Source organism: uncultured Photobacterium sp. (genome assembly GCF_947039875.1).
Taxonomy (GTDB): domain Bacteria; phylum Pseudomonadota; class Gammaproteobacteria; order Enterobacterales; family Vibrionaceae; genus Photobacterium.
Window position 1 is genome coordinate 1 of record NZ_CAMRAN010000006.1, and the last position, 115,343, is coordinate 115,343.

Annotated in this window: 92 protein-coding genes and 3 pseudogenes (1 of these 95 running past the window's edge); 52 read left to right on the forward strand and 43 right to left on the reverse strand. The window is 36.8% G+C overall.

The genetic code is table 11. From position 1 onward, the window contains the following. A partial coding sequence (gene secF, locus Q0V26_RS03475; RefSeq protein WP_297476891.1) for a protein translocase subunit SecF occupies positions 1-563 on the forward strand: 563 nt, incomplete at its 5' end. Between the two features lie 157 nt (positions 564-720). Then, positions 721-1,035: a hypothetical protein gene (locus Q0V26_RS03480; protein WP_297476893.1), complete on the forward strand. Its 315-nt coding sequence runs from the start codon at positions 721-723 to the stop codon at positions 1,033-1,035. A 216-nt stretch (positions 1,036-1,251) separates the two neighbouring features. On the opposite strand, the gene Q0V26_RS03485 is transcribed toward Q0V26_RS03480, so the two are convergent. Then, a complete protein-coding gene (locus Q0V26_RS03485; protein ID WP_297476895.1) occupies positions 1,252-1,524 on the reverse strand; it encodes a hypothetical protein in 273 nt (90 codons plus the stop codon). Between the two features lie 251 nt (positions 1,525-1,775). On the opposite strand from Q0V26_RS03485, the gene Q0V26_RS03490 reads away from it, so the two are divergent. Together Q0V26_RS03490 and Q0V26_RS03495 are read left to right on the forward strand one after the other, a co-directional pair. After that, positions 1,776-2,357: a DNA-3-methyladenine glycosylase I gene (locus Q0V26_RS03490; RefSeq protein ID WP_297476897.1), complete on the forward strand. Its 582-nt coding sequence runs from the start codon at positions 1,776-1,778 to the stop codon at positions 2,355-2,357. 99 nt (positions 2,358-2,456) lie between these two features. Continuing rightward, positions 2,457-3,386, forward strand: coding sequence for a cation diffusion facilitator family transporter (locus Q0V26_RS03495; RefSeq protein WP_297476899.1), 930 nt, complete (start codon positions 2,457-2,459; stop codon positions 3,384-3,386). Between the two features lie 59 nt (positions 3,387-3,445). Here the strand turns inward: Q0V26_RS03495 and Q0V26_RS03500 are convergent, their stop codons facing one another. Together Q0V26_RS03500 and Q0V26_RS03505 are read right to left on the reverse strand one after the other, a co-directional pair. Further along, on the reverse strand, positions 3,446-4,465 hold the full coding sequence (locus Q0V26_RS03500) for a lipoate--protein ligase (RefSeq protein WP_297476901.1): 1,020 nt from the start codon (positions 4,463-4,465) through the stop codon (positions 3,446-3,448). 777 nt (positions 4,466-5,242) lie between these two features. Then, entirely contained in the window at positions 5,243-5,914 is a 672-nt protein-coding gene (locus Q0V26_RS03505; RefSeq protein WP_297476903.1) for a MaoC family dehydratase, read from the reverse strand. A 326-nt stretch (positions 5,915-6,240) separates the two neighbouring features. Between Q0V26_RS03505 and astB the strand changes: the two genes are divergently transcribed. From astB to Q0V26_RS03525, 4 genes are all read left to right on the forward strand, one after another. Further along, the gene (astB, locus tag Q0V26_RS03510) at positions 6,241-7,575 is read left to right on the forward strand and encodes an N-succinylarginine dihydrolase (protein ID WP_297476905.1); all 1,335 of its coding nucleotides are present in this window, start codon (positions 6,241-6,243) and stop codon (positions 7,573-7,575) included. Positions 7,576-7,728: 153 nt separating this feature from the next. Continuing rightward, positions 7,729-8,250: a DUF2058 domain-containing protein gene (locus Q0V26_RS03515; RefSeq protein WP_297476907.1), complete on the forward strand. Its 522-nt coding sequence runs from the start codon at positions 7,729-7,731 to the stop codon at positions 8,248-8,250. Between the two features lie 326 nt (positions 8,251-8,576). Continuing rightward, on the forward strand, positions 8,577-10,280 hold the full coding sequence (locus Q0V26_RS03520) for a phospho-sugar mutase (protein WP_297476909.1): 1,704 nt from the start codon (positions 8,577-8,579) through the stop codon (positions 10,278-10,280). 95 nt (positions 10,281-10,375) lie between these two features. Further along, on the forward strand, positions 10,376-10,552 hold the full coding sequence (locus tag Q0V26_RS03525) for an ATPase (RefSeq protein ID WP_297476911.1): 177 nt from the start codon (positions 10,376-10,378) through the stop codon (positions 10,550-10,552). Positions 10,553-10,693: 141 nt separating this feature from the next. Here Q0V26_RS03525 and brnQ (Q0V26_RS03530) read toward each other — a convergent pair whose 3' ends face one another. The 3 genes from brnQ (Q0V26_RS03530) to yjjG all read right to left on the reverse strand — a co-directional run bounded on the left by brnQ (Q0V26_RS03530) (position 10,694) and on the right by yjjG (position 14,992). Continuing rightward, positions 10,694-12,028, reverse strand: coding sequence for a branched-chain amino acid transport system II carrier protein (brnQ, locus tag Q0V26_RS03530; RefSeq protein WP_297478116.1), 1,335 nt, complete (start codon positions 12,026-12,028; stop codon positions 10,694-10,696). Positions 12,029-12,620: 592 nt separating this feature from the next. After that, positions 12,621-13,940 carry a branched-chain amino acid transport system II carrier protein gene (brnQ, locus tag Q0V26_RS03535; RefSeq protein WP_297478118.1) on the reverse strand — a complete coding sequence of 440 codons (1,320 nt, stop codon included), beginning with the start codon at positions 13,938-13,940 and terminating at the stop codon, positions 12,621-12,623. Positions 13,941-14,311: 371 nt separating this feature from the next. Next, positions 14,312-14,992: a pyrimidine 5'-nucleotidase gene (gene yjjG / locus Q0V26_RS03540; RefSeq protein ID WP_297478119.1), complete on the reverse strand. Its 681-nt coding sequence runs from the start codon at positions 14,990-14,992 to the stop codon at positions 14,312-14,314. 261 nt (positions 14,993-15,253) lie between these two features. Between yjjG and Q0V26_RS03545 the strand changes: the two genes are divergently transcribed. Beyond that, a complete protein-coding gene (locus tag Q0V26_RS03545; protein ID WP_297478121.1) occupies positions 15,254-15,502 on the forward strand; it encodes a GlsB/YeaQ/YmgE family stress response membrane protein in 249 nt (82 codons plus the stop codon). Between the two features lie 404 nt (positions 15,503-15,906). Continuing rightward, positions 15,907-18,255, forward strand: a complete 2,349-nt coding sequence (locus Q0V26_RS03550; protein ID WP_297478123.1) for a glycosyl hydrolase family 18 protein — start codon at positions 15,907-15,909, stop codon at positions 18,253-18,255. Between the two features lie 97 nt (positions 18,256-18,352). On the opposite strand, the gene dcuC is transcribed toward Q0V26_RS03550, so the two are convergent. The 3 genes from dcuC to Q0V26_RS03565 form a co-directional block, all read right to left on the reverse strand. Further along, a complete protein-coding gene (gene dcuC, locus Q0V26_RS03555; protein ID WP_297478125.1) occupies positions 18,353-19,705 on the reverse strand; it encodes a C4-dicarboxylate transporter DcuC in 1,353 nt (450 codons plus the stop codon). A 365-nt stretch (positions 19,706-20,070) separates the two neighbouring features. Next, complete coding sequence (locus Q0V26_RS03560) at positions 20,071-20,346, reverse strand: nitrogenase-stabilizing/protective protein NifW (protein WP_297478127.1); 276 nt, start codon at positions 20,344-20,346, stop codon at positions 20,071-20,073. 161 nt (positions 20,347-20,507) lie between these two features. Beyond that, the gene (locus tag Q0V26_RS03565; RefSeq protein ID WP_297478129.1) at positions 20,508-21,287 is read right to left on the reverse strand and encodes a RelA/SpoT domain-containing protein; all 780 of its coding nucleotides are present in this window, start codon (positions 21,285-21,287) and stop codon (positions 20,508-20,510) included. A gap of 408 nt (positions 21,288-21,695) precedes the next feature. Between Q0V26_RS03565 and Q0V26_RS03570 the strand changes: the two genes are divergently transcribed. Beyond that, entirely contained in the window at positions 21,696-22,025 is a 330-nt protein-coding gene (locus Q0V26_RS03570; RefSeq protein ID WP_297478130.1) for a hypothetical protein, read from the forward strand. 36 nt (positions 22,026-22,061) lie between these two features. Here the strand turns inward: Q0V26_RS03570 and Q0V26_RS03575 are convergent, their stop codons facing one another. Continuing rightward, positions 22,062-22,436 carry a HopJ type III effector protein gene (locus Q0V26_RS03575; protein ID WP_297478132.1) on the reverse strand — a complete coding sequence of 125 codons (375 nt, stop codon included), beginning with the start codon at positions 22,434-22,436 and terminating at the stop codon, positions 22,062-22,064. 72 nt (positions 22,437-22,508) lie between these two features. Next, positions 22,509-22,901 (reverse strand): DUF2750 domain-containing protein, encoded by a 393-nt coding sequence (locus Q0V26_RS03580; RefSeq protein WP_297478134.1) that lies wholly within the window; start codon positions 22,899-22,901, stop codon positions 22,509-22,511. 411 nt (positions 22,902-23,312) lie between these two features. On the opposite strand from Q0V26_RS03580, the gene Q0V26_RS03585 reads away from it, so the two are divergent. Further along, positions 23,313-24,659, forward strand: a complete 1,347-nt coding sequence (locus tag Q0V26_RS03585; RefSeq protein ID WP_297478136.1) for a VpsR-related response regulator — start codon at positions 23,313-23,315, stop codon at positions 24,657-24,659. On the opposite strand, the gene Q0V26_RS03590 is transcribed toward Q0V26_RS03585, so the two are convergent. Then, positions 24,660-25,499, reverse strand: coding sequence for an endonuclease/exonuclease/phosphatase family protein (locus tag Q0V26_RS03590; RefSeq protein WP_297478137.1), 840 nt, complete (start codon positions 25,497-25,499; stop codon positions 24,660-24,662). A gap of 228 nt (positions 25,500-25,727) precedes the next feature. Continuing rightward, on the reverse strand, positions 25,728-26,840 hold the full coding sequence (locus Q0V26_RS03595; protein WP_297478138.1) for a diguanylate cyclase: 1,113 nt from the start codon (positions 26,838-26,840) through the stop codon (positions 25,728-25,730). 320 nt (positions 26,841-27,160) lie between these two features. Here Q0V26_RS03595 and nrdD point away from each other — a divergent pair, with 320 nt between their 5' ends. From nrdD to Q0V26_RS03615, 4 genes are all read left to right on the forward strand, one after another. Beyond that, a complete protein-coding gene (gene nrdD / locus Q0V26_RS03600) occupies positions 27,161-29,296 on the forward strand; it encodes an anaerobic ribonucleoside-triphosphate reductase (RefSeq protein WP_297478140.1) in 2,136 nt (711 codons plus the stop codon). A 109-nt stretch (positions 29,297-29,405) separates the two neighbouring features. Beyond that, positions 29,406-29,873 carry an anaerobic ribonucleoside-triphosphate reductase-activating protein gene (gene nrdG / locus Q0V26_RS03605; protein ID WP_297478142.1) on the forward strand — a complete coding sequence of 156 codons (468 nt, stop codon included), beginning with the start codon at positions 29,406-29,408 and terminating at the stop codon, positions 29,871-29,873. A 309-nt stretch (positions 29,874-30,182) separates the two neighbouring features. Continuing rightward, positions 30,183-32,237, forward strand: coding sequence for an EAL domain-containing protein (locus tag Q0V26_RS03610; RefSeq protein WP_297478144.1), 2,055 nt, complete (start codon positions 30,183-30,185; stop codon positions 32,235-32,237). Between the two features lie 100 nt (positions 32,238-32,337). Continuing rightward, positions 32,338-32,601, forward strand: a complete 264-nt coding sequence (locus Q0V26_RS03615) for a DUF2960 family protein (protein ID WP_036791038.1) — start codon at positions 32,338-32,340, stop codon at positions 32,599-32,601. A gap of 218 nt (positions 32,602-32,819) precedes the next feature. On the opposite strand, the gene rarD is transcribed toward Q0V26_RS03615, so the two are convergent. After that, the gene (gene rarD / locus Q0V26_RS03620) at positions 32,820-33,725 is read right to left on the reverse strand and encodes an EamA family transporter RarD (RefSeq protein WP_297478149.1); all 906 of its coding nucleotides are present in this window, start codon (positions 33,723-33,725) and stop codon (positions 32,820-32,822) included. Positions 33,726-34,068: 343 nt separating this feature from the next. On the opposite strand from rarD, the gene Q0V26_RS03625 reads away from it, so the two are divergent. Together Q0V26_RS03625 and Q0V26_RS03630 are read left to right on the forward strand one after the other, a co-directional pair. After that, positions 34,069-34,422, forward strand: a complete 354-nt coding sequence (locus Q0V26_RS03625) for a DUF2750 domain-containing protein (RefSeq protein ID WP_080156522.1) — start codon at positions 34,069-34,071, stop codon at positions 34,420-34,422. Positions 34,423-35,165: 743 nt separating this feature from the next. Next, positions 35,166-35,630, forward strand: coding sequence for an NlpC/P60 family protein (locus Q0V26_RS03630; protein ID WP_297478269.1), 465 nt, complete (start codon positions 35,166-35,168; stop codon positions 35,628-35,630). A 328-nt stretch (positions 35,631-35,958) separates the two neighbouring features. On the opposite strand, the gene Q0V26_RS03635 is transcribed toward Q0V26_RS03630, so the two are convergent. Together Q0V26_RS03635 and Q0V26_RS03640 are read right to left on the reverse strand one after the other, a co-directional pair. Beyond that, on the reverse strand, positions 35,959-38,061 hold the full coding sequence (locus tag Q0V26_RS03635) for a protein-disulfide reductase DsbD domain-containing protein (protein WP_297478151.1): 2,103 nt from the start codon (positions 38,059-38,061) through the stop codon (positions 35,959-35,961). Positions 38,062-38,379: 318 nt separating this feature from the next. Then, entirely contained in the window at positions 38,380-38,886 is a 507-nt protein-coding gene (locus Q0V26_RS03640) for a hypothetical protein (RefSeq protein ID WP_297478153.1), read from the reverse strand. A 510-nt stretch (positions 38,887-39,396) separates the two neighbouring features. On the opposite strand from Q0V26_RS03640, the gene Q0V26_RS03645 reads away from it, so the two are divergent. Together Q0V26_RS03645 and rimK are read left to right on the forward strand one after the other, a co-directional pair. Beyond that, positions 39,397-39,861 (forward strand): ATP-dependent zinc protease, encoded by a 465-nt coding sequence (locus Q0V26_RS03645; RefSeq protein ID WP_297478155.1) that lies wholly within the window; start codon positions 39,397-39,399, stop codon positions 39,859-39,861. A 5-nt stretch (positions 39,862-39,866) separates the two neighbouring features. Then, positions 39,867-40,769, forward strand: coding sequence for a 30S ribosomal protein S6--L-glutamate ligase (gene rimK, locus Q0V26_RS03650; RefSeq protein WP_297478157.1), 903 nt, complete (start codon positions 39,867-39,869; stop codon positions 40,767-40,769). 58 nt (positions 40,770-40,827) lie between these two features. Here rimK and Q0V26_RS03655 read toward each other — a convergent pair whose 3' ends face one another. Both Q0V26_RS03655 and Q0V26_RS03660 read right to left on the reverse strand, forming a co-directional pair. After that, positions 40,828-42,357 (reverse strand): phospholipase D family protein, encoded by a 1,530-nt coding sequence (locus tag Q0V26_RS03655; RefSeq protein ID WP_297478159.1) that lies wholly within the window; start codon positions 42,355-42,357, stop codon positions 40,828-40,830. Positions 42,358-42,575: 218 nt separating this feature from the next. After that, complete coding sequence (locus tag Q0V26_RS03660) at positions 42,576-43,604, reverse strand: Preprotein translocase subunit SecY (protein ID WP_297478271.1); 1,029 nt, start codon at positions 43,602-43,604, stop codon at positions 42,576-42,578. Between the two features lie 441 nt (positions 43,605-44,045). Between Q0V26_RS03660 and Q0V26_RS03665 the strand changes: the two genes are divergently transcribed. Both Q0V26_RS03665 and ansB read left to right on the forward strand, forming a co-directional pair. Continuing rightward, positions 44,046-44,294 carry a hypothetical protein gene (locus Q0V26_RS03665; RefSeq protein ID WP_297478160.1) on the forward strand — a complete coding sequence of 83 codons (249 nt, stop codon included), beginning with the start codon at positions 44,046-44,048 and terminating at the stop codon, positions 44,292-44,294. A gap of 207 nt (positions 44,295-44,501) precedes the next feature. Beyond that, a complete protein-coding gene (gene ansB / locus Q0V26_RS03670; protein WP_297478162.1) occupies positions 44,502-45,563 on the forward strand; it encodes an L-asparaginase 2 in 1,062 nt (353 codons plus the stop codon). Positions 45,564-45,631: 68 nt separating this feature from the next. Here ansB and Q0V26_RS03675 read toward each other — a convergent pair whose 3' ends face one another. Beyond that, positions 45,632-46,411 carry a thioredoxin domain-containing protein gene (locus tag Q0V26_RS03675; RefSeq protein ID WP_297478164.1) on the reverse strand — a complete coding sequence of 260 codons (780 nt, stop codon included), beginning with the start codon at positions 46,409-46,411 and terminating at the stop codon, positions 45,632-45,634. Positions 46,412-46,706: 295 nt separating this feature from the next. Between Q0V26_RS03675 and aphA the strand changes: the two genes are divergently transcribed. The 4 genes from aphA to Q0V26_RS03695 all read left to right on the forward strand — a co-directional run bounded on the left by aphA (position 46,707) and on the right by Q0V26_RS03695 (position 49,641). Next, on the forward strand, positions 46,707-47,426 hold the full coding sequence (gene aphA, locus Q0V26_RS03680) for an acid phosphatase AphA (protein ID WP_297478165.1): 720 nt from the start codon (positions 46,707-46,709) through the stop codon (positions 47,424-47,426). Between the two features lie 190 nt (positions 47,427-47,616). Then, positions 47,617-48,030 carry an alternative ribosome rescue aminoacyl-tRNA hydrolase ArfB gene (gene arfB / locus Q0V26_RS03685; protein WP_297478168.1) on the forward strand — a complete coding sequence of 138 codons (414 nt, stop codon included), beginning with the start codon at positions 47,617-47,619 and terminating at the stop codon, positions 48,028-48,030. Between the two features lie 183 nt (positions 48,031-48,213). Beyond that, entirely contained in the window at positions 48,214-48,657 is a 444-nt protein-coding gene (locus Q0V26_RS03690; RefSeq protein WP_297478170.1) for a hypothetical protein, read from the forward strand. 96 nt (positions 48,658-48,753) lie between these two features. Next, positions 48,754-49,641: an aspartoacylase gene (locus Q0V26_RS03695; protein ID WP_297478172.1), complete on the forward strand. Its 888-nt coding sequence runs from the start codon at positions 48,754-48,756 to the stop codon at positions 49,639-49,641. A gap of 68 nt (positions 49,642-49,709) precedes the next feature. Here Q0V26_RS03695 and Q0V26_RS03700 read toward each other — a convergent pair whose 3' ends face one another. The 3 genes from Q0V26_RS03700 to Q0V26_RS03710 are packed head-to-tail and all read right to left on the reverse strand — an operon-like array spanning position 49,710 to position 52,668. Next, positions 49,710-50,471 carry an ABC transporter ATP-binding protein gene (locus Q0V26_RS03700; protein ID WP_297478174.1) on the reverse strand — a complete coding sequence of 254 codons (762 nt, stop codon included), beginning with the start codon at positions 50,469-50,471 and terminating at the stop codon, positions 49,710-49,712. Next, positions 50,471-51,517: an iron ABC transporter permease gene (locus tag Q0V26_RS03705; RefSeq protein ID WP_297478176.1), complete on the reverse strand. Its 1,047-nt coding sequence runs from the start codon at positions 51,515-51,517 to the stop codon at positions 50,471-50,473. The genes Q0V26_RS03700 and Q0V26_RS03705 overlap by 1 nt, the downstream gene beginning before the upstream one ends. After that, complete coding sequence (locus Q0V26_RS03710; protein ID WP_297478178.1) at positions 51,517-52,668, reverse strand: ABC transporter substrate-binding protein; 1,152 nt, start codon at positions 52,666-52,668, stop codon at positions 51,517-51,519. The genes Q0V26_RS03705 and Q0V26_RS03710 overlap by 1 nt, the downstream gene beginning before the upstream one ends. A gap of 297 nt (positions 52,669-52,965) precedes the next feature. On the opposite strand from Q0V26_RS03710, the gene Q0V26_RS03715 reads away from it, so the two are divergent. The 4 genes from Q0V26_RS03715 to Q0V26_RS03730 all read left to right on the forward strand — a co-directional run bounded on the left by Q0V26_RS03715 (position 52,966) and on the right by Q0V26_RS03730 (position 56,776). Beyond that, positions 52,966-53,667, forward strand: a complete 702-nt coding sequence (locus tag Q0V26_RS03715; protein WP_297478180.1) for a DNA alkylation repair protein — start codon at positions 52,966-52,968, stop codon at positions 53,665-53,667. A gap of 129 nt (positions 53,668-53,796) precedes the next feature. After that, positions 53,797-54,456 (forward strand): site-specific DNA-methyltransferase, encoded by a 660-nt coding sequence (locus Q0V26_RS03720; protein WP_297478182.1) that lies wholly within the window; start codon positions 53,797-53,799, stop codon positions 54,454-54,456. Between the two features lie 54 nt (positions 54,457-54,510). Continuing rightward, complete coding sequence (locus Q0V26_RS03725) at positions 54,511-55,443, forward strand: LysR substrate-binding domain-containing protein (protein ID WP_297478184.1); 933 nt, start codon at positions 54,511-54,513, stop codon at positions 55,441-55,443. 646 nt (positions 55,444-56,089) lie between these two features. Then, complete coding sequence (locus Q0V26_RS03730; RefSeq protein WP_297478187.1) at positions 56,090-56,776, forward strand: SH3 domain-containing protein; 687 nt, start codon at positions 56,090-56,092, stop codon at positions 56,774-56,776. 70 nt (positions 56,777-56,846) lie between these two features. Here Q0V26_RS03730 and Q0V26_RS03735 read toward each other — a convergent pair whose 3' ends face one another. After that, positions 56,847-58,709: an MFS transporter gene (locus Q0V26_RS03735; RefSeq protein ID WP_297478189.1), complete on the reverse strand. Its 1,863-nt coding sequence runs from the start codon at positions 58,707-58,709 to the stop codon at positions 56,847-56,849. 299 nt (positions 58,710-59,008) lie between these two features. Here Q0V26_RS03735 and hflX point away from each other — a divergent pair, with 299 nt between their 5' ends. Continuing rightward, positions 59,009-60,349, forward strand: a complete 1,341-nt coding sequence (gene hflX / locus Q0V26_RS03740) for a GTPase HflX (RefSeq protein ID WP_297478190.1) — start codon at positions 59,009-59,011, stop codon at positions 60,347-60,349. An 84-nt stretch (positions 60,350-60,433) separates the two neighbouring features. On the opposite strand, the gene Q0V26_RS03745 is transcribed toward hflX, so the two are convergent. The 4 genes from Q0V26_RS03745 to Q0V26_RS03760 form a co-directional block, all read right to left on the reverse strand. Then, complete coding sequence (locus Q0V26_RS03745; RefSeq protein ID WP_297478191.1) at positions 60,434-60,886, reverse strand: hypothetical protein; 453 nt, start codon at positions 60,884-60,886, stop codon at positions 60,434-60,436. 109 nt (positions 60,887-60,995) lie between these two features. After that, complete coding sequence (locus tag Q0V26_RS03750) at positions 60,996-61,880, reverse strand: DnaJ C-terminal domain-containing protein (RefSeq protein ID WP_297478193.1); 885 nt, start codon at positions 61,878-61,880, stop codon at positions 60,996-60,998. A gap of 266 nt (positions 61,881-62,146) precedes the next feature. Further along, positions 62,147-64,051 (reverse strand): molecular chaperone DnaK, encoded by a 1,905-nt coding sequence (gene dnaK / locus Q0V26_RS03755; protein ID WP_297478195.1) that lies wholly within the window; start codon positions 64,049-64,051, stop codon positions 62,147-62,149. A 258-nt stretch (positions 64,052-64,309) separates the two neighbouring features. After that, positions 64,310-64,753 (reverse strand): Hsp20 family protein, encoded by a 444-nt coding sequence (locus Q0V26_RS03760; protein ID WP_297478196.1) that lies wholly within the window; start codon positions 64,751-64,753, stop codon positions 64,310-64,312. Between the two features lie 642 nt (positions 64,754-65,395). On the opposite strand from Q0V26_RS03760, the gene Q0V26_RS03765 reads away from it, so the two are divergent. The 5 genes from Q0V26_RS03765 to Q0V26_RS03785 all read left to right on the forward strand — a co-directional run bounded on the left by Q0V26_RS03765 (position 65,396) and on the right by Q0V26_RS03785 (position 74,321). Continuing rightward, positions 65,396-67,024, forward strand: a complete 1,629-nt coding sequence (locus tag Q0V26_RS03765; RefSeq protein WP_297478198.1) for a sodium/sugar symporter — start codon at positions 65,396-65,398, stop codon at positions 67,022-67,024. 121 nt (positions 67,025-67,145) lie between these two features. Beyond that, the gene (locus Q0V26_RS03770; RefSeq protein WP_297478201.1) at positions 67,146-69,053 is read left to right on the forward strand and encodes a DUF294 nucleotidyltransferase-like domain-containing protein; all 1,908 of its coding nucleotides are present in this window, start codon (positions 67,146-67,148) and stop codon (positions 69,051-69,053) included. Positions 69,054-69,055: 2 nt separating this feature from the next. Next, positions 69,056-69,802, forward strand: a complete 747-nt coding sequence (locus Q0V26_RS03775) for a 3'-5' exonuclease (RefSeq protein ID WP_297478203.1) — start codon at positions 69,056-69,058, stop codon at positions 69,800-69,802. A gap of 184 nt (positions 69,803-69,986) precedes the next feature. Then, positions 69,987-71,195: an efflux RND transporter periplasmic adaptor subunit gene (locus Q0V26_RS03780; protein WP_297478205.1), complete on the forward strand. Its 1,209-nt coding sequence runs from the start codon at positions 69,987-69,989 to the stop codon at positions 71,193-71,195. Positions 71,196-71,198: 3 nt separating this feature from the next. Beyond that, positions 71,199-74,321 (forward strand): efflux RND transporter permease subunit, encoded by a 3,123-nt coding sequence (locus Q0V26_RS03785; protein WP_297478207.1) that lies wholly within the window; start codon positions 71,199-71,201, stop codon positions 74,319-74,321. Positions 74,322-74,369: 48 nt separating this feature from the next. Here Q0V26_RS03785 and Q0V26_RS03790 read toward each other — a convergent pair whose 3' ends face one another. Both Q0V26_RS03790 and Q0V26_RS03795 read right to left on the reverse strand, forming a co-directional pair. Next, a complete protein-coding gene (locus Q0V26_RS03790; RefSeq protein ID WP_297478209.1) occupies positions 74,370-74,681 on the reverse strand; it encodes a hypothetical protein in 312 nt (103 codons plus the stop codon). A 163-nt stretch (positions 74,682-74,844) separates the two neighbouring features. Beyond that, positions 74,845-75,048, reverse strand: a complete 204-nt coding sequence (locus tag Q0V26_RS03795) for a hypothetical protein (protein ID WP_297478211.1) — start codon at positions 75,046-75,048, stop codon at positions 74,845-74,847. A gap of 359 nt (positions 75,049-75,407) precedes the next feature. On the opposite strand from Q0V26_RS03795, the gene Q0V26_RS03800 reads away from it, so the two are divergent. The 4 genes from Q0V26_RS03800 (at position 75,408) to Q0V26_RS03815 (ending at position 78,696) form a co-directional block, all read left to right on the forward strand. Next, positions 75,408-76,163, forward strand: coding sequence for a ZIP family metal transporter (locus Q0V26_RS03800; protein ID WP_297478213.1), 756 nt, complete (start codon positions 75,408-75,410; stop codon positions 76,161-76,163). 244 nt (positions 76,164-76,407) lie between these two features. Continuing rightward, positions 76,408-77,136: a nicotinamide riboside transporter PnuC gene (gene pnuC, locus Q0V26_RS03805; RefSeq protein WP_363316457.1), complete on the forward strand. Its 729-nt coding sequence runs from the start codon at positions 76,408-76,410 to the stop codon at positions 77,134-77,136. After that, on the forward strand, positions 77,133-77,867 hold the full coding sequence (locus Q0V26_RS03810; RefSeq protein WP_297478215.1) for a nucleoside phosphorylase: 735 nt from the start codon (positions 77,133-77,135) through the stop codon (positions 77,865-77,867). Before pnuC ends, Q0V26_RS03810 begins: the two co-directional genes overlap by 4 nt. Before the next feature lie 133 nt (positions 77,868-78,000). After that, positions 78,001-78,696, forward strand: coding sequence for a Crp/Fnr family transcriptional regulator (locus Q0V26_RS03815; protein WP_297478217.1), 696 nt, complete (start codon positions 78,001-78,003; stop codon positions 78,694-78,696). A gap of 125 nt (positions 78,697-78,821) precedes the next feature. On the opposite strand, the gene Q0V26_RS03820 is transcribed toward Q0V26_RS03815, so the two are convergent. The 7 genes from Q0V26_RS03820 to yfcC form a co-directional block, all read right to left on the reverse strand. Then, positions 78,822-80,927, reverse strand: coding sequence for a S9 family peptidase (locus tag Q0V26_RS03820; RefSeq protein WP_297478218.1), 2,106 nt, complete (start codon positions 80,925-80,927; stop codon positions 78,822-78,824). Between the two features lie 533 nt (positions 80,928-81,460). Continuing rightward, on the reverse strand, positions 81,461-83,704 hold the full coding sequence (locus Q0V26_RS03825; RefSeq protein ID WP_297478220.1) for a peptidase U32 family protein: 2,244 nt from the start codon (positions 83,702-83,704) through the stop codon (positions 81,461-81,463). A gap of 486 nt (positions 83,705-84,190) precedes the next feature. After that, positions 84,191-84,808 (reverse strand): TPM domain-containing protein, encoded by a 618-nt coding sequence (locus Q0V26_RS03830; protein WP_297478222.1) that lies wholly within the window; start codon positions 84,806-84,808, stop codon positions 84,191-84,193. Then, on the reverse strand, positions 84,808-85,569 hold the full coding sequence (locus tag Q0V26_RS03835; RefSeq protein WP_297478224.1) for a TPM domain-containing protein: 762 nt from the start codon (positions 85,567-85,569) through the stop codon (positions 84,808-84,810). Before Q0V26_RS03835 ends, Q0V26_RS03830 begins: the two co-directional genes overlap by 1 nt. After that, positions 85,570-86,169, reverse strand: a complete 600-nt coding sequence (locus Q0V26_RS03840; protein ID WP_297478226.1) for a LemA family protein — start codon at positions 86,167-86,169, stop codon at positions 85,570-85,572. A gap of 248 nt (positions 86,170-86,417) precedes the next feature. Beyond that, the gene (locus Q0V26_RS03845) at positions 86,418-87,425 is read right to left on the reverse strand and encodes a succinylglutamate desuccinylase/aspartoacylase family protein (RefSeq protein WP_297478228.1); all 1,008 of its coding nucleotides are present in this window, start codon (positions 87,423-87,425) and stop codon (positions 86,418-86,420) included. A 4-nt stretch (positions 87,426-87,429) separates the two neighbouring features. Next, positions 87,430-88,905, reverse strand: coding sequence for a putative basic amino acid antiporter YfcC (yfcC, locus tag Q0V26_RS03850; protein ID WP_297478273.1), 1,476 nt, complete (start codon positions 88,903-88,905; stop codon positions 87,430-87,432). Positions 88,906-89,339: 434 nt separating this feature from the next. Here yfcC and Q0V26_RS03855 point away from each other — a divergent pair. Further along, positions 89,340-89,702 (forward strand): annotated as a pseudogene (locus Q0V26_RS03855) (pyroglutamyl-peptidase I); the annotation flags it as partial. 8 nt (positions 89,703-89,710) lie between these two features. Here the strand turns inward: Q0V26_RS03855 and Q0V26_RS03860 are convergent. The 3 genes from Q0V26_RS03860 to gcvH all read right to left on the reverse strand — a co-directional run bounded on the left by Q0V26_RS03860 (position 89,711) and on the right by gcvH (position 94,366). Continuing rightward, positions 89,711-90,826 carry an HD domain-containing phosphohydrolase gene (locus tag Q0V26_RS03860; protein WP_297478230.1) on the reverse strand — a complete coding sequence of 372 codons (1,116 nt, stop codon included), beginning with the start codon at positions 90,824-90,826 and terminating at the stop codon, positions 89,711-89,713. A 263-nt stretch (positions 90,827-91,089) separates the two neighbouring features. Next, the gene (gene gcvP / locus Q0V26_RS03865; RefSeq protein WP_297478232.1) at positions 91,090-93,969 is read right to left on the reverse strand and encodes an aminomethyl-transferring glycine dehydrogenase; all 2,880 of its coding nucleotides are present in this window, start codon (positions 93,967-93,969) and stop codon (positions 91,090-91,092) included. A 16-nt stretch (positions 93,970-93,985) separates the two neighbouring features. Further along, positions 93,986-94,366: a glycine cleavage system protein GcvH gene (gene gcvH / locus Q0V26_RS03870; protein ID WP_045037712.1), complete on the reverse strand. Its 381-nt coding sequence runs from the start codon at positions 94,364-94,366 to the stop codon at positions 93,986-93,988. A gap of 251 nt (positions 94,367-94,617) precedes the next feature. On the opposite strand from gcvH, the gene gcvT reads away from it, so the two are divergent. Then, positions 94,618-95,739, forward strand: a complete 1,122-nt coding sequence (gene gcvT, locus Q0V26_RS03875) for a glycine cleavage system aminomethyltransferase GcvT (protein ID WP_297478236.1) — start codon at positions 94,618-94,620, stop codon at positions 95,737-95,739. 588 nt (positions 95,740-96,327) lie between these two features. Here gcvT and Q0V26_RS03880 read toward each other — a convergent pair. Then, positions 96,328-97,440 carry a M20/M25/M40 family metallo-hydrolase gene (locus tag Q0V26_RS03880; protein WP_297478239.1) on the reverse strand — a complete coding sequence of 371 codons (1,113 nt, stop codon included), beginning with the start codon at positions 97,438-97,440 and terminating at the stop codon, positions 96,328-96,330. Between the two features lie 292 nt (positions 97,441-97,732). Continuing rightward, complete coding sequence (tyrS, locus tag Q0V26_RS03885) at positions 97,733-99,007, reverse strand: tyrosine--tRNA ligase (protein ID WP_297478240.1); 1,275 nt, start codon at positions 99,005-99,007, stop codon at positions 97,733-97,735. 1,232 nt (positions 99,008-100,239) lie between these two features. Here tyrS and Q0V26_RS03890 point away from each other — a divergent pair. Next, positions 100,240-101,421 carry an amino acid aminotransferase gene (locus tag Q0V26_RS03890; protein WP_297478243.1) on the forward strand — a complete coding sequence of 394 codons (1,182 nt, stop codon included), beginning with the start codon at positions 100,240-100,242 and terminating at the stop codon, positions 101,419-101,421. Between the two features lie 91 nt (positions 101,422-101,512). On the opposite strand, the gene Q0V26_RS03895 is transcribed toward Q0V26_RS03890, so the two are convergent. Further along, positions 101,513-101,893: a PH domain-containing protein gene (locus tag Q0V26_RS03895; protein WP_297478245.1), complete on the reverse strand. Its 381-nt coding sequence runs from the start codon at positions 101,891-101,893 to the stop codon at positions 101,513-101,515. Positions 101,894-102,673: 780 nt separating this feature from the next. Between Q0V26_RS03895 and Q0V26_RS03900 the strand changes: the two are divergent. Together Q0V26_RS03900 and Q0V26_RS03905 are read left to right on the forward strand one after the other, a co-directional pair. After that, positions 102,674-103,160, forward strand: a pseudogene (locus Q0V26_RS03900) (F0F1 ATP synthase subunit epsilon). Positions 103,161-103,169: 9 nt separating this feature from the next. Further along, complete coding sequence (locus Q0V26_RS03905) at positions 103,170-103,997, forward strand: ricin-type beta-trefoil lectin domain protein (RefSeq protein ID WP_297478247.1); 828 nt, start codon at positions 103,170-103,172, stop codon at positions 103,995-103,997. A 47-nt stretch (positions 103,998-104,044) separates the two neighbouring features. Here Q0V26_RS03905 and Q0V26_RS03910 read toward each other — a convergent pair. Beyond that, positions 104,045-105,172 (reverse strand): annotated as a pseudogene (locus Q0V26_RS03910) (transposase domain-containing protein). 1,166 nt (positions 105,173-106,338) lie between these two features. Here Q0V26_RS03910 and Q0V26_RS03915 point away from each other — a divergent pair. The 7 genes in view from Q0V26_RS03915 to Q0V26_RS03945 are tightly spaced (at most 54 nt apart) and all read left to right on the forward strand, a layout consistent with a single transcriptional unit that may run on beyond the window. After that, a complete protein-coding gene (locus Q0V26_RS03915) occupies positions 106,339-106,854 on the forward strand; it encodes a hypothetical protein (protein WP_297478249.1) in 516 nt (171 codons plus the stop codon). 54 nt (positions 106,855-106,908) lie between these two features. Next, positions 106,909-107,403 carry a hypothetical protein gene (locus tag Q0V26_RS03920; protein ID WP_297478250.1) on the forward strand — a complete coding sequence of 165 codons (495 nt, stop codon included), beginning with the start codon at positions 106,909-106,911 and terminating at the stop codon, positions 107,401-107,403. Between the two features lie 25 nt (positions 107,404-107,428). Then, on the forward strand, positions 107,429-110,173 hold the full coding sequence (locus tag Q0V26_RS03925; RefSeq protein ID WP_297478253.1) for a CS1-pili formation C-terminal domain-containing protein: 2,745 nt from the start codon (positions 107,429-107,431) through the stop codon (positions 110,171-110,173). A gap of 9 nt (positions 110,174-110,182) precedes the next feature. Beyond that, positions 110,183-110,899, forward strand: a complete 717-nt coding sequence (locus Q0V26_RS03930) for a hypothetical protein (protein WP_297478255.1) — start codon at positions 110,183-110,185, stop codon at positions 110,897-110,899. Next, positions 110,865-111,986 (forward strand): hypothetical protein, encoded by a 1,122-nt coding sequence (locus Q0V26_RS03935; protein WP_297478257.1) that lies wholly within the window; start codon positions 110,865-110,867, stop codon positions 111,984-111,986. The genes Q0V26_RS03930 and Q0V26_RS03935 overlap by 35 nt, the downstream gene beginning before the upstream one ends. 7 nt (positions 111,987-111,993) lie before the next feature. Next, complete coding sequence (locus Q0V26_RS03940; RefSeq protein ID WP_297478259.1) at positions 111,994-113,328, forward strand: hypothetical protein; 1,335 nt, start codon at positions 111,994-111,996, stop codon at positions 113,326-113,328. Between the two features lie 18 nt (positions 113,329-113,346). After that, positions 113,347-115,343, forward strand: partial view of a hypothetical protein gene (locus tag Q0V26_RS03945; protein WP_297478261.1) — the 5' portion only. 436 nt of this gene lie beyond the right edge of the window; 1,997 of the gene's 2,433 nt are visible here — the first part of the coding sequence; the start codon lies at positions 113,347-113,349; its stop codon lies beyond the right edge, outside the window.

Consider the following 115,343-nt stretch of genomic DNA (forward strand, 5'->3'; position numbering starts at 1 on the left):
TAAATACCAGTATTGTTGGACCACAAGTGGGTGCTGAAATGGCATCACAAGGTGGTTTAGCATTATTGGTGACAATGCTTTGTATTCTTGGTTACCTAAGTTACCGTTTTGAATGGCGTCTTGCTGCGGGGGCATTACTTGCCCTAATGCACGATGTTATTTTAGCTGTTGGTTTCTTTGCCATGACGCAAATGGAGTTTAACTTAACGGTACTTGCGGCGATCTTGGCAATCTTGGGCTACTCATTGAATGACTCGATTGTTATTGCCGACCGTATTCGTGAACTTTTGATTGCGAAACCAAAGCAAGATATTGAAGCAACCAATAATGAAGCGATTATTGCGACGTTCTCACGTACGATGGTGACATCAGGTACGACGTTGATGACGATCAGTTCATTATGGCTATTAGGTGGTTCATCATTGCAAGGTTTCTCTATTGCGATGTTTATTGGTGTATTAACAGGTACATGGTCATCGATTTCAGTAGGTACTCTACTTCCTGAATTCTTAGGCTTAAAACCTGAACACTACTTACCAAAACCTGAGTCACAAGATCCTTAACCGTTAACGACTTATTGTTAATGATAAATAAGAAACCGTCTGCAGTTATGCTGGCGGTTTTTTTGTATTGGCTCAAAATATGTATTTATTTTTCAGTTATAAATGAAATTTATTGTTACACTGGGGAAACTTAAATAAGCATGATAAAGGAGATAATATGCAACTAAAAATGATAGTTATGTGTAGCATGGCATTGTTAGTTGTTGGCTGTACGCATACCGATGATGGTAATATACGGTTTGTACCCGATGAATATATAAGCGATGTTCAATATAGTAGCATTTATCACTATGGTTATAATCAGGGCTGTGAATCGGCATTGGCAAAGGCAAAAGTAGCAGGGCATAGCTATAATCAAGATATAACGTTAGAGAATAGATCGACACAGTTTACTGATGGTTGGCAACAAGGATATTCCGCTTGCGAAGCGGGAAAAGAAGTCATGCTATATAATTTATCGAAAACACAATAAAGCTTTCGATGTATGTCACTTTTTTATAAATTAGGCTTTGTTTTATAACTAAATGCTGCTTATCATAGCCAACAGCACGGATATGTGGTTGTTGGCTTTCATTATATTTAGCGATAAGATATTTCAAGCTGCTTGTGATACAAAAAACAGACCCTAAGATCTGTTTTTATTATAAATGTAAACTAGCCAAAGTTTTTCATTTTTCGTTTTAATTAATTATGCAGCGAGAGATGTTATTTTTTGATTATTAAATCCAATATGAGTCACAATATTAACTTCGGGTAATAATAAATAGCTGTCTAATTTATTATTGTTTAACTCAATTACAATTTGTAAGTGGTATTCAGTTATTTCTCTAAGGAATGAATAACAATTTATGTTATTACTACACTTTAATTGTTTATAGCATCCTTCTTTTTCATATACCCAAGCATTATATGTACGCTTATTACGTTCTATTTCTGCGATAAATTCCGCAATATTTTTCATATTTAATCCTTTAATGATCTAATCTATGCTATAGACATCATTAGTATGCAGTAAAGAAACCAAACTAAAACTATATATTGATAGTTAATATAGATAATGTGATGTAGATAAGTGTTTTGAGGTAATAATGATGTTTGCAAATAAGGTCTATTAAAATAATTTAAGATTCAAGGAATGTAATCTTAGGTATACTTGTTAATAGTGCTTGAGTATTTTATAAAATTTAAAAGAATATAATTTACGGTGTTGATATGGTAGAGGCAAAAATACGTTGTGATTGGGCTACTCATTCAGATTTAGAAAGCCAATATCATGATAATGAATGGGGAAAAGTGCATAAAGATGATCGCTATTTATTTGAATTTTTAACATTAGAAGGCGCTCAAGCAGGGCTTAATTGGTATACTATTTTAAAAAAGCGTGCTAGTTATAAACAAGCCTTTGAGGAATATGATATTGATAAGCTTGCCGCTTATAGCGATCAAGAAATTGAATCGCGTATAACGACAATTGTAGACACTTATGATGTTGTTCGACACCGTAGTAAATTACGCTCGGTGTTTACGAATGCACGTGCGGCACAAGTATTACAATATCAGTATGGTAATCTAATGACGCCATTATGGTGGTTTGTTAATAATGAGCCTCAGATCAACCATTGGCCATCAAAAGATCAGGTACCTACTGTTACTGCTGCATCGTTAGCACTGAGTCAATTTTTAAAGCAACATGGGTTTAAGTTTATTGGCAATATAACCTGTTACGCTTTTATGCAAGCGGTAGGTATGGTGAATGATCATACAATTGATTGCCATTGTTATCATGGTATTTAAAATGACATACCAAAGTCGCTATAAATATAAAAAAGATCACATTTAATGGGCTAAATTCGTTATCATAATCGAATCTATTCATCTTTTTTATGGGGCGTTATGTCTACAACGGCAGTAAAGTTAATTCAGAAAGTTACTTGGGTTGGGTCTATTGCAAACATTGCTTTAGCATTTATAAAAATTACCATAGGTAAACTTACTGGCAGTCAGGCACTTATTGCCGATGGTGTACACAGTTTTTCTGATTTGGTAACAGATACAGCAATTCTTATTGGCTCTCGTTATTGGACGGCACCAGCAGATAAAGAACATCCTTATGGTCATGGTCGATTTGAAACGTTAACGAATATTTTTATTGGCTTTATTTTAGCCATTGTTGGTATTGGTATTGGTTGGGACTCTCTACATTCAATAAGTACTGAGTCACATTTACAACCAGGAATATTAGCGTTTAGTGCCGCTGTTGTGTCGATTGTTGTCAAAGAAGTGCTGTACCGATGGACGGTAATTCAAGCTAAAAAAATTAACAGCCGTGCTTTATATGCAAATGCTTGGCACCACCGTTCAGATGCATTGAGTTCATTGCCTGTTGCGATTGCTGTGATTGCGAATTATTTTTTCCCAACATTTCATTATTTAGATCAAATTGCAGCATTAATTGTTACGGTAATGATATTAAAGGCCTCATTTGATATTTTATGGCCAGCGATTTTAGAGTTGACTGAAGCAAAAGCAGATTCTGATATTGAAAAACAAATTCAAGCATATGCAGCTGAAGATAAAGATATTAAAGAAGTCCATGAAATAAGAAGTCGTCGTACCGGCAGTATTATTTTGTTAGATTTTCATTTATTGGTTGATCCTGAAATGAGCGTTGAACGTGCGCATAATATTACTGAAAACTTTAAGACTCATTTGTTAAATGAATTAGATGAAGTTGCCGATATTATTATTCATATCGAGCCATACAATTGTCAAGAGAGAATAATCAATCCGTGTTGTGATGATTGTGAGCAGTTAAAGAAGTAAAATCAGTAACAAGATCGTTATAAGCGGTCTTGTTACTATTTTCAATCATGGGAACTGTGTTAATTAATCGTATGCTGCAGCCAATAAGCAATATCCATTAATACGTCATTATAATGGGGATATTCTATAGCAAGGTTATCTATGGCCGTATTTATAGCTGTCGCATTATAAGGTAGATTAAGCAATCGCTGTTCTAGTAAGTCTAGTGGCACGAGATCTAAACTATCAGTAAAGAGTTTCACTTCTGTAATCACACCTTTATTTACATCAAGGTGCAATTCGATACCACCCCAAGTAAAACGTTCATCAATTGTGTGTGTGAACTGGGGCGTATTACCAAAATTCCAATCCCAACGACTAAATTTCGCGAAGGTTTCAGTAAAGCCTGTTAATTCTGGCACGGCTTGTGGTGAAATATGTTCAATTTTAGCCTGTTCATGATAGTAATCACAAAAGGTCTCTATAATAGCGTTACAGACCATTTGATGATCAATATTTGTGACAATTTGGTTGAGGTTGGTTACTCGTGAACGAACGGAAGTGATCCCTTTTGCTGCTAGTTTCTTTTTATCGGGATTGAGGTAATTTGCTAATCGGGTTAAATCAGCACTGAGTAATAATGTCCCATGGTGAAAGCCTCTATCCATCGTCTCACGATAGGCTGAACCAGAAAACTTACGTTCACCTTCACTATCTTCAACAACTAAATCATTACGGCCTGTCGCTTTGCCGTGTATACCTAGCTTTTTTAGTGCGGTAAGTACAATGTCGGTTGAGATTGTTTTATTGTAATCAGGTTTACCGGCCATAAAAGTGAAGTTGGTATTACCAAGATCATGAAAAACAGCCCCACCACCACTTTGACGACGAGCTAACGTAATACCATCTTGTTCCATTTTTAGGGTATTACATTCTTTCCATGGATTTTGAGCTCGGCCAATCACAACTGTATTGTCATTACGCCATAAGAATAAGACTTGTTGATGAGGAGACATTGTACGGAAAATAGCATCTTCAACAGCAAGGTTGAACCATGGATTGGTTGAGTCTGAAATCAGCACTCTAATTTTTGAAGGCATCATGCATACCTGACTAAATGTGGATGCAATGAATTTACCTTGTCATATGAGAGAGGTAAAGCAGTCAATCCAGAATAGGGCATTTTGTTGGCGAGGAATATAAAAAAACCAAATCACATTTATAAACTGGAACAAATGTGATTTGGTAATATGATTTTAATTATGATTTGTCTTGAGAATCTTGTTGTTTCTTAGATCATATAATGAGAATAGCATCGCATATTTGATATGAAAACATCGATAATTGTAAGGTAAGGTTACTATTTATTGAGGCTTAACATTATAAATGTGACAAATGGGTAAGCAGATATGGTGGGTTTTGTGATGATACAAGGGCCGATAGGAGGCGATGCAGAAAATAGTCGTCAATAAGAGCATGGACAGATTACCATGCTACCTCTAATCAAAATATTATTACGACTAGATTAGTTACTGATTGTTTGTTGTTTGTTCTGTTGGTGTCGGTTGACTTGTTTGGTTAAAGACATCATAAGTGATGAAGTAGCCAATTAATAAAATGAGAGGAATAAATTTTATCCACTTGTTCATAATGATACCCAGCAAAAAAATGTTCGGCTACCATACCAGTCTTCTTCTGTAGGTAAACAACTATTAATGAAAAGTTAGGTTTTATGTTGTTCAAGAGGTATGGGCTAAATAGATAACATCTCGTTATGAAAGTGGTGTTTTTTTCTTTTATTCTTGCATTTAATGTCAATAAAGGAAAAGCCGACATAGCGGCTTCTTCAGGTAAATATTATGCATTAGTTATAAAAACTAAAAATAAAGACGCATAACGGATTCTGCAACACAAGCAGGGCGACGGCAGCCTTCGATTTCCACGGTGATTTCTTGTACTATTTCTAAGCCACGTTTAATTGGTGTTACAGATTGAATTTTTGTTCTAGCACGAATATTCACGCCAGATTTAACTGGATAAGGGAATCGAACTTGATTTAAGCCATAATTGACAGTCATTCTCGCAGACGGAAATTTTGGGCTGGCAGGATCAACACTGTCTGTTAATACAGAGAGGAGTGAAAGCGTTAAAAAACCATGAGCGATGGTTGTTTTAAAAGGAGAATCTGTCGCTGCTTTTTGAGGATCAGTATGAATCCATTGATGATCATTTGTGACACTTGCAAAATTATTGATACGTAATTGATCAACGTTCAACCATTCGCCAACATGAATCTCTTCACCTAATGATGCAGTGAGTTCATTCATGACTTTGGTTGCTTCTGGGTGCATCTCAATCTCAATTGGTTCAGATATCGAGGCAAGGTTATGATCTTTTACCCAAGTTGCAAAGTGACTGCTATTGGCTTTATTGAGAAATTCGATCCAGTAATCACGAATTGATGGTGATAGCCAGTCTTTAAATTCAAACTGGTGATGTGATAACACTTCACGCTTACGTTTGATAAAATCGACTACTTTTACTTTCATAGAGCATAACCTTAGTTTGAAATGCCGCGCTTTGGTTTGGGGCTGGGCATTGTAGCTATTATTTACATTAGTACAACTGGTATTTGTTATAATAAATAATCATAAGACTCATCGGATGAGTTGATTTTAAGGATGTTGATGCTATTACGCAATAATTAAATAGCGTTTTTTTGGATTTTTATAAAATACTGAGCACAATTACACCGATAGCGACATTAGGTATGAACATGATAAACCATCGGTCTTAACTGAGGCTGAAATTAAGTAAATAGATACAAGCTATAATAATAGTGCATGCTTTATATTTGTCATGGAGGAAGTAAGTAATGGCACATGAAGCTAATTTTGATGGGTTAGTTGGACCTACGCATAATTATAGTGGCTTATCGACAGGTAATATTGCATCTTTGACTTATAGCCAGCAAGTTTCAAACCCGAAAATGGCTGCTTTGCAAGGTTTGAATAAAATGCAAGCGCTCGCTAATTTAGGGCTGATACAAGGAGTGATCGCGCCTCAAATGCGACCTGATATAAAGATGTTACGTCGATTCGGTTTTAATGGCAGTGATCGCAGTGTATTACAGCAAGCATCACAGCATGCACCTAAATTATTAACCAGTTGTTATTCTGCATCAAGCATGTGGGCAGCTAACGCAGCGACAGTATCACCGTCAGCTGATACGAAAGATCGGCGTATACATTTTACGCCTGCTAATTTAGCGAGTCATTTTCATCGCTCAATTGAGTATCAAACAACAGCACGTATTTTGGCTGCGATGTTTAACGATGATAATTATTTTTGTCACCATCAATCATTACCGACATCGGAACAATTAGGTGATGAAGGCGCTGCTAATCACACCCGTTTTTGTTCTCAATATGAAGAGCAAGGTGTCGAAATGTTTGTTTTTGGGCGTTATGGCTTTGATTTTAATCAGGCATCACCGTCAAATTACCCTGCAAGACAAACTTATGAGGCCAGTGCGGCTATTGCACGATTACATCAATTAGATCCGCAACAGGTTGTGATGGCTCAGCAGAATCCGTTATTAATTGATCAAGGTGTGTTCCATAATGATGTGATTGCGGTTGGAAATAAGCAAACCTTATTTTGTCACCAACATGCATTTTTAAATCAAGCGGATGTGTATTTAGAACTTCAACAAAAAATGGACGGCAAGTTAGCGATTATTGAAGTACCAGACAATCAGGTGAGTATAAATGATGCGATAAGTAGTTACTTGTTTAATTCACAATTAGTGACGTTACCCAGTGGCGATGTTAGTTTGATTTTGCCGCAGCAATGTCGAGATAATCCTCATGTATGGCAGTATATTCAACAACTATTGCAAGCAAAACGGGGGATTAATCGTATTGATTTCTTTGATTTAAACCAGAGTATGCAAAATGGCGGAGGGCCTGCATGTTTACGTTTAAGAGTGGTGTTAACAGAAGCAGAACGTCACGCAATGAATCCTGCAGTGTTATTAACCGATACCCTATTTAAACGTTTGCAGCAGTGGATTCATTTACATTATCGAGATCGACTGGTGGAAGATGATTTAGCCGATCCTGCATTATTATTAGCGTCTCAAACAGCATTGGATGAGCTTACTCATATTTTAAAGCTGGGCTCTGTATATGATTTTCAATGTATATAATTATAGATCTCGGCTATTGTGTATAGCGGGTATTTATTGATAAGAATTATTATGACAACGCTTGACCTGTTTTAGAGCAAACAGAGATAATGTCACTCATAAACTAATGAGTGATATTATCACTTATAGCAACGAATAATTGATGGAGTTTCAATGGCCAAGCTAAGCCTACAAGAGCAAATGCTAAAAGCAGGTCTTATCGATAAGAAAAAGCTAAAAAAAGCCGGTAAGACAACAAAGAAATCACGCACACAAGCGAAAGAAGCAAAGGCTGCTGTTGAGGAAAACCGTGTCTCTCAATTAGAGAAAGACAAAGCGCTCAACCGTCAACGAGATGAAGATGCACAACAGAAAGCATTCTTAGCGCAAGTTAAGCAATTAATCGAAATGAACCGTCTAGATCGTAATAACGGTGATATTGGTTATAACTTTACCGATGGTACGATGGTGAGGAAAATTTATGTTGATAGTCTAATACAAAAACAACTTGTTAATGGTCGCCTTGCGATTGCGCGTTATCTTGATGGTTATGAAGTTATTCCAGCATCTGTTGCGGATAAGATCGCACTACGCGATCAAGAATCCATTGTGCTGAATAATGTAGTTGATGACAGTATTGTTGATGAAGATGATCCATATGCAGATTTTGTTATTCCAGATGATTTGATGTGGTAAAAACTGCAATTTGAAAAAAGCCTCTGTTGAGGCTTTTTTTATACCCTCAATATTTGGCGCGGAGGCGTTGTAGGTATTACTGTTTTAATATCAAGCATTATTAGTACGGATATACTCAAATAAAAGTGTCGTTTGCTTATTAAATGTTATCTCAAGACAGTTGTAATTTAAGCTAATAGGGCATATTTTAATGAGAGTATTTATCATTTGCATTGCTTAAACGATGATAAAGATAAATAAATATACGATGGTAGTGCCTGTAAACACTTTATTGTCAGTCATTATCATTGCATTGTTATGATGATAAACGCACTAGGATAACAATAATGAATAATGAAATAACACGTTGGCTGCAACGTGATCCTGACCCTAAAGCACGTCAAGAATTACAACAATTAGTTGCAGATAATGCGACCGAAGAATTAGCCGATCGCTTCAATGGTCGTTTAGAATTTGGCACAGCAGGTTTACGAGGCGTTGTTGGTGCAGGTCCAAATCGTATGAATCGATTAGTTATTCAAGAAACAGCGACAGGTCTTGGTCAATATTTACTTCGTACTGATAGCAACGCTGCTCATAAAGGGGTAGTGATTGGTTATGATGGGCGTCCTGACTCACGTCAATTTGCTCACGATACGGCAGCAGTATTAGTTGCACAAGGTATTAAGGTTTACCTTACGACCAAGGTAGCTGCAACACCGATTGTGGCTTTTGGCGTTAAGCATTTACATACAGCTGCGGCTGTTGTTGTGACTGCTAGTCATAATCCACCGGCTTATAATGGCTTTAAAGTGTATTGGAATAACGGCGCACAAATTATTCCACCTCATGATGCTGGTATTGCTGCTGAAATAGATAAAGCTACCCAATCTGATTTACATCTCATGGATTTAGCTGAAGCTGAAACAAAAGGGCTATTAGTGTGGCTTGATGATGCGTATTATCAAGACTATCGCCAAGCTATAAACGCAACACCACTATTAAATAATCATCATAATCCACAAGCGCTAAGCTTAGCTTATACGGCTATGCATGGTGTTGGCGCTGAGATGGCTGAAACATTATTAGCCGATGCTGGTTTTACTTATGTTTATAGTGTTGCAGCCCAGCGAGAGCCCGACGGCGCTTTCCCGACGGTTAAATTTCCAAATCCAGAAGAACCTGGCGCTATGGATCTGGTTATCGCAGAAGCCAAACAGCATGGTGCTATCTTAGCATGTGCAAATGATCCTGATGCTGATCGTTTCGCCGTTGCTGCTCGCCGTACTGATGGTGAATATCAGATGCTAACTGGGGATCAAGTGGGGACTTTATTTGGTTATTATCTACTTAACAATGTGCAACCATCTGCGCATTTAGTGGGTAATACCATTGTGTCATCAACCTTATTAGGCAAAATAGCCACCGCGCTTGGAGCACAATATTACCAAACATTAACGGGCTTTAAATGGCTAACCAATGTTGCAATGGAGCGTCAAACTGATACTCATCAATTCTTATTTGCTTACGAAGAAGCCTTAGGTTACACCATTGGCTCGACGGTCTGGGACAAAGATGGCTTATCTGCATTAGTGGCATTTGCGCAATTAACGGCAGAATTAACCGTAAAAGGGCAAACGGTTTGGGATCAATTAGACGCTATTTATCGTGAATACGGTTTATATATTAATGCTCAACGGAGTATTGCTCTTGATCCAACCGCGGCTCCAATTGGTGATTCATTACGCGCGACGCCCCCACAAGCGATTGCAGGACTAGCAATTGAGAGCACTGAAGATTTTAAAACATCATTACGTACTTTTTCTGATGGTTCTGTAGAAGCGATTGATTTACCAATTAGTGATGTATTGATTTACCATTTAGAAAATGGTGCGCGAGTGGTTGTGCGTCCTTCTGGCACTGAGCCTAAATTGAAATGTTACTATGAAGTGGTTGAACCAATGAGCCAAGAAGAAACATTTGAACATGCTCAATTACGTGCACAAGAAACTATGGAACGATTAATTGTTCAACATCAAGCATCGTTATAATTCAGCTGCCACAATGTGGTAAAACTGAACTCTGGTCGATTTTCAGTGTATAATTATAAAAGTTTAAATTTATTTTAGATAACCAAGGGTTTACCATGCACGATCTTAATATATCGTTACCTGATGATTATGAAAAAGAGCCAGAATTGCCGATTCCATCAATTGATGATCAGAAGAAAATTGTGGCAGAGCTTAAGCGTTTAGAAGATGCGGGTGAATTAACCCCTGAAATCTTACACGCATTCATGACTGGTGAGCGTTTACCTGAATAAGATCATGTGATCTTTGTGTAATAAAAAGCCTCTTACTGTTCTTCATTTATTATTGAAGCAGATAAGAGGCTTTTTTATGAAGAGCTAATATGGATTCAAAGCGCGTTGTGATAACCCCAATTATCATTACGCGCTTATAAATTAACTGTTTGTTACTGAATCGAAACGATAATCAACAATATTAAACTTACGTGAGACGATAGGTAATCGTGCCATTATTGTTGTCATTACTAAAATTAATAAAGTAGGTAATAACCAGCTAGCATGCGCTTGGTATAGTGGTAATGTTGCATTAAAGAACTGATTAAGATCTGCTGGCATTTTACCAAGAATACTAATGGCATCGACAGTACCAAAGACCATTGCGGTGACTAATACTGAAGTATGCGTTAGCGTTGAAACATTCACGGCTGATGCAGTCAATGACGCTAATACTAAGGCAATAGCAATCGGACATAATACTAAGATAGCAGGTAAGCTTACTTTTAAAATATCATTAAGGCCGAAATTAGCAATAATACCAGTTAATACCACAATAATGGTAGCTGTTAAGCCAAATGAAGCTTTGAACGTTTGCTGATAATACTCAGCGCAAGCATTGGTTAAACCAACAGTAGTGGTTAAACATGCCATGATAATAATAGCGGCTAATATCCATTGACCATAAGCACCAAATTCACCTGCAACATAACGAGTTAAGATCATACTGCCGTTCATACCATGGGTTGCAATTGAGGTTGATGTTGCACCAACATACCCCATCGCAATATAGCAACCACCCATAAGAACAAAATAGATCATTGCTACTTTAAACGAGATATTTGCGATACCTTTTTGTGAAACGACGCCTTTTTCTTTAATCGCTTGAATAATAACCCAACCAAAACCTACTGCGGCAATAGCATCCATGGTCATGTAACCTTGAATTAAACCACTGGTGACAGCGCTATGTTGGTAGTCTCCGTAAGGTGCCGCTGGTACGCCAAGTGGCGAAAAGAATGCAGCTAGGCCTAAACCTGCTAAAAGTAAAATCAGTGCAGGAGTCATTACTTTACCAATGTAACTGACTAGGTTACCTGGCTTAAATGCTAAAATTAAGGTTAAAGCCGAAAAAACGATAGAGAATGCGACGAGATGATCAGCTTTGAAAAAAGGTTTTAGTCCCATCTCATAAGCAACGGTAACAGCACGCGGCATGCCAAATGCAGGTCCTATAGCTGTAAATAAGAGGATCCAAAATGTTGTTGCTAACCATTTTGGTAATGCTTTAGTGAGGTTTTTTGTGCAGCCAATACGGCCAAGGACAATAATAGTAAAAGCGGGTAGACCAACAGCGGTTACTAAGAAGCCACTCATTGCTGATGTTAATGATGTTCCTGCATCGAGACCCATTGCGGGGGGGAAGATCAAGTTACCAGCGCCTAAAAATAGTGCAAAGGTCATTAGACCGATAGCGAGTAAGTCTTGTGTTTTCAAATGTTGTACCTGCATTTTTGTGAATATCAAACAGCTATTAATCACTTAGTATCGTAACTATTATAGCCTGTAGCTTCGTTAATAATGGTTCCGCAGGTTTGCTGAAAGAAGATATGAAGAGTTGAAACTATCTTCCATCAGCAACGGCTGACGGAAGCTTGCCCGCCAGCCTAGCGAATAATCACTAGGATAAAAGCGGAAATAATTCGAGATATTTTTTTTATCGTTATAGAAGCAACATCAACCCAAGCGTTAGCCGCTATTGTCGATGTTAAATGTTTTTGTTCTCTATGTTCAAACACTGTTGAATGCATAATTTAACAACTTCTATTAATGAAACGTGAATTACAGCATAAAAATATAAAGAAAAGTTAGTGTTGTAAATAACTTTCTTCAATTTTTTTTAATCGTTATAAAAAAAATCTTATTAAAGTGTTTAATGTTAAATATTTAGGTGGTTATCGTGTGTTTATTTTTGTTTTGGTAACGATATTGATTGGTTATGTTGTTAGTTATCGTTATTTTTAATTTGAGTGTGAATAATAGGGCTAGCAATTTACTCGCCCTATCACTGATGATTTGTGTTGAGACCTTAGTTTACCGCAGCACGATTAGAATTTTTATACTCGCGCGAACATAATTTACTGAGGAAAATAGTAAGGGCAACAGGAGCGAGCCAAGAAGCATGTGAGCTAAATAAGGGTAACCAGTGTTCGGCAAATGACGCGATTGTTGCAGGCAGTTTACTTAAAATATTTAACGCATCAATACTGCCAAATAATGTTGCAACAACAACGACGATTGTTTGACTGATAGAGATACGACGTTGTTCAGGTGTTGAATGGTTACGGATGAAGAAAGTTGAAATAATCAATGAAATTGCAATTGGGCATAAAATTAAGATAGCAGGTAGACTTACTTGAATAATGGTTTCTAAACCGACGTTAGAAATAATGGTTGTTAGTACCATGATCACTGTTGCACTAAGTTTGAATTTTATACCGTAGGTGTTTTTATAATATTCACCATTCGCATTGGTTAGTCCAACCGTTGTTGTTAAACACGCCATTAAGGTGATTGTTGCTAATAATAATTGACCTAATGTTCCAAACTCACCAGCAGCATAGCGGGTAAGAATTTCACCACCATTGGTTGCTTGTGGTGCAATATCAGAAGACGTTGCACCTAAATATCCCATTGCAAGATAGCAAAGTGACATAAGAAATGCGTAAATCAGAGCGATGCGGAGGGTGTAGTAAGAAATGGCTTTATCGCATTTCACGCCGGTATTACGAATCGTTTGAATGATAACCCAGCCAAAAGCAACCGCAGCGATAGCATCTAATGTCATGTAACCCTGAATAAGTCCATTAACAGTTGGAGCCTGACGGTAAGTTTCAATGGCGGCTGTCGGTGAGCCTAATGGGTTTATTACGGCTGAAATAGCCAGTAGTGCCAGCATTGCAATCAGTGCAGGGGTCATTACTTTGCCAATATAATCAACAAGCTTACCCGGTTTTAAAGCGATGACTAATGTAAGAGCACAGAAAATGGCAGAGAAGATCATTAATCCATTGCCAGAATAAAAAGGTTTGATGCCCATTTCATAAGCAACAGTGACAGCGCGCGGTAATACAAAAGCTGGACCAAGTGTTGTTAACACTAAAAACCAAAACGAGCGATCCATCCATTTGGGTAATGCTGACGTTAATTTATCAGCAGAAGATAAACGGCCAAGAACAACTAACGTTAATGCGGGTAAGCCAACGGCGGTCAATAAAAATCCAGTAATAGCAATAAGCCAGTTTTCACCCGCTTGTTGTGCCATAAGAGGAGGGAATATTAAGTTACCAGCACCAAGAAATAATGCAAAGGTCATAAAACCGATGGCTGCAAGTTCTTTTCTTTTCAAATGACATACCTTAATTCAAATAAAATAATCTGAGTCAGTATGCTGGAAGAGATAATTTAGAAGTGAAATTCATATCCGCCAGCGTTACTGACGAATAAGTTAACCGTCAGCGTCAGAAAATGACGACGACGACAGAGTTTAGCGTACAAGCAATCTGTAAGGTTGCAGCATCCTGATTGTTGTTAATGTTCTGAGACATAGCTTATACGCTCTAAATAAAATGAGGTTCAAACTTAATCGGTATTGGCACACTTGTAAAGCGTGATGAGAAAATAAACGGTACTTTTTAGTATTCATTGACTCGATGCCATATAAACAACTGAATAGTTATCACTATGAAATAACATCTGGTCACTTATAAAGGTGGATCTTTATTGTTGGTTTAATAGCAGTGCTTGTAATTCAGCAAGTGAAGATACGGTGTAGGTTGGGTAAATACCTTCTGGTTGTGATTTTTGTTCACTATTAAGCCAGCAAGTATCCATTCCGGCGTTGATTCCACCTAAAATATCTGATTGCGGGTTATCACCAACCATTAGAATATTTTGACGTTGCGTCATGTTCATTTTCTGACAAGCATAATCAAAAATTTGAATATCAGGTTTTGCGACACCTACTTGTTCTGAAATAACTAGCACATCAAAAAAATATTTAAATCCGGTGCGTTGTAATCGAATTTCTTGTAATGCAGTAAAACCGTTGGTGATAATACCCAATTTCGCATGTGGCTTTAATGCCTCTAGAAGTGATTTGGCTCCGGCTAATGGTGTACAAATATCGGCCATTGCCATTAAAAAATCATGATTAAGCTGCTCTGTTGATAGAGAAAGGGTTGCTGCCCATGATTTAAAACGAATATTTTGCAATTCCGTTGCTGATATTTTTCCGTTTTGATAATCAACCCATAATGGTCGATTAATGGCTTCATAGTGTTCAAAATCAGCGTGAGTGAACGTGACATTATGGCGAGAAAACATCAGTTGAAGGCCGTGAAATGCATCAAAGTGAAACAAAGTTTCATCAGCATCAAATAAAATCCCTTGGTACTTCATTAAATGTCACTCTCTATTTTATTGGCGTAAAAAATATAGGCTATTAGTGCTTATTGAGCCGACTCTATTTTACTTGAAAGACGAAACTATAAGCCAGTAAATCGCGACTAATAGCCTATAAATGGTGATAAATAAGTTTGGTTTATGACTTTTTTATTAGTATGAAATTTTTATTGAACTCAATAGTGTGATATATGTCTATTTGTAACAAAATCACATCATCTCTTTGAGAGTGAAGAATTAGCCAATTGAGGAAAGAAAATGGGTATTATATCTTGGATTATTTTAGGTTTAATTGCTGGTGCATTAGCGAAATGGTTAATGCCTGGTGAAGATGGTGGCGGTTGGGTTGTAACAATGGCATTGGGTATTGGTGGTGCTTTTATCGGGGGCTTTGTGGGGCAGTTTATTGGCCTTGGTCATGCAACAGGCGTAAATGTTGGTAGTATTATTACTGCAACATTAGGCGCTTTCATTTTGTTATTTGTTTACAATCGATTTATTCGTTAATAATCGTAATATTAGAAGTGTATGTAATAAAACAGCGAATCGATTTATTCGATTCGCTGTTTTTGTTTTTATTTGAGGACATCTTTTCCCTAAAAACGCCTTCCACCGCTTTAGAATGATATTTTTATATAAATATTATCTCTACCACATCTTTATTTTTACATGTATAAAAGTGCTTTTTTTTGAATCTTGTGGCTAAAAAATGATGTTATCTGACTATCTTGTTGCATTAATGTTAGTTGTTAAGCCTAAATCTGTGATTATTTTTCGCTAAATTAAAAAAGTTACGTCACACTATGTTTAGATTTTTAATGACCAAAAGCATTACTAATCGTTATAAAAATCAGTTGTATTTATAAAAGCTGAAATGGCAATTAGCTATTAATCATAACGTGGAGCACAAAATGGAAAAGGGATTTAATAAAACCAAAGTTGCGAGCATTATTGTGGGTTTTTTATTGGCAAGCACTGCGGCTCAAGTGCAGGCTGCCCCTAGTCATAATAAAAACGTGATTGGTTATTTAACGCAATGGGAAGCATGGAAAGGCACTAATGCTGGTTTTTCAGTGAAAGGTGAAGCGACCCATTTAAACGTAGATATGGATATCTATTCAATTCTTAACTTCTCATTTTTTGGGGTTGCGGAAGACGGAACGTTACACAGTGGTGATTTACGTAATAAGCAAATTTATAAGCCAGGTAGTGTCCAAGAGCCGGGGCCATTATTGCATCCTGATGTCTATTCAAGCTGGGATTTCCATATTTTGTGGGGCGAATTGGAATATATCCATCAATTCCCTGTTGATGAACCATGGGATGCTGAAAATGCTGAAAAAGTAAAAGCTCAAGGTTTTGTTAAAAGTGGTAATGGTTGGCTTCATACACCAACAGGCATTGAAGGTAATATGCCGATTCCTCTTAAAAAAGAAGGGGGTGCACCGGGTCTGATTGATCTTGCTAACCAAAAGGGCGTTAAGGTCATGGCGTCATTAGGGGGGTGGAGCATGTCTAAGCACTTCCCTGAAATGGCTGCTGATCCTGTTAAAAAAGCGCGCTTCCTGAAAGACTTAGATAAATTAATGGCACTAGGTTTCCATGGTATTGATATTGACTGGGAATATCCAGGGTTTGGTGGCATGAATTTCGCGGGTGATCCTACGGATTTCGCTAATTTTGAACAATTAATGGAAGATATTCGTAAGCGTATTGGTCCTGATAAATTATTGACTGCCGCATTCTCGGCATCAACCGCTAAGCTTGAAGGTTTTAACTGGCCACGTCTGGTTAAATCAATGGATTATTTCAATATGATGACCTATGACCTTAACGGCGCATGGTCAAATGTCACGGGTCATAATGCACCATTGTATCCATACCCAGAAGAAGAATATGCAGGATTAGATTTAGAAACCCTACGTATTTGGATGGCAGAGCAAGGCATTCCATCAGAAAAAATCAACTTTGGGGCTGCGTTTTATGGTCGTGGGGTTCAGACCACAGAAGCTGAAGCCTATTTAGGCGCACCAACGGATAAGCGTATTTATAATATGTCGGTTGATGGGCCATTATTAACGGCAGTTGATGTTGATAACTGGAAAGAATTTGAAGGTTCACCAAATTATAACTATATCGTTAAAACTTCTGGCTGGGAGCATAAGTGGGATGCGAATGCGGAAGTGCCTTATGCAGTTAAAGGTAAATACTTCTTAAGTTATGATGATGTTCCTTCGATAAAGAAAAAAGCACAATACATTGTTGATAATGATTTAGGTGGTGTGATTGTGTGGCAAGTACACGGTGATATTCAATGTGAAGGCACCTTTATCAATCATGGTACTAAGTTAAAAGAGTGTACTAAGCTTAGTTCTCCATTAGCTGAAGCTATCGATGATGTTTTTAGCGCCAATACCACACCTAATGCAGCACCTGAATTAACCATACCAAATGCACAAGCCGTAATGTCTGGCGAGACTATCAGCTTTAGTGTGTCAGCAACCGATACCGATGGTGATCGTCTAAACTTTAGTTCAACCGAAGCGCAAGTGACTGATAACGGCGATGGTACCGCAACCGTGACTTATACGGCACCAAATACTGCGACTGATATCGTGACATCGGTAGCGGTTAAAGTGACCGATGGTCGTAAGAGTGCAACGAAATCTGTTGTCATTAATGTGAAAGGTTCTGGTGTTGTTGAAAATACAGCGCCTGAATTAACGGCACCAGCAACGGTTGATGTCAAAAGTGGTCAGAATGTTGTTATTACAGTAACAGCGACAGATGCTGACGGTGATACGCTTACTTATTCTGCATCAACAGGACAAGTTTCTGTTACTGAAACTGGTGCAAAAATTACTGTCACTGCGCCAACTGTAACAACAGATACGATCGTTAATGTCGTGATTACTGTCTCTGATGGCAAAGCCTCGACTCAACAAACGGTGGTTGTTAATGTAACTGCGGATGGTGGTGCTGTTGGTGATACGTGGAATGCCGATACTATTTATAACAGTGGCGATACCGTGGTTTATAAAGGTATTACATATACGGCACAATGGTGGACCAAAGGTGAAACCCCTGGAACATCCTCTGTATGGGTAGATGAGGATACTGGCGAAGTTGGTGGGTGGTCAGCATCTAAAACGTATAATGGTGGTGATGAAGCGCTTTTTGACGGAAATAATTACCAAGCCAAATGGTGGACAAAAGGTGATACCCCCGGCAATACTAATGGCCCTTGGGAACGTATCTAACCTTATTCGTTACTGTAAATAAGAGATAATAAAAAACCCCGAATAGTTATTTATCATTATAATAACTAACGGGGTTTTCTTTATTTTATTGCTTGTATTACAAGCCTATAATTAGTGACATTGCCGTTGAAACAATTAATGCACCAACCATTGGAATTGCGGTGCGTTTAACGAGTTCAAATGGTGATACATCAGCGACGCCAGCCACTGCGACAATTGCACCAGTGATTGGCGACATTGAACGTGCGATACCTGAGGCTAATTGCATCGGCATTAACATAACAACCGCGTTAATCCCGACTTTATTGGCAATATCTGGCACCATGGCTGCAAATGAGAAGAATGGTGCATTACCTGAACCCATTAAGATAGCGGCAAAGGTAATAATAATAACCATCAGAATAATCATTATTGCAGGAGATAATGAAGCATTAATCGCGAAATTAATTACAGTATCTAGCAATCCAATCACTTTCATACCATGTGCAAACACTTGACCTGCAATAACCAGTGTTACAACACGTGCAAATTGTTTACCCATGCTGTCGAAATAAACCAAAATATCTTTAAAGATAGGTTTTGCACCGTGACGAACACTTTCACACACCATTGCGACCGCAATTGAAATAAACATTGCAGTTACCACATCTATTTTTACTGATGCAATCGCCATTGGGCTAAAGATCATAATTAATGCTAACGGAATAATTGGCAGTAATGCATACCATGCTGGTGGTGCAACGTGATCATCTTGTGCTTGAAGTTCTACTTCATCAGTAGCTATTGCGCGACGATCAAACCATTGTTGAACAAAGAAATGCAGCGTTGCAATAGTTATCATTGTGGCAATGGCAACAGGTAGCTGGTAAGTAATAAAATATTCTGTTACCGGAATATCAGCAGTACGCGCCGCTAAATTTACGTTACCTGAGGCTGGACCTAAATCTAAACAAGCGGCGGTTGCAATAACGGCAACGGCAGACATTTTGCTCACGCCAAGGCGCACTAAAATAGGGTATAGAGTAACCATTAACAATAAGCCAAGGCCTGATGCGCTTGGAATAAAGATATTAAGGATCTGACCCATGATATAACCTAGAGCCATAACAAGATAAGGTGCTTTGAAGTAGCCTAATGGCTTAATGGCGATATTGACCAAGGCACGTGAAGCGCCAATATGATCCATATATTTAGCAAAACCGCCCACTGCCATGATAATAAGACCTAGTGTTCCCACTGTTTTGGCTGTGGTATTTTTTAGGAATGTAAAAATATCAAGCCATTGATTGCCGCTTGAAATGTTTTCAGGTAGTGGTGTGCCAGTACTAAAAAGAATAGCCGCAGCCATCATTATAATACCGCCAAGCAGTAATGTTGTTTGTGGGTTGTACTTCTTGTAAATCAGTAAGCCTACAAGGAATATAACAATAAGGCTAAATAGTGTCACCATCATCTATCTCCATATTGGAAAGCGTCCATTTAATATGGTGAAAGATAATAGAAGATTGAAAACGTTTTCACGATGAGAATTAATTCAAATTAGAGGCAAATTAGTGTAACTATGATTGCGGTCAAATAAATAACATTATCAATACCAAGTGCATAAAATGAACAAAACAAATATTCATATTAAGATTAACAATAATTAAACATTAAATGGCTAATGACTAAATTTAGTCCCAACTTCTATTATTCTTAAAAGGAATTACAAATGAAGAATTGGCGTTGTAAAGTATAATGATGCGGTATATTTGTGGTTGTATGCTATTTTATTTTTCACATTTAACATTCTATTTACTGTGCTTTATTGTGTCGTTACCGTCTTTGGCAACTAGTACACCCTCGACAAGCTTGTCTTGTTGTTTTATCTAATAGTGATCGTTGTACTCGACAATAAGCATTTTTTAATGCTCTACGTGCAGCAAACCAGTCTTCGGGTTTTTCTAATATTAAATAGCCGTTAAATCGCTTAAGTAATTGGGCACGGTTAGCATGAATAAATTGGCTATCATAACCGATATCAAAGTAATCAAGTGCTTGTTCTATTGTAGAAAAGCTTTTGATGGTTGTTAGAATATTGGGTTTATTCATGTGATGATGGGTTCTATTTAGGAGGGATAAACATAAGATAGCAATATTTTTTTATGCTTGATGTGGTATTTATTTTATGCGTATTACAGTAAAGAGTCATAAATAATGATCAAGCAAGTCATGGCGGATACTACCGCCATGGACTTTATTCAAATTGTAGATTATGCCGCTTGTGGTTGAAGATAACCTAACCATGCTGTTTGGTAAAGTTGATGCGACTGTTGACGTAGTTGATTAATTTGCGCCGTTTCAAACTCAGATAATGAGCGCTGTTGTTGCTGTGCTAAACGCTCTATATGTTGAATTTTTTCATATAAGTCGTGTTCTGGGCCATTTTTAATAGTCGAAATTTGATCTAAGTGCAGCTGAATCTCAGTGATAATTTGACTATGGGGTAAGCGGACTAACACGTTTAAGTCACGGTAGCCTGATGGAGTTGGGTTTTTAAAACGGTTCTTTACGCTGACAATTGTCGCTTCTTTTGCTAGTAGTTCATAAGCTTGTACTAGTGCTGGAATGTTTCGAGCAACAATAGAACCACGTGCAATATCAGTGATTTTATCTGTTTCACCTTGCAATTCAGTTGCAATTTTTTGTTGTGAACGTTGTGCTGATTTAATATTTGGAATAACAATATCGGTGGTTGATGCCAAGCTAACATTTTGTAATAGTGTTTGTAATTCTGCTTGTGCGTCAGTTGATGCTAAATAAAGATCATCAAAATTATTAAAAGGTTGGCGCAGATTATCATCTCGCCATGATTGAATACTGTATAAGCCACTCAAGTCACGTTGAAAAGCTTTACGGCTAGCTTGCGTCTGACGTGTTTGTGATTGATCATGTGTGTTAAAAGCGGGAGCGATCGCTGGTGCTGCTACAACGGTGCGGCTGAGCATACAAAAAAGAACAAAACTTGTACGTAAAACAGATTTTATGTTCATTAAACAACTCCTAAAATATTGCAGGTGCAATATTGAAACATACTAAACGGGTAGAACTAAAAGGTGGTATGTCGGTTGTAATGTGTCATCTGTTTACATAGTAGTAACTTTACCTTGAATGAAAGTTGAATACTGTGCTGATATTCATACTTTTGAATTATTTATTACACTTTATTTACATTATTCATATGTATAGCGCGTTATCAGGGGGCACTCGCTTGCTTTTATATATCATGTAATTTTTTCATAAATGATGTTATTAAATAGAGGTAAAATACGACATAGTAACAAGATAACTAGCAATATTTAGTGTAAGGCATTAATTGAGTAAGTCGATTTAACGTAGTTATCATGTGGTTTGTGTTTAATAAGTGTTGTACTTAATGGCGTATTTTTTAAGGAAAAATGATGCAGGAAAATTTATTAATTGGTTTCGTTGTTATTTGGCTAGGTTTAACAGTAGGAAGTGTGATGTTATTCCAGCGCGGTAATAATGTAGCGAAAAAGCGCCGTTTATGGCCAATTTATACCGTGTTTAGTAATGTTGTGATTGGTGGTTTTATTATTTTTATGCAACCACCTGTAGCGTGGATGATTTCGATATTGATCCTATTAGTTCCTGTAACCTTACTTACTATCCGTTCAACAAAGTTTTGTGGCAGTTGTGGTCAGGCGAGCCGTTCTCCCTTTTTTATGAAACCGCCACAAACGTGTAGTCATTGTAAAAAGCCACTATAATTTATATGACAACATGATAAAAACCACTGAAAAATATCAAGCAGTGGTTTTTTGTACTTCTTTTTTAATTGTCAGTGGAAATACCTCAAAATGAATACCGTCAAGGCCTGAGACCATAAACTGACGAATATTTTGGTGATCATTATTTTGTGGGTATTTAAGGACGTCATCACGATAAAATTTGCCAAAACAGGCTAACGTTTCAGATTTAGACAGGCAATGTAAATGTGCAAATGCAAATATTTTACATGAACCTTCATTCGTCCCTACAAGATTAATCATTGCATTATTTGTAGTACCATTAATAAATTGAGTTGGCTGATAATGATAATTATCATTAATGGTTGCTATAATTTCTTGAAAATTAATGTTATTTGGCGTGTTTTTGATTTTTTCAATGAGCGTATCCATAATGTTCCATCGATGGGTAAATGTATAAAAAGAAGGCTAGCGTCATGCCAGCCTTGATAGAAAAGGTTGCAGTTAGCGACGTTTGTTCGCTAATGTTTTTAATTCGTAATCCAGTTCGTCTGGGTAAATAACAAGGCCTTCTTGTTCTGGGATAGGGAAGACAACAAGTGCAAGTTCATCATCTTCTAAGCCATGAGTCCAACGGCTATGCCATTTATTTAATGAAATGGCTTCTGCTTTACATGTTTCCCATTCACCTGTTGCCCATGCTTCTGCAAATTCTTTATTTGGCCAAACAGGAACGCAATCTTCATCATCGGTATTGAGCATAACGCATCCATGCTCATCGATAAGAATCCAGATTTCACGGTTAGTAACGACTTCTTTTAGTAAGTGTTTGTAACGTTTTTCTGCATCAAAACTTTGAATTGTTTCGATCATTGCTGCATCTAGTGGGGTAGACATATTGTCGTCCTATTTTTTCACATTATTATTTTAAGTAAGGATAAAACAAAAGAGGAGTAACGTCTTGTGTTATCCATGCTTTTTCTGTATTTGTAGAGTGTTAGCTTATTTGGTTAATGCCTAAATTGTTATATTTTCATGAGTGTTTAAATGTACAAATAAAACAATAAAGTACATTATATTCTGTTTTTGTTTTTTATTAAGATAAAAAAATCATATGAATAATTTTTCCATATATTTTCATTAATTGAATGAAATATAACAACTATATTAGTGTTTATATTATTAATAATTCAAACTTGGTATATTTTTATTGTCATTCTTAAGGTTGATACAATGCAAAATACACTGATCTTACCTATATTTTTTAATATAAATTGAACATGGCTATTTTCTAAAAAGGTGACTCTAATGGTAGCTATAAATGATAAAAAAAAGAGTAATGGACGTCTTGTTGCCATGGGGTGTACTTATGAACCTTGGATTGCACTATTAGAACAAGCCGGATGGAAAACACATTGTTGCTATGATTTGCGAACCGCTGATGTAATATTAAAAGAATATAGTCCGTGTGTATGTATAGTTGATTTAAGTAATAATGACTTTAGTTTAAATAGTATTTCTCAACGAGCGAATAAAACTAAGCATGTAAAGTGGATCGCTATTATAAAAAAAGAGCAATTAAAAATTGATGCTATTTGCCAATTTATAAATAACTTCTGTGTCGACTTCTTCTCTACACCGATCCCGTCAAGCCAGTTATTAGATACGGCTGGGCATCAGCTGGGAATGCTGGAAATTGAATCAACATCTTGGGTTGATGTAAATCATCAATGTGAAGTTGGGTTATATGGTGAATCCAAATCGATTAAGCATTTGAGAGATATGGTAAAACGTGTATCGATGACGGATGTTAATATTTTACTCAGTGGTGAGCAAGGGGTTGGCAAAGCACTGATAGCGAAAACAATCCATAATTTAAGTAAACGACGTAATGATGACTTTACGATTATTAATTGCTCTTCATTATCAGATAGTGACCAACGCACACATTTTTTAGATCCTCAGCAAGACATGAATTTTAGCGGTACTATCAAAAGCGGCACCGTTTTATTCAATGGTGTAGAAGAGCTTTCTAAACCATTACAATTGAAGTTACGTAATTATTTACAACAACCAGAAAATGAAAAATTAAATGATCAAAGATATTTTGATGTACGTATTATTACATCATCAAGTGTTGACTTAGAACAAGCAGTAAAAAATGGGACATTCAATAAAGAACTTTATTATCGATTGAATGTTTTTCATGTGGCAGTACCCACATTGAGAGAACGCGGTGCAGATATTATTTTATTAGCTGAATATTATTTAAAAAAATTTTCTACAGAATACAGCACGCGGGCAATGCATTATAGTGAAGATGCAAAACAATTATTACTAAGGTATAACTGGCCTGGTAATGTCCGCGAGTTAATTAATCAAGTAAAACGGGTTTCATTATTAAATGACAGTAATGAAGTTAACCTTGAACATTTTGATTTACCTAAGAAAATAAACTCTAAACTAAGTTTACGAACCATAAAAGATGAAGCTGAAAAAGATGTATTAGTAACGATGCTCGAAACTCATAAAGGACAGGTTGCATCTGCTGCAAAAGATTTGGGTGTATCACGGGCGACGATGTATCGTCTTCTTAATAAGCATAATATTATTCCTGATGTACGTTACTACAATGACGGTTATGCTGCTGAGTAATTAAATACTTATTATTGGATCAATCGATAGTGTAAACAATAATGGGCAGTGATCGCTGAGTGTAAATTGTAAGAGCTGTTGTTTATTATATTGAATTTGATGTTGGCTGAGAGCACTGATATTTGTTGTTGCAACAAGGTGATCAATCAGTTTGCGATAGGTACGATAGCGCGGTTTTTGGGTTGCTAATTTGACCGTACAATGAGCGTTAATTGATGCAGATAATAGAGTCGCCTTTGTCGAATTGTCTGTAATTCTATTGATGAATTGTCGGTTGTCGACGATCTGATGATTAATATCGCCAACAATAATGAAGGGTTGTGATACTTGTTGTTGAGTATTAACCCATTGCTTAATTAAAGTCAGTTGTTGTGCAAGAGTTTTACACGCTTTGCTTTTTTGTTTGGAGAGTTGTTCCTCTGTAAAACAACCAGACTTGAGATGAAGGTTGAGTAGTAGAATAGATTGTTGATTAATTACTATTTCAATAATACTGCCATAACGTAATTTGTTTTTAAATGGCATTGCAATTCCAGTCGCTATTGCTGGTGAACTTAGTTGTGATAAATCTGTAACATCATTAACAACAATCTGCCGTTTAATAGCAAATCCCGTATATTGATTATTCTTTTTAAAGTTGTCTTGTGGATTGTGAATGCGATCTGATAGATAAATTTTATATTGTGTTTTATCAATGACTCGATATAAAGCCTCAGCACTATCAACTTCTTGGAAAGCAAGAATATCAGGTGAATAAGTCGTAAATAATTGCCGTAACGCATTATAATCGGCGGCTGAGCGTTTGACTGGCGATGTTTGCTTTAATGATAGCCATTGCATATTCCAACTCATTAAAGTAAATGGTTGTGTGTAGCTATTATTTGTACTGATAGAAAATAAGATGAGTAATAGAATTACAATAGAGTAATAAGGCATAGTCATTATTGTCATTATGATGATTTAACAATAACAGTGCCCTAGATCTTGTCATAAATGTATTGTTGATTATTTACTAGCGTAAAAATGCCATTACCGTTATGTTTCTATGTAATTATGTCGTCACATTTTTCATTGCTGTGTGCTGCAATATTGGTTTCGGCCTGATTCTTTAGCATTATAAAGATGACTGTCTGCTTCATTGATTAATTGATTAGGACGTTGGTTTATTTGCCACGTAGCAATTCCTTGGCTTATCGTAACATAATCATTAATATCAGAGCACGGATGAACAATGGCTAATGTTGCTAAACTTTGCTGAATACGTTTTGCGACACGGCACGCACCATTTATATCAGTATTGGGTAGTAGGACAACAAACTCTTCACCACCATAACGCGATACGGTGTCATTATGCCTTAATAAGCTATTTTTAATCGCTGTTGCGACTGATTTTAAACAGATATCACCGTTAATATGTCCTTGTGTATCATTGAAAAGCTTAAAATAATCAATATCAATTAAAATAATTGACAGTGGAGTACGGTGATGTTTCGCATGCGTTATTTGCTTATCAATCGTAAAATCAAAAAAACGACGATTGTTAATTTGGGTTAATTGATCAGTAAAGGATAAGTGCGTTAATTCATTAAGTAAGCGTTTATTGTCATGTTCTTGTTTAATTCGAGTGGTAAACCATTTAAAAAGTAATTGTCGGCCTGATTCAATAATAATGATGGTAATTGTAAGTTTAGTAAAAGCAAAAAGTAGGTCAAACCGAGGGTCTTCAATACTATACCAAGTTGTAAATACAAGGATTGGCAGTGTGGCAAGGTAAACAGCCATGCGGTAGGTATAAAAGCTGAGTAGCACAACCAGAAATAATAGATTGCCGACGATTTCAACAATAACATAGGCGTGACCTAAGTTATTTAGGTTGACAATTGCTCCCCCCCAAGTCGTTCCGAACAGCAACGCATAAATAGATGAAATTATTTTATAATGTTGAAGCGTTGTATTTTGTACAAAAAATACTAACCCCAAAACAAAAAGTAGGCCCTGAATCCCAAAGTTCACTGTTGTTAATAGTAAATTACTATTTTCTTTATTAAAAAAATCCACCCAAATAACCATAGTAATTAACATTAATGTTATTAGAGAAATTTTAGATGCCCAGATAAAACCAAGACGAAGATTTTTATATATTGTGTCGTCAATGCGCGTATCTAGTGATGAAAAATACATTCAGTGAGATCCATAGTTATTGTGCATGAGATAATCTCAAGAATTGCTCGAAAGGCAAGTATTTTTTTTGAATTTTTTGTCGAATGTGGTGATAAATTTATTGACAATGAACATTCTAAATCAGCTTACATTAAAAATTTTGTGATGGGTCATAATCATCGTTCAGAAGACAAACTGCTCGTTATAAAAATTGATCTCGATCAAGGTTTCTTTGCGTTAGATCGCGCCTAATACACCACATATTGTTGCCGCTTATAAATAGAACACTATATTTTGTGTTTAAGTGACACTGTAATTTTCTGTGATTTTAGGAGCCTTGTGTGAATCCTGTAGTAATAAAGCGTGATGGTTGCCGTGTATCTTTCGATGTTTTGCGCATTAAAGAAGCCGTTATTGGGGCTGCAAATTCCATCTGCGATTCAGAGTGTCATACAATGGATGAAGCCTATGCTACATCAGTCGCTGACGCAGTGTTAGAGCAGTTCTCTGGTGCTAATAATGTTGACATTCACGCCATTCAAGAAGCAGTTGAAACGCAACTTATGGCAGGTCCACACAAGGTTGTTGCTCGTGCTTATATCGAATATCGCCATGATCGAGATATTTCTCGAGAGAAGAAAAGTCGTTTAAATAATGAAATTCGTGGCTTAATCGAACAAAGTAATGCTTCTTTGTTAAATGAAAATGCGAACAAAGACAGTAAGGTGATTCCAACTCAGCGTGATTTACTTGCGGGTATTGTTGCGAAACATTATGCAACCCAACATTTATTACCTCGTGACATTGTTAAAGCACATGAAAGTGGCGAAATTCACTATCATGATTTAGATTATTCACCATTTTTCCCTATGTTCAACTGTATGCTAATTGATCTTAATGGCATGTTGAATAATGGCTTTAAGATGGGCAATGCTGAAATTGACACTCCTAAGTCAATTTCAACAGCAACAGCAGTCACCGCACAAATTATTGCTCAAGTGGCGAGCCATATTTATGGCGGCACAACAATTAACCGTATTGATGAAGTGTTAGCACCTTATGTAACGGTAAGTTACAGCAAGCATTTAGATGTTGCGACAGAATGGGGTATTTCAGATCCTATTGCTTTTGCACAAGCACGCATTGAAAAAGAATGTTATGACGCATTCCAATCACTAGAATATGAAGTAAACACATTACACACTGCGAATGGCCAAACTCCTTTTGTAACTTTCGGTTTTGGTTTAGGCACATCGTGGGAATCACGTTTAATTCAACAATCTATTCTTAAAAACCGTATTGCGGGTTTAGGTAAAAATCATAAAACAGCCGTATTCCCTAAACTTGTTTTTGCAATTAAAGATGGTCTTAACCATAAGCCTGATGATGCTAACTACGATATTAAGCAATTAGCATTAGAGTGTGCATCTAAGCGTATGTACCCCGATATTCTAAACTATGACAAATTAGTTGAAGTGACTGGTTCGTTTAAGACCCCAATGGGTTGTCGTAGCTTTCTAGGTCCTTATGAAGAAAAGGGTGAACTTATTCATGAAGGTCGAAATAACCTTGGTGTCGTAAGTATCAACTTGCCACGAATTGCATTAGAAGCACAAGGCGATGAAGCGCGTTTCTTTGAGATCTTAGATGAGCGTTTAACATTATCTCGTCGTGCATTAGATACGCGTATTACACGTTTAAATGGCGTAAAAGCGCGTGTTGCTCCTATCCTTTATATGGAAGGTGCATGTGGTGTGCGTTTAAAAGAAGATGATGATGTATCTGAAATCTTCAAAAATGGTCGTGCGTCGATTTCATTAGGCTACATTGGCATTCATGAAACTGTGAATGCATTGTACGGCAATAAAACTCACGTTTATGACAGTGAAATGCTACGTGAGAAAGCGGTTGCTATTGTTCAGCGTTTACGTGATGCAACAGATTCTTGGAAAGAAGAGTCTGGTTATGGCTTTAGTCTTTACAGCACACCAAGTGAAAATTTATGTAGCCGCTTCTGTGCGATTGATGCCAAAGAATTTGGTATTGTTGATGGCGTAACAGATCGCGGTTTTTATACCAACAGCTTCCACTTGGATGTTGAGAAAAAAGTGAATCCGTATGACAAGATTGACTTTGAAATGGCATACCCAGATATCGCAAATGGTGGTTTTATTTGTTATGGCGAATACCCAAATATTCAGCATAACCTTGAAGCACTAGAAAATGTATGGGATTACAGTTATACCCGCGTACCATATTACGGCACTAATACACCGATTGATGAGTGTTATGACTGTGGCTTCACGGGTGAGTTTGACTGTACGAGCAAAGGCTTTACATGTCCTAAATGTGGTAACCATGAGCCATCACGCGTATCAGTAACTCGCCGTGTATGTGGTTATTTAGGTAGCCCTGATGCACGACCATTTAACTTTGGTAAACAAGAAGAAGTTAAGCGTCGCGTTAAGCATATGTAACAGCGATAAGTAGACTGAAGTTAAACATAAAAAGTGCTTTAGGGCACTTTTTATGTTTTAGGTATTGATAGCATGTTATGACACGTGTTGAGATTAGCCGAGATATAAAATGAACTACCATAATTATTACCCTGTCGATATCGTTAATGGCCCAGGTACGCGAGTGACTTTATTTGTTTCTGGCTGCGTTCATCAATGTAAAGGTTGTTATAACCAAAGCACATGGCGTGTTGATGCTGGACATCCATTTACGCAGGCAATGGAAGATCAAGTGATTAATGATCTTAACGATACACGCATTAAACGTCGTGGGTTATCGTTATCTGGTGGTGATCCGTTACATCCGCACAATGTAGCTGCAATACTGAAATTGGTACAACGTGTACATCGTGAATGCAGTGATAAAGATATTTGGCTATGGACAGGGTATTTGCTATCAGAATTGACACCAGAACAGCTGCAAATTACAACTTTAATCGATGTCATGGTTGATGGTAAATATGAACAAGAACAACGAAATCCTTCCTTGGTATGGAAAGGCAGTGAAAATCAGGTTATTCATTATTTTAATAAATGATCATTAAACTGCGCTGATAATAATTAATAAATGCCATTTAAAGTTAACGATGTGTTTATTTTTTGTTGTTTAAATGGTTTGATTTGTTTCTAGTCTGAACTTATCCACTGTTTCTGTGTATAACTATGGGAAAACATATTGAATAGTTGTGGTATTTTGATTGACGCTAAATGAAGCTAAAAATCAGCCTCGAATATTTTTTATTTTTAATGGTTTAACTTTGATTTTCGGATGAAAATTATTGGTTCTTGATACAAAAAGCATTATATTTGACTGATTGAATATGATGCTTTTAAAGCAGAAAATATAATGCCAATATTTACAAGAATGTCGCAGCTATCTGTCAATAAATATCTTGTCGCAGTTTCAAATGTTTTTCTAATGGCGTTACCATTGGTATTGATATCGACTTTTTGTGAGTTGATGGCACTATTCTGTGATTATTTTGATTTTAGTGATTTTGGACAAACGGTTCATTATGTCGGTCAAACGACAGGGATTATGATTCCTATTTTAGTTAACTTTTATTTAGCGACTTATTTGTCAGCAGTAAAACGTATACCAAAAAGTATAGTGATTGCTACCTCATTAACTGTTTTTTTTATTGTTTCTTATCAATGGGATTTAATATCACCATTAATACCTCTGCCTAATAGTTTTCCAATGTCGTTACTAACAGCGTATATTTCTTGTGAGGTTATTGCTAAATTAAGAAAAATAAGATTATTTAAAGGTAAAACAGATCAGTCTTTTATTGATATATCGATGAGTATGCTAGCGGGATCAATTGTCACGATCTCGGTAGCATTATCGATAAGTTCTTTCTTTAGAAAAATATGTGAACAATTATCATCATTAATTCCCTGGTCGTTTATTCCACGGCTGGATCCTACCTCTTTTATTGATGGCCTTATTTATGAAATACTGCGAGGCTTATTTTGGGCACTAGGTGTTAATGGACATCATATTCTGCATTCCTATAAAACAGAGTTGTATAACATTACCTTAGTAAATATTACTGAATGGCATAATTTTGGTGTAAATTTAAATATATTAAGTACTAATTTTTATGACTTTTTTACAGGTATTGGTGGTAGCGGTAATATGCTTAGCTTAGTTCTCTGTATGTTATTTTTTGCAAAAAGTAAAGGCTATAAATTACTAGCAAAAGCAGCCTTAATACTTTGTTTGTTTAATGTTAACGAACCTATTCTCTATGGTATTCCAGTTATTTTTAACCCGATTATGGTTATTCCATTCTTATTAGTGCCAACAATCAGCTTTATTATTGCTTATGGTGCAATTTATATGGATATTGTACCGCCATTAAGTGAAGTTCATAGTTGGTTAATGCCACCTTTTATTAGTGGCTATATGGCGACGGGAGGTGCAATTTCAGGTGCAGTATTACAGTTAGTATTAGTGCTCATAGGCCTTGTGATTTATTTACCATTCTTTAAATTAATGGATAAACGTAGCTTAGGTATCGGTGTCTCTGATATATTTTCAAACCGATTATTTACCAGTGATGAAATAGAATCTAAAACACGCTTAACTAGTTTTATTCCATCGGTACACGATAATCTTCGTGCCCAGAGAAAAATTGAAAAACTACAGAATGACGGTGAATTTATTCTTTATTATCAGCCTCAGGTCGATATTAAAAATAATAGTATCGTTGGCTGTGAAGCTTTAATTCGATTTAGGAATCATCAAGGTAAAATATTACCACCAACATTTATTTCTGATTTCAATCAATTAGGTTTAATGCCAGAATTAGATTTATGGGTATTAGATAATGCAATAAAAGCCGCTGAAAAATTTATTATTATTAATCCTAAGTTTAAATTATCGATTAACATTTCTCCTGATACAGTATTGTTGAAAAATTTTGTTAATATTGTAAGAGAACGGATCGGTAATAGTTCACTATCTTTTCATCATATTGAATTAGAGTTTACGGAAGAACTCTTGATTTTGGATGAAGAAAAAGTAACCCAAATAATATCAGAACTGCAATATCTCGGCATTTCAGTTGCGTTAGATGATTTTGGTACAGGATATTCTTCGTTAGCCTATTTATCTCGTTTCGAATTTAATAAAGTTAAGATAGATCGTTCGTTAGTATTGAATATTGATAGTCAGCGAGGCCGAGAATTATTTAAAATCGCAGTACAACTGGGAAAAATTACACAAGCAGATATTGTTGTGGAAGGAGTAGAAAAAAAAGTAGAGCTAGAATTTATTGCTTCACTCGGTGTGCGTTATATTCAAGGTTTTTATTTTTATCAGCCTATGGCAGAAAATGAATTATTTCAGCATGGTCTATTAAAGCCACAACAGTGTGAGGTTGCTGATAATTAAGGCGCTATAAAGTAAATCATTCTCTTAAAGACGGTTATACTTCCATATTGAGCACTTATACGGTAAATTCGCTCTCCTTTTGTGCTCTATTGGGGACGTTATGTCACGTACTATTGTTTATACTTACAAAGAAGAAGAAAAGCGCTTAATTTTTTCTTTTGATATACACCGTAATATTCATGAAGCAGTAGCTGCTGCTGAAGGTATTGATTTAACGACATTTCTAAAAATGGAGCAACAAGTTGAAGCGGTATCTACGTGTAGTAAAGCGGGTCGTGAATACCGAGATAGTTATTTCCGCAAGTTAGGCTTTGGTAAGATAGCGCTTGCGAAGAAAGAAAACCGCGGTGTCGGTGAAAAATAAACTATTTATAAAAAGCTGACTTAACGTCAGCTTTTTATTGCTCGTTATTTATGCTTAGTCATGCTTGCATCACATCAATATCATATTTGTTAGCTAGCCGTAGTAAATACATTATTACATCAGCGATTTCTTCACTGGCATGTTTATTTCCTAAATAGTGGCCGAAAAGCAATACAATAGCCTAACGATAATAAATACGACGTTAGGCTATCAATTCATTAATGGCTGGTTAGAATGACTTTTTTACGACGAAACATAGTGGGTAGTGCTTCGACTGTACAAAAGATTAACCCTAACCAAATTAAACCAAAACTGATGGCTTTCGTTTGATCAAATACTTCACCAAATAAGAATACTGCTAATAAAAATTGTAAGCTTGGCTCAATGTATTGCATTAAACCAACCATCGTTAGACTGGTGCGATTGAGTGCTAAAGCAAAAAATATTAATGGTGCAACGGTCACTGGTGCAGCACCTGCATACAGTAAAAAGGTAGTAGTACCTGATGTTAGTGCAACACTGTCACCACTGAAATATAGCCATATCATATAAATAAGAGCAAAAGGAGTCAGTATTGCAGCTTCAATTGTTACCGACGTTAGTGCATCATATTTAATGTATTTTTTTGTTAAACCATAGACAGCAAAAAAACTCCCCATGATTAATGATAGCCAAGGTAACTGCCCGTATTGCCATACTTGGTAACCAATGCCTAAAATCGCTAATATGACAGCAATGATTTGCGCTTTAGTTAACCTTTCCTTTAAGAAAAACATCGCTAATGCAATCGCGAATAATGGGTTAATAAAATAACCTAAACTAGCAGCTAGCACTTCGCCATGCGTGATAGCCCATGTAAACGCATACCAAGAAACACTCATTATTACGCCAGCAAAACCACACATAGCTAATGATTTTTTATCCGCAAGAATTTCTTTAATTGCTGGAATAGGCTGTCGAAGTAATATCATGACAATTGACATCACAGGTACTGAGAAAATAAGCCTTAATGCCAGTAATTCATTCGTATTTGCTTTAGGCAGATATTGGTAATAGAGCGGTAATACTCCCCAAAGGATGAATGAAAATGCCGCTAGCATATTACCTGCACGACGTGATTGCATGTTTACACCTAAGATTAAAAAGTCGTTGTTATCTCAAGATTATTGCAATATTGAGAAGCTATTGTGATGAATGAGCAAAAATGGCGCTCAGACCCAAGAAACCATTCTTATGTTGAGTGATCATATTTCCCGATATTTTGTCACTGAATTTGTATAAGTCAATATACGCTATAAAGAAAAGACATTTATCGATAGTGTTGATTTGTTGGTGATAATACTTAAAGAACAATGACTAAATAATAATGCTGATAAGGTGTTTTTTTGATAAAATATCAGAGTAGGATAAAGGTTGATATATTTAACTGATAAAGCCATATTATAGCATTTTAATTGAGAGAAAATAATGACTAAATTAACTGCAGATATCCAAGCAAATAAAGCTTTGTTCGTAACAGAAACACAAGCAACGCGTGTTGTTTGGAGCCTTCGTAACGAAGAGGGTGATTGGTTATCTGTTGCATCTTCTGAATTTGAAGACTCTGAAGTGATGCCGTTTTGGTCAAATGAAGCTGATGCGAAAGTGCAATGTGCTGATGAATGGGCTGAATTTCAACCAAGTGAATTACCATTAGATATTTTTCTTGAAGATTGGATGATCACGTTAGTAGAAGACGGCGTGTTAGTTGGTTTGAACTGGAATGAATCACTTGAAGGTATTGAGTTAGAGCCTTCAGAAGTAGCTAAACTTTACCTATAAGTTTATAAATATGACCCTGTGAATAATAATGAAGTCGTTTTTTATATTCATAGGGTTTTATGTTATGAATACTAAAGCTAACTACATAACTATTTGAATTCCCCCTCATTTTATGAGGTGAAATATAAAGGTCTCGCTTTTGGTATTAAAAATTCACAGTAGTGAACGAGGATAGTTATCTCTTCTATTGTATTATTTTTAGCTTGCATTAAGGTGTGAGCCTTTTTTTGCGTTTGATTTGGCTGTATTTTATTTTTATATTGTATTAATTAATTTATGATCGCGTTTTATTTGTTCATCTTACTCTATATTAATATTATATATTCTTTTGATTATCCGTACTTATATGAGTTATGTCATTGAATAATATAATCATTAATGTATTGTCATATAGATTATATCGCAATATAGAACAATTGAATTAAGGTTACATTGATTAGTTATACTTTACGTTAGCCTGACGAATGTAACTATAATATTTAGTAGATTGTATCGAATATATTTATTTCCACTGAAGGATCACAGGATAAATCGTGAAGAATGGATTAATGACAAAAAGAACGATATTAATTTTATTAACCTTATTATTATCAGCTATTGGATGTTCATCAACACCAACACCAACACCATCAGCTACAGTACAGATAACAAAAAAAGCTTCAGTGCCGAGCCATACAAAAAAAGCTTCAGTGCCGAGCCATACAAAAAAAGCTTCAGTGTCGAGTCACACAAAAAAAGCTTCAGTGTCGCGTCACATAAAAAAAGCTTCAGTATCGAGCCACAAAAAAAAGGCTTCAGTATCAACTCGTAAGCATAAAGTTGCGAAAAGCTCATCAATAAATAATGGTATGTTTAATCGCGTCTATCGTAATTGGAAGGGTACGCCATATCGTTATGGTGGCTCATCTAAAAAAGGGATAGATTGTTCGGCTTTTGTACAGGTTGGTTATTCTAGCGTTTATAAAAAAGCATTACCTCGAACAACACTACAGTTAGTGAAAAAAGGCAAAAAAGTTAACCGTAATAACGCAAAAGAAGGTGATTTGGTTTTTTTTCGGACTGGACGTAATTCTCGTCATGTGGGAATTTATCTAGGTAATTTGAAATTTATGCATGCATCACAATCTAAAGGCGTTATTATTTCACGATTGGATAATCCATATTGGCGGCGCCACTTTTGGCAAATACGTCGTTTAGATAAATCTTAAAAAGTAACCCAGCTACTCATGATTCTTTTTCAATTAAAAGAGCAACTACGTAGCTGGGTTTTATTATTTCATATCAGCCCATTTTAAAGGGAAAAATGATCCTATCGTTGTGCTTTAAAGCTTACCATTTATAACCATTAAAACAGTCGCTACTTGATAGCTTCCACTGTTGTGTTAATGCTCTGCTGCTATTATTCACAATGAGGACATTATATCTTTTCGTACTCAAGTCAGAATGTAAACCAAGATCATCACCCGATTGCATGGTAATGGTATTCTTTTGATAACTGTTCATTGTTATCCTGTGTAATCGAGTACTTATGGATATTTATTTACTTGCTTCTTTTAATGCGTTAATAACTGTTTCACTTGATAAAATAACCGGTAACTCAATACCTTTTGGTGCTTTAGGGCCGTAGACGATATTAAAAGGCACCCCAAAACGACCATGAGATTGGAGGAACCCAGTTACGTAATCTGATGGTTTAGTCCAATCACCACGCATTAAGACAATATTTTTATTATCCAATGCTGAATATACAGGCTCTTGTAAAATTACCCCGATTTTGTTGGCCTTACAAGTGATACACCATTGTGCAGTCACATCGACAAAAACCGTTTTACCTTGTGCAACTTCGGTAGCGATTTTTGCGGTATCTAATGGTAGCCAGTGGTGATCGTCTGGTAGCGGTGTTGACCATTTATTGGCGGTTAAGCTACCTGTAAATAAACTCACACCTGTACCAAGTAATACTACAGCTAAGGTAATAATAACGGCTTTACGTCCTTTCTTACGGCCTACTAGCCATAAAATAGTGACGAAGATAATGGCACCTAATCCCAGAACGACTGAGGCATTCAAGAAGCTGGTCATTAAGCTTAATAACCATACTGACGTGGTTAGCATCATTAAGCCAAATAACGTTTTAACGCGATCCATCCATACGCCTGGTTTAGGCATTAATGTTGCTAGTTGTGGAAAAAGGGCGATTAATAACCACGGTGCTGCCATACCAATTGCCAATGCGGTAAAGATAGCAAAGAGGGTGATTAAATCGGCACCTAAGGCAAATGCAACAGCGGTGCCTAAGAAAGGGGCACTACATGGTGTTGCTAGTAATGTAGCGAACATACCTTGGATGAAATGCCCTAAATGGGAATTATCACCTTTAGTTGCTAGCCATGTATTGGTATTACTTGAAAGACGAATTTCGAACAAGCCCAGCATATTTGCGCCAAATAACACTGTGATTGCGATCATTGCACCAATAAACCATGGGCTTTGGAATTGAATTCCCCACCCCAGAGCTTGGCCTGATAGTTTCATTGCGGTTAAAAATATGGCTAATAACCAAAATGAAACAATGATGCCAGCAGCAGAGGCTAAAAACTGGGTTCGAATCTGACGACGTGCAAGTCCTTGAGCTGAAATAACACTGCTTAATTTCATTCCTAACACTGGTAATACACACGGCATAATATTAAGAATCAGACCACCAAGTAAGGCTAGTCCGATTACTTTTAGAAGATTGTTACCAGTAGACGGAATATTAATGGAAATATCTGTTGTTGTTGCTGTCATTTCAACTGCAATATCATGATCACCAATTGTGACATGAAGTGGTTGCCCTACGAGCTTAGGCGTACCAAACCAGCTAGTGACTGGCAATGTTGCGTAAAGCGTATCTCCTTTGATGGTTGTCGTTGGCTTTAGGAATGACGTATCTTTGACTGCTTGTGCATCACCATCAAGAATGACATCTGGTTGTTGCCAACCAAGACTATTTGTTGCCACAACGGTTACTTTTTTTTCTGCTTTATTATAAGACAGCGTTTTTAAAGTGACTGTTGGTGATGATTTCGGAACCTGACTTTCCCCTTTGTTATACAGAAACATAGCTTCTGTTGATGGTTGTAATTTACTTGGGATAAAATCAAATGAGAGTTCGTAATCGGTTAACACACAAATACTTGTGCATGATGACATGGTTAGTTTGCCAGAAAGAAATACTGGTTTTGTCATGTCTTTTACATGGATTGAGAGAGGGAATACGACATCGTGTTTATAGCCAAGGGTTTCAACACCTAAAAACTCATAACGCTTAGGTAAAGGCCACTGCCAGTCGACATGACTAATATTCGATGAGGTTTCCCAATTGATACTAGGTGCAACGCCACCTTCACCTGGTGAGCGCCAATATGTTTTCCAATCAGTATCAAGTTTAACTTCAAGCAAACCTTGAACAGTATGTTTGGCGGGATCTTGCTGTCCTGTTAGCATCAGTCTAACTTCAACAGGGGGGTGCTGTGGATTAGTTACCCAGCCAGTACTGTATTGTGGTGCTGCTGCTGCTGTTGACGAAAAGGTAATGCCAAACAAGGTTGTGAGTAAGGCAAAGGCTAAATAGATATGTTGGTATAACTTTTTCAATCTAGAGCTCCAAATAAACAACGTACAATGATGACGAAATTTGCAGTATTTAACGTTGTTCTGTCTGTGATTTTTTTGTGTTGGACTAAGTGTTATCTGCGTAAAAGTGATGAGCCTTTGGTAACGTTATACATAAGACCGACAAGAAGCAGACTTTATTTCATTAAAAATAAATACGGCCCCATTGTCGGTAATTTATGCCATCAGAACAAGTCAGGAGAGGGGGAAAGTCGACGGTTCGTATTATTTTTAAGTTATAACATATAACGCTGTTATACTTTTCTGAACAGTAGCTTGATACGGGTACTAAATGTGACTTTATTGTGGTTTTTTCCCCAAGTAGTATGACTGCATTAATTGGCATCGAAGTACTTCTTGTGTGGTATTAAGCGGTGCAGAGGAGATAGTTTCTGTATTTTGTAACAGAAGCTGAGCTTGAGTTTCGGCTTGCTCATTGCTGTAACTGTAATCAATGCTAGATGCTCCTTGTACCATTAGCCATAAATGCGTTAGTGCCAGAAGATAGTCTTGCTCTTGATGAGTAAAATATGCGGCATAATCAGTACCAACAGTAGCATTAAAAACCGCTTTCATTTTTGTTGCAGCTGTCTGTTGATAGATCCATTGTTGCTGAGCTTGTTGCTGGTGTAGGGTCATAAACCCAAGCAATAAATTGATTGTTGTGCTGTCAGGACGTTGTTGGCAAACATGATCAAAATGTGCTGATGATGTGCTAATAAATTGATCCAATTGTTTTTTTATTGCCGAATCCACAGGCAAATCAGCCATGCCAAGTAATAATAATTGCTGTTCTAATGTTGACATGTCCATAAGTTCTTATTGAGGGATGTGAAAGAGTAGCATGGTCAGATATTGCAAATGAAGGATTAAATCAGATTGACTATCAGTTAGCTTTTATTGGAAATAAAATAATCAAATTTGACTTTTTGTATGTTGGTTTTTTGTTGTTATTGTATGAGATATACCGAAAGTAGAGTAATAGGATGTATTAGTGGTATCTAATCAAGAATAAAATAGGGATTAACTAAATCTATTACGTTGAAACTTATTGCTTAATGACATGAATAAAAAGTCTAATATATGGTAGTATAAAGACGATAGTACTAAAAAAGTAATCATCTTACGGTGATTTTACCACTGCTATTGGCACTGATTCAGGTCAATTCGTGCTTGGCTAGTTAATGATTTCCTTGTTTATTGATAACAGACTAAATAACGTACTGCAACTGTTTATAATTAGATCTTATTGATACTAGTTATATTTATTGCATTTTGAGTACCTAATTTAGCTGGTTAGGAAGTTGGGTTATTGTAATGATTAATAAAGAAACAATTGTGAATAAAAATAATAAATTTATTGTTGGTTGGCGTGAAATCGCCGCTTTACCTGATCTTGGGGTTGATGATATTCATGTAAAAATTGATACAGGGGCTCGTAGCTCTTGTCTTCATACCTTCAAAATTGAAGAGTTTACTCAAAATGATGAATTGTGGGTGAAATTTTGGCTACACCCTATTCACAATAACACAGATATTGAACAGGTTTGTATGGCAAAAGTTGCTGACAAACGTGTTGTCAGAAATTCCGGTGGCGATGAACAATTACGTTACTTTATTGTTTCAACTATTGATTTTAATGGTCAACAATGGCCAATCGAAATATCGTTAACAAGCCGTGACAATATGGCATTTCGCATGTTACTTGGACGAACGTCTATGCATGGTCGTATTATTGTTGATCCAGAAGCCTCTTACCTTATTCAAAGCAAGGAAAAGTAATAGTAATGAAAATCGGTATCTTATCTCGTAATCAGTCATTGTATTCAACGTCTCGTCTTATTGAAGCGGCAGAGCTGCGTGGCCATGAAATTAAGGTGATTGATGCACTTCGTTGCTATATGAACATTAATTCTCAAAAGCCCTCTATTCACTTTAAAGGTGAAGATTTAGTGGATTTTGATGCCGTTATTCCCCGTATCGGTGCATCAGTGACGTTTTACGGTACAGCAGTATTACGCCAATTTGAAATGATGGGTGTTTATACAGTTAACGAATCTGTTGCAATTAGCCGTTCTCGTGATAAATTGCGTTCAATGCAGTTGTTATCACGTAAATGTATTGGTATGCCTGTGACAGGTTTTGCAAGTAAGCCTGATGATGTTAAAGACTTACTTGATATGGTAGGCGGTGCGCCAGTAGTAATTAAACTGCTTGAAGGTACACAAGGCATTGGTGTTGTACTGGCTGAAACACGCAAAGCGGCTGAAAGTGTTATTGAAGCATTCATGGGCTTAAAAGCAAATATCATGGTGCAAGAATACATTAAAGAAGCTGGTGGTGCTGATATCCGTTGTTTCGTCATCGGTGATAAAGTGATCGCTGCAATGAAACGCCAAGGTGCTGAAGGTGAATTCCGTTCTAACTTGCACCGTGGCGGCAGTGCTGCATTAGTTAAAATTACTCCTGAAGAGCGTAAGACGGCGGTTGCTGCTGCAAAAATTATGGGATTAAGTGTTGCTGGTGTTGACTTACTACGTTCAGAGCGTGGCCCACTAGTGATGGAAGTTAACTCATCACCTGGCCTTGAAGGTATCGAGAAAGCAACAGGTAAAGATATTGCCGGTATGATTATCGAATATATTGAAAAGTACGCATCTAAAAAAACAGCACTACGTAGCAAAGGCTAAGTAAGTACTGTTTTGTATATTTCAGGCCCTTCATGATGATATTCATGAAGGGCTTTTTTTATAAGTGCTTTTCTATTGGTAACGCGCCAGCCAGCCACGCTCCCATCTTCAGCATTGAACTGCTATCAGGCTCAGAATCAAATTGTTTACCAGTAATATCATCCGTCCAGATAATGTCGTTATTGTTATCTAATGATAAACGATAAGCACTTTTTTTCAGGAGATGATCTAAATCGGCATAAAAAATATCAGAAAATGGTTGAGAGTCGACAATGACACCCATCTCTGTGTTTAGATACGCTGATCGAGGATCAAAATTGAATGAGCCAACAAAGACTTTTTTACGATCAATAATAAATGTTTTAGCATGCAAGCTTGAACGAGAATTACCTAGCCATGAGTGCTTTCTCTTGATTTTAGGGTCTGTTTTTATTTCATATAACTTAATCCCATGCTCAAGCATTTCTTTACGGTATTTGGAATACCAGCCATGTACGGCAAACACATCATTTGATGCTAATGAATTGGTTACGATGGTAATATTTAAGCCGCGTTTAGCCGCATTTACAAGCGCTTTTACACCCGCTTCTGTTGGTACAAAATACGGTGAAATAAGTAAGAAATCTGTTTTTGCTTGGCCAATCATTGTGGATAAATGATATAGCAATAAATCATCTTGGCTGTTTTTTACTTTATAAGGTGTGTCGTAAACAAGTTCTGCATCGGCCCAATAAAACGGCAATGTTTGATTGGATAATTTTTTTGCCATTGGGTGCTGCTTTAATGAGCGCGCATAATCAGAGGTTAAATACTGCTTTTGTGCTTGTTTCCATTGTTGTAATTGGTCCGCGGTTGGCAAATGTGCTTCAGCCACTAACATTTCGATCGGTGTGGCGGGTTTACTGTTCCAATACTCATCAAATTGACGTGAAACGCGAGGAATAATCTTCCCTATCATTAATAAATCAAAGTCATCAAATTCAACGTTATTATTAGCAGAAAAATATTCATCACCAATATTACGTCCACCAGTAATGGCAAAGACACCATCGGCAATGATTGATTTATTATGCATGCGTCGATTTAAACGGTCAAAATCAGTTAAAAAACTTAATGGTTTAAAACTGCGATTACCAAAAGCATTAAAGAACCGAACTTCGATATTAGGGTGCGCAGATAAATTTGCTAATACTTGGTCATCACGATTTTGCATATCATCTAGCAATAGGCGTACACGTACACCGCGTTCTGCGGCTTGATATAAATACCATGTTAGTAAGTTACTAGTTGCGTCATCTCTGTAGATATAATATTGCACATCAATTGTTTTTTGTGCGCCTTCAATTATAGCTAGGCGTGCAAGAAATGCCGCTTGGCCATCTCCGAGTGGATAAAAACCTGTTTTATCCGGATGTGCTTGTGTGTAAGGTAATGTTTTTTTTAATAAAGTAGTGTTGTAGTTGTCAACATTACTGTATGTCGCTGTTTTTATTGTGGATAATGGCTGAGCACAACCGATTAGGGTTAAGGTGCTGATGGCAATAACTGAATGAGTATAAAATTGCTTAAAACGATGAAAAGTGATCATTAGAAAACATGTTTCTGAAAAAAGTGGAGCGATTTTACCTGTAATTGTGATGAAGTGCTTTAGATTAATTGTAATTTGTAACATTTTCCAAATTAAAAATAGTAATTCTTAGTTATACGCGAATTATATGTCAGTGTTGACACTTTTAGGGTATAAAAAAGTCCAAAACACCGATGGTTGTTTTGGACTTTTATTTTCATCAATATGATTAGAAATATTTAGTTAGCGAGTGGTGGTATACCATGCCATTGGTAGTGATTGTTTGGCTTTTTACTTACAATCCCTTGATCAAGCAGTTGATGAAAAATAGCATCAACCTCATCAGTGGTTAGTTTGAGTAACTTACTAACAGCACGCTTACTACAGTTAACTTGATTTTTTGTGAGTGCTTCGACAGCTTGTTCATAGGCTGTTTTAGGCGTTTCAGGCTCGATGGCTTCAACAATAATCTCATCCTCATCCTCATTATTGATATCGGTAATGGATGTTGTTCCCACTGCCGATGGATCAAAATGGGTTAATAATGGTGCTTGATCTTGGGTGTTATAGCCATTAACTGATAATAATTGTTGACGCTTGAACTGGTAACGGAAACGATTTTCTTCACCAATTAAACCCACGAAAAAGGCAGCAAAGAAATCAAGTAATACCGACAAGAAAATAACTAATCCTAGTTGAGCCGCTTGATTGCTGACATTGAATGTTGTGGCTAGGCTATCAATCAATCCAAGCACTGAACCTTGGCTAACAATCGGTGTTTTATCTCGTTCAATGGCTATTTGTTGTTGTTGTTTGCGTAATGCTTCATTTTCTTTTTGAATACGGGTAACACCAGAAGCGATACGTTCCATTTGGATATATTTTTCAGCGGCAACATTGTTAAGATCAATTTGTTTTTCAATGGCTTGAATTTGCATGTTAAATGCATTGATCTTACTTTGTTGCACATTGGCTTCACTGTGTGCTTTATTGGTGGCACTGTTTATTCCTCCCACCGAGCCACCGATAGAAATCGCGGCTAATACAGCATAAAAGGTAAACGCAGTGAAGGTGCCACTGTAGTTGCGTCGTGCTTTACGTTCTCCAACTTCGTACCATGCAAAAAATTTCCCCAACTCAAAAATGACAGCCAAGCCGCCAAAAAGAAACTTCATTAAGGGGTCGTCATCAATAGATAAAAACAACAACAGTGAAAACACGATTGAAGCAAGAATAGCGGCACCTGTGAAGCTATAAACACTCCACATTGCGAAAATCCCTTTAGGGAAACGTACTGGTATATTTTGGTTGAAATACATAAAAATATCTAAGTAAGGAGCATTTGTTCAGCTGGTCGCATTATAGCGGCAACACATAAAAGACCTCTAGGATACAGTAAAATGCTTGTTAACCCCTTATAAAATATGGCAGTTAAAAATTTGGTGGTGGTATTTTGCACGTTATTTTGATTATTGTTTAGATAACAGTCTAAATATGTGAATTTCAATATTATTATTAATAATTTCTAACATATAAGTAATTATGGTGGTTAATTTAATTGCGTGTAATTAAGCTGATATATGGCGACATGTTTGATTTGAGCTTCAATTTGAATGTTTTTATGTGATGGTGTTATCTTGGTATAAATGAGAAAGTTTTGTTTTTTATGCCTACACTTAACGAATGCTTATTTTTATAAGGTGTAGATAATGTTTTTTGTCAGTCAACATCAACTCCTCAACCAACAACAAAATATTAATAATATCGCTTTTTTTGAGCAAGAATTACCCAGTAAAATGTTACTGCATTCAACATTTATTTATGTGGAAGAAGGGTATTTTCAATGTGTGTGGGAAGCCGAAAATACAGATATGTTATTACAATATATTCATACAACAGTCGGTGATGGATGCCAAATTGATTACTACAGTGTCGACCCTATTACGGCAATTTCGTAATTTCTTGGCGGTATTGTTACTGTATTGTTTTATTGGTGTTTGAGTGATGATTGTTTTTTGTTTTTATTAATATTATCAGTGTCTTTTGTGTGATTAGGGTCACTTTTATTATGCATAAATAGTGACACTTAGCGCAAAAAAATATTCTATTAATAATATTATTCATACCACAAATAAATATTAACAATCTAACTTATGGTGTGAGTGATGAATAAAAATTCTGTTTGTATTGCTATGCTTGCTGCTGGTTTATGTGTGAGTTCGTTATCTGCTGCTGCCGATTTACCTAATATCAAAATTTTAGCAACGGGTGGAACCATTGCCGGAGCAGGACAATCAGCAACTGAATCTGCTTATACGTCGGGTCAAGTTGGTATTGAATCATTAATTAAAGCTGTACCGTCAATGACAAAAATAGCGGATGTCAGTGGCGAGCAGGTCGTAAATATTGGCTCGCAAGATATGAATGATCAAGTGTGGCTTACTTTATCTAAACGTATTAATGCATTATTAGCGCAAGATGATGTTGATGGTGTTGTTGTTACTCATGGTACTGATACTATGGAAGAAACTGCTTATTTTCTTGATCTTACAATTAAAAGTGATAAGCCCGTTGTGCTCGTTGGTGCTATGCGACCTTCAACTGCAGTGAGTGCCGATGGTCCTGCTAATTTATATAATGCTGTTGTAACAGCTGTTGATAAAGACTCAAAAGGACGCGGCGTATTAGTCGCAATGAATGATACCGTGTTAGATGCGCGTGATGTAACAAAAACCAATACTACAGCGGTTGACACTTTCCGTTCACCTAACTTTGGTTCATTAGGTTATATTCATAATAGTGATGTTATTTATCAACGTGCGCCAGAGCGTCATCATACAACAGCAACACATTTTGATGTATCGAAGCTAACCACCTTACCAAAAGTAGGCATTGTTTATAATTACTCCAATGCGTCAGCATTACCTGTAACTGCGTTAGTGAATGCTAAATTTGATGGTATTGTCAGTGCTGGTGTGGGTAACGGTAATATGTATAAAGCTATTTTTGATGAATTAGCGAAAGCAAGTAAAGAGGGGACAATGGTTGTGCGTAGTTCACGAGTACCTACAGGTTCTACGACACTAGCCGCTGAAATTGATGATGCGAAATATGGTTTTGTTGCAGCTGGAACACTCAATCCACAAAAAGCACGTATTTTATTAATGTTATCGCTAACACAAACAAAAAATTATAAAGATGTTCAAAAGATGTTTCAGTATTACTAAACACCATATTTAAAGAATAACACAACAAGACATAATATTAAGTCTTGTTGTGTTTTATATTTTAGCTATTATTTAGTGCTTGCTTGTAGATCACTGATTGCTTTTTCTAGAGCATCAGGATTGTAACCATTAATAATAGTAATATTATCGGTAGTGATATTAGTTGTTGGCATAACAATTAATGCCGGTGTACCTTGGAAGCCTAACTTACTAAATAACTCAAAGTTATTCATAAAGGTATTATTTGCATCAAACTTAGACACATCAACCCCAACGCTTGTGGCGATAGTATTGATATCTTGTTTGGTTAATTTACCTTCATCTTTACCTGTTGCAAATACGGCATTATGGTATTTAGCGTACGTTGCTCCACCTTTTTGTTGGTAGATCCAATTACCCATATCTGCAGCATATTTTGATGCTTCCCAACGTGATGCAAAGATAGGTGTTTCTTTAAAGATGAATTTTACATCTGGATTTTTTTCTTCTAATTGCTTGACGGTATCAGCAATCTTAGAACAGTACATGCATTGATAATCAAAGAACTCAATGACATTTACTTTTGCGTCTTTTGGACCGATGAATGGGGTTGCTTTGTCATTTATAAGTTGATTAGCATTTGCAATCACGACTTTTTTAGCTTCAACTTGTTGAGCTTGCATCTGCTGTTGCTGCAATGTTTGAGATGCTTTTACTAATACATCGGGATGATTAATAATATATTGACTTGCAATTTGCTCAATTTGTGCTTTTTGTTGAACAGTAAAGTTGTCACTGTTATTTGCAGTTGTTTCATTACAACCGGTAAGTAATGCACCTAGCATAATAGGTAGAAGTAATTTTTTCATCGTATTATCAATCACTATAAATATTTATTGGTTAGAATATTAGTAAGAGTAATAATAGAATAAATTAGTTCAATCTTTTTCAGATAAATGTTAATTTTTAATAATTTAAAGTCGTGATTGTTATTAAATTTAGTTAAATTTCATCAATGTTGTTATATGCTTTTTTTTGCGTTTACTTTTTATGGAACTTATATTTCATATGAAATATAAGTTCCATAATGTGATAGCTATCACTTTATATATAAGTATGAATCGTTAGATTATCTATTCAATTTCTTTGATTATTGATTCTAAAATGAAAAAGACATTTACTGCGATTACTATTTCTTCTTTACTTGCTTTGAGTCTTGTTTCTAGTTCTGTAATGGCTGAGCCAAAAGTACCTGCAACTGAAACAGGATATAGCACTATTCAATTAACACAAATGGGCCAACCTAAAAGTGTTAAGTGGGTAACAGTGGATCAAATTGCTCAGCAATTAAAAGGCAAGCCACCAATGGCGGTAGGTTTTGATGTTGATGATACTGTATTATTTAGCTCTCCAGGTTTTTATCGTGGCAAACAAGTCTTTTCTCCAAACAGTTTTAGCTATTTAAAAGATCAAAAATTCTGGGATAAAATGAATTGTGAGTGGGAAAAGTTCAGTATGCCAAAACAAATTGGTCAAGAGCTAATTGATATGCACCAAAAGCGTGGTGATTCTATTTACTTTATTACTGGTCGCGATCCATCAAAATGTGAAATTACTACACAATATTTAAAAGATGTGTTTGGTATTAAGCATATGAATAAAGTTATTTTTGCAGGCTCTAGTAAAACAACCAATACTAAAACACCTTATATAAAAGCTGAAAATATTAAAGTATATTACGGTGACTCTGATGGTGATATCACAGCCGCTCGTGATGCTGGTGCTGTGGGTATTCGTGTTATGCGCCCAGCTAACTCAACTAACCGTCCTATTGCTAAAAATGGTATCTATGGTGAAGAGGTTGTTGTTAACTCACAATACTAGTTGTTATTTATAAGTACAATATTGGGGTTTTATTTACATAATAAATGCCTGATCTATTATCAATAGATCAGGCATTTTTATATCCAGTCATTGGCTTAGGGCGTTGAGAGTTTGGGGTGATACTTATAAGCGTAGTGAGTGTGGTAGTATTGGTCGACATAAAACCAGCGTTATAAAGAGGTAAATATCGATGCTAGTGATTTCTAATGCTGTGAGTTTAGGGGATTGGGAGATTGAATTAACGGCGATACGTGCTCAAGGGGCGGGTGGACAAAACGTTAATAAAGTATCAAGTGCTATTCATTTACGGTTTGATATCAAGCGCTCATCTTTGCCTGAATTTTATAAAGAACGATTACTAAAATTATCAGACAATCGGATAACTAAAGATGGTGTCATTGTCTTAAAAAGTCAACAACATCGTACTCAAGAAATGAACCGAGAAGAAGCCTTATTGCGTTTAAAACAGTTAATTCAAAGTGTAATGACGGTTCAAAAAGCGCGCCGAGCAACAAAGCCAACTAAAGGCTCTCAAGTTCGAAGAATGGATAAGAAAAATCAACGGGGTCAGACTAAGCAATTGCGCGGCAAAGTACAAATGTAAATAAGAAAGAATCGGTAAGGTTGTTGCTGTTCGTTTAATGAAATATTTAATGTGATATTGACTGCATTATCATACGACTTTTTAGGCGTCATTGTCGCTATCTATTAAAATCGAATTCTATTCAAGGTCAGTAAGAGAAGAGCTTATTGATCAACACATGCGCTACTGATTTGGTGAACAAGGATGTTTGAAAAAAAGACGTTGCAACTATTACAATTATTTTATCGTGAAACTGAGCGCGTACGCTTACTTGATATTGATCAATTACCTGTATTGGGGGTTGAACAACAACCTGTGATGAACCTATGGTTAGAGACTAAGCGTAATTTTCAACGCGATGAAATTTATCAACAATATTGGATTAAGACTTGTAGTGCTGGCTATATCACTGAATTACGGTTACATGCTGATGGTACTTTAGATGAATATACGCTGTTTAATCGTCTACATACTCAAGGACGGTGGCAATTAGTTGATGGTGTTATCGAGATCGACATCATTAAAGGTGATAACTGCTATCGCTGTGCTGTATACGCCAATCGCTATATTAATATTCATTCCGCTATCGAATATAAAAATGATCAACTTCATTCCTATTTAAAATTGGCGCAAACTCGTCCGATTTAGCGATATATAATCACTTTTTTGTCTAATAAATAGACTTCCCAAAGTGATTAAAGTCAGTACACTGAGACTTATCAGTGAATATATTAGGACACAAGGATGAGTATAATAAAAAAGGTGGCGATTGTTGGTGGTACGCATGGCAATGAATTTAGTGGTATTTACTTATTACGTAAATGGCAGCAATCAACAGCATTAATCCGTGATAGTTTTAGTGTTGAAACCGTATTTGCGAACCCTAAAGCGCACGATGATAATAAACGTTATATTGACCATGATTTAAATCGTCAATTTAATTTGGTCGACTTAGCCAATAATGATCTAGCAAGCTATGAACAGAGTCGCGCCAAAGCGATCAATCAACAGATTGGTCCTAAAGGTGATGCTCGCATTGATTTTATTATCGATTTACACAATACCACCAGTAATATGGGGCCTTCTTTAATTCTACTGCAATCTGATAGCTTTAATCGTCAGATGGGGGCATACGTTAAAATGCAGATGCCTGATGCGGTGGTGGTATTTGAAGATCATACTCCCGTTGAACAAAACCATTTCCTTAGTTCTATTGCACCACAGGGCGTTATTGTTGAAGTTGGGCCGCAGCCGCAATCTGTGATCCGTCAGGATATTCTTGATTGGATGGATGAGATGGCAACCCATATTCTTGATTTCGTGCATTTACATAATACTGGTGAACTCTTATCGTTAATTCCAAGCTATGAAGCCTTCCGTTACCATGAAACGGTATCATTGCCTGTAGATGAGCAAGGACAGCGTATCGGCATGGTACATCGCTTAGTGCAAGATAATGATTTTAAACCGCTAAGTAATGGTGATCCAATCTTTACTTTGTTTGATGGCACTGAAGTGAATTGGCAAGGTGATTACGAGGCTTATCCTCATTTTATCAATGAAGCCGCTTATTATGATAATAATCTAGCGATGTCTTTGGCGAAGAAAATTGTGATGGAAACCCATGGTTAATTTGTTTGGGTGATAGCTAATTAGTACGTACGATTACGCCTCAGGATACTGAGGCGTAATAAAATGGCTCACTGTGATCTATTTGATGATTTAACAACGACAATCGGCCGCTCATCGATAATGGCAACGTGTGAATCGACATCAAATACCGACCAAATTAAAGATGGTGTAATCGTCGTTATTGGATCGCCATAAGCAAACAATTTTCCTTGGTGCAACGCGGCCACTTTGGTTGAATATTGAATGGCCAAATTAAGGTCATGAATAACCATTAATACACAGGCTTGGCTTTCTTGACTGTATTTTCTCACAAAATCAAGAAGCTTCATTTGGTTATGCATATCAAGAGCAGAAGTTGGCTCATCAAGTATCAGTACTTTAGGTTGGTTAATAACAGCCTGTGCAAGCCCTACCATTTGGCTTTCACCGCCAGATAATTCAGTACAAACCTTATTGGCTAAATGTAAAATTCCCATTTGCTTTAATAGTTGTAAGCTTTTTTCGGCACTATCCACTTTAGCAAATAAAGAGTGTGATCCCATATTTAAGGTAGTGATCAGTAATTCAACTACCGTAATGGTGGCTGAAATACGATGATCTTGAGGTAAGTAGCCAATATTCTCTAATGTTAACGGCTTTCCATGCAGTAATATTTGATGTGAATGTTGACGTAGATTTTGGGTAATATGTCGCAGTAAGGTTGATTTACCAGCACCATTTTTACCGATAATCGCCACCATTTCGCCTAAGGCAATGGCGGGTAGGGATAAGTTATCTAAGATTACGTTATCGTCAAATGCGACTGAAATATCATTAATTGCAAGTGCCATTAAAAACGTCCCCCTTTTTTAATGATCAGATAAATAAAGAAAGGAATACCGATGATCGACATCACGACGGTTAATGGCAAAATAATACCGGGCATAATGCTTTTACTGGCAATAGAAGCAAGCTCAAGCAATACGGCGCCAACAAGGAAGGAGGCGGGTAGGAAGTAACGTTGATCTTCACCTAATACCATACGGGCAATATGAGGAGCAACCAGCCCAACAAAACCAACAGCTCCCACAAATGAAACCGCTAGCGATGTGATGACAGAGACTAATAATAGCGTTTTGATACGTAAGCGTTTAACGTTTACTCCCATTGCTTGAGCACGTTCATGACCAATTTTAAGGGTGGATAATTGCCAAGCATCTTTCATCATGATGACCAATACAATCGGTAATACGATCGCAAGTACGGTAATTTTGGCCCAACTGCCGCGATCAAGTGATCCCATTTGCCAAAACACTAATGTTTGTAATTGGGTTTCACTGGCAACGTATTGCATCATGGTCAGTAAACTGTCGTAGGCAAACATTAATGCAATACCAAATAGCATTACGCCTTCAATTGAAATTCGTTTTACTGATGAAATAGCGGCAATTAAAAAGGTGGTTAATAAGCACATAATAAATGCCATTAACGCTATTTGATATTGTGGTGGAATGAAGGGAATCGCAATAGCGTTCGTGATCACTAATGATGCCCCAAACCCCGCTGCGGCTGAAACGCCAAAAGTATAGGGATCGGCAAGGGGGTTGTTCAATGTGGTTTGCATTTGTGCGCCAGCTAAGGCTAAAGCACCACCGATTAATGGTGCCATTAACGCCATGGGCATTCGAATATCCCAGACAATAATTTTACTGGCAATATCACTGGTTTGAGGATGGATCAATGCATGGATCACTTGAGCAAAACTTAGTCCTTGTGAGCCAATGAAAATATCAGCAATAACACAAATAATACTGAGTACAAAAAAAACAGCTAAGGCCACTTTTTTGTTACGGTTACGAATGTTATGTGCGTTTAACTCAAGTAGGATTGAGGTCATTACTGCATAGCCTTAAAGTTATTCTGACCAAAATCACCACTAATTGTGCGATGACCAAATTGCTTATTCATTTCTTCAAAGGTTTTCTCTGGATGTAGATTTTTAAATACGTTGGGATGAATCCATTTAGCAAAGTATTCCATGGCAACTAAGTTATACGGTGAATTATAAAACGGCATATAAATTGAATAGATATCTTTGGTTTGATAAGCACTGACAGCTTGTAGCCAATCACGATCCATTAATGCTGATGTGGTTGTTTTGATTGCGGCAGGATTAGGATTATAACCTAATGGTATACCATGTGTTGGTTGACCTTTATCATTAACCCAACCTGTGGTTTGCATAATATAAACCTCAGGTTGAGCTGTGATCACTGTTTCTGGTGACATTTGCCCTGTTACCGCGCCTTTCAGTGGTTTATCTGCAATATTAATCGCTTTTAAGAACGGAATATAAGCCCCCATATTACCGCCTGCAAATGTGCGACAACAGGAATCGCTGTAACCGGCCGCTCGCTCAATAAAGACCCGCTTGGGCTTCAAGTTAGGGTATTGGGCAAGGGTTTGTTTAAGATCGGCAATATGATCAAGGTAATAGTCAGCAAATGCTTGTCCTTGAGCTTCTCGACCGACGGCTTTCGCTACCGTTTCAACCGATTTTACAGTGTTCTCAATTGGATTTTCACGAAAATCAACCGCGATAACTTTAATGCCCGCTGCGTTTAATTTTTTTAATAAACCGTTGTCTTGCGCTAATTTAATATTAGATAAATCAACGATAAATAAATCAGGTTTTGGTTTTAAATTAATGAACCGCTCAGCATCAAATTCCCCTGATTTTATAAGCCCAATTTTAGGTACATGCTTGAGTGCAGGATATTGTTTGATGTAGTTAGCATACATACTGGGGGCGGAAAACTGCATATCATCGCGTGCAGCAACAAGGTGTTTGGCTGCATCTTGTTGATAAATAATTTCAAGTAAAGGAAAAATACGGCTAGTTGAGAGGGCAATATTTTGTGGTTGATGGTCAAAGGTAATAGTACGCCCAGCCACATCAGTAACGGTAACCGGATAAGTGGCTGCAAAAGAGTTTAATGACCAAAAAGTAGCAGCACAAAGTGTAAGAAATTTTAGTTTAGTTCTCATAATGAGACCCACAGCGAATGATTTTTATGAATAATAATGAGAATGGTTATTGTTTTGAACTGGGATAGATGCAAACTTATACTACAAAATTGAATGAGTTTGATTGTTATTTGTATTTATATGTGTAAATTGCTTGAAATTGTTAGAAAAGATTTGAGATTTAGGTCGCAATATGAAAAAGTCGGAGTACTTGGTTTTATCAATCAAAAAACATAACAATATTGATTATAATAAAGTTATTAACCATTACATGCCTTAATGCTCAGCAGTAATGAGAGATAACAAAGAGGAACGGCTATGTCATTAGTTATACCAATGGTTATCTTTATGCAGCAACATTTAGTGGCTGAAGGCAGTACACTTGTTGCAAAAAAAATGCAGTATGATCTTAATAGTCGGCAACTCTTTTATGGTGTTAGCCTAGAAAAGCGTCATAAAATATTTCAATTAGCGATTGCGCATACCAGTATTGATAATCTTGAAAACTATCACCGCTTATTATTGTGGTTATGGTCGGGGGTCTATCGAGAAGAGCGCTATTTAGCATTAGATGCTGGTGAGTACTATCCTGAATATCAAACGCTCGCTTCTTTTGATGTGTATCTTGAAATGTTAGAAACCGCTGATAATGTTGATATATTAGATCGCCTTGTGACTAACCTAATAGGTAAGGTGATACTGCAAGACAAAGATTTAGAACGTTACCTTATTCAATGGCGTGAGTCTGACAGTGTTTGGCTAAAAAGGGCGTCAGTATTAGCGCATTTACATCATAAACAACAAACAAATATTACGCTTCTCAGTGAGACAATTTTATTCTTGGCGGCAGATAAGTCACAGTTAGTACAACAAGCGATGGGACAAGTATTGAATGCTTATCGTGACGTTGATACGGTTTTTGTTGATAACTTCATAACAAATAATATGACCCGTTTAACGCCACTTTGCCAACGTGAAGCAAGAAAACTCACAATGATGGTAAATAATACAGTTGAGTAAAATTACTGGTGTTTAGAAGTTTGTTGCTATCTATATGGTGTGATTTTTGCTACAACACCTAACGAAATTAACGTCTATTCAATTATGGGTAGGCGTTATTGTTTTTTTATGTTTAGTGTGGGTTTCTCAATGCAATTATATCAACAAGATGCCGTCGAGTGGCTGTCTTCATTAGCCGATAATAGTATCGATCTTTTGATCACTGATCCTCCGTATGAGTCGTTAGAAAAGCATCGTAAAATTGGTACAACCACACGACTAAAAAACAGTAAATCGTCAAGTAACCAGTGGTTTGATATCTTCCCTAATCAACGATTTCAAATGCTATTAGAACACGCCTATCGTGTTTTAAAGCCTAATAGCCATTTCTATCTTTTTTGTGACCAAGAAACCATGTTTTATATCAAGCCCATTGCAGAGCAAGTTGGGTTTAAGTTTTGGAAACCAATCGTGTGGGATAAAGTCGCAATAGGAATGGGATATCATTATCGAGCTCGTTATGAATTTATTCTTTTCTTTGAAAAAGGTAAGCGTAAATTGGCTAATCTGTCTATTCCTGACGTACTTGAATGTAAGCGCGTTTATCGTGGTTATCCGACAGAAAAACCAGTGCCATTGATTAAAATATTGATTGAACAAAGTTCAGTTATTGGTGATATTGTCGCAGATCCTTTTTTTGGTTCTGGTTCAACCTTAGTCGCCGCGCAACAATTACAACGTCAAGCTTGGGGTAATGATATTTCAGATGCTGCGCACCAACATTTGTGCAGTCGAGTACAGCCAACATGATAGTGGCTGATTGATTTAGGCTATTGATTTTGGTTGTTGGTAAGGGCGCAGTTAATGAAGAACTTTGATATAAACTTGTTACGTATATTAAACGTATTGTTGGAAGAACAAAGTGTTACAGCTACCGCAGCACGACTCCACCTTAGTCAATCAGCAGTAAGTAAACAGCTTGCTAAATTACGTCAAACGTTTGCAGATCCTTTATTTGAACGAACACCTTATGGCTTACGGCCAACACCGAAAGCGCTCTCGTTGTCTGATTCTGTTTATGACATTTTACAACAAATTAATCAGCTAACACGTGCAGAGCTATTTGATCCAGCACTTAGTCAGCGTCAATTTCATATTGATTTAGTCGAAACGGCATACTCATTAGCATACCCTCGATTTATGCCGCAGATGTTACAGCAAGCCCCTGATATTAGTCTAACCAGTCAAACATGGAATGATGATAGTTTGCAGCGCTTACTTCGTTGTGAAATTGATTTTGGAATTGGTATTTTTGAGTGGGATGAACGTTCATCCAGTCATTATCGTAATGTACCCTCATCATTAAATTATATTGAGCTAGCACGTGATTATCCGGTGTGTTTAATGCGCAAAGGACATCCGGCGTTGAGTGAGCCTTGGAATTTAGATGCCTTCTTAAAATACCGTCATCTACAAGTTAGCATTGGCGGGTTAAAGCGGTGGCTACTTGATGAAATTTTAGCACTTGAGAATAAGCAACTCGATAATGCGGTAAATATGACGGATTTTTATGCAGCAGTAAAACTCTGCGAACAAAGTGATTTATTTATGTGTTATCCCTCTGGACCCGCACTTGCGATGATTAAAAATACCGAATTGATCATTCGTCCTATTCCTATAGAATTAGAGCCAGGTGGCTATCTGTTATTATGGAATAAACATTTTGATTTAGATCCTAGTCATCAATGGTTACGGCAACTTATAACCAGCGGAGTTAACGCCAACTTGAATAAATAAAAGGTTCACAAATGAAATTTTATTGCTCATGTTTTATAATAGAAGAGGCTAGTATATTAACCTTAATGGCGTGTCATATTTAAATATAGTGTAGAGATTATATTTAAATAACAAAGGTTGGTTATTATGTTACCTGAAGATAAAAAACTATTAGATAAAATACTAACGCTTGAAGGTAAAGATCTTACGCGGTTAACTGTGGTAGAAAAAAGATTTTTGATGTATTTAAAGCGCGCGATCATGAATTTGGCGTGAGTATTGATGTTGCCATTGAAGCACCCATTGGCGATTTAGGTCAAGGTACATCTGAATATGATATCAATGAGCAAGAAAAGCATTACCCTTATGAAATTATTATTAAACAAGATTGAATATACATTCTGTCGTTATAGGTAACGGCAGAATAGTCATTTAAATTTTATTAATAATTAATTAATAGTATAAAGATTAGATAAAAAATATAAGGAAATAATTGATTTTTAATTAGTTAAATTGCATTTTTAGCTTATTAATTATGACATAAAAACACTATTGTTCATTTTGGATTCATCTTTAACGCTTAATATAATAGATATCGAATCTGCTTATTTATAGCCACAGTTTTTAATTTGATTTTAAGTTATGTAAATATGCATGAGAGGTTGATATGAAACGTTTAGCGATGGCAATCACAGGTATTGTAGCCATTACTTGTCTAAGTACTGCTGCATGGGCTGACACCAGCATTCAAACGATTAAAGTATATGAAAACCCAAGTATTACTTCTCCGGTGGTTGAAACCATAAAGTCTGAGATACCATTAATTACCATTTATCAAAATAATGGTTGGGAAAAAGTAGGTGATACAACTAATGGTAATACAGGGTGGATTCAAAGTGTTGATCGTCAAATGATAGCAAAAGCGAATACTAAGGTTTTGCCTGATCAAACCACTAATACAATCAAAACCAAAGATGGTGAGAAGAGTGTGACTAGAGGGGTATTACAAACACCACAAGGTCCATTCCATTATGAAATTGTGCAATTTCAAGGTAATAACAACCATAACCAAAAAGTAGATAAGCATTTTCTTGAGGCGATGCAGAAGCAACAGCTTGAAATGAACCAAGCATTTGCAAATTCTTGGAATACTATGGGTAGCCCAAGTGATTTTAATACCATGCAAGCGAATATGGCAAAGTTAATGCATCAGCAACAACAGCAAATGTTAGCTATGCAGCAGCAATTTCAGCAAGCAGGAATTACCGCGCCCACACAACCAAAATTAAATGCGCATGTGGTAACTCCAGAAAAAGCAGTAGGATCAACAGCTACGGCGATTGCGACGAAATAAATTATCCAGTAACCATATTGTAAATAAAACTATGTAAAACCCTCTATCAATATTAATAGAGGGTTTTCTACTATTTATACGTCATAAGTTGTTGCATAACTTGCTGTAATTTTAAGGCTGTTGCTTCTTTGGGTGATATTGGAGTAGTTGCTACTATTTCTAACGGTAATCTAAAATATTTTATTGCAGTTATAAGGCTACATTTTTTATGATAACTGAAATTTGAATCCCATAAACCATTTATTGCCATTGGTACTACAGGAACTTGTGTACGAGTAATGATTATTTCAATACCTCGTTTAAAGTTATTTAATTTTCCAGTACGAGAAATTTTACCTTCTGGAAATATACAGACAAGATGGCCATCAAGTAGTGTTTTTTCTATTTGATTAAATGTATTACGATAAGTTTTTAGTGATATTTTTTGTGTGTATATTGGGATTGTTTTTCCCCACTTGAATAAGTATTTTACAAGTGGGAAATTAGCTATTTTCTCATCGATTAAAAAACGTATTGGTCGGCGTGTTGCTGCACTAATTAGGAGTACATCAATAAAACTTACATGATTACAAATCAATACAGCAGGACCAGTTTTAGGAATATTGTCTAATCCAACTGGTCTTATTCGATATAGCATTCGAATAAATATTCGTATTATAAACCATAATACAAACTCTTTGACTTGAATGAAAATATAAAGAGTAATGACTATATTTATAATAGAGACAATTAATAATAATATTGAAATAGAGGTGTTAAAGATTGTCAACATTATAGTAGAAAATATGGCACTTAGAACTATTGATAAAGTATTAAAGACATAATTTCCTGCAATAATTTGAGCACGATAACTAACATTGCTGCGTTGTTGAATTAACGCATTTAGTGGTATAACAAAAAGACTGCTCGACATACTTAATAGCATTAAATCTAGTAGCATGTGTTTATTGCTACTTATAAATTCCATCATTGTTATTTGATTATGAGTGACAATATGTTGGCTGGAAAAATAAAAATCAATCCCAAATAGACTCATACCCAATGCCGCAAGAGGAATGATCCCTACTTCTATATGATTGTCGGATAAAGTTTCACTTGCTAATGCCCCAAGAGCAATGCCGATTGAAAATAATGTCAGCAATAAAGTTACGTATTGAGGGTTATTATTAATAAATAATCTGGAAAAATTAGGTAGTTGTGTAATATATATTGACCCGACAAACCAGAACCAACTAATGGCTAAGATCGATAAATATATAGTACGGTTTTGTTTTGTGATACGCACTGTATGTATGATTTGTGTTAAAGGGTTCCAATTAATAGTTAAATGGGGGTTATTAGCTGTAGCTTTTGGGATTAATAAACTGCTAATAAAGCCCGAAATAGCAACTACAATCACAAGTATGGCGGCAATAATAGAACAATATTTATGGTTAAAGATATAGCCGGCTATTAATGTCCCTCCTAAGATTGCAAGAAATGTTCCCATTTCGACTAATGCATTGCCGGCGAGTAAGGATTTTGACGATAAATGCTGTGGTATAATAGAAAATTTTGCGGGGCCAAAAAAAGCTGATTGCGTCCCCATAAGAAATAATACTATTAACAGTGCGGGAATTGATTGCCGATAAATTGCGATGGCTCCTGCGATCATAATGCCAATCTCAATTAGTTTTAAGTATTTAATTAATTTTGATTTTTCATATTTATCAGCTAATTGACCACCAATTGGTGAGAATAATAAATAGGGTAAAATAAATAAGGCTGCGGTAAGGTTAATTAATACAATACATTGTGTTTGGCTATAAACAGTAGAAAATACGATAATTAATAGTATAAAGTTCTTATATAAATTATCGTTAAATGCACTTAATGCTTGAGTGATAAAAAAGGGGAGAAAATATTGTTGTTTCAATAAAGCAAATTGACTCATGGTTATCCTGGTGTTTTTTGTTGTTATCAATTTGTAGCCAAGTGATTTCGTTCTAGTGTAACACTCAATAAAACATCGTGCAATTTGGTCTTTGTAGGTTATTAATAATGTAGAGGATTAAACAATGATGGTTATGTGGAGCTAATACTCAGCGTTATCTTCGAAAAGAGGGAAAAAAGGTGAAGATGGTTAAGTGATAACCTAAACGATAGTCTATTTTTATATAAAGCTGATTAATAACAGCGTAGGATGAAACAAATATAAAAATAGGGTGCGCGTATGTGCACGTATAGAAAATTATGCAATTAACAGCAAAAGCCTCACAAAATCGTGCTTTACTTATTTCAATCCAAACACCGCAGTTTAAGGGTGATGAAGCCAAAGCATCACTGGCTGAATTAGCTCGTCTTGTTACCACCCTTGGTTTTAAAGTCGTTGGAACGCAGTCACAAAAACTCAGTTCAACTCAACGTATGAATGTATTGGGTTCTGGCAAGATGGCCGAAATAGCACATCTTACAGGTAACCAAGGTTTTGTGGATGATTTTGACGATGATGACATTGTCGATGAGATGCTTTTTAGTGAACTACCGTCTGAAGATTTACCTTTTGGTAGTGCTGATGTGGTGGTATTTGATTGTGATTTAAGTCCATCACAATTGCGCAATGTTGAAAATCAACTAGGTGTCGAGGTATTTGATCGTACCGGTATTATTATTGAAATCTTTAGTCGTCATGCGCGTACTCGTACTGCACGACTACAAGTTGAAATTGCACGCCTTAACTATTTAGCGCCGCGTTTACGTGAGTCAACTAGTGGTAATAAAGAACGTCAAATGGGTAAGGGGGCAGGTGAAACCACACTTGAACTTGATCGTCGTAAAATTCGTGACCAACTAGCAGAGTTAAGACGTGAACTTGCTAGTGTGCAAGATGAACTTAAAGGTCGTCGTGCTCAACGTTCAGAATTGTTCTGTGTCGCGTTAGTGGGTTATACCAATGCTGGTAAGTCATCAATGATGCGTGCACTAACGGGCAGTGAGGTGTTGGTTGAAAACAAATTGTTTGCGACTCTTGATACTACGGTGCGAGCATTACAACCTATAACTCAACCACGTATTTTAGTGTCTGATACGGTTGGGTTTATTAAAAAACTTCCGCATGATTTAGTCGCGTCATTCCATTCAACATTGGCAGAAGCACATGATGCTTCTTTATTGTTATATGTGGTTGATGCATCAGATCCTTCTTTCCGTTCGCAGCTTGATGTTGTACATGAAGTGCTACACGAAGTGGGTGTGGATGATATTCCTAAGCAATTGGTGTTAAATAAATCTGACCAATTGAGTATAGAACAACAACAAGCATTAATGGCTGAGTTCCCTGATGCAGTGATGACATCAACCCGTAATCCGGCGGATATTACTAAACTACATCAATATATCGTTAATATTGCACAAGATGAGATGATTGAAGATGAGATCATCGTGCCATACACTGCCAACGGAATTATTGGTGAAATTCGCTCAAGCATGAGTGTGACCAAAGAAGAGTATGAGTATGAGCATATTACTTTTACTGTTCGCTCAAACCCAATCAACTTAGCGCGTCTTAAAAAGCAAATGCAGAATAAAGACTGAACAATATTCTGATTTCATATTTTAGACCACCATAAAATACGCAGCAAATAATAGGCTGCGTATTTTAAATGAGTGATAATTCGCTCATTTTTTTTCTTTGTGTTCGCCTTTAAAACCTAAAATAGATAACTGCTTTTTTGCCGCAGCAGATGGTGTATAGCTACTATCGTCATCATTTTCTTCTATTACTGGATGCGTCGTAAGTGGCAGTAATCTAAATATCGCAAATCCACCTTCTTTGCGTACAAATGAAATTTGACGGTGTAATAGGGTATCAGTTTCTTTTGTTGCCGCTAATGTTTTGTCATTGACCAGTGCCAGCGGGGCAATCATCGCTTGGCAATGGTAAAGTTTATAGCTGTAATCATTAAAGAAGCGGCAAGGTTGATCTAAGGTAAATGTTTCACCTTCAAGTAAATGACGACTATTCTCCACTGCGTTATTAATGTCAGTGATGTTAGCGGCAAATACACAAGAAGTGGTAAAGCTGATGCCCGTAATCACTAATAAGCTGGTAGTAATTATTTTTTTCAGCATAGAGTCTTCCTACTTTTAATCTAAATTGAATGCAAAAAAGCCAATAGCAAGGAATAAGAATATTCGCTGATATTGGCTTCATTATAAACTGGTTCTAGTTTAGTGCAGGTTAAGCTGCTGCAAACTCATTCAGTAATTCTTTTTGACGCTCACTAAGGTTGAGTGGTGTTTCAATGATAAGTTGAACGATTAAATCACCTGTGTTGCCTTTACGATCGGTAACACCTTTACCTTTTAGACGGAATTTACGGCCAGTTTGCGTACCTTCAGGTATTTTCAAACTGATTGCGCCACCTAATGTATTGACTTCCACTTTACCGCCTAAGGCTGCGGTAACAAAATCAGTGGTTGCTTTACAAAGTAGGTTATTTCCCTCACGAGTGTAGCGTGGGTGAGGGCGAATATTCATCTGAATATAAACATCCCCTTGAGGGCCACCGTTAATACCAGGGTGACCTTTGCCACTTAATCGAATACGGCCGCCTTCCTCGATACCCGCTGGTATTTTGATGTTCAGCTTTTTATTGGTTTGAACGCTACCTTCAAATACAGGAAGATCGATAACACGTGATGCGCCACTGATAGCATCTTCAAGATCGATTTCCATGGTGTATTGAAGATCTTCACCTTTTTGAGGACGAGTTGAATGACGACCACCGAAGCCGCCTCGACCACCACGTGCATTGGAGAACATATCACCGAAAGCACCGCCAAACATGTCTTCAAAGTCGCTGTAACCACCTTGTTGACCGCCACCCATCCCTGGATTTTCAAACGCATTATGACCAAATTGATCGTAAGCAGTACGTTTTTCTTTATCCATTAGAATCTCATAAGCGGCTTTTACTTCTTTGAATTTATCAGCAGCTGTTGGATCATCAGGGTTTTTATCTGGGTGGAACTTCATTGCTAGCTTTTTATAAGCTTTCTTAATTTCTTTTTCAGATGCAGTTTTGGCGACACCAAGAACTTCATAAAAATCGCGTTTTGACATTGGTAACACCTCTTATCCCTATCGGGACAACTATCTGGAACATTCTAAATCATGTAGTTAACACATATGATAACGAAAAACAGCATCATACTTAAACAGTTAATGATCTAAAAAGGCACAGATAGTTAGCCTAATAGGATTCTCTTTATTGTAATCGTCGAAAAGGGCGAGAGATAAAGATCTCTACGCCCATAGTTTTTGTGAAGTTTTTGCTATGTGCTGTCGATTATTGATTTAGCAACTTATCGATGTCGCAACATTAACATTTACTTCATTTCTTCAAACTCAGCATCTACAACGTCATCATCTTTCGCATTTTGTTGGTTAGCGTCAGATTGTCCTTGAGGATTTGCTTGGGTTTGAGCCTGAGCATGTTCCATTATTTTTTGTGCTGCTGTCATTAACGCTTGAGTTTGTGTATCTATCGCTGCTTTATCATCGCTAGATTTCACGGCCTCAAGTGCTGTGATAGCGGCTTCAATGTTGGTTTTTTCTGCTTCAGGGAAGCTATCTCCCGCTTCAGTCATCTGCTTACGTGTGCTGTGAATCAATTGATCCGCTTGGTTACGTGCAGTCACTAACTCTTCAAACTGTTTGTCTGCGTCTTTGTTTGCTTCTGCTTCTTGTACCATCTTTTCAATTTCAGCGTCGGTTAAACCACCAGATGCTTGAATCGTGATCTTTTGTGCTTTACCTGTTGCTTTGTCTGTGGCTGATACGTTTAAAATGCCATCCGCATCTAAATCAAATGTTACATCAATTTGTGGCATGCCGCGTGGTGCAGCTTGAATACCTTCAAGGTTAAACTGACCTAATGATTTATTATGTACCACTTGTTTACGCTCGCCTTGAAGAACATGGATCGTTACTGCATTTTGATTATCTTCAGCAGTCGAGAACACTTGATTCGCTTTTGTCGGAATTGTGGTGTTCTTATCGATCAAGGTTGTCATCACACCACCCATGGTTTCAATACCAAAGGATAGTGGTGTTACATCAAGCAATAGCACATCTTTAACATCACCTGCTAACACACCAGCCTGAATGGCTGCGCCCATAGCAACAGCTTCATCTGGGTTAACGTCTTTACGCGGCTCTTTACCAAAGAAGTCAGTAACAACTTTTTGTACCAATGGCATCCGCGTTTGACCACCCACTAAAATCACATCAGTAATGTCATTTATATTTAAGTTTGCATCTTTTAATGCTGATTTTACAGGGTCTAGTGTACCTTGTACTAGGTCTTCAACCAGTGATTCCAATTTTGCACGTGTGATCTTAACATTCAAGTGTTTAGGACCTGTTGCATCGGCTGTGACATAAGGTAAATTAACATCTGTTTGTTGTGCTGATGATAATTCAATCTTCGCTTTTTCCGCCGCTTCTTTTACACGTTGCATCGCTAATGGATCATTTTTAAGATCGATACCTTGGTCTTTCTTAAATTCACTTACTAGGTAGTTAATTAGGCGGGTATCAAAGTCTTCACCACCAAGATGAGTATCACCATTGGTTGCTAATACTTCAAACGTTTGCTCGCCATCAACGTTATCAATTTCAATAATAGAAATATCAAACGTACCACCACCTAAGTCGTAAACAGCAATAACACTGTCACCGGCTTTTTTATCAAGACCATACGCTAATGCTGCCGCTGTTGGTTCATTGATAATACGCTTAACATCCAGACCTGCAATACGGCCTGCATCTTTTGTTGCTTGACGTTGAGCATCGTTAAAGTAAGCCGGAACGGTAATGACAGCCCCTGTTACTTTTTCACCTAAGTATTCTTCTGCTGTCTTTTTCATTTTTTTCAAAATTTCAGCAGAAACTTGTGGTGCCGCCATCTTTTGGCCTTTCGCTTCAACCCATGCGTCGCCATTATCTGCTTTTACAATTTTGTAAGGCATAATATCAAGATCACGTTGAATTTCATCATCTTCAAAACGACGACCGATTAAACGTTTAATCGCAAATAACGTATTCTCAGGGTTAGTTACTGCCTGACGTTTTGCGGGTTGGCCGACTAAGGTTTCTCCATCAGTGTAGGCAATGATTGATGCGGTGGTACGTTCGCCTTCTGCATTTTCAATAACACGTGCAGTATCGCCATCTAAAACAGCAACACAAGAGTTAGTTGTACCTAAGTCAATACCGATAATCTTACTCATATTTATAATTCCTTTGTGCGCTATATTGATTATTTTTTCTTATTCGAACGGCGAGTTATAAGTATGCCGTTAAGGTCCATGAAAATGGTTCATGTGATCCTTGGGAATAACAATAATCAATCCAGCTAAATTTTTAAGTTACCCATAATAGGGTGAATATTTACGGAGCTATTAGCGACCCGCATTAATAATGCATGACGAATAAAGCCAATAGCTCAACGTTATTATTACGAGAGGAGCACTTACAACTGATGAGGCTTACTCGGCAGTTGGTGCTATTGATGCTGATTGACCAATTGCAATTTTACGTGGTTGCATTGCTTCTGGTACTTCACGGAAAAGATCAATATGTAGTAGACCATTTTCAAGATTAGCACCAACAACACTTACATAATCAGCAAGTTGGAATTTACGTTCAAAGTTACGTTCAGCAATACCCTGGTAAATAAAGTTCTTGTCTTCTTCTGGTGCACGAGTACCAGTTACAACAAGCATATTCTCGTTTTGAGTAAGATCTAAACGCTCTTCAGAGAAACCAGCAACTGCCATAGTAATACGGTAGTTGTTCTCATCCGTTTGTTCGATATTGTACGGAGGGTATCCCGCAGCTTGGGTTTTAGTGTTGCTTGCTTCAACAAGGTTAAACAAGCGATCAAAACCAATAGCATGGCGGTATAGGGGAGTGAAATCTACATTACGCATAAAAACTATCCTCAATAATAAGCAATAGTCTTAGTTGTTTGTTAAGTGTGTCGTTATCGACAAGGCGACTTAACAGCAAACTAAGTGAACCAGTCCGTTATAGGATCTTGATTCGATATATAAAGTGCTAATAAGGCATTCCCTAATAAGGCGAATCTTAGTAGCAGTTTGAACTCCATTTGGCAGTTCTTGTAATTAATATATGCTTCCGGTGAGTTTCCGTCAACAGTTTTTAATTAGTTTTTCTAATGTTTTATTGTAATTTCTACTAACTTTCTGATTTTAAAAAACTATCAACACTAAAAATTGTACTCTGTTTTATTACCATGGGTTATTCATTGATAATCTAACAGCATTTAGCCGTATTTTTGTTGTTACTTTTATATACATAAGGGCGAAAAATGTATTTTCAAGACCTAATAAAGCAATAATTCACCTAAATGAAATGGTGTTAATTTTCTGTTTTACTTATCACATTGTGGGCTATTAAATAGAGGAAATATCGGTTTTTAATGGTGACTGAGAACTACGACACACTATCGATTATCAGTAAATAGTAGAGATCAAAACTGTGACCATTCGCATTATTTATAGCGTGATAACGTTTACAATTGGTTGCAGTATTTATCATGGAGTTACATCATGTCGTCTTACTTAGGGTTATCAAGCATAGATATAGCAGTCTTTGTTATATATGTTTTAATTATTATTGGGGTCGGGTTATTCGTTTCTCGTAATAAAAAAGGACACACAAAAACCACGGAAGATTATTTTTTAGCGGGTAAATCTTTGCCATGGTGGGCGGTGGGTTCATCACTGATTGCCGCAAATATTTCAGCAGAACAATTTATTGGAATGTCAGGTTCTGGCTATTCGATTGGACTCGCTATTGCTTCTTATGAGTGGATGGCGGCATTGACGTTAATTATTGTCGGTAAATATTTTTTACCCGTCTTTATTAATAAAGGTATTTACACCATTCCTGAATTTGTTGAACAACGCTTTAATAAAAACTTGAAGACTATTTTAGCGGTGTTCTGGATTGCACTGTATGTGTTTGTAAATTTAACTTCAGTATTGTATTTAGGCGGGTTAGCACTACAAACTATTCTTGGTATTCCTCTGATTTACTCTATTTTAGGATTGGCTCTTTTTGCATTGGTTTACTCTATTTATGGTGGTTTATCCGCAGTCGTATGGACTGATGTTATTCAAGTGTTCTTCCTTATTGTCGGTGGCTTAATTACAACAGTAATGGCGGTATTGTATATTGGTGGCGCTGATGGGTTATTTGGTGGTTTATCTCGTATGGCCGCAGCAGCACCTGAACATTTTACGATGATCCTTGATCAAGATAACCCACAATACATGAACTTACCTGGAATCGCGGTATTAATTGGTGGTTTATGGGTTGCGAACCTTTATTACTGGGGGTTTAATCAATATATTATTCAGCGTACTTTGGCAGCTAAATCAATTGGTGAAGCTCAAAAAGGCATTGTTTTTGCAGCATTTTTAAAATTGATTGTACCTTTCTTGGTTGTTATTCCTGGTATTGCAGCTTACGTTATTACTCATGACAGTGCTTTACTTGCCGGTTTAGGTGATATTGGTCAAACAAATATTCCTAGTTTTGCACATGCAGATAAAGCTTATCCATGGTTGACGCAATTTTTACCGATTGGTCTAAAAGGCATGGTTTTTGCCGCGCTTGCCGCAGCGATAGTGTCATCACTTGCGTCAATGCTGAACTCAACCGCAACCATTTTCACGATGGATATTTATAAAGAATATATTTCACCTAATTCGAGTGATAGCCAGTTAGTGAATGTTGGTCGTGGTAGCGCAATTGTTGCCTTGGTTATTGCATGTATTGTTGCCCCAATGTTAGGTGGTATCGGACAAGCGTTTCAGTATATTCAAGAATACACTGGTTTAGTTAGCCCTGGTATCTTAGCGGTTTTCTTATTAGGTTTATTCTGGCATAAAACGAACAGCAAAGGAGCAATTGTTGGGGTGTTATTATCGATTCCATTTGCTTTATTCTTGAAGTTTATGCCTTTGAATATGCCATTCCTTGATCAGATGATGTATACCTTATTGTTTACTATGGCGGTGATAGTACTGGTAAGTTTGGGTGCTGCAACATCAGCATTAGACGATAAGGCGATTGATTTAGATCCTGATATGTTTAAAACAGATAAGATGTTTAATCTTGGTGCTTATGCCATTTTAATTATTCTTGCTGTGCTTTATTCTGTGTTCTGGTAATAACATTAGCATCATGTTAAATAAAGATAGCGAATCATTAGTTTCGCTATCTTTTTAATATCATTAATGGGTACGACACTTATTTTGTCATTGATGGTAACGATTACAAAATAACAGTTAAATGACACGAGTAATTATTGATATGTCTGAAACCTTGATTCCTAATATTATTGAGTTTATGGGGACGGTTGATCCGTTTGATAAGCTAAACCTTAAAACATTACGTGATGTCGCGGGAATGATTACTATTCGTTATTTTGGTAAAGGAGAGGTGATTGATTTACAAGAAAGTGATCAACTGTATTTATTGCGAACGGGTGCTGTTGAACAACGCAATCTTGATGGTACGTTACGAGCAAAATTAGCAGCGGAAGATTTTTTTGGTTTTTCTCGATTAACTCAGCAAGAGACCAATACCGCTAGTGATCCTTATACCATTACGGTTATTGAAGATGCCCTAATTTATTGTTTGTCTATTAATGCATTATTAGCCAAATTAAATGATCAGCCGAATGCTTTAGCGCATTTTGCTTCACATGCACAAAGTCGTCTTCGCAGTGGATTAAATGTTGTGTGGTCACAACATGAAAAAGGGTTGTTTTTTAAACCTATTATGGACGTGTTTAATCCTCATATTGTTTTGGTTGAAAGTACTCAAACTATTCAAGCGGTTGCTAAAGCGATGCATGTGAGCACGAATTCATCTTGTGCTTTTATTATGCAGAATAATAAATTTATTGGCTTGATTACAGATAAAGACATGACGAAGCGCGTCGTTGCTGAAGGTATCGCTATTACCGAGAACATTGCTACTGTTATGACGCAGACGCCTTACAGTGTTAAACGCGACGATTTGGTCATTACGGCGGCATCGCTGATGATGCAACACGGTATAAAGAATATTCCAGTGTTAGATAATGGCGTTCCAATCGGATTAATTACCCCTTCTGATTTAGTTCAAAACCACCGTATTCAAGCGATCTTTTTAATCGATAAAATTAATAAAATAGAACGTCTTGATCAACTAGCGAAGCTTACTATTGAGCGACAGGCTATTTTTGAAGCCTTGGTTGAAGCGAAAGTGACTGTCAGTGTTATTGGTCAGGTTATGGCAATGATCATGGATGCTTATAATCGTCGGTTAGTGATGATGGCAGAGGCATATTTAGGGGCCGCGCCTTGTGAATACTGTTGGGTAGTTGCCGGTTCTCACGCCCGTAATGAAGTTCATATGTTGTCTGATCAAGATAATGCGTTGATTTTAGCAAACGACGCGACTGATGCAGATAAAGCCTATTTCCATCATTTAGCGATGTATGTCAGTAAGGGAATGGCGTTGTGTGGGTATGAGCTTTGCAGTGGTCGGTTCATGGCCGTGACGCATAAATGGTGTCAACCTCTCGCGGTATGGAAAGCGCATTATCAAAAATGGGCAGTAAACCCTGAATATGATTTATTACTAGAAATGAGTGTCTTTCTTGATATGCGCTATATCACAGGCAAGCAACAGTTGGTTGATGAGTTACAGGCGTGTATGTGTAAACAATTGGTTCGTAATGCACGTTTAATCTCAGCCTTGGCTCGTAATGCACTAGTACAGAAAACCCCGCTGAGTATTTTTAGAAATTGGGTATTAGTAAAAGAAGGCGAAAATGCCAATACACTTGATATTAAAGATGCTGCATTAAGTATTATTGTGAATTTAGTGCGTGTGCAATATTTACAGTTGTTATCCCAATTATACAGCGCAGAGAAAAGTGTCGTTTATAAAACCAATACCGAAGAAAGATTACAGGCATTGTTTGAACACAATGTCATAAATAAGGCGACGTTCAAGGATTTATTAGCAGCATTTCAATTTATTAGTCAGATTCGTTATAGCCATCAACTGCAAGCATTACAACAAGGTAAAATACCTAATAATCATATTAACCCGAATGCATTTAACAGTTTTGAACGCACCCATCTACGGGAAACGTTTAAGTTGATTACCAGCTATCAAGAAGTCATCAAAATGAAGTTTTGTTAAGCATGAAGAATAATCATATTTTTAGCCGATCTCAGTGGTGTTTATGGTGGCAGCGCTTATTGGGAAACCCGTTAGGTGATTTGGAACAGCGACGAATAACGCTGTTACAACAGCGGCCTGACTTGCCTGATTTTATTCAAGCATTGTTTCGCGCACCATTACCGCAACTATCGACAGTGATAAACCAATGGCCATTGTTAGCGATTGATTTTGAAACTACGGGCTTTGATGCTCAGCAAGATGACATTTTATCGGTAGGCTATGTTGCTATGCAGAGTAATGCGATTGATCTGAGCACCAGTGTCAGTGAATTAATTAATTCAAGTGCAACAATTAAACCTGATAGTGTGGTGATCAATCATATTGATCATGCGCAATTATTACAAGGACAGCCACTTGATGAGGTGATGATGCGATTGTTGGTGGCTTTGACGGGAAAAATAGGTATTGCTCACGGTTGTTTTATGGAACAAGGCTTTATCAGTGCGTATCTACAGCATAAATATCAATTGAATGATTGCCCACTATTGTGGCTAGACACGTTACCGCTGTATCAATCTTTATATAATAATCAAATCTCACACCAAGATGCGCGTTTAGGCAGTGCGCGGCATAAATTAGGCTTACCTGAGTATCAAGCCCATAATGCCTTGTTTGATGCTATCGCGTGTGGGGAGTTATGTATGGTGTTATTACATAAAATTTATGGTAATAAATTTCCGACTATTGGCCAGTTGCTTAAACGTTAGTGTTATTTATTATAAGCTTTCGGTCTTAGTTTAAGATTTAGGTACTTTTCTTTATTTATCACTGTCGGTGTTATTCTGCATTGATCACTTAATTGCACATCTAAACAACACGCGATGCATAGATGCTCTACACTCAAATTAAAGCAATAGTGTGTTTTGGTTTGCTAGTAAGGGATTGGATAGCATGGGTGTCATTATAAGACGCTATTTACCGGTAGTGATTTTATTGCTGTTTGCAGGGGTGTCGGCAGGGTTATTATTAAATAGGCCTCAACCTCAGCAGAAAATGATTGAAAAGATTGTGCCAGTACTTGATGTGATGCAAGTAAAAAAGCAGCAATTGCGTTTTAATATTAACTCTTATGGAATGGTTAAACCTAAGCATCAAGCAGAGTTAGTTGCGCAAGTAAGTGGCATTGTTAACTGTTTAGATCCTGCTTTTGCGGTTGGACAATTTGTACGAAAAGGGCAAGTGTTAGCGTATTTAGACGATGATGATTACCATGCTGATCTTGCTCAGGCACAGGCAACGTTAGCCCAAGCAAAAGCGAAACTTGAACAAGAAATCGCCCATGGGATCGTAGCAAAAAAGAATTTACGTCATGTCGCTGTCGCTAAGCAATCAGCGTTAGGATTACGCATTCCACAACGAAAACAAGAACAAGCGAATGTTAAATTTGCACAAGCAGCATTAGCACGTGCCCAACGTAACGTTGCTCGTACAACTATTATTGCGCCCTTTGATGGTTTAATTACAGAGAAAGCGGTTAATATTGGCACTCATGTCAATGTTGGCGAGCAACTTGGGCGCATATTTGGTACAGATGTCGCTAGAATCCGCCTTCCTGTGACACCACAAGCTTTTTCATTCCTCGACACAAACTCACTCAATACTCGCGTTATATTAGCCTCAGAGCGCCTTGGCCAACCTTATCAACATTGGCAAGCTGACTTTATTGGTACTGAAGGGATTATCGATCAACAAAGTCGAATGGTTTATCTCATTGTTGATGTGTTTGATCCTTATCAATTACAACACCCAAGTTCGCAACGTGCTGATGTTTTAAAATTTGGGACGTTTGTTACCGCAAATGTTGCAGCAAGGCCGATTAATAATGCCGTTAAGTTACAACGTCACGTGGTGAGGAATGATCATGTGATATTGGTTGATAGCAATGGTTTAACTCAAATGCGCAAAGTTGTGGTTGCGCGTACTGATCTTGATTATGCCTACATTAGTAGTGGGTTAGAAGAAGGTGAGTTAGTGTCACTAACGTGGCCAGATAATCATTTAGATGGCAAAGAAGTAACCCCTATTTTAAATACTCCCTCTAAGACGGAACAAGCAACACTTACACTGACGCATTCTAAAGGTACTGAGAACGGAGACTAATGAATGGAATCATCAGGGATCATTGCTTGGTTTACGCGTAATCATGTCGCCGCTAATTTGTTGATGCTGCTGGTGATGATCGGTGGTTTATTTTCAGTTAATCTTATTAATAAAGAGATATTTCCTGCCTTTGGTACTCATAAAATTACCATAACCACTCAATATACAGGGGCTGCCGCTGCCGATGTAGAACAAGGGATCATTGTTAAAATTGAACAAGTTATTGATGACCTTGCTGATATTAAGCGGGTGACGGCTGTCGCTAATCAAGGAAGTGGGGTTGTTACGGTTGAGCTTGATAATGATGCTGATCTTAATAAAGTTTTAGATGAGGTAAAACAGCGGGTTAATAATATTACGACATTCCCTATTCAAATGGAGCCGCCCTTGATTCAACGGGCGGAATTTATGAGTAATGTGATGTTTTTATCAATATATGGTGATTTGAGTGATCGCCAACTTAAACGTTATGCTCAAGTTGTAAAAGATGAAATTATTCAGCAAACCAGTGCGACAGCGGTGACGGTAAGCGGAATAAGAAATGATGAAATAGCAATTGAAATAGCCGCACAGCAACTGCGCGATCATGGCGTTACCATTGAGCAAATAGCACAGGTATTACAGCAACGCTCATTGGACTTACCCGCCGGAGCAATTAAAGCCCAAGATGGTGATGTGTTAGTTCGTACCACAGAACAACTTTATCAAGGTGATCAATTTGCCAATATCGTTTTACGCACGAACGCGGATGGAAGTCGATTACGCCTGTCTGATATTGCCACTGTAACGGATGGTTTTGTCGAAAAATCAGTACTTAATCGATTTAATCAACAACGTGCCGCGGTGATACAAATTCGAAATCTTCCTAATCAAGACGCAACGCTCATATCCCAGCAAATCAGTGATTATGTGACGAATAAAAAGGCACAATTACCAGCGGGTATTCATATTGATAAATGGGCTGATATGTCACATTACCTTGAAGGGCGGCTTAATATGATGCTGTCTAATATGGTGTATGGCGGATTATTGGTGTTTATTATTCTCGCTATTTTTCTTGAAGTGAGATTAGCATTTTGGGTAATACTTGGGTTACCTTTTTGTTTTCTTGGCACGTTACTGTTTATGCCATTTGAGATGATTAATATCTCCATTAACTTATTGTCGTTATTTGGGTTTATTCTCGTGCTGGGGATCGTGGTTGATGATGCGATTGTTGTGGGAGAAAGTGTTTATTCAGAAGTAGAACAAAAAGGACAAACGGTTAATCATGTTATTCAAGGGGCGAAGCGAGTCGCTATTCCTGCAACCTTTGGGGTATTAACGACCATGGCTGCATTTGTGCCAATGCTGTTGTCAGATAGCCCTCGCACTGAATTTTTTAAGGCCATTGGATGGGTGGTTATTTTATGTTTAACTTTTTCCCTGATTGAATCTAAATTAATTTTGCCCGCCCACTTAGCTCGATCGCGCTTAGTACAACAACGATCCTGGAATAATCCTATTGTACGAATGAAACAGCGCTTTAATCAGGTGGTAAATAAGTTTATTCATGTTCATTATCGACGTTTTATTGGTTTAGCCATCATACATCGATATAGCGTCTTAGCGACATTTGTCGGTGTGTTGTGTTTAGCGTTGGCATTAGTGTTCAGTGGACAATTACGGTGGGTGTTCTTTCCTAAGTTGCCGTCTGATTATATTCAAGTGCGGGTGGAAATGAATGATTCTAATTCAAAAGCAAATAATATTAAGGTTATTAATCAATTAGAACAGGCATTGTATAAAACTGATGAAGAAATTTATCAGCAGCAGGGTGTGCATGTGGTGAAGCATAGCTTTGTTAATATGCGAGATAACAATAATATGTTTGTGTTGGTTGAATTAGAAAAAAGTGAAAGTTTACCGATCACTAGCTTTGAGATTTTAAATAAATGGAAACAATATATTCCACCATTATCTGGTGTTAAAACTATTGCATATGAAGCATCTATTGATCGTCAAAAAAGTGATATTCAATACCGTTTGCAAGGCGAGAATAGTCAGCAACTATTACAAGCGGCTACGCAATTAAAACAGCAGCTTGAACGTTACGAAGGGGTATTTAATGTTGAAGATGATTTATCTGCGCCAACGCAAGAGATTAATATTAAGTTAACGCCAATTGGGAAAATCTTAGGTTTATCCGTCGCGAATCTGACCAATCAAGTTCGACATGCTTTTCATGGTATTGAAGTTCAACGTATTTTACGCAATAACGAAGAAGTGAAAGTGATGGTACGTTATCCTGCTGATGAGCGTCGTAGTGTCGGTTATTTACAAAATATGAAAGTGGTTTTAGCAAATGGTACGTTGGTGCCATTTTCTGAAGTGGCAACCATTGATTTTATTTCAGCACTAAACAGTATTAATCGGGTAGATAAACGTCGAACATTGATCGTTAGTGCAAATGTTCACAAAGGTAAAGCTTCTCCATCTGAGATATATACCATTATAAATAAAGATTATTTACCGTTATTACGTCAGCAATATCCAACCGTTAACATTCAACTTGATGGGCAAGCAAAAGAAGAGTCTGAAACGAAAGTTAGTCTATTTCGTGATGCGGTATTAGCACTGGTTGCTATTTTTGCATTAATGGCGATTCCATTACGATCATACAGCCAACCGTTGATCATTATGTCGGTGATCCCCTTTGGTATTATTGGTGCGATTGCTGGGCACTATTTTGCGGATATTTCACTTAATTTACTGAGTGTGTTTGGTATTTTGGCATTGTCTGGCGTAGTGGTGAATGATTCTTTAGTGCTGGTGGTGTTTATTAATCGTGCTTTGGAACAAGGTGTTCCTCTTTATGATGCTGTTATTGATGCTGGGTGTTGCCGCTTTAGGGCGATTGTATTGACGTCGTTAACCACCTTCTTTGGCTTGGCGCCTATTTTACTTGAAACGAGCTTGCAGGCACAAATAGTGATTCCAATGGCAACATCATTGGCATTTGGGATCTTATTTGCAACAGTAGTTACTTTACTATTAGTGCCTGCTCTATATTTAATTTTGAATGACATCAAACAAGCTTGTCGGCGTTTATTACATTACTGGTGGCGTCCACAGCTTGATAAATAAACTTTTCTTATAATTAAATATCTGCCGTAATAGCTGATAGATATTTAATTATTTTTTCGCAGCGTTTTTATGTGATAAACACTCACTATAATCATTAAAGCCTTTTTGCTGGCATTCAATAACCTTTTTTTTCATTTTATTTAGTTCAGTGTTATTACGAACGGAATAAACATTACCGTTGGTACAAGTAATTGAAATTACGCCATTGGGTTCAAAATTATAGCCTTCAACTTCACTACCACAGGGATTAAATCCAATCCCGGCTCTTACACTAACTTTGGTTGGAATTGTACGTACACTTTCGGTTACACACCCTACTAATAATAAAGAAAACAGGCTTGTGATAATAAATTGTTTCATATGGTAAGTGTGCTTTGAGTGAGAATTAATAAGAAATATATTATAAATGAAATGATAATGAATATCTTGTTATGGACAGAGAATTAACAAAAGTAAAACATGCGAATATACTTTTAATTAAGAAAGCGCGTTTTATCCGCATATTTTAGTATTTTAAAAAGAATTATTCTTCGTCACTATTAATGATAGTAACGGGACCATAATAATGATGGTGATGATGCGTTGTATAATGGTGATGGTGAGTATCTTTATGTGTGGTACCAACACCACCATGGATATGATGTCCATGTGATGGTTCATGTTCACGATATTGTTGATGATCTTTGTCGTGCTTGTGTGTTTCATCATCAGAATAATGGTGTTTCATCGTTTCATCGTTTCATCGTTTCATGTGTTGATTCTTTTGTCTTTTGAGTTGCCATGAATACCTCTACATTATGATATGTCTGGACTTAGTAAGCGTAGTTCATTTAAAAAAGAATCTGCCATGGTTTTAAGGCGGTTTATATTAATTACAATATAGGGTCTTTGTTATAGATTGTTGATTATATTGGTTTTTTGTCTTTTCTGGTCACGGTAATAATAATGAATTAATAATAACTTAGAATAAAAAGGAGAGAGGGTGGATATTATTGCTATATGGAATTAATGTTTTACATTCAAATTGTTCGCAGAGTCACACTGTAAGTGCTATAACGTTGGCTGTTTAACGATGCGGAATGCAACATGAATCTCGATGAATTTAAAATATTATCAGTAGTGCTGATTTTTATAACTACTGTACTTGCGGGATTGTATCCGTTTCTACGTAAATTTAAAACGACCCGACCATTAGAATCCCCGGCAGCAGAAGCCTTAGCATCAGGTGTTTTTCTGGGGGCTGGTCTTATTCATATGTTGGGTGATGCCTCTAAATCATTTTTAGATCATGGTATTGAATATCCTATCGCCTTTGTATTAGCGGGCTGTGTGTTCTTATTATTATTATGGTTTGAACACTTAGGTCGTCGTTTAGATGAACATGGCGACAGCAATAGTCCTGCATTCGCTATTTTAGCGATGGTCATTCTATCTATTCATTCGTTACTTGCGGGTACGGTGCTTGGATTAAGTGGCTCAATTACAATGATGGTTATGATCCTCATTGCTATTTTAGCGCATAAATGGGCGGCAAGTTTTTCACTGGCTGTGCAATTAAGTAAAAGCCGCTTGTCGTTACGCCAATCTTTATTCATGTTTGCGTTATTTACGATAATGTTGCCGCTTGGAGTAGGGGTGGGATCGGGTATTTTAGATTACACCGAAAATTATCCATTATTAGAGCCTATCTTTTATTCATTAGCTGCGGGCACATTTTTGTACCTTGGCACATTGCATGGTTTAAAACAGTCAACCATGGTTGATAAATGCTGTGATTTAAAGAATTTCACTTTTGTCGTTATCGGTTTTGTTTTAATGGCCGTGGTTGCTATTTGGGCTTGATTGTTTTATTACGCTAAATTCCACCTTATTGTCCGCGTTAGTTGCCGCTAGCTAATGCGGAACCGTTTTATCTTGGTAATAACCCTAACGACATTACATCATCTTGTACTTGAGTTAGAAACTGATGTGCTAATTATTCAAAAGTTGATCCCACTCACTTGGGATGGGACAAATGTCCTCACCTTCGATAAATATACCTTTTACAATTACTTCAAATTATTAATAAGAACAAAAGGATTAACGGATGGACTTTCTTTCTTGGTTTGATATCAATAACACCCTTGTTAATTTTCCAATCGGTGACGGTTATGCAATGTCATGGATTGAAGCAATTGGTTCTATCTTTGGTCTGCTGTGTATTTGGTTTGCCAGTAAAGAAAAAACCATAAATTTCTTTTTTGGTCTTATTAATGTCACCTTGTTTTGTATTATTTTCTTTCAAATTCAATTGTATGGGTTGTTGCTATTACAAGTATTCTTCTTTGTTGCCAATATTTATGGTTGGTTCGCATGGACAAGACCAACTAGCGAGGGAGATAACTTAGAGGTTCGGTGGTTAAGTAAGCAAAAATTAGTCATGACCGTGACATTAAGTGCAATTGCGATTGGGTTACTAACGGTTTATATCAACCCCGTGTTTTTTGCTTTAGCTAATTTCGCTGTAGATATATTGAATGTTTTCGGTGCTAATTTAGCGGCTCCAACATTACAACCCGGCGCGTTCCCATTTTGGGATGCTACCATGACGGTACTGTCTATTGTGGCGCAGATTCTAATGACACGTAAGTATGTTGAAAACTGGATTGTGTGGGTAGTTATTAATATCATCAGCGTCGGTTTATATGCAGTACAAGGCGTGTATGCAATGTCTATTCAGTATGCAATTCTACTCTTTGTTGCGGCAAATGGTGCCCGTTGCTGGATTGCAATTGCGAACAGAAATAAACCACAAGCTAAGAAGGTTATCGCATGAATCAACAACCTCATTTATTAATTAGTCACGGTCAAATTGCCACGAGTATTTTAGTCTGCGGTGAGCCTGATAGAGTAAATCGAATTGCGGAACGTTTTTTAACAAATAGTGTGTTAATTGCTGAAAACCGTGAGTACCGTATTATTAATGGCGACTATCAGGGTAAACCCGTTACATTGTGTAGTACGGGGATGGGCGCACCATCAATGATTATTGCTATAGAAGAACTCAAACGTTGTGGCGCTGAATATATTATCCGTGTTGGCTCAGCAGGGGCACTGCAATCAAATATTGGTTTAGGTGAACTCATTGTTGCCGAAGGTGCAGTGCGAGATGAAGGTGGCTCTAAAGCATATATTCCAAGTGAATTTCCGGCTATTGCTGATCATCAATTGGTTCACTTATTAAAAACAGATTTATCGCAACAGAATATTAACTATCATAGTGGCATTGTACGTTCTCACGATAGTTTTTATACCGATGAAGAAGATAATATTTGTGAGTATTGGCATAAAAAAGGCGTATTAGGGGCTGATATGGAGACTTCTGCCTTATTAGCGGTGGGGCGTTTACGTCAACTAAAAACAGCCGCAATTTTGAATAACGTGGTGCTTTATCAGCAGAATGTAAGTGAAGGGATTAGTGCTTATGTTAATGAAGCTGAAGATATGATTAAAGGGGAACAGTTAGCTGCCCATACTGCGCTGAATGCCCTTATTAAGGTTGTTTAAGTCTATTTAATCACCAAATTAATAGCCCGGTTTTTATAAATTGGGCTATTTTAATGCGCACTATACATTTTCCTATTCAGTACCATAAAAACCCGCTATCTTGATTTAAAATGAAACAATAGTGATATGCGCAATGCAATTGACTCCTTCCTCCTCAACCCGTTTTAGTGATTACCTAACTCAACATTATGCGAGCTTTCGCCAAGCACTATATAAGTGTCAAATCGGCAGTAAACGCTACCAAATCGGCGATGCTATCATGCAGCAAGGCCAGGATATTACTCAGTTGATGATTGTGCCTGTTGGACGAGTGTCGATGCATATTTGTGCTGTTAATGGGCGTCGTTTTCAATTAGGAGAGATGAACTGTAACTATAATGTCTTTGGTGAAATGGAGTTCTTTACTAAAACACCATGCCAATGGTCGGTTGTTGTTGAAGAAGCGATAGAAAGTGACATTCTTGATATGAAAAAAGTAGAGAAATTACTGTTAGAACGCCCTGAATTTAGTTTGTTTTTTGCTTCTGCATTGGCACTTGATTACCAAGACTCACTTGATATTTATACCTACCGTTTATTACATCCCATTACTTACAATATTGCATTTGATTTACTTCAGCACGCCCGTAATTCGATGACCCTTGGTCGATTTAATAAAGCAGATAAAGAAGCTGAACGGTTTGGTACATCAAGCCGTGTTTATCGACGCGCATTAAAGACATTGATTCAGCAAGGATTAGTTGAGAAACAAGGTTCTGAACTTATTATTGTGGATTTGGCTGGGTTACAGAAGTTTGTAGATCACTTTGAAGATTATGAATTAGCGTAAGTTGTTTCTGAGTTTTTTAAATAACAATGGCGACTGATTAAGCCGCCATTGTTTGATGTTATTACTTGATATTTATGATTACGCATAATGTTATGCGTTGATAACTTATCACGGTTTAGCTAGATTTATTTCTGTTCAGCCAATAGATCAATAAAGAACGCGTATTCAAGTGCATCTTCATGGAGAGCCTTAAAGCGCCCTGATGCGCCACCATGACCAGCTTCCATATCTACTTTAAACAACAGACGGTTATCGTTCGTTTTAACATCACGCAGCTTAGCAACCCATTTCATTGGCTCGAAATACTGCACTTGTGAATCATGTAACCCCGTCGTCACTAATAGGTGAGGGTAGTCATGAGCGGCAATATTATCGTAGGGTGAATAGCTTAACATGTAGTCGTAGTACTCTTTGTGGTTAGGATTTCCCCACTCATCATACTCGTTAGTTGTTAGTGGAATTGATTCATCCAGCATGGTGGTAACAATATCAACAAACGGTACGTGAGCTGCAACGCCACAGTAAAGCTCAGGGGCTTGGTTGATAATCGCCCCCATTAATAAACCGCCCGCAGAGCCACCGACAGCGAAGATCTTGTCTTTTGCGCCATAGCCTTGCTCGACCAATGATCGGGTAACATCAATAAAGTCATTAAAAGTATTTTGCTTAGTCAGTTTCTTACCATCGTCATACCATGGACGGCCCAACATTTCAGAACCACGAATATGCGCAATCGCATACACAAAACCACGATCTAATAAACTTAATCGGGTTGATGAAAAGCTTGGGTCAATGATAGCGCCGTATGATCCATAACCATATTGATACAACGGGTTAGTGCCATCTTTTTTAAAGCAATCTTTACGATAAACCAGTGATACCGGAACGGATTTACCGTCGCGAGCAGGTACCATAATACGTTCAGAACGGTAATTATTCGCGTCAAAATCACCGAGGATTTGTGCTTGCTTGAGTACTACATTACTGCCATCGTTAAGATTAAAATCGTAGTGAGTACCTGGTGTGGTCATGCTTGAGTAATACAGGCGTAATTTGTCTGAATCAATCTCTTTATTACCGTAAAGATAAAGTGTGAATGCTTCATCGTTGAAATGTAATTGTTGCTGCTGTTGAGTGTGAAGATCACGCACAGTAATGCGAGTTAAGCCATTCTCACGCTGCTGATATACTAGATAATCATTAAAGATCTCGTAATCTTCCAACATTGCGCCTTCTTGCGCAGGGATCACGTCCAGCCAATGATCTTTATTGGCGATATCAGTTGTAGCCACTTTCATTAAACGGAAGTTAACCGCTTCATAGTTAGTGTGAATATAGAACCAGTCATCAAGCTTAGAAATACTGTATTCCAACCCAACTTCACGATCTAAGAACGATACAGCTTGCGCATTGGCATCGTTAGCATCAATAAAAGAGACAGCACTGGTTTCTGTGCTTGAATGCCAGATATAAATTAATGAATTATCTTTACTTTTACCAATTGAGGTATAAAAAGTTTGATCGCTTTCTTCAAAAATTAATTGATCATCAGCTTGTGGTGTACCTAAGCGGTGACGATAAACCTGATAACCTAATAAGGTTTGTGGGTCTTTGTGGATATAGTAAAATGCTTGGTTATCATTTTGCCAAGCAACAGAGCCGCTAGTACCGGTGATTTCATCAGCAAGGTACTGACCTGTAGTGAGATCTTTAATCTTAATAGTGTAAATACGACGGCTTACCGTGTCTTCACCATAAGCTAATAAGTTTTCGTTAAGGCTAATGCTGACACTGGAAACATCATAGTAATCATGTTCAGATGCGAGTTGGTTTAGATCGAGTAAGACTTGCTTATCTGTGCCAGAAAAATCAGTAGCGCGCACTGAAATAGGGTATTCATTATCGCCAGAGACTTCACTTGAATAGTAATAACTGCCTTGCTTTACAGGGACGGTATTATCATCTTTAACAATACGTCCTTTTAGCTCATCAAATAATGTTTGCTGTAATGCAGTGGTGTGTGCCATTACTGCATCTGTGTAACTATTTTCAGCATTTAGATGCGCGATGATCTCAGGATCTGTGCGGCTGTCATCTCGCATCCAATAGTAATCATCAATACGCGTATCATTATGGATGCTCATCTCATAGGGGATTTTCTTAGCAACAGGAGCCGTCACGGCTAGAGTGTTGCTATTATCATGAGATGTCGCTGATGTTGTGTCGTTCAAAGTGTTGTCCTTTTGTGGCTACTGGGTGAAATAAACCACTGAGTAAAACCAATAGATACAGCAATATTATTTGCTTTGATGGTAATAATCTTGGGGCTCTTGGTGGCTTTTTCAATCCTTCGTTTTACAAAATAGAATGACTAATGGTTACATGAATTGAAGATGCTTATTGAGAGGAGAGAAATAAACAATAACACCAGACGCTTGGCTTAAGCATAGTGAACAATTATGGAACGTTATGCCAATGTGAGCGGTAGATGGTTACGAATGTATGTATTAGGATTATGGGTGTTGTTGATCTTGAAATATGGGAATAGAACAGATTTAACGAAGAATTATAAATAATGAGCTGTAAATTTTAGATTCGAGAGTTTATTGCTGGTGGAATAATTTTTTTTGGGGGAATCTATTTAAGAACTAAAATATTTGGCTATCCAGCATGAAGCACATAAACAAAAGACAGCCTCTAAAATAGCAGGCTGTCTAATATTATTTTATTCTGTTGTTTTGATATTAAACCATACCGCTAATGTTTATAAACCCTGAACATATTGAGCATTAGTTGAGATAGGTACTAAATTATTCAGTTCAGCTTTAGCGTTATCATTACCAGCAAGTAGCGCTTCAAAGTGTTTGATTAGTTCTACTTTGTCTTGTTCTTGCTTAGAACCTGCACCGATGTTGGTAAGATCAATAAAGAACTCGTCAAATAAATGCGAGAAATCATTCACTGCATCAAAGTTTAGGAACTGCTCATGATTGTAAATACTTGGGTAACCGCCTTTTTGCTTATCAACCGCAAACGAAATACCTTTCACATTAGTAATGGTGGTTGCTTTTTCGCATTTCAGCATACAGCCAGCTTCAATTGCCGGTTTCTTACAGCCAACGGTTTGTTGGAAGAAACATTGACGGCTGGTCATCATCAGGATTGGATGATAAATGCTGTAACAGAGCTTAAAGTTTTCTGGACGGGTAATATTTCTGATTTGACCACGGTTGATCTCGTTAGAAATAAAGGCACCAGCACAGTTTAATTCTTCTTTTAACGTAAGAAGAGCGTGTGAGTTGGTGGTATTTAAGAACGGTCCTGCGACCCACTCGATACCCATTTCATAAGCTTTATAAGCAATACCGGTATTATTAGTCACAATACGCTTAGGTTTAACTTGCTCAAGAATTTTGACGGATTCTAAGTAATCTTTACCAATCAATACCGCAGGGAACCAAGGAATTAAGCGTGGATTTTCTTGCAATAACGTAATGTGTTTAAGACAGTTCTTTTTCAAGCTTTCAGGGAGTTTGAAGTAGATATCAGCATCTGTTACATCAGTAAGGTGTAAATCTTTTTCATTGGCAATTAGTAATGATAGTTTAGGTGTTGATGATACTTTATCGTGTTTAGGTAAAGCGGGTACATCAACATGCTTAATTACCTCACGAGAGCCATTTAATAAGAATGCTGCTTGGTTTTTTAGATCCGTAATTTCTTTAAACGGCACCGTTAAGTTAGCATCAAAGTTGTCAAAGTTCATTGGCGCTAGATTAAACGTTGCATTATTAAAACTACGGAAGCGTTTATCTAGCGTTTCTGGTGTAATGGCAATTTCATCTGCTGTACGTAATAACGAATCAGTTTTTACTTCAAATGAGGTGTTACCCGTCATGATATTAAGTATTAGCGGTGTGTTTTCTTTGGCAGTAAAAGCCAATGTTAGAGCAACTTTATCAATGCTTAGATCTTTAATCTTATCGGCTAGTTCAGCACCTAATGCATTTTTTTCATTATAAAGATCTTGCTTTACATCATGGATTTGAACAACAGAAATGGCATTGTTTTTTTCAACCGCGTAATTAACACTGTTATCACGCGGATTATCAGTAAACATTTTCTTGTTGAGATCGCCCTGTAAAAATGAGTTAGTGAAGCTACGGTTAAAGACTTTATGTAAATTGCTGTCGTCAGCTAATAACTTACCAGATTCTATGAAGTTATTGATCTGTTTGCGCCATGTATCAACCACAGTGTAAACATAGTGAGCGCCTTTAATTCGGCCTTCAACCTTTAATGAGTCAACCCCTGCATCGACCAGTTCAGGTAAATCAAAGTAGGCTGAATTATCTTTTAAGTTAAGCGGGAAGCGATGACCTTCAGCGGTTATTTCGTATTCGTCACGGCAAGCTTGGCTACAACGACCACGGTTACCTGAGTTACCGACACTGACTGAACTTGAGTAACATTGACCAGAGAAAGCGATACATAATGCGCCATGGACAAAGACTTCGGTTAATACATCATGATCATGGGCGACGGTTGTTAATGCTTTAATCTCACCAAGGTTGAGCTCACGCGATAAGTTAACTCGTGTAGCGCCGATTTTGTGTAAGAATAAAATTTGACCTTCGTTGTGGGTTGTTAATTGAGTAGAAGCATGGATATGTAATGATGGGAAATGCTTTTTAACAATGTTGAAGATACCCAAATCTTGTACGATGATGCCATCAATGCCACTGTTAACCAGTTTATTTAGCAAGCGTACCAAGCTAACAACCTCGTGCTCTAATATCACGACATTGAGCGTTAAGAAGACTTCACAGTTGTGCTCATGTGCCAGTCGTAATACGCCATTTAGCTCGTCATATGAAAGATTGGAGGCGCGGTTACGGGCATTGAACATATCTAAACCACAGTAGACGGCATTTGCACCAGCAACAATCGCTGCTTTAATTGCTTCTACATCACCGCCCGGTGCCAATAATTCTATTTTTCTACTCATGCGAAATAACCCACTCAATGCTTTTCTTGTAATTTTTGAGGGGGCATTCTATCTGTATCTGCGGGTCAATGCTATAAATTAGGCTTTTGTTGATATAAATCAATTAAGACAATATAAAACTATGCGTGCAATGTTGGGTAAAAAGGGGGCATTGTAACGTTGCATTATAATTGTGGATGATTACAGCAACATCAAGGTTACTTCTAGTGGGCGAATTACAATATAATAGGTATTCAATTATCTATTTGAAATTTTCTTTTTTGGTGTAGCTACGGGTACTGTGTTAGCGGTGAATATTGCAAGAGCTCAAAAAAGGTTAAAGATTGATAATTGGGAACAATGGTAGAAAGATAACCATTTTGATTAATTATCAATATAAATAAAGATCAGTAGTGAAGAAGTAGAAATTGATTAAAGTTAAATAAATTGTTGAAATAACCTCAGGCTATTTCAACAATTAATATTAGTGGTGAATTATTTTATATATTAATCAATAACGACTAAACAGTTAGGTAATTCATTTTTTTCTTCCGTGTACGGTAGGGCGTTAGTTAATAATTTACCTGATTGCTGTAAACACTGAATAAAGCCTTCAAACGTTTTTCCTGCTTTAACATCTTTGGTGAAATCTCGCACTAAGCTTTGCCATGCTTCATCGCTAATACATTCACTAATGCCGTAATCTGTCAGAATCTCAACATAATGCTCAGCTTCACAAACAAAGATCATCACCCCTAAATGCTGTTTAGTACGATGAACACCATTGGCTAAAAATTGCTCACGAGCAACCAGCCTTGCACGGCGATGTTTAACTACTTTTGGTAATAAACGGTACTTAATGGCTGGAATACGGAAGATCAATGTTAGAACAACAAAAGCAGCTAATTGCGCTAATAGAATATCTGTTAGCTCTAACCATAATGGAGTAATGATTAACAGTGCAGGAACAAATAGCGCAATAATGGCAGCCCATAAGGTTGGAACAAAGTAATAGTCATCCGCTTTTGTTGTCATCACGGTAATTAATTCAGCATCGGTGGTTTTTTCCATATCACTGATGGTTTGGCTAATTGTTTGTAGTTGTTCATTTGTAAATAATTTCATTACCATCCTCCTGATGCACCGCCGCCGCCGAAGCCACCGCCGCCACCACTAAAACCACCACCGCTGCCGCCATTACTACCTCCTCCGAAACCACCGCCAAAGCCACTAGAGCCGCCACGGTGTGATCCAAAACCACCACTGGTGAAGACATCACCATCGCGGCCATAATAGGTTGAACGGTTACGACGACGACGGCTAAAGGCAACAATTTGAAGGATCACTACAAATAAAATAAACAAATAGAAATCGTAAGGCGGTTTATCTTCTGTCACAACAGGTTTGTATTCACCGTGAATAGCAGCAATGATAGCTGTTACGCCATTATCGATTCCCGTTGCAAACTTACCGGCTTTAAAAGCGGGCTTAATGTGATTATTTATAATATTAATCGCAATCGCATCAGGTAATGCACCCTCTAAGCCATAACCGACTTCGATACGCATCTTTTTGTCATTTTTAGCGATAATTAATAATACGCCATTGTTATGTTGCTTCTGTCCAATCCCCCATGCTCGGCCGAGTTGATAGCCATAATCGGCAATTGGAATGCCATTAGTTGACGGTACGGTTACTACCACCACTTGGTTGGACGATGATTTTTCTTCTGCGGCAAGCGTTTGTTCAAGTTGCTGAGTTTGAGCTTGATTAAGCATATGAGCGTCGTCGACCACTCTCCCTGTCAATACAGGGAAAGTGATTGCAGCCAATACATTCTGGCTGATGAACAACAAAAGCCCACAGATAAGTAGGACTTTTTTCATTTAAAATTCAACCTTAGGCGCAACATCAGCGTTAGGTGTTGTTGCTGTGAAGTTAGGTTTGATTTTTAGATCGCTATACATTGCCCAGTGCCATAAACGACCAGGGAAGGTACGAATTTCAGTATTAAAGGCTTTTACTGAGTTAATGTAATCTCGGCGTGCGACAGCAATACGATTCTCTGTACCTTCTAGCTGTGCTTGAAGTGCAATAAATTGTTGATTAGCTTTTAGTTCAGGATAGCGTTCTGAGACAACCATCAATCGAGATAACGCACTGCTTAATTGACCTTGAGCGGCTTCAAATTTTTTAAAGGCTTCTGGGGTATTTAATGTTTCAGGCGTGACTTGCATCGATGAAACTTTTGATCTTGCTTCTGTCACTGCCGTCAACGTGTCTTTTTCGTGAGCAGCATAACCTTTAACCGTTGCGACTAAATTGGGGATTAAATCTGCACGGCGTTGATAATTATTCTGTACTTGGGCCCAATCAGCATTGGCTTGTTCATCGAGAGTCGGGATGGTGTTAATACCACATCCTGTTAGTTGAGTAAGCAGTAATGCGATAAATAGATATTTAATTGATTTGATATACTTCACCATAAGATTCCTTTTTTTATGCTTTAAGTGATTATTATCCCTCAAGTAAAGCATACATTGCACGATTATTGGTAAATGATCACTGATAATTGTGACTAACTGATGGCAAATAGTCTTTTTTGTACAATGTTCGTTGGTACAAGGAGAGGGTGGTGGTATTTAAATGCTTCTTAGGAATATGAAATTTCCTATAATAACCCATGCTAATCATTAATCTAGCATGGGTATTATGATGGATTAAAGCTTAATGATTACTCGTGAATAAGGCGTATAATTAACGCGCCTACGTCACGCAAAGCATCAGTATTGTGGCTTAATACAATGCCATCACGAGGAGCGGTATAACGTTTAATTTCATTACCAAACAGGTCATATTGTGTTGCGATAATATCGCCCTTGCTTACAGTCGCTAGCATCTCGACATTTGCGAGTGTTAGCCCACCGACATCTGCGCGAATAGATGTCACGTTATCCGCTTCTATCGCACAAGGTGTCAAGGTCGCTGTTGTTAAATGGTGTTGGTTTTTAATAATTTGCATAACCCCCATAACAGCACGATTAATTAACGTTGGTTGAGTAATCTTGCCACTACCCACTTCAACAGTGATCGCGCTAACGCCATGTTGATTCCAAACAGTTTCTAATACACCGTGATCACCAGGATCATTTAAGATCGCATCTGGTGTCATTAATCGTGCCATCGCCAGCGCTGATTCAATCCGGAAATCAGCAAACACATACAATGGGTAACAGGTTCCCGTGGTTTGAGTGTGAAGATCTATTGCAATATCGGCATTGGGTAATAATAAATGCTGCCACAATTGAGCAAGGTAACGTTCTGCGGCATTTCCTTGCTTGTTACCGGGGAAATAGCGATTAAGATTCACGGTAGACAAATCTTGATCAGCGCCATGAAAATCACGATGGTGATGAATAATACCTGAAAGATTAATCGCTGGAACAATAATCACGCTGCCACAAATGTCAGTATGTTGTAGCTGACGAGCCAGTTGTTGCGCGGCCAAAATACCATTGAGCTCATCACCATGAATGCCCGCGGTGATCATTACTTTCTTACCTGCTTGCTGGCCTTTAAATACCCACACGGGTAAATGTTGATCTTGATTTAAGGCATTAGTCGCAACATTAAACCAAAATTGGTGTTGACCAATGGCGAGATCGTCCACATTTAATGCTGAAATTACCGCAATATTATTAATAATGTCACCCGTGAGTTGGGTCGTGCTTGTCGTTGTCATGTGATTAATTAAATCCAGCTAGATGAGCACAAACAACCGTCACACTTGAAGTAACGAACAATAGCAACATAAAACGCCAGCTAAAACGGATCCAATCACCCCAATCAATACGACATACCCCTAATGTTCCCATTAATGACGCTGATGTTGGTACCACGATATTAGTAAAACCATCGCCTAGCTGGAACGCCAGTACGGTTACTTGACGAGAAACGCCTGCAATGTCGCCTAAAGGTGCCAGTAACGGCATGGTGAGTGCGGCTTGACCTGATCCTGATGTCACAAAGAAATTAAACACAGATTGGAAGAGGTACATGATCCAGACTGCCGCTACATCAGGAATGCCACTGATTGCACCGCCAGCACTGTTTAAAATACTATTAAGTACGCTGGGTTCTTCAGCAGAACCATCACCTAGAATTAATAATACACCTTTGGCACAACCAACAAGTAGAGCCGGAGCTAGCATGACGCCAGCACCTTCTTTAAATGAGGTTGCAATGTCATTTAAGCTCATATTATTAAGTTTAAAGATAATACCAATAATACCGGCAATAAAGCCCATAGTGAAAAATTGCGATGCGATTTCAGGAATATACCATGCGTGTGCAACGACACCCCATACAACCCAACCTGTTGTGATTGCAACGGTAATGATCACTAAGGTATAACCGATATTCCACTGTGATTGTTTAACCTCTGCCGTTTTATTACGTAAAAATTGATCAGTTTTAAAACTATAAGATAATTCGGGATTGCGTTTGATTTTCGCCGCATAACGCATGGTAAAGATAACACCCATCAAGGTGAAGCCTATCCATAGTGGAAGGCGAACCTCCATACCAGAAAGAACAGGTACCCCTGCAATACCTTGTGCGATAGCGACAGAGAAAGGGTTCATCCATGATGATGCAAAACCGACTTGAGTGGCGACATAAGTTACCATGACCGTTGTAATGCCATCGTAACCAAGTCGTAACATGAGTGGTGCGATAATAATTGCAAAGGCAATCGCTTCTTCACCCATACCAAAAACAGCACCACCCAATGAAAATAAGACAAATAAAGCGGGAATGAATAAAAAGTCATTGCCTTTTGTTTTATGAATGAGTGCTAAAATACCTGCATCGATGGCGCCAGTACGCATAACAACACCAAAAGCGCCACCAATAACCAGCATGAACATAATCACGCCAACGGCTGATCCCCATTTATCACCAGAAACTAAGCCTTCGAACATAAAGTTCATTAAGCCTATGCCTCCGCCAGCACTAAAAAAACCAACCGTGTTATAAATTTTGTCACCATTAGCATCAATAGCATATTTAAAAGATGCTGGATCAATGACAGTACGTGTTTTTTCTACGCCATCAACAATAAAGCTTACTGCATGTTGAGTAAAACTGCCTGCTGGAATGAGATAAGTGAGAATAGTTGCTAATACGCCAACGATAAAAATGATGATTAATGTGTCAGGTATTTGCCATGATTTTTCAGCATCAGCTGTTTTAGGGTGATCTATTGAATTGTGCAAAATATAATTCGCTATAATTTGATAAAATATGCACAAAATATCAATTATTATTCGATTTTTATCAATCTAATCTTTTTATTGTGACGATAAGAAATATTGCATGATGTATGGTGTGGTGGGATACTTATTGGTAATAAGAATAATACAAAGTTTTAATAAAGAATATTTTATAAAAATATGTTTATTAGTAGTTTTTCATTATAGATTTCCTATTTTTTCATTCTATTTAACTAGAAATGGCAAATTTAATTTTGTAATCTCGGCGAAATATCACGGCTATTTATGAAAGTTACAGCATGATAAGCGCGTAGTTGTTAATTAAAGGCGATATAAATGACAGGATATCCCTGTTATGGTTTTTTGTGGCTAGTGTAGATCGTAATGAGGGTAATCAGCTGATAGATAAACCTATTGTTATTGATATGGTCCTGATGGTTATTTTTCAACGTTGCCTATTAGAGCGATAATACAAGCATTACAGCAAACAGAGATCCCGTGTCAGGTATCAAATACAGCCGGCACTTTTGTATGTAATCATTTATTTTATGGTGTTCAGCATTATCTACGTTATACCCAGATTGGTCATGGTTTTATTCATATTCCTCTGTTGCCACAGCAAGCAACATTTGGGGATCAGCCGAGTATATCGTTAGATCTGATCGTTGCAGGGTTAAAAATAGCCGCACAAGCGGTCATTGATAATGCTTTTGACATACCAATTAAGCGGTGGCTCTATTTGTTAATGAATTAACTATAGTGGTAGATCTTCCTCAATAACATCAGGATAACGACTTTGAATCAAGGTCACTTTATCGAGAGAATGCAAAATGGCATCAATACAAAGAGGATCAAACAGTGTTCCTGAGCCATTAATTAAATACAATTCAACATCTTCTATTGACCATGGTTGTTTATAAGGACGATGGCTTAATAGTGCATCAATAACATCAGCCACTGTAACGATACGTGCTTCTAATGGAATATCGGTGGCTTTTAGTTTGTCAGGGTAACCATTGCCATCGTAACGTTCATGGTGATGACGAATAATATTAAGAATAATAGTGAGCTCTTGATTATTATCGTATTTAAATGTGGTTAAAATATTCGATAAAAGCTGGCAGCCTAGCTCTGGATGCTGATTCATGACCGCTCTTTCTTCATCGGTGTAAATCTCTGTTGAATATAAAATATCTTCAGGGATTAAAGATTTTCCTATGTCATGCATATCTGAGAAATGATAAACAGATTCAACAAAATCACCATTACATTTTCCTCTTCTAGCTAAGTAAAGCCCAATTAAACGGCTATATTCAGCAACTCTTTTTAGATGATTCTGGGTTTCAGGATCTTTATGATGACTTAATAACAAAACAGTTTTTACAATCGAATGAAACGCTTTTTTATTATTAAAGTTATCAGTAATAAGTAACGAGATCAAAATTGAGAAGGTGGTGAAATAATTAACTTTTTCACTAAAAAAATCTTTTACTTTAGCATTGATAAATAACACACCAATAAAAGTATCATTAGTATAAATTGGACATGCCATACTTGAAATACAATTACTTTGTAATAATCGTAAATGAATTTTTTTCACAGATGATTGATGAGAAAGCATATTATCAATAATACTTGGTTCTAATGATGAACGCATTTTGTTTAAACGCGGTGATCGGCTTATTGATGAAATAAAAGTTGGAAAATTATCACCATAGTCAGGGCTACGATAAACAGAATAAAGATTATCGTGTTCATCTATTCGCGTAACTGCGATCCCAATAATTTCAGGATAAAGATTTTTAACAGAAGCTGTAAATAGATTTAAGCGTTCATTAAGAGTATGTGTTGAATTTAAAAATGAATACATCAATAAGTCTCATTTATAACAATATGCATATTGGTTTATATTTGATCAAATATAGTATCTTGTATAGTTATTTATTGATTTTTAATTTAAGTGTTTCTTAAACGGTTATTAACAAATAAATGAATAACCAGATTAACAAGTGAACTAATATAAGTTATTGCTATTTCACTATTGTTAAAATGATTATTTTCAAATGTGTAAAAAATAAAAAGCGGATCAAAAGATCCGCTTTAATAGTTGAACTCGTGTATTAATGGTTATTATTACTTATCCATATAACTATCAATACTAGGGCAAGAACACACTAAATTTCGATCTCCATAAACATTATCAACTCGATTAACACTTGGCCAGTATTTGGCATTTTTTGTATGTGCTGATGGGAAGCAAGCGATATCTCGGCTATAACAATGTGCCCATTCAGCGGTTCGTAAATCAACTTGGCTATGGGGTGCATTGACTAATGGGTTATCTTCCAAAGACCATGCTCCGGTTTGTACCTGATTAATCTCTTCGCGAATGGCAATCATCGCATCACAAAAACGATCTAACTCGGTTAAATCTTCTGATTCTGTTGGTTCAATCATTAATGTGCCAGCAACAGGGAACGACATTGTGGGCGCATGAAAGCCGTAATCCATTAAGCGTTTAGCAATGTCTTCTTCTGATATACCAGAAGCGGCTTTAATCGGACGAATATCAATAATACATTCGTGGGCGACGCGACCTTGTGTTCCTCGATATAACACTGAGTAATGTGGACGTAAACGTTCCATCACATAGTTGGCATTTAAAATGGCTAACTCGGTCGCTTGTTTTAGCCCAGCTTCACCCATCATTGAAATATAAGCGTATGAAATAGGTAAAATAGAGGCAGAACCTAATGCAGCTGCTGATACCGCATATTGATTGTTCTGTGGCTGTTGGTTATCAGTATGTCCGGGTAAGAATGGACTTAGGTGTGATTTAACCCCGATAGGACCCACACCAGGGCCGCCTCCGCCATGTGGTATGCAGAAGGTTTTATGAAGGTTTAGGTGTGAGACATCTGAACCGATAAAACCCGGGCTAGTTAATCCCACTTGCGCGTTCATGTTAGCACCATCAAGGTACACTTGACCGCCAGCAGCATGAACACGTTCACAAACTTGTTGAACGCCTTCTTCATAGACACCATGGGTTGAAGGGTAGGTGATCATAATGCAGGATAAATTATCGCTGTGTTGATCTATTTTTGCTTGTAAATCATTGAGGTCAATATTGCCTTGTTCATCACAAGCGACCACAACCACTTTCATTGACACCATTGCCGCAGAAGCTGGATTAGTGCCATGTGCTGAGCTTGGAATTAAACACACATTACGGTGATTATCGCCATTTGCTTGGTGGTAACGCTGAATCGCAATTAGGCCTGCATATTCTCCCTGAGCGCCTGAGTTAGGTTGCAGTGATACGGCATCGTAACCGGTGATGCTACACAACATGGTTGATAGCTTTTGGGCTAATTCTTGATAACCCAATGTTTGAGAATCAGGTGCAAAAGGGTGTAATTGACCAAATTCAGGCCATGTAACAGGGATCATTTCAGCGGCAGCATTAAGTTTCATGGTGCAGCTACCGAGCGGGATCATGCCGTGGGTCAATGAATAATCTTTATTTTCAAGTTGCTTCATGTATCGCATCATGTTGGTTTCACTATGATAGCGATGAAAAACAGGGTGCGTTAGGTAATTACTTTGGCGTTGGCAGCGTGTTGGAATTGCAGCAAATTCATCATCGGCAATTAGGCTACTGTAATGATCAATCGATAAGGCTTTGCCAGTTAATAACGTGAGTAACACTTCAATGTCATCGGCTGATGTGGTTTCATCAATACTAATGCCGAGTTTATGCTCATATTTACGAAGGTTAATACCGGCATCTAATGCTTGTTGATAGAGGTTATCTGTGTTCTCAGCGGTGAGTAAAGTCAGGGTATCAAAAAAGGTGTTATTTTCAATGATAAAGCCATTATCACGTAAACCTGCGGCTAATATAGCGGTAAGGTGATGTACCCGCCGTCCTATTTTTTTAAGGCCTTCAGGTCCATGATATAACGCATAAAAAGCCGCCATGTTGGCAAGTAAGGCTTGGGCAGTACAAATATTAGAGGTCGCTTTTTCACGGCGAATATGTTGTTCACGGGTTTGCATTGCCATTCGAAGTGCGCGGTTACCTTTGGCATCTTTAGATACTCCAATCACACGGCCTGGCATAGTGCGTTTGTACTGATCTTTGGTTGCCATAAAGCCAGCATGTGGTCCACCAAACCCCATTGGAACACCAAAACGTTGTGCACTGCCAATCACCACATCGGCACCCATTTCACTGGGTGGGGTTAATAAGGTTAATGCAAGTAAATCACTGGCAACGGTAACTAAGGTTTTGTTGTTATGTGCGGTAGCAATAATATCGGTTAAATCATCAAGTTGACCGTTGGTGGCGGGGTATTGTAATAAACCACCAAACACATTGTGATCATTTAATTGTTGAGGTTCACCGATAATGACGTCAATTCCAATAAATTGAGCGCGAGTTTTTACTACATCAATAGTTTGCGGATGAACATTAGCGGCAATGAAAAACTGCGTGCTTTTACTTTTACCAGCACGAAGGCACAGTGTCATTGCTTCTGCGGCGGCGGTTGCTTCATCAAGTAGTGAAGCATTCGCCAGATCCATGCCCGTCATATCCATGACTAATTGCTGAAAATTAAGCAATGACTCTAAGCGGCCTTGTGAAATTTCAGGTTGATAAGGAGTATAAGCGGTGTACCAACCTGGATTTTCTAGAATATTGCGTAAAATTACATTTGGCGTATGGGTATTATAATATCCCTGTCCAATATAGCTTTTATTAACAATGTTTTTAGCCGCAATTTGCTTGAGTGATGCAAGCATATTCGCTTCGCTTTGAGCGGGTGGTAATGTTAATGGTTGGGGTAATGCAATGGCCGCTGGTAACGTTTGCTGAATGAGCTGTTCTATACTGGATGTGCCAATTGTTGCTAACATTTGCTGTTGTTGCGACAAGTTTGGACCATTATGGCGCTGAGCAAAATGAGTATCATCACTGAGAGCATTGAGCAGTGTGGTAGAAGTCATCTTTCTTTCCTTGATGTTAGTCTTCAGCAATGGAAGCAAGGTAAGTATCGCTGTCTATTAACTCACTGAGTTGCGAGAGATCGTCTAATTTAATTTTAGCAATCCAACCTTCACCATACGGGTCGTCATTAATCAGTTCAGGGCTATCATCAAGTGAGCTATTGGTTTCAATGATTTGACCACTCACTGGCGCATAAATATCTGATGCAGCTTTAACTGACTCGACTAATGAAAAAGTCGATCCGGCATCAGCGGCATCACCAATATCTGGCAAATCAACAAAAACGACATCGCCTAACAATTGCTGGGCATGATCTGAAATGCCCATTGTAATTGTGCCGTCACCATTATCACGTATCCATTCATGGCTAGTTGTAAATTTTAATGTCATTTCCATGTATATACTCCTTACGCGGAAGATTTTATGAGCAAGACAGTTAACTTATCGCCTTATTGTTCATTTAAAAAACTTTTATGTTAATTTATTGATATGAATACTACGTATTCGTTTGCGTATTGTCATGCCTATTTAACAATATTGCGGATTCGATCAAGATCTCTGCCATTAGTTTTTCCGTTCTGGTGGTGCTTTTGGTAGGGTGAAACAATCATTGTTTAACTGCTGTTGCTTATTGGGAGTCAATCATCATGTCTCAACCTTTATTACGTACCCCACTGCATGATCTACATGTCAATATGGGGGCGAAAATGGTGCCATTTGCTGGGTATGAAATGCCTGTACAATATGCATTAGGCGTTAAAAAAGAGCATTTACATTGTCGTGCAGAGGCTGGATTGTTTGACGTTTCTCATATGGGGCAGTTACGGTTACGTGGTAAAAATGCAGCTAAAATGCTCGAAATGTTAGTGCCTGTTGATATTATCGATTTACCAGAGGGAAAGCAGCGCTATGCTTTTTTCACTAATGATGTGGGTGGCATTGAAGATGATTTAATGGTGACAAATTTTGGTGATCATTTATTCATTGTGGTCAATGCAGCCTGCAAAACAGAAGATATTGCGCACTTACAGGCACATTTATTAGCCGATGTAGAACTTGAAGTCATACATGATCGAGCACTGCTGGCATTGCAAGGGCCAAAAGCGGTGGATGTTTTAGCAACATTAATGCCTCAAGTACGCGACATGGTATTTATGGATGCTGTGCGTATACCGTTATTAGGGCAGGAATGCTATATCAGCCGTTCAGGTTATACGGGTGAGGATGGTTTTGAAATTTCAGTGCCCACCTCACATGCAATCACGTTAGCTGCCACATTACTTGAAGATAAACATGTTGAATGGGTTGGACTCGGTGCACGCGATTCACTGCGTTTAGAATGTGGATTGTGTTTATATGGTCATGATCTTGATAAAACGACCACACCAATAGAAGCCAGTTTATTGTGGGGGATCAGCAAAGTACGCCGTACAGATGGTGAACGTGCTGGTGGATTTATTGGCGCTGATGTCATTCTTTCCCAAATTGAAACAAAAGCTGTAGATCGTAAGCGAATAGGGTTGGTTGGCCAAACAAAGGCACCAGTACGAGAAGGAAGTCTATTATTTAATGCCGATGGTGAGCAGGTCGGGGTTGTGACCAGTGGTAGTTTTGGTCCTTCAGTATCTATCCCTGTTGCTATGGCATATGTCATACCGCATTATAGTGCTATTGATACAGTATTATTTGCCGAAGTACGTGGAAAAAGATTGCCAATGACGGTGGCAAAAATGCCCTTTGTTGCTCAACGTTATTTTCGAGGTAAATAAGGTTTATGATTAATAAGATATAAGAGTTGAGAAAACGGCTTATTGAGGCGTATTAGGTACGCCTCATTATTGAGCTAAGCAACATTTATAATATTTTTATATTTTATAAGTATTGTTAATATCTTTATAGACAGATCTAAACATTAATTGAAACCCTTCTTTTGTCAGTTCCTTTGCTTCAATTTTTGCAGCTGTTAATCGTCGGTAACATTCTGCTAATGTCTTAATAAACAGATCTTTTTCTTTTGGAGTTAGGTGCTGGATATCCATCTTTCAAATCTTCTTTTTAGGGTATTTCGCTCTATATCTGAAATAAAATCTTGATCGTTGGATATAGAATTAAGTCATAGTATTTTATTGCTTAGTAACTGTAATAATATGAATTTTGCGGAGTATATGCTATTTAGATCTGTTCTGATAGAGGCTGATTTCAACAATATTAGAGAATGAATTGTTAATAATTTTAATTTATTATTTAGTTTAATAGGTGTCTTTTTAAATACAATGTCTCACTTATTGTTAAAATTAATAAAAATAAGAAAGACATTGTAGTGGATTTGTTTGACGCTGTTATATTCGTCTAACCTGCTATTTATTACTGCATAAAAAAGTGTACATGAATTCGGTTATTTTAGTCATGTCATCAATAGTAATAAATTCTTCAGTTGTATGAACTTTACTCATTCCCGTCGATAGATTGACTGTTTTTAAGCCTTTGCCATTAAATACGTTAGCATCACTACCGCCACCGGTTGACTTCGTGAATGGGGTTAAACCGTTTGATTTAAATGCCGCCATAATACTTTGTACGTGCGGGTCATTATCTTCAATGTGATAAGCGTTGTAAGAACGACTTGATTCAATATTGATTTGAGCACCATGCTTGGTCGCAGCGTGTTCAAATGTCTCAACCATGTGTGCTGTTTGGTGTTCAAGCTTAGTATCATTTAAAGAACGTGCTTCTGCCGCAAGATAAAGTGATGGCATTACAATATTGGTGACTTGCCCACCTTGAACGACACCGATGTTAGCTGTCGTTTCTTCATCAATACGTGATAAACGCATATTAGTAATAGCATCAGCAGCAACTGTCAGTGCATTAATACCTTCTTCTGGTGCTAAACCGGCATGAGCAGGCTTACCTGTAATTGTGATTTTCAAACTTTGCTGACCGGGTGCTGTTGTAACAATCGCACCAATCGCACCGCCTGAATCCAACACAATCGCTTTATTCGCGGTGATGTAGCTCATATCAAATAGTTTTGAGCCTTGCAGACCACCTTCTTCATGCACAGTGAAAGCCAGTTCAATTGTTTTATGATCACGGTTATCAGCTTGAATGCAACGTACCGCCTCCATTATTGCTGCAATGCCTGACTTATCATCACCACCGAGAATGGTGTCGCCTTTTGAGCGAATAACGCCATCTTCTATAATCGGCTCAATATCATTACCTGGATTTACCGTATCCATGTGACAACTAATCGCAATGGTGTCATTAATGTTGCCATCTAAACGCGCATAAATATTAAAACCATTAGAGATCGCTTCTGGTACAGGTAGGCGATGAACACTAAATCCTAATTCACCTAATTGTTCAGCCAGTGTTTCGGCAATCGCTTTCTCATTGCGTGATTCGCTGTTGATTTTGATCAGTTCAATGAAATGGTTAATAAGGCGTTGCTGATTAATAGTAGACATAATTTTAATTTCAAGTAGTCATTGGATGTTATGACTGTAAACGTAAACAGGCGAGTAGAGCTTGGGGTTAAATCAAATTAAATGGGGATTTATTAATAGAAATATCAAATTATGCAGGGTGAGTCTTATTTTTCGAGGGTTGAGGTATAAGGTTAAGAGATACAAGGTGTTGAGATAAGAGGGACGAAGTGTGAGACGTTGAGAGGAAGATGATAATAAAAAACCACCGTTATTATAGTAACGGTGGTTTTTAGTGCTATCTATAAGCTAGATAACAGTTATCAGTTTAGGATTAACCCCAAACGATAAGGCTGTAGTTTTTCTTACCACGACGGATAAGTGTATAACGACCAAACAGCTTGTCCGTATTTTGGAATGCGTAGTAAGCATCACTTACTTTTTCGCCATTAACCATGATAGCGTTTGATGTAATGTGCGTTTTAGCTTGGCTACGAGATGTTGCAAGTTCAGCGTTAACAAGCACTTGTTGAAGATCATCGTCACCAGTTGCAGAAGCTGAAGGCATGCCATCTTGTGCTAGTTGTGCAAAATCAGACTCAGATAAGTGCTCAAGATCATTTTCAAATAGGCAGCGGGTAATGTTTTGTGCTGCTTCTAATTGTGCTTGACCGTGTACAAGTGCTGTTGCTTTTTCTGCAAGAATACGTTGTGCTTGAGGTGCTTTGCCGCTATTGCGGTCATCTTCTTCGATCTGTTGAATTTCTTCTTCAGAAAGGAAAGTGAAGAAACGTAAGAAACGGTATACGTCAGCATCAGCAGTGTTCATCCAAAATTGGTAGAACTTGTATGGGCTTGTTTTGCTTGGGTCTAACCAAACAGCGCCGCCTTCAGTTTTACCAAACTTAGTACCATCAGATTTAGTGATTAGTGGTACAGTCATACCGAACACTTGCTGTTGGTTCATACGACGAGTTAGGTCGATACCTGCTGTGATGTTACCCCATTGGTCAGAACCACCAATTTGAAGTTCCATGCCCATGTCTTTGTTCATGCTTGCGAAGTCATAAGACTGTAGCAAGCTATAAGCGAACTCAGTAAAAGAGATACCTACTTCATCACGGTTAATACGTTGTTTAACTGATTCTTTGCTGATCATTTGGTTAACAGAGAAGTGTTTACCAATATCACGTAAGAATGTTAGTACATCCATATTACCGAACCAGTCATGGTTGTTCACCATACGAGCAGGGTTAGTTGCGTTGTCAAAATCTAAGAAAGGCGAAACTTGACGTTGGATTTTAGTCACCCAATCAGCAACAATATCTAAAGTGTTAAGTGAACGCTCAGTCGCTTTGAAGCTTGGATCACCAATCATACCAGTAGCACCGCCAACCAAGGCTACAGGATTATGGCCTGCTTCTTGGAAGCGCTTAAGGCAAAGTAGAGGTACCAGATGACCTAGGTGCAAACTATCTGCCGTTGGATCAAAGCCGCAATATAATGTAATCGGACCTTTTGCTAAACGCTCGCTTAAAGCTTCTTCATCCGTAATTTGAGCGATCAGACCGCGATCTTTAAGCTCTTGAATTAAATTCAAATGATTCATGTATTCTCCAATAATCATTTTATTTACGTTTAATTTATAGGTACGGCATTATTCAATGTCAGTATCTGGTTTATTATGATTTGTAGACTAATAAATCCTACCACAAATAACGCCATATTATTTGTTGTCACATTATATTCAATTTAATGTTGTTTACCACGGAAGTTTTTTTAAGGGTAAGCTCAATAAATGGAATGGTTCGGATTATTAAGAAAATTGCTGCGGTATTTAAGGCAGGGATAAAGCCATGTAGGAGACACAAGAGTGAAAACTAAGAGTGACAAGTAACACCGTACAGCAGTCATTTATCTTTCTACTACATTATTACCATGTTTAAAGATGCTTGCCAATGAATCAAATAATCTCATGAAACATAGAGGTAGAAGATAGACATCATACTGGCTGATAGATCATCAATGAGGTGACTAATGTTGTTTTTTTGAGTGTGTATTTGTTTTTTAGATGTATAACAATAACATTCCAACCCTACGATGTAACATATTAAAAGTAATAACTACAGTAGAGAGGAGGTGACTTTAATCTACTCATTTATAGATGAAAGGGAAAAGTAGAAGATTAAATCATCGATCATAACAATGTTAAATAGTCGTGAGTGGTTATCTAAATTATATGTTTCATATACAATCATTCTTAATTATTAACATCATAATGGTTAAGAATAATGAAAAAAGGGTAAATAATAATTTATTTTTCTGATTAAGTAATGACTTATTGGTTGGTTGTTATCTAATCAATATTTATTGTGTGTTGCCTAGATAATATTTGTCAGTATTTGATGTTTTATAAAAAATATCACTCTAATGTACTAAGTTTGTAATGATAATCATTCGATAATGATAAGTAATTGGCTTTTATTGAAGCTGTGTATTTTATTGTATGTAATGAAGACTAGACAGTTGATCTGAACAAAAACGACTTTGCAACCATAAGTGATAGAGTAATGTGTCAAATTCGGCATGACATTATATGATGTTGGGCGATGTTTTAAGGACGTTCGTCGCTATTGCATTAAAAGTATTGATGTTTAAATGATTTCTGAATATCAAATTTTTGAGTCATAATACTCAAACCCTATAGTCAAATCCTTAATAATTTATCATTCTTATATGGATGGTTATTCTTAAACAAAGTGAGAATTATCATTTTTCTAATGACGGCTTGAAATTGAAATGCTAATTTAAATTCATGCCTCTATAAACGGAATTTGCTTAATGTTTTCACAACTTTCTCCCGCACAACCTGATCCCATATTGTCATTATCATTAATCTATAATGCCGATCAGCGTGCTCATAAAATGGATCTTGGTATTGGTGTTTATCGTAACAATCAAGGCCAAACTCCTATTATGGCTGCGATTTCTCAAGCGGAACAGCGCTTACTTCAAACTCAAACGACAAAATCATATGTTGGTCTTGCGGGGAGTGAAGTTTTTAATCAATGCATGATTGATCTGTTATTAGCTGACACTTCGGCTCATAGCCGTGCTGCGGGTGTTCAAACCCCTGGTGGTAGCGGAGCATTACGTATGCTTGCAGATCTGATACACGTTGCTAATGCGAATACGACCGTATGGTTAACTGATTTAAGTTACGTTAACCATCGACCAGTAATGGAAGCTGCTGGGTTAAAAGTTAAATATTATCCTTATTTTGATCGTGATACTAAACAAGTAAACACCGATGCAATGCTATCAGCGCTAGCACAAGCAGGGGCGAATGATGTGGTATTACTGCATGGTTGTTGCCACAATCCAACGGGTGCGGATATTAGTTTTGAAGCGTGGCAAGCGATCACCGCATTAGCTAATAAGAATGGTTTTTTCCCCTTTGTTGATATGGCTTATCTTGGCTTTGGTGATGGGCTTGAGCAAGACGGTGCAGGCTTGAAATTCATGGCTGATAACATTGAAGAAATGATGATCGCCACTTCATGTTCTAAGAACTTTGGATTATATCGCGAGCGTACCGGTGCTGCCTTATTGGTGGGTGATACGTTGTCAAATGCGCAAAAAGCCAAAGGTCGAATTTTGACGTTAGCACGAGCCAGTTACACCATGCCACCTGATCACGGTGCAGCATTAGTGGCTGATATATTAACAGATAACGTGTTAACGGCGGTGTGGAAACAAGAATTGATCATGATGCAACAACGCATTATTGGATTACGTCAGAGCTTAGTAAACACCTTAGCGGCTAAGGGTTGCGATCAATTTAGTTTTATAGCTGATCATAAAGGCATGTTTTCTATGACAGGTTTATCGCCTGATAAAATTATGCGTCTGCGTGATGAATTTGCCATTTATGCGGTAGGTGATGGACGTATTAATGTTGCAGGATTACAAGAACAGCAGATAGATGCTTTGGCAACCGCATTAATGACGGTTTCTCAGTAACATTATTCCGGTATTGTTAGATAAAAATCATAGGCTGCATATAACAAGAGGCACCTGAGATTGTGCCTCTTTGTTGCATTACAAAACAGGCTTATTTGCCCGCAATTTTAGCAGCTAATTGTCCTTGCATGGTATAGACATTGGTTTTGCCATTAAACTCTAAGCTAATTGGGTCATGTTGGCCTGAAACCCATAATTTTAATTCTGCATCTAGATCAAAATGGCCTGTTGTTTCAATAGTATACATAGTGATTGATTTATAAGGTACTGAGCGGTATTCCACTTTTCTGCCCGTCATGCCTTGTTTATCTATTAAAATTAAACGGCGATCTGTCAAAATAATCATATCGCGAACAAGCTTATAAGCTAATTCGATGTGCTCACCTTGACCAAGAATCGTTGATAATTCTTCAGTTGCATCAGCAAGATCCATCTCGCCAGCGTTACCTAAGATAGCATTAAAAAATCCCATGAATGATTCCTTTTAAAATAACAAAATAAGCACTAATTTATGTGGCTAGAGTGTAATCGAATTGCGTTTTTTATACTAGTCACGATTTGAGCTTCCAGTTTGCTTTGCACATCAAGGTTTTTATAAACAATTATGTTTATGTATGACATCTTGTTATTAATATGTGTGCTAATGCTAATGCTAATGCTAATGCTAATGAAGTTATCCTATCTACATGCTTTTTGAGCTGTTGCTGAATGCCAAACTGTCACTGCAGCAGAGTTATTGAATATTAGTCAGCCAGCCGTAAGTCATTTACTGTTATACAGACCCAAGATAAATAAGGGAGGGTTTTAGGATAAATTAACTAAATCATAGGGATTGACCGGAGCTCATAATGCCTGGCTATAGTCTTTTGGGGTTAACTAAAAGACAAAAGAAGGATAAAACTTCTTTTTGTTATTGGTGGAAGCGTTTTGGTTACTTCGACAATTGGTTTAGCCTTTTCTGTAACTTATCCGCTTTTTCTTTTTCGGCAATATATTTATCAAAATTTTTTTCACTTGAGTTTTTCCATCTGGAAACTCAGGTCTTAGGCTTGCTGAAATTTTTGCTATCGGAATTTCAATTTCGAACTCTCTACATGTTATATCCTCCATATTTTGTTGCTCATATATAGTATTCTCGAGCTAGGCGCAAAATATCAAATTGAGTTGCCCCTACTTTGAATGGCCTTCCACTTACAAATAAAAAACCTTTTGCCCCCCCCATGATTTAACAATGTATGGTTCCTAGTGTGGTGTGTCTGCTTCAAAAAGTAGGGCTATTGGTGTTTTAGAAAATATCTTTCAACTGAATATTGTTAGTGCTGAAGGCTCTGTTCATGCTCTTGCTGTATATGGCACTGATGAAGAGTTGGGTATTCAACTTGGATATTCTCTATTGCTAACAAAGCTAAAATCTAGTGTTGCAAGTTTTGTCGTTGACATATAAGTCTTCAGAAGAAGTGTTTTATATTTCTGGCGGTATTGCTGAGGTTCAACCAAGTATTGTCACTATGGTGGTAGATACGGTAATGCATAGTAAAGCAATAGCTGATGAAGCTCGTCGAGCAGCGGAAGAGAACATCAATAAGCATGCTGATGATGTTAACTTTGCTCAAGCTCAAATGGAACTAGCGGAAGTTATTGTGTTTTTCTATTTAGCAATTAGGATTTTGTACAGTATTTTTTGCTATTTAAATAGTTATTTAATATCACTACACTGCTATTTGAAAGTAAATAATTAGGTGTTAATAATGATAAAAAATATAATGTTAGTTTCTTGTGTAATGATGAGTGCCAATGCAATGGCGGGTCTAGGTGGATATGCTTCAAATTTAGACAAAACAACATTTAAATTTAAGGTTGGTAAAGTAAATAAACCTGGTAAATTTAATTGTGTAACAATTGCAGGCGGTTCAGAACTTGGTAATCCATATTTTAATGGACAAGATATTGTCGCTCATAAATGCAGCGCTGAAGAGAAGGATACTCAATTTTACTCATATATTAATGGTGAAATAAAAGCTGTTATTAATACATATCCAAGCACTTATGTTGCTAAGGATTACTGTATTGATGTTGATAATGGAATTGATGTACCAGGAAATAAAGTGCAAATCTTCGAATGTAATGGTTCTAAGGCACAAAAGTTCACTCCATACACTACAAATAAAGACCAAGTTGTATTTAAGACTAATGCAAAGAATTGTCTAAGTGTTAACGAAAATGGTGCTGAAGTGAGAGCCTGTGATTTAGAAGATAACACTCAATTATTTGATGCGGTAAATCCCAAAAAAATGATAAGAGTCGATTTTTATGATGGCGCAGGATTTAATATGTTAGGTCGAGTAGAAGATAAAAGTTTGAGAACGTTCTACTCACCTAAAAAGATGATGCTAGGTCAAGAGAGAACTGTATATATGCCAGGAACCTCTAAAACGATTAAAATCTCAGGTGTTGGGCTTTATGCGGGAGCTAAGTTATATAGTAAATGGGTTGATGCTAAACCTGGCGAATACTTCCGCTTACAAAGTTGGGGAACATTATTTAAACCACACTATGAAGTCAGTAAGATTCTTTAAATAAGTAAGTAACACAAAAGGGTAGTATTAGCTGTAATGTATGTAAATTAAGATAATTTACGTTCCCTTTGAGGCCTAGTCGCATAGCGACTAGGCCTTTTCTTTACTGCTCTTGGATAACTTATTTCTTGCCTTTCGGGTAATACAAAGCTTTCTGCCATATCAAGTATATATCTCAATATTTCAGGATACCGACCAGCAGCAACCGTTGGTAATAGTTGGAGTTGGCTTGTCAAGAATATTGAAGCTTGTTTAAAACCAATCTGATAGGGCATCACACTTTTTAATGTGTACGCCATTTGGCACATCATGAACCTTAACAAGTTATAAGCTAATAACATTCCCCATAACTCTTGAGTCACTAACGCGGGAGTTTTACTTCTTAAAGTTATCGTTCCTTGCAACATATATTGCTTCATTTCTCGATAACCTAGCTCAATCTCTCAGCAGTGGCTATAAAGCTCTGCAATATCAGCACCTATGTAACGTTTGTGATCGGTCATTGATGTTAGTAATTTTACTTCTTGACCTTTGATTGTCGCCGTAACTAAGTGAGCTTCCATTGTCACGGGCGCATCAATCCACTTTTTTCGGGCTTGTGGTGATAAGGTTAACTCTATTAGCTCTTTGCCTTTACCAAGTTTTCTTAACGTTTTGTACTGAGCACCTTTACGTAATGGGATCAACCAGTGCCTTTCTTGGCCTGTACTTTACCATTTATGCAGTAAACCTAATGCGTAAAAACCACGATCAAATAGCGTGGGGCTATGGTCTGGCGTACGCCAGACAACGCCATCGATGAGACCGTGCCAATCTGGATGAGGTGTTTTCTCATGCCACAATTGTTGTGTTTTATTAAAAACGGCTTCTACTGGTTCATGTCCTAATTTCTTACGAGCATGAATCACAGCACTTGGTGCAACAAATGGCTTTTCCCCTGGTAATAGGATATCTAATTGAGATACCACTTTGCTCATCGACAAATGTCGATAGAGTGATATACCTACTACACTCCAAACCATTAACTCCATCGGTAATCTTCGTTTTCGAATGGTTGTAACACCTGTATCTTGAAGGCATTGGTCAATAAGCGTTGGGAAAAGTAAGTCTGACAGGCCATTTAATTTATCAGCTGAAAAGGTGTGTATCTGTTCAAGTTCTTGTCTTAAAAAAATAAAAAAAACCGAATGTATGGAATACATTCGGATTTTTACACATCTATAGGATCGTTCAACTGATCATTTTGAGCTTAACTGATCAGCATTAAGCATTAGCTGCTCTTTTTTATATCTGTAAATAATTTCATTTACGTGGTCAAGTAAAACTGTATACCTTTATAGGTGTTTAAATTAAGCGGCTGCTTCCACCATAACTGGCGATAAATAGTTGTTATAACTATATGGCCCCGCTTAATGTTGTAATATATATTTGAGCGTTTCCCTTTCTGCTTATTGATAATTGTTATAGTACTCTTTGGGCTTTCGAAACTTCTAAAAAATCGTTCCATTGGGCATTATTCTAACAATTTCCACGTCGACCCATATCATAGTTTGAGTTATTTGGTATTTTCACAATGTTTGCCTGAATTGAAGGCTGGTGTAGTGACAACCTTGATCTGAATGAAATATGACATTTTGTGATCGCTCCCTGCTTTCGTAAGTCATTTGAAGCTCAGCACAGATTAAATCACTATTTGGGTTATCTTAGAGACACTCTCTTGAGTAAGCTGACCACCTATTGTCCTTGCACCCGCAGAGCCTCTACTACGGCTATTAATATCAACAACTTTTTGACGAAGTAATGCTTTTTCAGATGTAACAATACTGCGATATTTAAGTCGATAATAATAGCTACTACGAAATATTTTAAATAGCTTACATAATGGCTTTGATTGAATGAGGCTCTTTTGATAATGCAGCAATTAAATCTATTGTTTGATGTTGTCCGGCATTAAAAGAGTGGAAGCTTTTTTTAGAATATCGTTTTCCCACTCAACCTATTTAATTTTTGCTTCGAGTTGTTGAATGCGTTTTTATTCTGGTGTCATAGCTTTTGACGTTGGTGTTATTCCATTATGTTCTTGCTTTAGCTGAGCAGCACAGCGACTCATTGCTGTGTATCCGACTGCATAAGTTGTTCAAGTTTTTTTCATTATATACACCGTTTTATTCTATTTAGGTATAAAAATTCATTGTATCGCAATGGTAGATGGCATATTTGATATTAATTAATTTTATCTGCTATTAATCGCTCGGTGTTTTATATTTAGAATAGTGCCATCAAGACAAAGTATCTTGGTATTAAATTTTTTAACTAAATACGTAAAGTAAAGGAAATTAAAATGAAAAAGACAATTACAACTCTAGCAATCGTAGGTCTATGTGCAATGTCAGCTGGCGCATTTGCAAAAACAGATACGGCTCATGCTGTAGTAACTTGGTCTGGTACTGTACCTGGTGTTCTTCCTGGTAACACACTTACAATTACTGGTCTAGGTAAAGGTGCTATTCCAAATGGTGTGCTTAATGTTGAAGCAGATGGTACATTTGCATCTCAAACTGCTGTAATTCTGGAGTCTCACACATTTGATGATTCTCTTGCAGAAGATAAGCAAATCGGTGATTTAGTAGACGCGACATGGTCTCTAACAAACGTTTCTGTATCTCCAGCAACATATGATAAAGCTACTGTTAAAGTGAAATTTAACGGTGTTGAGGTTGCTGAAGCTACACCAATGGTTGATCTAGCAAATACAGTAGCAGTTGAAGTTCGAAACGAAGCTGCAAACGCTGACGTTACACCAACTCAAGCAATTCAAGTTACAACAACTGCAATGGCATCTGTAACTGTTGCATAATTTAAAGTAAATAATTTATTAAGGGGAGGTTTCCTTCCCTTTTTTGGATCTTTTATGAAAAAACTGTGTTTATATATAATGTTATTAGCATTTTCTTTAAATGGATTTGCAAAAATGCTCTCTCATGTCTTCGAGGTTTCAACTACCATCGATACCAGTTTCTTTTATGATGATCATCTTGTTATAACAGGTAAGGACGCTAGCTTTCCTATTGCAAATGGTGATTTATATATCAATGATGATGGAACATTTAAGTCATCTCAAATTATTTTAGAAGCTCATATGAGTTCAGAAGGAGTAATAGATATTGATAAATATGAAGGAGAAACATACTGGAATTTAGAAAAAATAGAGACATTAATTGATTCTGAAAAAAGAGATCTTGATTTAGATGTAACAATTGATGGCAAAGTATTTAATTTGAAAGATAAATATAAAGACATTGATAGTAGTGTTTCTTTACACGTTTCAAATCATAATAAAATTGATGTCCATGCTGAACAAAAGATAACAACAAGTCTTACTGTATTTTTAGAACCAGTACTTTAGACAGAATCATGAAGGGTTATTAATTGTGACTTATAAAAGAAAAATATTAGCCATATCAATTGCTGCATTGTTCTCAAATTCTGCATTTAGTATTCCTCATGGTTTTGAAGACCTATATAAAGAAAGTACAGGTAAGATAAAATTCATTATTAATGACGATTACGTTATTGAATTAGATGCTAAGTATAGTGATGAAAGTGTTACTGTAGATTCAAAAGAAGTTAAGCTTTTAGAGGATAATCTCAAAGAAACATATGTTAATTCAAAAGGCAGAAAAAAAATTGTTAATGACTTAACTTCAGGCGTTAAATCATCATTAAGCTGTAAAGGAAAGAGAGATATATGTGTACCTGAGATTAGCAATGGTATCTCTTATATAATAATTAAAAATCAAAAAATTGTTAGAGTGCTAACATCTCCAGCATATTTAAGCGGTAAAAAAAATCAAAAAAAATATATTCCAATAACAAATGAAAACAAAGCTCTAATTTCAGAGCATGATTTAAGCATTGATATGTATGATGATTCTAATTCATCATATTATTATCGCAACACTTCCTTTTTAGGGCTAGGGCCTGGATATATATCAGGTGATTTTGATTTAAGTGAAAAATCAGATGATGACGATTTAGAATTAAATGAACTCGCGTATAACTTTCTAAGTGAATCAACTCGTGCTAGATTTGGATATTCATCTGATTTTGTTAATCAAGATTGGAATAGTACTAGTTTGTTAGATACAAATGCGAGTAAAAACTTCTTTGGTTTAACAATAGGTTCAACCAAACAACTTGAGTATGAAAATAAAGAAACATCACAAAGAATATTTTTCAATTCGCCATCGAGCGGACGACTATTTGTTTATAGAAATACCAAACCAATTTTACAAAAGAATGTAACCTCAGGACAGAATTATTTACGATTATCTGAATTGCCCCAAGGTATCTATGATATTGAGCTTGTCGTTAAAAATGGTGAGCGTACTGTTTTCAAAGAAAATAGAACGATATATAACAAATTCAAGTATAATCTTAATAAAGGAGAAGCTGATTATTCTGTTTCTGTAGGTAATTATGAGAAAAAAGATGTTTATGATAATTTAAATTATGGTAATAATGATCAGCTTGAATATGAAAATCGGGCAATGATTAATGGTAAAGTTGCTTATAAATTAAATGAAAGTGTTGTCGTTGGCGCTGAAGCAGCAGTATTAGAATTATTATCAGATTCATTTTATAAAGTTGGCGTTGATTATCAGGTAACAAATGATTTGAATGTAAATTCAGTGATAAATTTATTTTCAAATGGTAGTGATTATTATCAAGTAAATGCAATTTATAAAAATCTAGGTATTCAATTTAATAAATATAAAGACAATCATGATTTGAATGAAGATCCTAAAATTGATAATTATTTTTATGGTATGGGAGATACCCAAGAACTATCTATATCATATAACCAAGCAATTTTATCTGGTAATGCATACATAAGCTATATAAACCAACAGTCAGAAAAAAACAATAATTATAGTGATTATGATATTTATAATATTGGATATTCAACATATCTGTTTGAAGATAGTAATTTATCGATCAACTATACTAAAATTGATAGTAAAGCTAACTATGGCAGAGATGATAGTTGGATAATATCTGTTGGATTGGATATCCCAATTGGAAACTTTGATTCAGCTAGATATTCTAGTGATTTTGATGACTCATCACAATCAAATCGTATAGCTTATAACCATAGGATCGAGCCTATGGATAATGTTGATGGAAGTATTGAAGCTGGAGTTAGATATGACAGTGGAGATCACGTTTCGGATGAGTTTGTAAGTGATGCTTCTCTATCATTAAATACGAATGGTAACCATTATAATGGTAGTCTATATGGATATGCTGATTCTAAAGGCTATGCTTCATTATCTATGAATTATAATACAAATACCGTAGTTACTGCAGATGATATTTATGTTACATCTCATAACTCTGAATCATATCTATCATTAAAGAATAATTCATATATAAACACGAATAATGATGAAGTTTTTTCTTCGGTAGCAAATATAAAGATGAATAACGAACTTTCAAAACGTGTCCATATAAATGAAAGCTCTGAACTCGTACCTATAAATAATTATAAAGAATATCAAGTTACTATTGATACTGAGGCAAGTGATTTTTATAACCAAGGTGATGATTTTATAAAAACTACGACTGCTCCTGGTACAGTAATTGATATGGATCTCCGTTTATATAATGTTGATTCTTATATTTCTATTTTTAATGATCTTAGTGGCTCACCAGTGTCTAATGTTCGGTGTGTTGGTACTGGTTGTTATGGTATTCAAGAAATACAAGATGGAGTTTATAAAATTAGAATAGCCAAAGGAGAACCATTCAAAATTGTAACTGACGATGAAAGATGCTTTATTCCTGATCATGATGATATCGTAAGTAATAACCTTGGTGAAAATTTCTGTATGCCTTCAACAGAAGATATAAATGGTATGCAAGTAACTAAAATTAAGAATAAGTATTATTACTATGTTGGGTTATATAATAATAAAGACATATTTATAAATGCAGCAAACACACTATCAAATGATTTCAATGAAAAAGTTGTATTTAGAGATGCTGGTAATAAAACAATGGTTTTCTTTAGTTCAGATAGTAAACTTTCTAAATCTGATAAAGAAAAGATTAATGTTCTTCAAAGTTATGCTTTAGATGATACTAAAGCAAAATATGATTACGTAAAATTATAATGGTGTTATATGAATCTAAATAAAGTTCTATTTTCTATTGGTTTAGCTACATTATCTATTTCAGCTCAAGCATTTTATGTTGATAGTATGGTTAAATTTCCACAAAATAATAGTGGAAATGGTATATTTACAGTAACAAGTAATTTAAAAAAAACTGAATTTATTAATATAGAGATTGATAAAGTTATTGCTGGTAAAAATGAGATAGAAAAAATATCTTATACAAGAGAAAATTTCCCTATGTGGGATTTAGCAACATCACCAGGAAAACTTGTACTTCATCCAGGTGAAGCTAAGGATGTTGGCGTTAAATTTTTATGTCAAAAAAACTGTCGAAATGAAAATTCAGATTTAGTTTATCAAATTAGTTTTATACCAGTTAATGATCCTGATAAGAAAAATACAGAACAAAAAGTTAATATGCTCTTCGGTATGGCGCCATATTATATTATTCCAGCTAAGAACCCAAAATATGATTATTCATATGCTTTTTCTAAGGAAAAGAAAGAGTTAACAATTAAAAATAATGGTAATAGCTATTTGAGCTTTAATATCGATAATTGTAAAGATAAAACAATTCCAGAAGGAAAAGATTGTTCTGTTAATTATCATTTACTCGCTAAGCGTGAAAGAAAAGTTGAGATACCAAAACATTTAATTAGTAATAATACAATATTAAGAGTTGCAAATCATGATGAATCATTTCTTAAGAAAATCCATCTATAATATATTCTGTATTGTAGCGGTAATTTGTTCTTTTTCAAGTCATGCAATAGCTATTAATGGGTTAATAAAAGATGGCACCATTAGATGGAGTAATGGCGTTAGAGTCGATGGTTATCTGTCGTTCTCTAACTGGCAAATAATTTCTGGTTTACAACCAACAGAGGAGTGGAAACCAGGAGGGTTACTGTCAATAACTGGCATTAACGACGGTAAATTAACCTTAAAAAATACTAGTGGAACTGAGGAAATTACTATACCTTTTGATATCTCTGGTGTTCAGTATGGACTTGGTGATAGTGGTAGTAAATTTGAAGTCGTTAGTTCAGGAGGTACGTCATTTGCTACTTGTGATAGTAAATTATCATCATCAAAGGCTAGTGTTATAGGCAAAAAGTGTGCGTCAAAAGAGTCTTATAAAGGTAAAAATGGTATAAGTTTTACACCATTTCATTTTGCGAAACCGCTAATTTCATTAAAAGATTCTGATATTATTGATCAGTTTAATGACCCTTCACTGACTAAGGGGATTTATAAAGGAACTGTAAATATAATTCCAATGTATTTATTTAAATCTCCAACAGGTACTTGGACTTATCGGACTACTACTCCTGTAGCAATTGATATAGCAATTAAATACAGTGGAAGTCAACTGCTAGGCATTGAAGTCATTGGTGATGGAATTATTCCACCTGAATACAATAAAGAACAAAAAACTGTTACAGGTTCTACTGATTTCCAGGTGAAATTTACTGGTGTTTTTCCCAAAGGCACTAAAATTAATATGCGGTTCTTAGAGCCAGAAGGTGGGGCTTATAATTTAAAGGCTACCGACTCTTCAATTTCTGAGGATAAAAATAAAATACCTTATGGTATTTATTGTTATGGTGAGTCTTGTCACGATAAAGGAATTGTAGATTATAATGGACAAATGATTTTAGATGATAAGAAAAGTTATTTAGAATCTATAGATGATAGTAAAGAAATTTCTTTTCGATTTTTTGTTGGATATAAAGATATTCCAATGAATAAAGTTGATACTGGAAAATATCAAGATAGTTTTACTGTTATTTTTGAATCTGAAATGTAGAGGGAATATGAACAAAATAAATATATTTACAGTTGTCTGTATTGCTTCTACATTATTGAGTGGTTGCGGTGGAGATAGCAATGATTCATCAGTTGTAAAAAGTGCCGATAAACCTATTGTCACTGATGTCTTTGATAATATTGAGTACAATAATGGTGAGATCTATCATATCGATTTATCTCATTCGGTAGTAGATCCTACTGGTTTTCCTGTATATTTAGAATCAATAGATTCATCATCTGAAGATTGCTCTATTATTTCTTTTGATAAAGATTCATTGGTTGCTGAGTTAGCGACGAATGGTAAAACAGCATGTAATCTTGATTATACAGTGAGAAATAGACCTAATAGTGACACCCAATCGTCATCAGAAACTGGTAATCAATATCTTTTAATTTCAGATTTGGCCGATGATATAGATTTATTGGTTATTAGTCTAACGACGACAATAAATACAGATCCTATAATTATCGATCTAAAAAAAGAGTTAGCTGAACAATATCCCGAAGGCAGTTTAATTCTAAGTGCTAGTAATGAAGGTGAAGGACATATAGATAATATCGATAAAGAGTCATCTAAAATTACTTTCTCTAGCTCAGTTGTTGGTATAAATCGTATTTATTATTCACTTTCTGATGGCAAGACAATTACTCCAGGGTTTATTGATATTGCAGTATCAGATATTGGTATAGAGCAACCAGAAGCAGATAGTTTTATTGCTGAGGATGTAGTCAAACCTAATGAAGAAAAGATTATTAATATTAGTGGGCATTTTGATGATAAAGGGCAAAAACTAAAATTAGCTGATGTCTCTGCATTTAATGCTGATGTATCGATTATCAACCAATATGAATTTAGTTTTTTATCGGAACAACGCGGTATTCATTACGTCACTTATTATGTTACTAACGAACTTGGAGGATTAGCTGTAGGGATTATTCAAGTTAACGTTGGTGGTGCTCCGTATCAGGATATTACAATAGATATCGGAGGTATAGATACAACTTTTATTGCGCCAAAAGAAATTAATTCTTTATCTGAGGACGAAAAAAACCTGGTTATTGCTAAATATAAAGAAACTGGGGAATTTGGTCCTGCAGGCGTAATAATGCCATTATTTGATGTTACTAGCGCTAACCAAGTATGTAACAAGATACGTGCTTGGGTGCCGAGTGAAAATGATTTGAAAGAACTTTATAATAGTGCTGAAGGAAATCTATTTGAACAATATTATTGGCCAATTACTAAAAAATATATAACCAGTGAAGGTTTTCTTTTTGATTTTAAAACTGGTGAGGTGACATATTCCAAAGGAATTGGTTATCTCACATGTTTTAGATAATAAATAGGTAATTTAATAATGAAAAAGATAAGAACTATAGCGTTTGTTATAGTTTCTTCATTACTATTTGGCTGTAATGGGTCTGATGGTGGAGAAGGAACTATACAAGATGATTTCTATTACAATGTTGAAAATAGTTTTCATCATACCATTTTATCTAATGATAAAAGTAAGCATATAGACCTTTCAGATAATATCCATATGCAAGGAAATGGCTCTGTATCAATAAAAAATGTAAGTATATTATCTGGTGACTGTTCAGTTCCTATTATTGATGATTTATCATTGGTTGTTACTGATAATAAATCAAATTTATGTACGGTAAATGTTGAATACTTATCTGATAATAACATACAGAAGTTTTCAGATGTAACATATATTGTATCAGCGGGAGAACAAGGTGATATTCTCCCTATCCTTAATTTAGATAAAAGTTTAGAACAGAGCAATACTCCCTTTGTGATAGATCTTAAATCTTCGCTAGGGAGTGATTATCCTTTTGATTATCATTTAGTTAGTTCATCAGTTGTCGGTAATGGTCAGGTTGATAATGATACTACAAATGATACATTATCATTTTCTACCGATATAATTGGTTCGACTCGTATTTATTATTCTTTAGCGAGTGAAAACCCAGAGAATAAACCTGTTTATGGTTATATTAATACTAATATTACTAGTGATGATGTCATTCCACCACAAGCGAATGATATAGCTTTAGTGAAGGATGTTGTTGCCGGTGAGTCGATAACGGTCAATCTTAATGATTTAGATGCTATAAAAGAGGGAACAGTACCTCTTAGTGAAGTACAAGTAACTGATGTATATATGTTAGATACTTATAATGCTGCATCTGTGAAGATTGATAATCAAGATGACTTACGTAATGTTGAATTCTCCTTCCAATCTCAATATCAAGGTAAATATTATGTATCGGATTATATATCTGATCATTTAGGAAATAGCGATATTGGAATTGTTGAAATCAATGTAAAGCCAGCATATGATCTTATATTCTTACCTAATGTAGGTATTTTTACTGCTCCATTAACGGCTTATGATGTTCTTGATACTAAATATGAAAGGGTGGATCCTTCTTATATTTATACAGAAAATGGGTCAAATGGTCCTAATGGTTTAGATATCGCTTTATTTTCTCAAGCTGATGCTAATCAATATTGTTCAGATATTGGGATGACACTAGCCACTAGGTTTCAGTTAGAGCAACTTGATAAAAGTGTATCTGAATCTACTCTTTTTGGTAGGTATAATTGGCCTCAAAGTCATCTTTTTTGGGGGCTAGAGAATAATGGGGCATTTGATTTTCAAACCCATGAGTGGATTGAAGAAAAACCGGCTACAACAGGATATTTTACCTGTGTTATGCAAGTAGAATCGGATCAAGTTACGATTCATTCAAAAGATAAGCTTTATGTTGGACAAAAAGATGATGCTTATTTAACGACAAAATTGAATTCAGGAGAAGAGATTGTTATTCCAGATGAATATGTAAATTACTCTGTTGATAATGATAATATTTTAAGTATCGATGTTAACAATGGTGATATAACGGCATTAAAGTTTGGTTTAACTAATATAACAGGGACACTTATTGACTCTTCTGTTAGTGATTCAAAGCAGGTCGAAGTCATTGAACAGCCCAAAATAGAAATGAAAGTTAAAGCTTATGTTATGGTTGGGGAAACAACTCCGGTAACTTTTGAGATTTCTTATGATGGCGGAAAATCTTGGCAGCCATTACCAGAGGAAATAATTGTTCAAAGTATTTCTATGGAGCCAACCGATCTTGCTACTATTTCTAATGATGGAGTAAATCAATTCAAATTAACGGGTGACAAAGTTGGTGATGTTCTTCTTACCGCTCATACTAATCATCCTGAAATTGATAAGTATATAGAACCTAGAACCGTACTTATAACAGACTCAGATGTCTGCTTTCAATATGCATATTTTGACAGAGTTCATGATTCTAAATATTGTTTAGTCTACAACGT

What these genes read in the sequence shown, in the direction of transcription:
- Q0V26_RS03750 (WP_297478193.1), bottom strand. Translation starts at nt 61,880, where the DNA reads ATGTCAAAACGCGATTTTTATGAAGTTCTTGGTGTCGCCAAAACTGCA.
- Q0V26_RS03840 (WP_297478226.1), bottom strand. Translation starts at nt 86,169, where the DNA reads ATGGTGAAGTATATCAAATCAATTAAATATCTATTTATCGCATTACTG.
- Q0V26_RS03610 (WP_297478144.1), top strand. Translation starts at nt 30,183, where the DNA reads ATGCCAATATTTACAAGAATGTCGCAGCTATCTGTCAATAAATATCTT.
- Q0V26_RS03775 (WP_297478203.1), top strand. Translation starts at nt 69,056, where the DNA reads ATGAAGAATAATCATATTTTTAGCCGATCTCAGTGGTGTTTATGGTGG.
- Q0V26_RS03645 (WP_297478155.1), top strand. Translation starts at nt 39,397, where the DNA reads ATGATTAATAAAGAAACAATTGTGAATAAAAATAATAAATTTATTGTT.
- Q0V26_RS03790 (WP_297478209.1), bottom strand. Translation starts at nt 74,681, where the DNA reads ATGAAACAATTTATTATCACAAGCCTGTTTTCTTTATTATTAGTAGGG.
- Q0V26_RS03760 (WP_297478196.1), bottom strand. Translation starts at nt 64,753, where the DNA reads ATGCGTAATGTAGATTTCACTCCCCTATACCGCCATGCTATTGGTTTT.
- Q0V26_RS03730 (WP_297478187.1), top strand. Translation starts at nt 56,090, where the DNA reads ATGAAACGTTTAGCGATGGCAATCACAGGTATTGTAGCCATTACTTGT.
- Q0V26_RS03705 (WP_297478176.1), bottom strand. Translation starts at nt 51,517, where the DNA reads ATGACCTCAATCCTACTTGAGTTAAACGCACATAACATTCGTAACCGT.
- Q0V26_RS03590 (WP_297478137.1), bottom strand. Translation starts at nt 25,499, where the DNA reads ATGCAATGGCTATCATTAAAGCAAACATCGCCAGTCAAACGCTCAGCC.
- Q0V26_RS03710 (WP_297478178.1), bottom strand. Translation starts at nt 52,668, where the DNA reads ATGAGAACTAAACTAAAATTTCTTACACTTTGTGCTGCTACTTTTTGG.
- hflX (WP_297478190.1), top strand. Translation starts at nt 59,009, where the DNA reads ATGCAATTAACAGCAAAAGCCTCACAAAATCGTGCTTTACTTATTTCA.
- Q0V26_RS03700 (WP_297478174.1), bottom strand. Translation starts at nt 50,471, where the DNA reads ATGGCACTTGCAATTAATGATATTTCAGTCGCATTTGACGATAACGTA.
- Q0V26_RS03835 (WP_297478224.1), bottom strand. Translation starts at nt 85,569, where the DNA reads ATGAAAAAAGTCCTACTTATCTGTGGGCTTTTGTTGTTCATCAGCCAG.
- Q0V26_RS03890 (WP_297478243.1), top strand. Translation starts at nt 100,240, where the DNA reads ATGTTTTCACAACTTTCTCCCGCACAACCTGATCCCATATTGTCATTA.
- Q0V26_RS03560 (WP_297478127.1), bottom strand. Translation starts at nt 20,346, where the DNA reads ATGAATAAACCCAATATTCTAACAACCATCAAAAGCTTTTCTACAATA.
- arfB (WP_297478168.1), top strand. Translation starts at nt 47,617, where the DNA reads ATGCTAGTGATTTCTAATGCTGTGAGTTTAGGGGATTGGGAGATTGAA.
- Q0V26_RS03930 (WP_297478255.1), top strand. Translation starts at nt 110,183, where the DNA reads ATGAATCTAAATAAAGTTCTATTTTCTATTGGTTTAGCTACATTATCT.
- Q0V26_RS03915 (WP_297478249.1), top strand. Translation starts at nt 106,339, where the DNA reads ATGAAAAAGACAATTACAACTCTAGCAATCGTAGGTCTATGTGCAATG.
- rimK (WP_297478157.1), top strand. Translation starts at nt 39,867, where the DNA reads ATGAAAATCGGTATCTTATCTCGTAATCAGTCATTGTATTCAACGTCT.
- Q0V26_RS03485 (WP_297476895.1), bottom strand. Translation starts at nt 1,524, where the DNA reads ATGAAAAATATTGCGGAATTTATCGCAGAAATAGAACGTAATAAGCGT.
- Q0V26_RS03520 (WP_297476909.1), top strand. Translation starts at nt 8,577, where the DNA reads ATGAATAATGAAATAACACGTTGGCTGCAACGTGATCCTGACCCTAAA.
- dnaK (WP_297478195.1), bottom strand. Translation starts at nt 64,051, where the DNA reads ATGAGTAAGATTATCGGTATTGACTTAGGTACAACTAACTCTTGTGTT.
- Q0V26_RS03690 (WP_297478170.1), top strand. Translation starts at nt 48,214, where the DNA reads ATGTTTGAAAAAAAGACGTTGCAACTATTACAATTATTTTATCGTGAA.
- Q0V26_RS03495 (WP_297476899.1), top strand. Translation starts at nt 2,457, where the DNA reads ATGTCTACAACGGCAGTAAAGTTAATTCAGAAAGTTACTTGGGTTGGG.
- gcvT (WP_297478236.1), top strand. Translation starts at nt 94,618, where the DNA reads ATGTCTCAACCTTTATTACGTACCCCACTGCATGATCTACATGTCAAT.
- Q0V26_RS03825 (WP_297478220.1), bottom strand. Translation starts at nt 83,704, where the DNA reads ATGAGTAGAAAAATAGAATTATTGGCACCGGGCGGTGATGTAGAAGCA.
- Q0V26_RS03570 (WP_297478130.1), top strand. Translation starts at nt 21,696, where the DNA reads ATGCAGGAAAATTTATTAATTGGTTTCGTTGTTATTTGGCTAGGTTTA.
- pnuC (WP_363316457.1), top strand. Translation starts at nt 76,408, where the DNA reads ATGGACTTTCTTTCTTGGTTTGATATCAATAACACCCTTGTTAATTTT.
- rarD (WP_297478149.1), bottom strand. Translation starts at nt 33,725, where the DNA reads ATGCAATCACGTCGTGCAGGTAATATGCTAGCGGCATTTTCATTCATC.
- Q0V26_RS03795 (WP_297478211.1), bottom strand. Translation starts at nt 75,048, where the DNA reads ATGAAACACCATTATTCTGATGATGAAACACACAAGCACGACAAAGAT.
- Q0V26_RS03780 (WP_297478205.1), top strand. Translation starts at nt 69,987, where the DNA reads ATGGGTGTCATTATAAGACGCTATTTACCGGTAGTGATTTTATTGCTG.
- Q0V26_RS03725 (WP_297478184.1), top strand. Translation starts at nt 54,511, where the DNA reads ATGAAGAACTTTGATATAAACTTGTTACGTATATTAAACGTATTGTTG.
- Q0V26_RS03815 (WP_297478217.1), top strand. Translation starts at nt 78,001, where the DNA reads ATGCAATTGACTCCTTCCTCCTCAACCCGTTTTAGTGATTACCTAACT.
- Q0V26_RS03720 (WP_297478182.1), top strand. Translation starts at nt 53,797, where the DNA reads ATGCAATTATATCAACAAGATGCCGTCGAGTGGCTGTCTTCATTAGCC.
- Q0V26_RS03615 (WP_036791038.1), top strand. Translation starts at nt 32,338, where the DNA reads ATGTCACGTACTATTGTTTATACTTACAAAGAAGAAGAAAAGCGCTTA.
- Q0V26_RS03810 (WP_297478215.1), top strand. Translation starts at nt 77,133, where the DNA reads ATGAATCAACAACCTCATTTATTAATTAGTCACGGTCAAATTGCCACG.
- Q0V26_RS03525 (WP_297476911.1), top strand. Translation starts at nt 10,376, where the DNA reads ATGCACGATCTTAATATATCGTTACCTGATGATTATGAAAAAGAGCCA.
- Q0V26_RS03765 (WP_297478198.1), top strand. Translation starts at nt 65,396, where the DNA reads ATGTCGTCTTACTTAGGGTTATCAAGCATAGATATAGCAGTCTTTGTT.
- tyrS (WP_297478240.1), bottom strand. Translation starts at nt 99,007, where the DNA reads ATGAATCATTTGAATTTAATTCAAGAGCTTAAAGATCGCGGTCTGATC.
- Q0V26_RS03845 (WP_297478228.1), bottom strand. Translation starts at nt 87,425, where the DNA reads ATGACAACGACAAGCACGACCCAACTCACGGGTGACATTATTAATAAT.
- Q0V26_RS03880 (WP_297478239.1), bottom strand. Translation starts at nt 97,440, where the DNA reads ATGTCTACTATTAATCAGCAACGCCTTATTAACCATTTCATTGAACTG.
- Q0V26_RS03580 (WP_297478134.1), bottom strand. Translation starts at nt 22,901, where the DNA reads ATGTCTACCCCACTAGATGCAGCAATGATCGAAACAATTCAAAGTTTT.
- gcvH (WP_045037712.1), bottom strand. Translation starts at nt 94,366, where the DNA reads ATGGAAATGACATTAAAATTTACAACTAGCCATGAATGGATACGTGAT.
- Q0V26_RS03505 (WP_297476903.1), bottom strand. Translation starts at nt 5,914, where the DNA reads ATGAAAGTAAAAGTAGTCGATTTTATCAAACGTAAGCGTGAAGTGTTA.
- Q0V26_RS03595 (WP_297478138.1), bottom strand. Translation starts at nt 26,840, where the DNA reads ATGTATTTTTCATCACTAGATACGCGCATTGACGACACAATATATAAA.
- Q0V26_RS03545 (WP_297478121.1), top strand. Translation starts at nt 15,254, where the DNA reads ATGGGTATTATATCTTGGATTATTTTAGGTTTAATTGCTGGTGCATTA.
- Q0V26_RS03660 (WP_297478271.1), bottom strand. Translation starts at nt 43,604, where the DNA reads ATGTGGAGTGTTTATAGCTTCACAGGTGCCGCTATTCTTGCTTCAATC.
- Q0V26_RS03575 (WP_297478132.1), bottom strand. Translation starts at nt 22,436, where the DNA reads ATGGATACGCTCATTGAAAAAATCAAAAACACGCCAAATAACATTAAT.
- Q0V26_RS03500 (WP_297476901.1), bottom strand. Translation starts at nt 4,465, where the DNA reads ATGCCTTCAAAAATTAGAGTGCTGATTTCAGACTCAACCAATCCATGG.
- Q0V26_RS03785 (WP_297478207.1), top strand. Translation starts at nt 71,199, where the DNA reads ATGGAATCATCAGGGATCATTGCTTGGTTTACGCGTAATCATGTCGCC.
- aphA (WP_297478165.1), top strand. Translation starts at nt 46,707, where the DNA reads ATGAAAAAGACATTTACTGCGATTACTATTTCTTCTTTACTTGCTTTG.
- Q0V26_RS03735 (WP_297478189.1), bottom strand. Translation starts at nt 58,709, where the DNA reads ATGAGTCAATTTGCTTTATTGAAACAACAATATTTTCTCCCCTTTTTT.
- Q0V26_RS03920 (WP_297478250.1), top strand. Translation starts at nt 106,909, where the DNA reads ATGAAAAAACTGTGTTTATATATAATGTTATTAGCATTTTCTTTAAAT.
- nrdG (WP_297478142.1), top strand. Translation starts at nt 29,406, where the DNA reads ATGAACTACCATAATTATTACCCTGTCGATATCGTTAATGGCCCAGGT.
- Q0V26_RS03550 (WP_297478123.1), top strand. Translation starts at nt 15,907, where the DNA reads ATGGAAAAGGGATTTAATAAAACCAAAGTTGCGAGCATTATTGTGGGT.
- Q0V26_RS03480 (WP_297476893.1), top strand. Translation starts at nt 721, where the DNA reads ATGCAACTAAAAATGATAGTTATGTGTAGCATGGCATTGTTAGTTGTT.
- Q0V26_RS03770 (WP_297478201.1), top strand. Translation starts at nt 67,146, where the DNA reads ATGACACGAGTAATTATTGATATGTCTGAAACCTTGATTCCTAATATT.
- Q0V26_RS03935 (WP_297478257.1), top strand. Translation starts at nt 110,865, where the DNA reads ATGATGAATCATTTCTTAAGAAAATCCATCTATAATATATTCTGTATT.
- Q0V26_RS03640 (WP_297478153.1), bottom strand. Translation starts at nt 38,886, where the DNA reads ATGTCAACATTAGAACAGCAATTATTATTACTTGGCATGGCTGATTTG.
- Q0V26_RS03745 (WP_297478191.1), bottom strand. Translation starts at nt 60,886, where the DNA reads ATGCTGAAAAAAATAATTACTACCAGCTTATTAGTGATTACGGGCATC.
- Q0V26_RS03940 (WP_297478259.1), top strand. Translation starts at nt 111,994, where the DNA reads ATGAACAAAATAAATATATTTACAGTTGTCTGTATTGCTTCTACATTA.
- Q0V26_RS03625 (WP_080156522.1), top strand. Translation starts at nt 34,069, where the DNA reads ATGACTAAATTAACTGCAGATATCCAAGCAAATAAAGCTTTGTTCGTA.
- Q0V26_RS03860 (WP_297478230.1), bottom strand. Translation starts at nt 90,826, where the DNA reads ATGTATTCATTTTTAAATTCAACACATACTCTTAATGAACGCTTAAAT.
- Q0V26_RS03490 (WP_297476897.1), top strand. Translation starts at nt 1,776, where the DNA reads ATGGTAGAGGCAAAAATACGTTGTGATTGGGCTACTCATTCAGATTTA.
- Q0V26_RS03905 (WP_297478247.1), top strand. Translation starts at nt 103,170, where the DNA reads ATGATAAAAAATATAATGTTAGTTTCTTGTGTAATGATGAGTGCCAAT.
- Q0V26_RS03800 (WP_297478213.1), top strand. Translation starts at nt 75,408, where the DNA reads ATGAATCTCGATGAATTTAAAATATTATCAGTAGTGCTGATTTTTATA.
- Q0V26_RS03715 (WP_297478180.1), top strand. Translation starts at nt 52,966, where the DNA reads ATGTCATTAGTTATACCAATGGTTATCTTTATGCAGCAACATTTAGTG.
- Q0V26_RS03895 (WP_297478245.1), bottom strand. Translation starts at nt 101,893, where the DNA reads ATGGGATTTTTTAATGCTATCTTAGGTAACGCTGGCGAGATGGATCTT.
- Q0V26_RS03565 (WP_297478129.1), bottom strand. Translation starts at nt 21,287, where the DNA reads ATGAACATAAAATCTGTTTTACGTACAAGTTTTGTTCTTTTTTGTATG.
- Q0V26_RS03515 (WP_297476907.1), top strand. Translation starts at nt 7,729, where the DNA reads ATGGCCAAGCTAAGCCTACAAGAGCAAATGCTAAAAGCAGGTCTTATC.
- astB (WP_297476905.1), top strand. Translation starts at nt 6,241, where the DNA reads ATGGCACATGAAGCTAATTTTGATGGGTTAGTTGGACCTACGCATAAT.
- Q0V26_RS03695 (WP_297478172.1), top strand. Translation starts at nt 48,754, where the DNA reads ATGAGTATAATAAAAAAGGTGGCGATTGTTGGTGGTACGCATGGCAAT.
- yjjG (WP_297478119.1), bottom strand. Translation starts at nt 14,992, where the DNA reads ATGAAGTACCAAGGGATTTTATTTGATGCTGATGAAACTTTGTTTCAC.
- dcuC (WP_297478125.1), bottom strand. Translation starts at nt 19,705, where the DNA reads ATGGTGACACTATTTAGCCTTATTGTTATATTCCTTGTAGGCTTACTG.
- gcvP (WP_297478232.1), bottom strand. Translation starts at nt 93,969, where the DNA reads ATGACTTCTACCACACTGCTCAATGCTCTCAGTGATGATACTCATTTT.
- ansB (WP_297478162.1), top strand. Translation starts at nt 44,502, where the DNA reads ATGAATAAAAATTCTGTTTGTATTGCTATGCTTGCTGCTGGTTTATGT.
- Q0V26_RS03830 (WP_297478222.1), bottom strand. Translation starts at nt 84,808, where the DNA reads ATGAAATTATTTACAAATGAACAACTACAAACAATTAGCCAAACCATC.
- Q0V26_RS03585 (WP_297478136.1), top strand. Translation starts at nt 23,313, where the DNA reads ATGGTAGCTATAAATGATAAAAAAAAGAGTAATGGACGTCTTGTTGCC.
- Q0V26_RS03665 (WP_297478160.1), top strand. Translation starts at nt 44,046, where the DNA reads ATGTTTTTTGTCAGTCAACATCAACTCCTCAACCAACAACAAAATATT.
- Q0V26_RS03675 (WP_297478164.1), bottom strand. Translation starts at nt 46,411, where the DNA reads ATGAAAAAATTACTTCTACCTATTATGCTAGGTGCATTACTTACCGGT.
- Q0V26_RS03655 (WP_297478159.1), bottom strand. Translation starts at nt 42,357, where the DNA reads ATGATCACTTTTCATCGTTTTAAGCAATTTTATACTCATTCAGTTATT.